This window comes from Cecembia calidifontis, assembly GCF_004216715.1.
GTDB lineage: Bacteria > Bacteroidota > Bacteroidia > Cytophagales > Cyclobacteriaceae > Cecembia_A > Cecembia_A calidifontis.
This window is the reverse complement of the sequence record NZ_SGXG01000001.1, coordinates 2,921,544-3,036,886: the sequence shown is the minus strand read 5'-3', so window position 1 is coordinate 3,036,886 and position 115,343 is coordinate 2,921,544. Positions and strand designations below refer to the sequence as shown.

General features: G+C 40.3%; 105 protein-coding genes and 1 pseudogene (1 of these 106 only partly in view). 53 read left to right on the top strand and 53 right to left on the bottom strand.

What is annotated here, in order from left to right:
• Nucleotides 1-116: 116 nt before the first annotated feature.
• The 3 genes from BC751_RS13135 to BC751_RS13125 all read left to right on the top strand — a co-directional run bounded on the left by BC751_RS13135 (nt 117) and on the right by BC751_RS13125 (nt 3,572).
• Nucleotides 117-1,127: an IS30 family transposase gene (locus tag BC751_RS13135; protein WP_130273814.1), complete on the top strand. Its 1,011-nt coding sequence runs from the start codon at nt 117-119 to the stop codon at nt 1,125-1,127.
• A gap of 88 nt (nt 1,128-1,215) precedes the next feature.
• Entirely contained in the window at nt 1,216-2,127 is a 912-nt protein-coding gene (locus BC751_RS13130) for an SMP-30/gluconolactonase/LRE family protein (RefSeq protein WP_130275933.1), read from the top strand.
• Between the two features lie 239 nt (nt 2,128-2,366).
• Nucleotides 2,367-3,572: an IS256 family transposase gene (locus tag BC751_RS13125; RefSeq protein ID WP_130274032.1), complete on the top strand. Its 1,206-nt coding sequence runs from the start codon at nt 2,367-2,369 to the stop codon at nt 3,570-3,572.
• A gap of 209 nt (nt 3,573-3,781) precedes the next feature.
• Here BC751_RS13125 and BC751_RS13120 read toward each other — a convergent pair whose 3' ends face one another.
• The 4 genes from BC751_RS13120 to BC751_RS13105 form a co-directional block, all read right to left on the bottom strand.
• Nucleotides 3,782-4,489 carry a DsbA family oxidoreductase gene (locus tag BC751_RS13120; protein ID WP_130275932.1) on the bottom strand — a complete coding sequence of 236 codons (708 nt, stop codon included), beginning with the start codon at nt 4,487-4,489 and terminating at the stop codon, nt 3,782-3,784.
• Between the two features lie 426 nt (nt 4,490-4,915).
• Nucleotides 4,916-5,794 (bottom strand): IS3 family transposase, encoded by an 879-nt coding sequence (locus BC751_RS13115; protein WP_165389836.1) that lies wholly within the window; start codon nt 5,792-5,794, stop codon nt 4,916-4,918.
• On the bottom strand, nt 5,791-6,171 hold the full coding sequence (locus tag BC751_RS13110) for a transposase (protein ID WP_130275476.1): 381 nt from the start codon (nt 6,169-6,171) through the stop codon (nt 5,791-5,793). The genes BC751_RS13115 and BC751_RS13110 overlap by 4 nt, the downstream gene beginning before the upstream one ends.
• Nucleotides 6,172-6,523: 352 nt before the next feature.
• On the bottom strand, nt 6,524-7,564 hold the full coding sequence (locus BC751_RS13105) for a Fic family protein (protein WP_242617473.1): 1,041 nt from the start codon (nt 7,562-7,564) through the stop codon (nt 6,524-6,526).
• Between the two features lie 144 nt (nt 7,565-7,708).
• On the opposite strand from BC751_RS13105, the gene BC751_RS13100 reads away from it, so the two are divergent.
• The 11 genes from BC751_RS13100 to argH all read left to right on the top strand — a co-directional run bounded on the left by BC751_RS13100 (nt 7,709) and on the right by argH (nt 19,435).
• The gene (locus BC751_RS13100; RefSeq protein WP_341272842.1) at nt 7,709-8,539 is read left to right on the top strand and encodes an aminotransferase class V-fold PLP-dependent enzyme; all 831 of its coding nucleotides are present in this window, start codon (nt 7,709-7,711) and stop codon (nt 8,537-8,539) included.
• 118 nt (nt 8,540-8,657) lie between these two features.
• The gene (locus BC751_RS13095) at nt 8,658-9,965 is read left to right on the top strand and encodes an IS1380 family transposase (RefSeq protein ID WP_130273823.1); all 1,308 of its coding nucleotides are present in this window, start codon (nt 8,658-8,660) and stop codon (nt 9,963-9,965) included.
• A gap of 256 nt (nt 9,966-10,221) precedes the next feature.
• A complete protein-coding gene (locus BC751_RS13090; protein WP_341272841.1) occupies nt 10,222-10,647 on the top strand; it encodes an aminotransferase class V-fold PLP-dependent enzyme in 426 nt (141 codons plus the stop codon).
• 421 nt (nt 10,648-11,068) lie between these two features.
• Nucleotides 11,069-11,746, top strand: a complete 678-nt coding sequence (locus BC751_RS13085) for a GNAT family N-acetyltransferase (RefSeq protein WP_130275929.1) — start codon at nt 11,069-11,071, stop codon at nt 11,744-11,746.
• Nucleotides 11,747-11,786: 40 nt separating this feature from the next.
• On the top strand, nt 11,787-12,983 hold the full coding sequence (argG, locus tag BC751_RS13080) for an argininosuccinate synthase (RefSeq protein WP_130275928.1): 1,197 nt from the start codon (nt 11,787-11,789) through the stop codon (nt 12,981-12,983).
• Nucleotides 12,970-13,938 carry an N-acetyl-gamma-glutamyl-phosphate reductase gene (gene argC, locus BC751_RS13075; RefSeq protein WP_130275927.1) on the top strand — a complete coding sequence of 323 codons (969 nt, stop codon included), beginning with the start codon at nt 12,970-12,972 and terminating at the stop codon, nt 13,936-13,938. Before argG ends, argC begins: the two co-directional genes overlap by 14 nt.
• A gap of 89 nt (nt 13,939-14,027) precedes the next feature.
• A complete protein-coding gene (locus BC751_RS13070) occupies nt 14,028-15,158 on the top strand; it encodes an aspartate aminotransferase family protein (RefSeq protein WP_130275926.1) in 1,131 nt (376 codons plus the stop codon).
• A gap of 36 nt (nt 15,159-15,194) precedes the next feature.
• Nucleotides 15,195-16,139, top strand: coding sequence for a Rossmann-fold NAD(P)-binding domain-containing protein (locus BC751_RS13065; protein ID WP_130275925.1), 945 nt, complete (start codon nt 15,195-15,197; stop codon nt 16,137-16,139).
• Nucleotides 16,140-16,180: 41 nt separating this feature from the next.
• Complete coding sequence (argB, locus tag BC751_RS13060) at nt 16,181-16,981, top strand: acetylglutamate kinase (RefSeq protein ID WP_130275924.1); 801 nt, start codon at nt 16,181-16,183, stop codon at nt 16,979-16,981.
• A 6-nt stretch (nt 16,982-16,987) separates the two neighbouring features.
• A complete protein-coding gene (locus BC751_RS13055) occupies nt 16,988-18,061 on the top strand; it encodes a M20 family metallo-hydrolase (RefSeq protein WP_130275923.1) in 1,074 nt (357 codons plus the stop codon).
• A 36-nt stretch (nt 18,062-18,097) separates the two neighbouring features.
• Nucleotides 18,098-19,435 (top strand): argininosuccinate lyase, encoded by a 1,338-nt coding sequence (gene argH / locus BC751_RS13050; protein WP_130275922.1) that lies wholly within the window; start codon nt 18,098-18,100, stop codon nt 19,433-19,435.
• A 1-nt stretch (nt 19,436) separates the two neighbouring features.
• Here the strand turns inward: argH and BC751_RS13045 are convergent, their stop codons facing one another.
• The 5 genes from BC751_RS13045 to BC751_RS13025 all read right to left on the bottom strand — a co-directional run bounded on the left by BC751_RS13045 (nt 19,437) and on the right by BC751_RS13025 (nt 24,346).
• On the bottom strand, nt 19,437-19,958 hold the full coding sequence (locus BC751_RS13045; protein WP_130275921.1) for a hypothetical protein: 522 nt from the start codon (nt 19,956-19,958) through the stop codon (nt 19,437-19,439).
• A 13-nt stretch (nt 19,959-19,971) separates the two neighbouring features.
• A complete protein-coding gene (locus BC751_RS13040) occupies nt 19,972-21,267 on the bottom strand; it encodes a hypothetical protein (RefSeq protein WP_130275920.1) in 1,296 nt (431 codons plus the stop codon).
• 11 nt (nt 21,268-21,278) lie between these two features.
• On the bottom strand, nt 21,279-21,854 hold the full coding sequence (locus BC751_RS13035; protein ID WP_165389835.1) for a YceI family protein: 576 nt from the start codon (nt 21,852-21,854) through the stop codon (nt 21,279-21,281).
• Between the two features lie 191 nt (nt 21,855-22,045).
• Nucleotides 22,046-23,725, bottom strand: coding sequence for a DUF6909 family protein (locus tag BC751_RS13030; protein ID WP_130275919.1), 1,680 nt, complete (start codon nt 23,723-23,725; stop codon nt 22,046-22,048).
• A gap of 102 nt (nt 23,726-23,827) precedes the next feature.
• Nucleotides 23,828-24,346 carry a DinB family protein gene (locus BC751_RS13025; RefSeq protein WP_130275918.1) on the bottom strand — a complete coding sequence of 173 codons (519 nt, stop codon included), beginning with the start codon at nt 24,344-24,346 and terminating at the stop codon, nt 23,828-23,830.
• A gap of 67 nt (nt 24,347-24,413) precedes the next feature.
• On the opposite strand from BC751_RS13025, the gene BC751_RS13020 reads away from it, so the two are divergent.
• Complete coding sequence (locus tag BC751_RS13020; RefSeq protein ID WP_130275917.1) at nt 24,414-25,766, top strand: M28 family metallopeptidase; 1,353 nt, start codon at nt 24,414-24,416, stop codon at nt 25,764-25,766.
• Between the two features lie 268 nt (nt 25,767-26,034).
• Nucleotides 26,035-26,562 (top strand): REP-associated tyrosine transposase, encoded by a 528-nt coding sequence (locus BC751_RS13015; protein WP_130277584.1) that lies wholly within the window; start codon nt 26,035-26,037, stop codon nt 26,560-26,562.
• A gap of 189 nt (nt 26,563-26,751) precedes the next feature.
• On the opposite strand, the gene BC751_RS13010 is transcribed toward BC751_RS13015, so the two are convergent.
• From BC751_RS13010 to BC751_RS12960, 11 genes are all read right to left on the bottom strand, one after another.
• The gene (locus BC751_RS13010) at nt 26,752-28,461 is read right to left on the bottom strand and encodes a sodium:solute symporter family protein (RefSeq protein ID WP_130275916.1); all 1,710 of its coding nucleotides are present in this window, start codon (nt 28,459-28,461) and stop codon (nt 26,752-26,754) included.
• Nucleotides 28,462-28,548: 87 nt separating this feature from the next.
• A complete protein-coding gene (locus BC751_RS13005; RefSeq protein ID WP_130275915.1) occupies nt 28,549-31,011 on the bottom strand; it encodes a PIG-L family deacetylase in 2,463 nt (820 codons plus the stop codon).
• 163 nt (nt 31,012-31,174) lie between these two features.
• Nucleotides 31,175-32,218, bottom strand: coding sequence for a BF3164 family lipoprotein (locus tag BC751_RS13000; RefSeq protein WP_130275914.1), 1,044 nt, complete (start codon nt 32,216-32,218; stop codon nt 31,175-31,177).
• A 113-nt stretch (nt 32,219-32,331) separates the two neighbouring features.
• Nucleotides 32,332-32,511, bottom strand: a complete 180-nt coding sequence (locus BC751_RS22075; RefSeq protein WP_130275913.1) for a hypothetical protein — start codon at nt 32,509-32,511, stop codon at nt 32,332-32,334.
• A 112-nt stretch (nt 32,512-32,623) separates the two neighbouring features.
• Nucleotides 32,624-33,841: a tetratricopeptide repeat protein gene (locus BC751_RS12990; protein WP_130275912.1), complete on the bottom strand. Its 1,218-nt coding sequence runs from the start codon at nt 33,839-33,841 to the stop codon at nt 32,624-32,626.
• A 40-nt stretch (nt 33,842-33,881) separates the two neighbouring features.
• Complete coding sequence (gene gyrA, locus BC751_RS12985) at nt 33,882-36,368, bottom strand: DNA gyrase subunit A (protein ID WP_130275911.1); 2,487 nt, start codon at nt 36,366-36,368, stop codon at nt 33,882-33,884.
• Between the two features lie 95 nt (nt 36,369-36,463).
• Nucleotides 36,464-37,444, bottom strand: coding sequence for a hypothetical protein (locus BC751_RS12980; protein ID WP_130275910.1), 981 nt, complete (start codon nt 37,442-37,444; stop codon nt 36,464-36,466).
• A gap of 101 nt (nt 37,445-37,545) precedes the next feature.
• Nucleotides 37,546-38,040, bottom strand: coding sequence for a hypothetical protein (locus BC751_RS12975; RefSeq protein WP_130275909.1), 495 nt, complete (start codon nt 38,038-38,040; stop codon nt 37,546-37,548).
• A gap of 161 nt (nt 38,041-38,201) precedes the next feature.
• Entirely contained in the window at nt 38,202-38,855 is a 654-nt protein-coding gene (gene rpe / locus BC751_RS12970; protein ID WP_130275908.1) for a ribulose-phosphate 3-epimerase, read from the bottom strand.
• A 51-nt stretch (nt 38,856-38,906) separates the two neighbouring features.
• Nucleotides 38,907-40,550 carry a S8 family serine peptidase gene (locus BC751_RS12965; protein WP_130275907.1) on the bottom strand — a complete coding sequence of 548 codons (1,644 nt, stop codon included), beginning with the start codon at nt 40,548-40,550 and terminating at the stop codon, nt 38,907-38,909.
• Nucleotides 40,537-41,223: a hypothetical protein gene (locus BC751_RS12960; protein ID WP_130275906.1), complete on the bottom strand. Its 687-nt coding sequence runs from the start codon at nt 41,221-41,223 to the stop codon at nt 40,537-40,539. Before BC751_RS12960 ends, BC751_RS12965 begins: the two co-directional genes overlap by 14 nt.
• 83 nt (nt 41,224-41,306) lie before the next feature.
• On the opposite strand from BC751_RS12960, the gene trpF reads away from it, so the two are divergent.
• The 5 genes from trpF (at nt 41,307) to BC751_RS12935 (ending at nt 46,101) form a co-directional block, all read left to right on the top strand.
• Nucleotides 41,307-41,933 (top strand): phosphoribosylanthranilate isomerase, encoded by a 627-nt coding sequence (gene trpF / locus BC751_RS12955; RefSeq protein ID WP_130275905.1) that lies wholly within the window; start codon nt 41,307-41,309, stop codon nt 41,931-41,933.
• Between the two features lie 24 nt (nt 41,934-41,957).
• On the top strand, nt 41,958-42,854 hold the full coding sequence (gene hemF, locus BC751_RS12950; RefSeq protein WP_130275904.1) for an oxygen-dependent coproporphyrinogen oxidase: 897 nt from the start codon (nt 41,958-41,960) through the stop codon (nt 42,852-42,854).
• A gap of 9 nt (nt 42,855-42,863) precedes the next feature.
• Entirely contained in the window at nt 42,864-43,460 is a 597-nt protein-coding gene (locus BC751_RS12945; protein WP_341272840.1) for a phosphatase PAP2 family protein, read from the top strand.
• A gap of 27 nt (nt 43,461-43,487) precedes the next feature.
• Nucleotides 43,488-45,116, top strand: coding sequence for an acyl-CoA carboxylase subunit beta (locus tag BC751_RS12940; RefSeq protein ID WP_130275903.1), 1,629 nt, complete (start codon nt 43,488-43,490; stop codon nt 45,114-45,116).
• Between the two features lie 142 nt (nt 45,117-45,258).
• Complete coding sequence (locus BC751_RS12935) at nt 45,259-46,101, top strand: transglutaminase-like domain-containing protein (protein WP_130275902.1); 843 nt, start codon at nt 45,259-45,261, stop codon at nt 46,099-46,101.
• A gap of 6 nt (nt 46,102-46,107) precedes the next feature.
• Here BC751_RS12935 and BC751_RS12930 read toward each other — a convergent pair whose 3' ends face one another.
• Nucleotides 46,108-46,698, bottom strand: coding sequence for a redoxin domain-containing protein (locus BC751_RS12930; RefSeq protein ID WP_242617472.1), 591 nt, complete (start codon nt 46,696-46,698; stop codon nt 46,108-46,110).
• Nucleotides 46,699-46,738: 40 nt separating this feature from the next.
• A complete protein-coding gene (locus BC751_RS12925) occupies nt 46,739-47,368 on the bottom strand; it encodes a 4'-phosphopantetheinyl transferase family protein (RefSeq protein WP_130275901.1) in 630 nt (209 codons plus the stop codon).
• Between the two features lie 37 nt (nt 47,369-47,405).
• On the opposite strand from BC751_RS12925, the gene BC751_RS12920 reads away from it, so the two are divergent.
• Genes BC751_RS12920 through BC751_RS12900 form a run of 5 tightly spaced genes read left to right on the top strand, consistent with a single transcriptional unit; the run spans nt 47,406 to nt 50,921 of the window.
• Complete coding sequence (locus BC751_RS12920) at nt 47,406-48,314, top strand: WD40 repeat domain-containing protein (protein WP_130275900.1); 909 nt, start codon at nt 47,406-47,408, stop codon at nt 48,312-48,314.
• Between the two features lie 5 nt (nt 48,315-48,319).
• Nucleotides 48,320-49,237 (top strand): DivIVA domain-containing protein, encoded by a 918-nt coding sequence (locus BC751_RS12915; RefSeq protein WP_130275899.1) that lies wholly within the window; start codon nt 48,320-48,322, stop codon nt 49,235-49,237.
• Entirely contained in the window at nt 49,237-49,602 is a 366-nt protein-coding gene (gene folB / locus BC751_RS12910; RefSeq protein ID WP_130275898.1) for a dihydroneopterin aldolase, read from the top strand. The genes BC751_RS12915 and folB overlap by 1 nt, the downstream gene beginning before the upstream one ends.
• Entirely contained in the window at nt 49,595-50,458 is an 864-nt protein-coding gene (locus BC751_RS12905) for a ChaN family lipoprotein (protein WP_130275897.1), read from the top strand. Before folB ends, BC751_RS12905 begins: the two co-directional genes overlap by 8 nt.
• 4 nt (nt 50,459-50,462) lie before the next feature.
• On the top strand, nt 50,463-50,921 hold the full coding sequence (locus BC751_RS12900) for a DUF4268 domain-containing protein (RefSeq protein ID WP_130277581.1): 459 nt from the start codon (nt 50,463-50,465) through the stop codon (nt 50,919-50,921).
• Between the two features lie 133 nt (nt 50,922-51,054).
• Here BC751_RS12900 and BC751_RS12895 read toward each other — a convergent pair whose 3' ends face one another.
• From BC751_RS12895 to BC751_RS12875, 5 genes are all read right to left on the bottom strand, one after another.
• Complete coding sequence (locus BC751_RS12895) at nt 51,055-52,464, bottom strand: Gfo/Idh/MocA family protein (protein WP_130275896.1); 1,410 nt, start codon at nt 52,462-52,464, stop codon at nt 51,055-51,057.
• A 233-nt stretch (nt 52,465-52,697) separates the two neighbouring features.
• A complete protein-coding gene (locus tag BC751_RS12890) occupies nt 52,698-52,907 on the bottom strand; it encodes a YgaP family membrane protein (RefSeq protein ID WP_130275895.1) in 210 nt (69 codons plus the stop codon).
• 228 nt (nt 52,908-53,135) lie between these two features.
• Complete coding sequence (locus BC751_RS12885; RefSeq protein ID WP_130275894.1) at nt 53,136-53,876, bottom strand: DUF6503 family protein; 741 nt, start codon at nt 53,874-53,876, stop codon at nt 53,136-53,138.
• A 45-nt stretch (nt 53,877-53,921) separates the two neighbouring features.
• Entirely contained in the window at nt 53,922-54,662 is a 741-nt protein-coding gene (locus BC751_RS12880) for a DUF6503 family protein (RefSeq protein WP_130275893.1), read from the bottom strand.
• A 30-nt stretch (nt 54,663-54,692) separates the two neighbouring features.
• The gene (locus tag BC751_RS12875) at nt 54,693-56,042 is read right to left on the bottom strand and encodes an MptA/MptB family glycosyltransferase (protein WP_242617471.1); all 1,350 of its coding nucleotides are present in this window, start codon (nt 56,040-56,042) and stop codon (nt 54,693-54,695) included.
• 108 nt (nt 56,043-56,150) lie between these two features.
• On the opposite strand from BC751_RS12875, the gene BC751_RS12870 reads away from it, so the two are divergent.
• Nucleotides 56,151-57,719, top strand: a complete 1,569-nt coding sequence (locus BC751_RS12870) for a WG repeat-containing protein (protein WP_130275892.1) — start codon at nt 56,151-56,153, stop codon at nt 57,717-57,719.
• Between the two features lie 171 nt (nt 57,720-57,890).
• Here BC751_RS12870 and BC751_RS12865 read toward each other — a convergent pair whose 3' ends face one another.
• The 3 genes from BC751_RS12865 to BC751_RS12855 form a co-directional block, all read right to left on the bottom strand.
• Nucleotides 57,891-60,749 carry a PD-(D/E)XK nuclease family protein gene (locus tag BC751_RS12865; RefSeq protein ID WP_130275891.1) on the bottom strand — a complete coding sequence of 953 codons (2,859 nt, stop codon included), beginning with the start codon at nt 60,747-60,749 and terminating at the stop codon, nt 57,891-57,893.
• A gap of 124 nt (nt 60,750-60,873) precedes the next feature.
• Nucleotides 60,874-63,165, bottom strand: coding sequence for a translocation and assembly module lipoprotein TamL (gene tamL, locus BC751_RS12860; RefSeq protein WP_130275890.1), 2,292 nt, complete (start codon nt 63,163-63,165; stop codon nt 60,874-60,876).
• Nucleotides 63,166-68,148 carry a translocation/assembly module TamB domain-containing protein gene (locus BC751_RS12855; protein WP_242617470.1) on the bottom strand — a complete coding sequence of 1,661 codons (4,983 nt, stop codon included), beginning with the start codon at nt 68,146-68,148 and terminating at the stop codon, nt 63,166-63,168.
• A gap of 204 nt (nt 68,149-68,352) precedes the next feature.
• On the opposite strand from BC751_RS12855, the gene BC751_RS12850 reads away from it, so the two are divergent.
• Complete coding sequence (locus tag BC751_RS12850; RefSeq protein WP_130275889.1) at nt 68,353-68,592, top strand: hypothetical protein; 240 nt, start codon at nt 68,353-68,355, stop codon at nt 68,590-68,592.
• Between the two features lie 79 nt (nt 68,593-68,671).
• The gene (locus BC751_RS12845; protein WP_130275888.1) at nt 68,672-69,121 is read left to right on the top strand and encodes a GNAT family N-acetyltransferase; all 450 of its coding nucleotides are present in this window, start codon (nt 68,672-68,674) and stop codon (nt 69,119-69,121) included.
• Between the two features lie 18 nt (nt 69,122-69,139).
• On the opposite strand, the gene BC751_RS12840 is transcribed toward BC751_RS12845, so the two are convergent.
• From BC751_RS12840 to BC751_RS12795, 10 genes are all read right to left on the bottom strand, one after another.
• On the bottom strand, nt 69,140-69,910 hold the full coding sequence (locus tag BC751_RS12840; RefSeq protein ID WP_130275887.1) for an XRE family transcriptional regulator: 771 nt from the start codon (nt 69,908-69,910) through the stop codon (nt 69,140-69,142).
• Between the two features lie 11 nt (nt 69,911-69,921).
• Entirely contained in the window at nt 69,922-70,179 is a 258-nt protein-coding gene (locus BC751_RS12835) for a hypothetical protein (protein WP_130275886.1), read from the bottom strand.
• Nucleotides 70,180-70,351: 172 nt separating this feature from the next.
• Entirely contained in the window at nt 70,352-70,711 is a 360-nt protein-coding gene (locus BC751_RS12830) for a DUF2200 domain-containing protein (RefSeq protein ID WP_130275885.1), read from the bottom strand.
• A gap of 93 nt (nt 70,712-70,804) precedes the next feature.
• The gene (locus BC751_RS12825) at nt 70,805-71,104 is read right to left on the bottom strand and encodes an AtuA-related protein (protein WP_130275884.1); all 300 of its coding nucleotides are present in this window, start codon (nt 71,102-71,104) and stop codon (nt 70,805-70,807) included.
• 6 nt (nt 71,105-71,110) lie between these two features.
• The gene (locus BC751_RS12820; protein ID WP_130275883.1) at nt 71,111-72,442 is read right to left on the bottom strand and encodes an acyclic terpene utilization AtuA family protein; all 1,332 of its coding nucleotides are present in this window, start codon (nt 72,440-72,442) and stop codon (nt 71,111-71,113) included.
• 3 nt (nt 72,443-72,445) lie between these two features.
• The gene (locus tag BC751_RS12815; protein ID WP_130275882.1) at nt 72,446-73,726 is read right to left on the bottom strand and encodes a CitMHS family transporter; all 1,281 of its coding nucleotides are present in this window, start codon (nt 73,724-73,726) and stop codon (nt 72,446-72,448) included.
• A gap of 210 nt (nt 73,727-73,936) precedes the next feature.
• Entirely contained in the window at nt 73,937-74,383 is a 447-nt protein-coding gene (locus BC751_RS12810; protein ID WP_130275881.1) for a DUF1801 domain-containing protein, read from the bottom strand.
• Between the two features lie 287 nt (nt 74,384-74,670).
• Nucleotides 74,671-75,978, bottom strand: a complete 1,308-nt coding sequence (locus tag BC751_RS12805) for an IS1380 family transposase (RefSeq protein ID WP_130273823.1) — start codon at nt 75,976-75,978, stop codon at nt 74,671-74,673.
• A 273-nt stretch (nt 75,979-76,251) separates the two neighbouring features.
• The gene (locus BC751_RS12800) at nt 76,252-76,689 is read right to left on the bottom strand and encodes a GNAT family N-acetyltransferase (protein WP_130275880.1); all 438 of its coding nucleotides are present in this window, start codon (nt 76,687-76,689) and stop codon (nt 76,252-76,254) included.
• 529 nt (nt 76,690-77,218) lie between these two features.
• Nucleotides 77,219-77,806 carry a flavodoxin family protein gene (locus BC751_RS12795; RefSeq protein WP_130275879.1) on the bottom strand — a complete coding sequence of 196 codons (588 nt, stop codon included), beginning with the start codon at nt 77,804-77,806 and terminating at the stop codon, nt 77,219-77,221.
• A gap of 106 nt (nt 77,807-77,912) precedes the next feature.
• Here BC751_RS12795 and BC751_RS12790 point away from each other — a divergent pair, with 106 nt between their 5' ends.
• Both BC751_RS12790 and BC751_RS22450 read left to right on the top strand, forming a co-directional pair.
• Nucleotides 77,913-78,206 (top strand): transposase, encoded by a 294-nt coding sequence (locus BC751_RS12790; protein ID WP_130275878.1) that lies wholly within the window; start codon nt 77,913-77,915, stop codon nt 78,204-78,206.
• 257 nt (nt 78,207-78,463) lie between these two features.
• Nucleotides 78,464-78,688: pseudogene (locus tag BC751_RS22450) on the top strand (integrase core domain-containing protein); the annotation flags it as partial.
• Between the two features lie 161 nt (nt 78,689-78,849).
• Here BC751_RS22450 and BC751_RS12780 read toward each other — a convergent pair.
• Nucleotides 78,850-80,052, bottom strand: coding sequence for an IS4 family transposase (locus BC751_RS12780; protein ID WP_165389808.1), 1,203 nt, complete (start codon nt 80,050-80,052; stop codon nt 78,850-78,852).
• A gap of 199 nt (nt 80,053-80,251) precedes the next feature.
• Between BC751_RS12780 and BC751_RS12775 the strand changes: the two genes are divergently transcribed.
• The 3 genes from BC751_RS12775 to BC751_RS12765 all read left to right on the top strand — a co-directional run bounded on the left by BC751_RS12775 (nt 80,252) and on the right by BC751_RS12765 (nt 83,760).
• A complete protein-coding gene (locus tag BC751_RS12775; protein ID WP_242617437.1) occupies nt 80,252-81,472 on the top strand; it encodes an IS4 family transposase in 1,221 nt (406 codons plus the stop codon).
• Nucleotides 81,473-81,597: 125 nt separating this feature from the next.
• Entirely contained in the window at nt 81,598-82,857 is a 1,260-nt protein-coding gene (locus BC751_RS12770) for a GAF domain-containing sensor histidine kinase (RefSeq protein WP_130275876.1), read from the top strand.
• 243 nt (nt 82,858-83,100) lie between these two features.
• Nucleotides 83,101-83,760: a transposase gene (locus tag BC751_RS12765; protein ID WP_242617469.1), complete on the top strand. Its 660-nt coding sequence runs from the start codon at nt 83,101-83,103 to the stop codon at nt 83,758-83,760.
• Nucleotides 83,761-83,920: 160 nt separating this feature from the next.
• Here BC751_RS12765 and BC751_RS12760 read toward each other — a convergent pair whose 3' ends face one another.
• Nucleotides 83,921-85,426, bottom strand: coding sequence for a S10 family peptidase (locus tag BC751_RS12760; protein WP_130275875.1), 1,506 nt, complete (start codon nt 85,424-85,426; stop codon nt 83,921-83,923).
• A gap of 221 nt (nt 85,427-85,647) precedes the next feature.
• Between BC751_RS12760 and BC751_RS12755 the strand changes: the two genes are divergently transcribed.
• The 3 genes from BC751_RS12755 to BC751_RS12745 all read left to right on the top strand — a co-directional run bounded on the left by BC751_RS12755 (nt 85,648) and on the right by BC751_RS12745 (nt 87,494).
• A complete protein-coding gene (locus tag BC751_RS12755; protein ID WP_130275874.1) occupies nt 85,648-85,998 on the top strand; it encodes a single-stranded DNA-binding protein in 351 nt (116 codons plus the stop codon).
• A 160-nt stretch (nt 85,999-86,158) separates the two neighbouring features.
• Nucleotides 86,159-87,133: a 6-phosphofructokinase gene (gene pfkA, locus BC751_RS12750; protein WP_130275873.1), complete on the top strand. Its 975-nt coding sequence runs from the start codon at nt 86,159-86,161 to the stop codon at nt 87,131-87,133.
• Between the two features lie 55 nt (nt 87,134-87,188).
• Complete coding sequence (locus BC751_RS12745) at nt 87,189-87,494, top strand: hypothetical protein (protein WP_242617468.1); 306 nt, start codon at nt 87,189-87,191, stop codon at nt 87,492-87,494.
• 5 nt (nt 87,495-87,499) lie between these two features.
• Here BC751_RS12745 and miaA read toward each other — a convergent pair whose 3' ends face one another.
• Nucleotides 87,500-88,396, bottom strand: coding sequence for a tRNA (adenosine(37)-N6)-dimethylallyltransferase MiaA (gene miaA / locus BC751_RS12740; RefSeq protein ID WP_130275871.1), 897 nt, complete (start codon nt 88,394-88,396; stop codon nt 87,500-87,502).
• 77 nt (nt 88,397-88,473) lie between these two features.
• Here miaA and BC751_RS12735 point away from each other — a divergent pair, with 77 nt between their 5' ends.
• The 5 genes from BC751_RS12735 (at nt 88,474) to BC751_RS12715 (ending at nt 92,227) form a co-directional block, all read left to right on the top strand.
• Complete coding sequence (locus BC751_RS12735) at nt 88,474-89,235, top strand: response regulator (protein ID WP_130275870.1); 762 nt, start codon at nt 88,474-88,476, stop codon at nt 89,233-89,235.
• Nucleotides 89,232-89,609: a response regulator gene (locus BC751_RS12730; protein ID WP_130275869.1), complete on the top strand. Its 378-nt coding sequence runs from the start codon at nt 89,232-89,234 to the stop codon at nt 89,607-89,609. Before BC751_RS12735 ends, BC751_RS12730 begins: the two co-directional genes overlap by 4 nt.
• A 10-nt stretch (nt 89,610-89,619) precedes the next feature.
• Complete coding sequence (locus tag BC751_RS12725; RefSeq protein ID WP_130275868.1) at nt 89,620-89,898, top strand: hypothetical protein; 279 nt, start codon at nt 89,620-89,622, stop codon at nt 89,896-89,898.
• On the top strand, nt 89,895-90,659 hold the full coding sequence (locus BC751_RS12720) for an MBL fold metallo-hydrolase (protein ID WP_130275867.1): 765 nt from the start codon (nt 89,895-89,897) through the stop codon (nt 90,657-90,659). The genes BC751_RS12725 and BC751_RS12720 overlap by 4 nt, the downstream gene beginning before the upstream one ends.
• Before the next feature lie 62 nt (nt 90,660-90,721).
• The gene (locus tag BC751_RS12715; RefSeq protein ID WP_341272839.1) at nt 90,722-92,227 is read left to right on the top strand and encodes an NFACT RNA binding domain-containing protein; all 1,506 of its coding nucleotides are present in this window, start codon (nt 90,722-90,724) and stop codon (nt 92,225-92,227) included.
• 1 nt (nt 92,228) lies between these two features.
• Here BC751_RS12715 and BC751_RS12710 read toward each other — a convergent pair whose 3' ends face one another.
• From BC751_RS12710 to BC751_RS12685, 6 genes are all read right to left on the bottom strand, one after another.
• Nucleotides 92,229-92,582: a hypothetical protein gene (locus BC751_RS12710; protein ID WP_130275865.1), complete on the bottom strand. Its 354-nt coding sequence runs from the start codon at nt 92,580-92,582 to the stop codon at nt 92,229-92,231.
• Nucleotides 92,583-92,586: 4 nt separating this feature from the next.
• Complete coding sequence (locus BC751_RS12705; protein WP_130275864.1) at nt 92,587-93,357, bottom strand: LytR/AlgR family response regulator transcription factor; 771 nt, start codon at nt 93,355-93,357, stop codon at nt 92,587-92,589.
• A complete protein-coding gene (locus tag BC751_RS12700) occupies nt 93,338-94,360 on the bottom strand; it encodes a sensor histidine kinase (protein ID WP_130275863.1) in 1,023 nt (340 codons plus the stop codon). Before BC751_RS12700 ends, BC751_RS12705 begins: the two co-directional genes overlap by 20 nt.
• Nucleotides 94,361-94,457: 97 nt before the next feature.
• Entirely contained in the window at nt 94,458-95,891 is a 1,434-nt protein-coding gene (locus BC751_RS12695; protein WP_130275862.1) for a fasciclin domain-containing protein, read from the bottom strand.
• Nucleotides 95,892-96,058: 167 nt separating this feature from the next.
• Nucleotides 96,059-97,489: a pyruvate kinase gene (gene pyk / locus BC751_RS12690; RefSeq protein WP_130275861.1), complete on the bottom strand. Its 1,431-nt coding sequence runs from the start codon at nt 97,487-97,489 to the stop codon at nt 96,059-96,061.
• Nucleotides 97,490-97,501: 12 nt separating this feature from the next.
• The gene (locus BC751_RS12685; protein ID WP_130275860.1) at nt 97,502-97,930 is read right to left on the bottom strand and encodes an IPExxxVDY family protein; all 429 of its coding nucleotides are present in this window, start codon (nt 97,928-97,930) and stop codon (nt 97,502-97,504) included.
• A gap of 153 nt (nt 97,931-98,083) precedes the next feature.
• Between BC751_RS12685 and BC751_RS12680 the strand changes: the two genes are divergently transcribed.
• The 5 genes from BC751_RS12680 to BC751_RS12660 are packed head-to-tail and all read left to right on the top strand — an operon-like array spanning nt 98,084 to nt 103,378.
• A complete protein-coding gene (locus tag BC751_RS12680; RefSeq protein WP_008629501.1) occupies nt 98,084-98,320 on the top strand; it encodes an acyl carrier protein in 237 nt (78 codons plus the stop codon).
• A 21-nt stretch (nt 98,321-98,341) separates the two neighbouring features.
• The gene (gene fabF / locus BC751_RS12675) at nt 98,342-99,592 is read left to right on the top strand and encodes a beta-ketoacyl-ACP synthase II (RefSeq protein ID WP_130275859.1); all 1,251 of its coding nucleotides are present in this window, start codon (nt 98,342-98,344) and stop codon (nt 99,590-99,592) included.
• Nucleotides 99,593-99,596: 4 nt separating this feature from the next.
• Nucleotides 99,597-100,337, top strand: coding sequence for a ribonuclease III (rnc, locus tag BC751_RS12670; RefSeq protein ID WP_242617467.1), 741 nt, complete (start codon nt 99,597-99,599; stop codon nt 100,335-100,337).
• A 44-nt stretch (nt 100,338-100,381) separates the two neighbouring features.
• Nucleotides 100,382-102,229, top strand: a complete 1,848-nt coding sequence (nadE, locus tag BC751_RS12665; RefSeq protein ID WP_130275858.1) for an NAD(+) synthase — start codon at nt 100,382-100,384, stop codon at nt 102,227-102,229.
• 39 nt (nt 102,230-102,268) lie between these two features.
• A complete protein-coding gene (locus BC751_RS12660; RefSeq protein WP_130275857.1) occupies nt 102,269-103,378 on the top strand; it encodes a prolipoprotein diacylglyceryl transferase in 1,110 nt (369 codons plus the stop codon).
• Here BC751_RS12660 and yidD read toward each other — a convergent pair.
• On the bottom strand, nt 103,375-103,596 hold the full coding sequence (yidD, locus tag BC751_RS12655) for a membrane protein insertion efficiency factor YidD (protein ID WP_130275856.1): 222 nt from the start codon (nt 103,594-103,596) through the stop codon (nt 103,375-103,377). The genes BC751_RS12660 and yidD overlap by 4 nt on opposite strands.
• A 73-nt stretch (nt 103,597-103,669) precedes the next feature.
• Here yidD and BC751_RS12650 point away from each other — a divergent pair, with 73 nt between their 5' ends.
• The 4 genes from BC751_RS12650 to BC751_RS12635 all read left to right on the top strand — a co-directional run bounded on the left by BC751_RS12650 (nt 103,670) and on the right by BC751_RS12635 (nt 110,676).
• A complete protein-coding gene (locus BC751_RS12650) occupies nt 103,670-105,121 on the top strand; it encodes a POTRA domain-containing protein (RefSeq protein ID WP_207226883.1) in 1,452 nt (483 codons plus the stop codon).
• 90 nt (nt 105,122-105,211) lie between these two features.
• On the top strand, nt 105,212-106,030 hold the full coding sequence (locus BC751_RS12645) for a PorV/PorQ family protein (RefSeq protein ID WP_130275855.1): 819 nt from the start codon (nt 105,212-105,214) through the stop codon (nt 106,028-106,030).
• Nucleotides 106,027-108,132 carry a ComEA family DNA-binding protein gene (locus BC751_RS12640; RefSeq protein WP_130275854.1) on the top strand — a complete coding sequence of 702 codons (2,106 nt, stop codon included), beginning with the start codon at nt 106,027-106,029 and terminating at the stop codon, nt 108,130-108,132. Before BC751_RS12645 ends, BC751_RS12640 begins: the two co-directional genes overlap by 4 nt.
• 66 nt (nt 108,133-108,198) lie before the next feature.
• The gene (locus BC751_RS12635) at nt 108,199-110,676 is read left to right on the top strand and encodes a zinc-dependent metalloprotease (RefSeq protein ID WP_130275853.1); all 2,478 of its coding nucleotides are present in this window, start codon (nt 108,199-108,201) and stop codon (nt 110,674-110,676) included.
• Nucleotides 110,677-110,695: 19 nt separating this feature from the next.
• Here BC751_RS12635 and BC751_RS12630 read toward each other — a convergent pair whose 3' ends face one another.
• From BC751_RS12630 to BC751_RS12620, 3 genes are read right to left on the bottom strand one after another with little or no spacing between them, the layout of a single operon-like run.
• Nucleotides 110,696-110,860: a DUF2256 domain-containing protein gene (locus BC751_RS12630; protein ID WP_130275852.1), complete on the bottom strand. Its 165-nt coding sequence runs from the start codon at nt 110,858-110,860 to the stop codon at nt 110,696-110,698.
• Between the two features lie 30 nt (nt 110,861-110,890).
• Nucleotides 110,891-111,235, bottom strand: coding sequence for a nucleotide pyrophosphohydrolase (locus BC751_RS12625; protein ID WP_207226882.1), 345 nt, complete (start codon nt 111,233-111,235; stop codon nt 110,891-110,893).
• On the bottom strand, nt 111,232-112,305 hold the full coding sequence (locus BC751_RS12620) for a mannose-1-phosphate guanylyltransferase (protein WP_130275851.1): 1,074 nt from the start codon (nt 112,303-112,305) through the stop codon (nt 111,232-111,234). The genes BC751_RS12625 and BC751_RS12620 overlap by 4 nt, the downstream gene beginning before the upstream one ends.
• Before the next feature lie 438 nt (nt 112,306-112,743).
• Here BC751_RS12620 and recQ point away from each other — a divergent pair, with 438 nt between their 5' ends.
• Both recQ and purD read left to right on the top strand, forming a co-directional pair.
• Complete coding sequence (gene recQ, locus BC751_RS12615) at nt 112,744-114,924, top strand: DNA helicase RecQ (protein ID WP_130275850.1); 2,181 nt, start codon at nt 112,744-112,746, stop codon at nt 114,922-114,924.
• A 15-nt stretch (nt 114,925-114,939) separates the two neighbouring features.
• Nucleotides 114,940-115,343, top strand: partial view of a phosphoribosylamine--glycine ligase gene (gene purD, locus BC751_RS12610; RefSeq protein ID WP_130275849.1) — the start only. It continues 895 nt past the right edge of the window; only the first 404 of its 1,299 coding nucleotides appear in the window; the start codon lies at nt 114,940-114,942; its stop codon lies beyond the right edge, outside the window.

The window sequence follows — 115,343 nt, the reverse complement described above, 5'->3', positions numbered from 1 at the left end:
AAAATAAGCAGCCTTATTTAATTTCCTATATTCAAGTCATAAATGCAACACTAAGGGTTTAAGGGAAGGAACCTAGGTTCCTTCCCTTAGGCTGAAAATATTAATTTAGTGTTGTCATGAATAAATTTAAACATCTCAGCCAGGAACAAAGGTACCAAATAGAGGCTTTATTTAGAAACGGAACTTCCCAGACCAAAATCGCTGCGATTATCGGTGTCAACAAAAGTACTGTATCCAGAGAACTTCAAAGAAATACCGGCAAGAGGGGCCGTTATAGCGGTGAATATAAGGCTGCAGTTGCCCAGAACCGTACAGACGAAAGACATAGACTCAAGAGAAAGCGAATCAAATTTACCGAGTCCCTTAAAGAAGAGGCCCGCAAATTCCTTGTTGTTGACAAATTGAGCCCAGAGCTAATATCGGTCACCTGGAAGAAACAAGGTAAAGAAGGGGTTTGTCATGAGACACTCTACAACTGGATATTTACTGCCAAAAAAAGTAGCCATTGGAGATACCGAAGGGACAGGGAGCTTTACAAGAATCTCCGGCATGGTAAAAGAAAGCGTAAGAGAGGTAATTACAGGCATACCAGAGGAATTATCAGGGAGAGAGTTCCAATTGACCAAAGGCCTCCTGTAGTTGAAAAAAGACAAAGGATAGGAGATATTGAAGTAGACCTTATGATGGGGAAAAACCACAAATCAGCTCTTTTGGTACTGGTGGACAGGGCAACCTTGGTTACTACCATAGAGAAACTTGATGGTAAAAATGCAGATATCATTGAACAGAAAATAGCAAAGAGAATACAGAGAATTGGTGCTTCGTTCTTCAAATCAATCACTTTCGATAATGATATGGCATTCGCAAACCATTATAAAATCAGAGATAAATTCAATATCCCAACATTCTTTACAAGACCATACACTTCACAGGATAAAGGAACAGTGGAAAACAGAATCGGACTTATCAGGGCTTTCCTGCCAAAGGGTACTGACCTCAATCAAATCTCTCGGGAACAGATCCAAAATATAGAAACCAAAATCAATAACAGGCCAATAAGAAAGTTTAATTATCTTAGTCCTATCGAATGTCTAATGAAAAAATTAGGCGTTGCATTTATGACTTGAACATGGCTTTCAAAGAAAGGCCAAAAACTTATATTTGATCATCAATTCACTAATCAAGCTAACCTTAAGCACCAAACAACCTATTGCAATGAAAAAAAACATCACCTTGTTTTTCGTTTTATTGGGGTGTTTCACCACCCTTTTTGCCCAGGAACCGATAGAAGACAAAAAGAAAATCGTAGCCAAAAATGCAAAGCTCACTAAAGTAGCAGATGGCTTTTCCTTCACAGAAGGACCTGCTGTTCACAGAAATGGGGATGTTTATTTCACAGACCAACCCAACAACCGGATCATGAGGTGGTCTGCTACCCGAAATGAGGTTAGCGTATTCATGGAAGATGCTGGAAGGTCCAACGGTATGTTTTTTGACCGCAGGGGAAATCTTATTACCTGCGCAGACCTTGAAAACCAACTTTGGTCCATTGACGACAAAGGAAATCATACCGTCCTCATCGAAAATTTCAAAGGAAAGTTACTCAATGGCCCCAATGACCTTTGGGTTGCACCTAACGGGGGCATTTATTTCACAGATCCATTGTACAAAAGACCGTACTGGACCAGAAATCCAGAAATGCAGCAAGATGGGGAACACCTGTATTACCTTGCTCCAGACCGTCTGCAGTTTTTTAGGGTTGATGAAAACCTTGTAAAACCCAATGGAATTATCGGAACCCCGGATGGCAAAAAACTTTATGTGGCCGATATTGGCGCCAATAAAACTTACGTCTACGATATCGAAGAGGATGGTTACTTGAAAAACAGGAGACTTTTCTGTGAGATGGGCTCTGACGGCATGACGATAGACTTTAGAGGAAATGTTTATCTAACCGGTAAAGGAGTGACCGTCTTTAGCCCAAATGGAGAGAAAATCGCACATATTCCCGTTCCTGAAAACTGGACAGCCAATGTGGTTTTGGGAGGTACGGATAGAAAAACCCTCTTTATCACCGCCATGGGGGCTGTTTACACCCTGAACATGAAAGTCAGAGGGGTCTATTGAAAGGTTAAAAAAAATGGTTCAAGTCAGTGACTTGAACCATTTTTTTTTACAAGGACACTATTGGGACTATGACACAAACTGTGTAAGTTGGTTTCACTACTTACGAAGTTAAAGTTAAACCTCGAAATTCTCTGTGTGATTTAGAAGAAATCGCACAGGGAATTTGAGGAACCCGCGGTAGGCGCCCCCCGGTCTGTGTGTGGACAATTTCTTACCTTTATAACACACAGATTACAAAAATGAAAAAAGAAGATCTCCTAAATGATGACTTCCTCAAGCAGTTCAGGACTGCCGGGGAGCTTAATTCCTTCCTTCAACAGCTTCAGAAAAGAGCCGTTGAGAAAATGCTTGAAGGCGAGCTGGATGCCCATCTTGGCTATGAAAAGCATCAGAATTCCGATAATCCCAATTCAAGGAACGGCTATTCCACCAAAACAATAAAAAACACATTTGGGGAAGCTGAAATCAGAGTCCCAAGAGACAGGGACGGCAGCTTTGAGCCTGCCCTTGTGCCCAAACGCAGAAGCATGGCGGAGGGCGTTGAAAACGTGATCATTTCCATGTATGCCAAGGGAATGTCAAACCAGGACATCGAAGAACAGATCCGGGAGCTTTATGACATCAATGTTTCCTCCTCCACCATCTCAAGGGTTACCGGTGCCGTAGCGGAGGATATTGTTGCATGGAGAAACAGGCCGCTTGACCCTGTATACCTGATCGTTTGGATGGATGGTATATCCTTCAAAGTCAGGGAGAACTCCAAAGTGGTCAACAAGACCGTTTATATTGCCGTTGGCCTCAGAACTAACGGCCTTAAAGAGATCCTAGGCCTTTGGCTTGGCAAGAATGAATCTTCGGCTTTCTGGATGGGGGTACTCACCGACCTGAAAGCCAGAGGGGTTGAAGATATTCTCATAACGGCAACTGACAACCTGAACGGGTTTACTGATACGATAAAAGCTTCATTCCCCCAATCAGTCACTCAGATATGTGTCGTCCACCAGATCAGAAACGCATGTAGATATGTCGCATGGAAAGACCGCAGGGCGTTTACAAGGGATATGAAGGAAATTTATACCGCCCCTACAAAAGATGCTGCTTGGGCTGCCCTGAACGATTTTGCCAAAAAATGGGAATCCAAATACGCTTATGCCATCAAAAGCTGGAGGGACAACTGGGATGAACTCACCGTTTTCTTCGATTACCCGGCTGAAATCCGTAAAATCATCTATACCACCAACCTGATTGAAAATCTCAATGGAAAGATCAGAAAATACACCAAAAACAAGCTCTCTTTCCCGACAGATGATGCCGTAATGAAGTCTGTTTTCCTGGCTGCAAGAGAAGCATCGAAAAAATGGACTATGCCTATCAGAGACTGGGGAGCTATTCTTAACAGTTTCCTGCTTATATTTGGTGATAGGGTCAGGCTTCTTGATACCTGACAATAAAACCATAATTTGAAGTTTACACACTTATCGGGATAGTGTCACACTATTCGGATATACTAATGAACTTAGAGATTAGGTTTTACCTCTTCTTTCAATCGCCTTTTCCCACATCCTAACTTGCTATATTTAAACTTTAAACATTAAACTTTAAACCACGAACTCTCTCCCCCTCATCTCTCAGTCTCAAAGAAATAGCGCCCCCTCTAACAATTACCATCCACATCACAGGCTGCACCATCATCAGAACCGGCGACATCCAAAATCGGATTTTCTTTCACATAATCCATCCAGGCCCTTTCCAAAGTCTTTTCAAAAACATCCGGTGCCTGAGCGCCTGAAATGGCATATTTTCTATCAAACACAAAAAAAGGCACTCCCCTTACACCCAGCATCCTTGATTCTGCAATATCCTTGTCAACTTTATCCATATACACATTTCTTTGCAGGCATTCAGCTGCCTCTTCTCTGTCTATCCCGACTTCTTCAGCCAAACCCAACAAAGTATTCTGGTCATCAATATTTGCACCTTCGGTAAAATAAGCCCGCAGCAAACGCTCCTTCATTTCGCTGCCTTTGCCCAGGGATTTGGCCAACTGTAATATATTATGGGCTCTTTTGGCATTGGCCACTACGGTTTTATCCATTTGATAAAAAAGACCCTCTCCCTCTGCCATTTCTGATACCTGTCGGGTGATCTGACGGGTCTGATCCAAACTCCAACCCTTGGTTTCTGCAAGATATTCCACCGTACTTTTCTGGGGATCAGTCTGCATATCAGGATTCAATAAAAAACTTTTCCATTCAATTTGAACCTTATCTGCATGTTCAAAATTTTTCAATGCTGTCTCCAGCCTGCGCTTACCGATATAACAAAATGGACACATAATGTCCGACCAGATTTCTATTTTCATTGTATTCTTTTTTATTTGTTACTTAAATCAATTTACCCTCCGGATGGTTCAAAAAAACAAGACAAAAGAATGCCCTTCCTGTGCAATGGAGGTGGACAAAACGCTGGAATACTGTCCAATTTGTCAATTTCACTTTCCAAAAAAAAATCCGGTATACCAATGGCTGGCCATCCTTTTAGCTTTACTATTATTGTTGATGTTTATTTTTTAGCCACCCATTCGTTACAGGACTAAATCATAATTGACTCCAAAGGTTTTACCTCTTAGTGAACCCCTTAATCCCTGAACTCCTTAATGGTTCAAAACCCTTGTCACGTCCTGATTTTACTTGACACTTTTTTCTTTGTTTTTTCTTTTATTTTCAATCCTCTTAAATGCCCTAGAGCCCAAGTAAGGAGACCTGTCAAGGCCGGAGCGAAGCGACGTTTATATAGCCTCGACAGGTCTCTGTCTTGGGCTACTTTTGCGTTTGAGAGATGAAAACACTGTTAGTCCCTCATGTACCTCAATCGGCTTCTTCATATTTAATGAACAATGTGGCCTCTTTTCATTGTAGGCCCATACTCCATGCCTTACTGCTGCAAACGCTTCTTTGAGATTCTTAAACCTGTCCCCAAGTTTATATTCAATCTTCAGAATCCCGTTAACCCGCTCTGCCATTGCATTATCATAGCAATTCCCTGCTTCTCCCATACTGGACTTTATACCTTCCTTTTCCAGTAATTCAGTATAAATCTTACTGCAATACTGAAAGCCCCTATCTGAGTGATGAACAATGCCTTCTGTTGACGGACATTGTTCTATCGCCATTTTTAAGGCTTCTACAGCACATTTTGACTCAAGCGTATTCCCCAAATACCATCCTACTATCTTCCTGCTGTATGCATCGGTAATAAGATACAGGTACCTGAAGGAATCCCCGACACGGATATAGGTTATGTCCGAAACCCAGGCCTGATGGGCAGTGGTCCAGACATTGCCATTGAACAGATCCTCATATTTACTGTAGCGCATAAATGACTGCGTTGTAACAACATACTTCCTCTTGCGCTTGACCAGCAAGCCTTCAGAACGCAACAACTCAAAGAGCCTGTCCCTTCCTATGCTGATCTCCAACCTCACCGCATCTTCTCTGATCAACTCCTGAAGCTTTCTTGTGCCCATCATCGGATGCGTCCTCCGGTAATCCCGGACAAGCTCCAATACCAGGTCGTATTGCGCTTCCTCCTTCAACTTGGAGTCCATCCAACCATAATATGCTGACCTACTGTAACCAAAGTAAGTACAACCGGACTTAACGCTCACTTCTTCAGGCCTTTTTGAAACAGTCCGTTGCCAAAGTTTTTTTTTAAATCCGTCTTGTATTCATCATTTGAAACATCTATCAGCGTCTCAAGCATCTTGTTGGCAACTATCGAATCGGCCAAGGCAAGTTTTAACCTCTTGTTCTCCTCTTCCAGTTCCTTAAGTCTTCTCTTCTCATCCATAGTCTCTATTCTAACCCTTTTGTTCAACAAATGATCCCTGCCAAAGGACCTGACCCACCTCTGGATCGTCTCCGCTCCTCTAATATCATACTTCTTTTGAAGATAAGAATAGGAACTTCCATTTTCCAGCTCCTCTACTACTTGCTTCTTGAAGCTAATACTGTACCTGTTAAATTCCCGAACCGTTTTTGTCATTTTTTTCCTGTTTTTAGTTTGACTTAATCTGTCAAGCTATTTCAGGACGTGACACCTACTTCCAACCTTCGAAATCCGACGACCGACTTCCTACTTCCCACTTCAAACCGGTCCTTCAGACCTTTGATTTTCTTGAACATTTCATTTTACCCAAGGCTATTTTCTTAGGTGGCCCTTCTGTCCTTTGGCATTTTTTATTCCCAAATGCGACTTTCAGAAATCCACCTTCTTAATGAACCCCTTAATTCCCTGAACTCCTTAATGGTTCAAAACCCTACTTCCGACCTTCGAAATCCGACTTCCAACTTCCGACTTCAGAAACCACCCCATGACTTGCGTCACAGGGTGATACCTACACCATCTCCAAATGCTTCTGGAGAGATTCTATAACTGCATCAGCTACCAAGTGATAGAAAATATCCGGATTATTATCAATTTGTACAGCCTCTAATGCCTTATAGTAAGACAACCTGGAAGCCAGATCCCCTTTCAGATTAGCAATGGTCAACCCATGCTTCAAGAGGATCAGATTCATGACCAACCTACTTGTCCTTCCATTGCCATCAATAAATGGATGGATACTGACCAAACGCTCATGCATCTCTGCCGCCAAAATAACCGGATGAAGGATTTTTTTTTGATTATCATAATGGATAAAATACTCCTCCATCATTTTGTCCAAAAGAAAAGGCTGAGGCGGCACATGCTCACTTCCTGAAATCCTTACAGGAACCTTCCTATACCTACCGGCATTTTCTTTGTCTATACCCTTAAGGATTAGGTAATGCAATTCCATCAAGACCCTGGGTCCAAAATCCATTTTATCGGAAACCAGCTGTTCAATGTACGAAACAGCCTCAGCATGATTAATAGCCTCTAAATGCTCCCTCATGGACTTACCCCCAATAGTAATCCCTTCATTGACTACCAAATGGGTCTCCTGAAGGGTAAGGGTATTGCCTTCAATCCTATTGCTTTCATAGGTGTAGGACACCATGAAAAACTCCTGCATTTTGCGAAGCTGTGTCCTATTCAAAGGCCTTTTGGAATTCCAATCCTTCTTTAGGGCATCAATAGCAGACAACTTTTCCTGAATGGATTTTGATAAACCCTGCATCTGAAGTGCTTTATGGCTGCTCAAGTACTCTACCCTGGATTCTGCCAGGGAAAGTATCTCTACAGCATCGGATTCATGCTCTAGAATTTGGTAAATTTTCTCTGCTACCCATGCCTTCCTTAAGGTATCAAAAGGTGCATCCAATGCCAATGAAAGAGATTTTAAATTCTCCTCGGTAGGCATCCTAGACCCTTTTTCAAATTTGGACACCAAAGCAGGGTCTACGCCACTTTCAAAGGCAAGCTGACGCACGGCCCATCCTTTCCTTTTCCTCATTTCAAAAAGCATTTGAGAAAGCGTCTCCATTTTATCCTCCTTTGTTGACTAATTTATTGTTGACAAATTTAATCAACAAATTTAGGATTGGAAATTTTTTTTTCAATTTTTTTTCCTCAAATTAAGGTCAAACTTCAGCACCCAATGAATAAAAGAGATTTTCTTAAAAGTCTGGCATTTACCAGTCTTGCTTCCTCGGCTTCTTTCCAAGCCTTTTCCAAAACTGTGGAAGCTTACTCCCATATACCTGCCACAGATTTGGCAAAGGATGAGGATTTTTGGGCCAAAATACGTGAAGGGTACCGATTGAAACCCGATTATATTAATCTGGAGAATGGATATTATTGCTTTATTCCCCAGGAAACATTAGAGGGATACATCTCATGGATTAGGGAAATCAATTATCAGGGCTCTTGGTATTTCAGAACAGTCCAATGGGAAAATAAAGACAAAGCTGCAGCACGATTGGCCAAAATTTTCGGTGGTACACCAGATGAGGTAGCCATCACCAGAAATGCCACGGAATCATTGGACACGATCATTTCGGGCTATCCTTGGGAAAAGGGTGATGAGGCCATCTTTGCCCACCAAGACTATGGCAGCATCCAAAACATGTTCGAATTGGTAAGCAGGCGTTATGGGGTAGTGAACAAAATCGTAGACATTCCCTTACATCCGGCATCTGATGAGGAGATTGTGAAAATTTACGAAGATGCCATCACCCCAAAAACCAAACTGATCATGGTCAGCCACATGATCAATATCACCGGCCAAATCCTTCCGGTAAAAAAAATCTGCGACATGGCCCATCGCCATGGAGTAGAAGTCATGTTGGATGGGGCACATTGTATCGCACATTTTGACTTCAAAATAGATGATTTGGGTTGTGATTATTATGCCTGTAGCCTGCACAAATGGCTCAGTGTACCTTTAGGTGCTGGTTTATTGTATGTCAAAAAAGACAAAATACCTTAAATCCGCAGGGCGGATTTAAAAAAAGCCGAAAAAGTGGCTGAATTTATTCAATTCAGGCTTTTCCGGCTCGTTTTTTTTTCACTTATTTAGGTGTTACCACACATCCTTGATAAGCGGTATGAAAATTACGAATTCGACAGAAAAAATCACACCTTTCGGAGGTTTTAATTTTGTTTTTAACTCTTTCAAAAATTCTGGTCTCCCAGAACTCATTGATAATCAATTGGGGGTTAGAGCCTTAAGGGGAGGGTTTTCATACAGTGACATTTTCGCCAATCATATGGCTATTTTCTTTAATGGTGGCGACTGTACTGAAGATATCAATGTTCACTTGAGAGACGCACTTGAACAGGTCCCTTCATTTTCAGTATGCAGTGCCGATACAATTCTGAGAGGTATCAAAGAGCTTGCTGTTGATACAGAACTCTTTATAAATCCGTCCAGTGGAGTAAGCCATGAATTTAATATCAATGGAAAACTCAACAGCTTGTTGTTAAAATCAGCTTGTAAGACCGGATTACTCAAGTCAGGTGTTGCTTACGACCTCGATTATGACAACACCGTCATTCCAACTGAAAAGTACGATTCAAAAAAGACATATAAACACGTCTATGGATATCAGCCAGGTGTAGCTTCCATAGCACATCCTGAATTTTCACAGGCCATTCCTGTGTACGTAGAGGGCAGAAATGGCAACAGTCAGGCCAAATATTTGCAGGCTGATACACTTACACGCATGTTTGGGCAGCTTACCAATGAAAATATCCGTATCGGAAGGTTCAGAGCCGATTCAGCATCCTATCAGGAAGAAGTTCTCCGCACACTGGAAGCACATACCGAAAGCTTTTATATACGGGCAAACAGATGTGCCAAACTGGATAATATCCTTGGAAGTATAGCCCCTGAGAAGTGGCAGAAAATACGTTTGGGTGTACAGGAAATGGAAGTTACTGACCTATCCGACTACAAACCTTTCGGTAAAGACAGGTCTTACAGGCTGGTCATTACCAGAATCAGGCGTAAAGACGGGCAGGCAGATGTGTTTAGTGGAGATGCATTTACTTACAGGGCTATTCTGACCAATGAACATACATCGTCCAATGAAGCTGTTGTAAGGTTTTATAACGCCCGGGGTGCAAGCGAACGCTTGTTTGATGTACTCAACAATGACTTTGGCTGGTCTAAGTTGCCCTGTTCGTTCCTTGCAGAGAATACCTCCTTTATGCTTATGACGGCTATGTATGCCAATTTTTACACCTATATCATTGGAGAGTATTCCAGAAAAGTTGATTGGCTTAAGCCTACCGACAGGCTCAAGAAGTTTATCTTCAGATTTATCACTGTTTCAGCCAAGTGGATAAGAACGGGAAGAAGAGAAGTGCTCAAACTGTTCACGAGTAAGGATTACAAGCCGATTTTGAACTAAATTCAGATAAAAACCCCTCAGGAGCTCAAAAAATAAAGATTTACAGGGAAGAGGTATGCCTTTTCCATTAAAATTGAGGAAAAAAACCGTCCATTTTATCCTCAAACCTAAAATCCATTGTCTCAAAACTATGAACACTCTTCAATCAAAGGGAAGAAATTCCCGAACTAGACCAAAAATGAACACAAACAAGCAGATTCAAATCTCCAAACTAAAATCCTGCGGATTTTAGGAAATAAGTAAGATATGGCCGCTCATGGCCCCTTATGAACTCGATCACCCCAACATCAAAAACCTGAACCATACCGGAACCCATCCTGTGGCCACTGATTTGGCTGTAAACAATGCCATAGATTATTTTGAGAAAATAGGTGCCAAAAGAAAAGAGGAAAGGTTAAGGTACCTGCAATTTTATTGGTCCGATAAGGTGAGAAATATTCCTGGCATTATGGTCAATACCCCAGCAGAAAGGGAAAGAAGTTGCGGTATTGCCAATGTAGGCATCCAAGGAATGGATCCGGGTGACATGGCAAAAATCCTGATGGATAAATATAAAATTTATACTGTAGGCATCAATTATGCAGGTGTAGTAGGCTGCAGGATCACGCCCAACATTTACACTACGCCCGGGGAATTGGATGTTTTGGTAAAAGCCCTCCACGAAATGGCTAAAAGGGCTTAAAAAACAAAATGGAGCACCTTGTAAAAAAATCAAATATGACAGGCCAAAGTTTGTGATTTCAAAAACTTTGGCCTGTTTTTTGATAAAAATGAAATAATTATGGATGTTCCATAAATTAATAAATGCAATTCTTGCATTTTATTTCAAACCTTACAACATTTGCACACGTTTTCAAAACAAATGCGAAACCTGAACAACATAGCAGTAAACCTTACCACAGCCTCAGCAGCAAATGCTGGACTGTCTATGTTATTTTTGGCTCCTTTGAGGAGGTTTAGGAACAGCTTCAGGGCAATGTCCCTGTAATATCTTTTGGTATCCTACGTGGATGGCCGACAATAGCACGTTTTCCCAAAATTTAATCCAAACCCAAAAATGCTCCCTGAGCAATAAACCATCTATTAATTCCCTATTGCCAAAAATGGAAAACTATTCCTTTATCATACAACCCGCTACTGAAAAGCACCTGCATTATGCGGAAACCATTACCAATGAAATGGAGCAATCCGCAAAGGCTCGGGGAACCGGCATTGCCAAACGTTCCCCGGAATATATCAAGACCAAAATGCTGGAAGGAAAAGCTGTGATTGCTTTGACCGAAGATGGTGTTTGGGCTGGTTTTTGCTACATTGAAGCCTGGGGGCATGGAAAATTTGTGGCCAATTCAGGCTTGATAGTAGCTCCTGAGTTTAGAAAATACGGCCTTGCCAGAAAAATAAAAACCGAAATCTTTAAACTCAGCAGGCAAAAATATCCGGATGCTAAAATTTTCGGTTTGACTACCGGTGCTGCTGTAATGAAAATCAATTCAGACCTGGGCTATGTCCCTGTCTCCTATGCAGACCTTACGGATGATGAAGAATTCTGGAAAGGATGTAACAGCTGTGTCAATGTCGAGATCTTAAAATCCAAAAACAGACAAAACTGTCTTTGTACTGCCATGCTTTATGATCCTTCACGAAAAGCCAAAACAGAAGAGGTAGCGCTTCGTAAAGATTTCAAAAAAAACCTGAAACTATTTGAAAGATGGACCAGATTGAAAAAATCCATCCTTTTGAATATCAAAAAAACCACCAATAAAACCTTAAGTTTATTTTAAACCCGAAAGCCTTCCCGGCTTTCCATTCAAAGATCAAGAAATGAAAAAAGTAGTATTAGCGTACAGCGGAGGTTTGGACACCACATTTTGTGCTTTGCACCTCTCCAAGGACCTCGGGTACGAAGTACATGCCGTCCTCATCAATACAGGCGGTTTTTCTCAAGAAGAATTACAGGAAATAGAACAAAGGGCCAAAGGACTCGGCATTGCATCCTTTGTAATCCTGGACGTCACCAAGACTTATTACGAAGAAGTCATTAAGTTTTTGATTTTTGGCAATGTGTTGAAAAATCAAACCTATCCCCTTTCTGTAAGTGCGGAAAGAATCCTTCAAGCCAAAACACTCGCTGACTATGTCAAAAAAATAGGAGCAAAATCCGTAGCCCATGGCAGTACAGGAGCTGGCAATGACCAGGTTCGCTTTGATATGATCTTTCAGACAATCATCCCGGATATTGAAATCATTACCCCGATCCGGGACTTGAAACTGAGCAGGGAAGAAGAAATCAATTACCTTAAAAAACATGGTGTTTCCATGAATTTTGAAAAGGCTGCCTACTCCATTAATAAAGGCATCTGGGGAACTTCCGTTGGAGGAAAAGAAACCCTGACATCTAACCAGACATTACCGGAACATGCCTGGCCGACCCAAGTAAGCAAAACAGAAGGAGAAGAACTTAATATCGATTTTGAAAAGGGTGAAATAAAGGCTGTAAATGGGGTGGCTTACAAAAACCCTGTAGAAGCGATCAAGAAAATTCAGGAAATCGCAGCTCCTTTCGGAATCGGAAGAGATGTCCATGTGGGGGATACCATAATAGGCATCAAAGGCAGAGTGGGCTTTGAGGCTGCTGCCCCTTTGATCATCATCAAAGCACACCAATTACTGGAAAAACACTGTCTGACCAAATGGCAGACTTTCTGGAAAAATCAGTTATCCGAATTCTACGGCAACCATCTTCATGAAGGCCACTACTTGGATCCTGTCATGCGAAATCTGGAAGCGTTCTTGGAAAGCACCCAGGAATTCGTGACGGGGAAAGTAAAGGTTTTACTTCATCCTTACAGGTTCCAGCTGGTAGGAATTGAATCAAAACATGACCTGATGGCTTCAAAATTTGGAAGTTATGGTGAAATGAACAAAGGCTACACTGCCGAAGATGTCAAAGGATTTACAAGGATCCTGGGTAACCAAACTGCGATTTTCCATCAAGTCAATTACCATGAAGAAAATTAAAACTGCCATCATCGGGGCTGCAGGATATACCGGTGGAGAGTTGTTAAGATTATTGGTCCACCACACTGCCTGCGAACTGATGTATGTCCATAGCAATAGCCAAAAGGGAAAGAAAGTAACAGCTGTGCACCCCGATCTGATCGGAGATACAGAACTCGAATTCACTGATGAAGTGCAGACGGAGGGAATTGATGCTGTCTTTTTAGGACTACCCCATGGACAGACCAAAGGTTTTCTGGAAAAGCATCCTTTTCCAGCGCATACCGTCATCATTGACCTCAGTACGGACTTTAGGGATGAAAGCCATGGCTTTGTCTACGGCCTTCCTGAGGTAAACAAAACCAAAATCCAAGGGGCTAAAAAAATAGCCAACCCGGGCTGTTTTGCAACAGGCATCCAACTTTCACTAGCTCCTGCAATTGCTAAAAACTGGGTAAAAGAAACAGCCCATATTTCAGGAATTACAGGCAGTACCGGAGCAGGCAAGGCACTGAGTGAAACCACACATTTCAGCTACAGGACAAATAACATGTCCGTGTATAAATTATTTACCCATCAGCATCTGAAAGAAATCAAACAGACTTTTGGACAAATCAACCCGGATTTCGGTCAGGAACTCCTCTTTGTGCCGTACAGGGGCAATTTCTCAAGAGGAATTTGGATTACGGCCTATTTCCCATTTGAAGGTGAACTCCAGGAAGCCGTTCAAGCCTATAAAGAATTCTACCAGAATGCGCCTTTTACATGGGTTTCGGAGGCGGACATCGATCTTAAGCAGGCTGTCAACACCAATAAATGCATCCTTCATCTCAAAAAAGAGAAAGGTCAACTGGTCATTTATGCAGCTATAGACAACCTCCTAAAAGGTGCATCAGGACAGGCCGTTCAAAATTTCAACCTGGCTTTTGGACTGGAGGAAAATATGGGGCTGAACTTAAAAAGCATTGCCTTCTAAACCCTCCATATAAAATCTGCTGCCGAGGGGAGTGACTTCACTCCCTTGGTTGAAACAAGCAAAACAATATTCAATTTAAACAGGTAAAAATGAACCTATTTGATGTATACCCTCTGATCAATGTCACTCCTGTAAAAGCCCTTGGTGCCAAACTTTGGGATGACAAAGGGGAAGAATACCTGGATCTTTACGGTGGGCATGCCGTGATCTCCATAGGCCACAGCCATCCACATTTCAACCAAGCCATAAAAGATCAGCTGGATAAGATCACTTTCTATTCCAATTCTGTTCAAATCCCTATTCAAAAAGCCTTTGCTGAAAAACTGGGGCAACTCTCCGGATACGAAAATTATAATCTATTCTTATGTAATTCAGGTGCGGAAGCCAATGAAAACGCACTGAAATTGGCCTCTTTTGCTACAGGAAAATCAGGATTTATCAGTTTCTCCGGTGCCTTTCACGGAAGGACAGCCGGGGCAGTAGTGCTTACCGATAATCCAAAAATCATTGCGCCATCAAACCAAAGAAACGATGCCTTCATTCTACCTTGGGGAGATTACGCAGCAGTGGAAGATCAGCTCAAACAAGGCAACATTGCAGGCATTATTATTGAAGGCATTCAGGGAGTGGGCGGCATCCATGTTCCAGATCCGGACTTCCTGTATTCCTTGGCAGAACTGGCAAAAACCTACGGTGCAAAACTCATCCTTGATGAAGTTCAATCAGGATATGGGAGAACAGGAAAATTCTTTGCCCACCAATGGGTCGAAGGACTAAAACCCGATCTGATCACGACCGCCAAAGGCATGGGCAATGGCTTTCCTATCGGGGGAGTCTTGATCCACCCTGAAATCCAGGCCTCACATGGCCTTTTAGGTACGACTTTTGGTGGTAATCACCTGGCCTGTGCTGCCGGCTTGGCAGTCTTAGAAGTCATTGAAAAGGAAAATTTGCTTCAACATGCTTATGAGATGGGTGAGTTCCTCATTGCTGAACTTAAAAAAATCTCGGGCGTAAAAGAAGTCAGGGGCAAAGGACTCATGATAGGCATTGACCTTGAAAAAGAAGCAGGACCGGTACGTTCTGAATTGGTAAGTAAATACAAAATATTTACTGGAAGTTCAGCAGGTAAACATACTGTTCGTTTGCTTCCTCCTTTAAATATTGAAATAAATCAGCTATCTTCGTTTTTGGATAGTCTGAAGAAAATCTTGGACTGAAAGCCATTAGGGCACTGCTACAATTAAAATCATACAATGAAGTACTTTACCCAATTTGAATCCAGGGCGATAGCCGAGCAACTCATAGAAAAAGCATTGTTTTACAAAGCCAATCCAAGAATAGACCATGCCAAAGGTGCGGGAAAAAGGATAGGCTGCATTTTTTTAAACCCTTCCCTCCGGACGCGGGCGAGCACGCAAATTGCTGCCCTGAATTTGGGAATGGAACCCATTGTCATGAACATGGACAAAGAAGGCTGGGCCCTGGAAATGAAGGAAGGCGCAGTAATGAATAAAGGTACAGTAGAACACATCAAAGATGCGGCTGCAGTATTAGGTTCCTATTTTGATATCCTTGCCATCCGCGCATTCCCCAGCCTTACCAATAAGCAGGAGGACATTGAAGATTTTATATTTAACCAATTTATCAAATATTCCGGTGTTCCTGTGATCAGTTTGGAGAGTGCGATCCGCCATCCGCTTCAAAGTTTGGCAGATATGATGACCATAGGTGAACATGCCCCTAAGAATAAAAGAATAAAAGTAGTTCTTACCTGGGCACCCCATATCAAAGCTATCCCACATGCAGTGGCAAATTCCTTTGCGGAGTGGGCAATTGGCTGCGGCCATGATCTCACCATAACCCATCCGGATGGCTACCAGTTGGATCCTATGTTTACCAAAGGTGCCCATATAGAATTGGATCAACACAAGGCTTTGGAAGATGCGGATTTCGTATATGTCAAAAACTGGTCTGCTTTCAATGACTACGGTAAAATAATTACCACCGACAATTCATGGATGTTAACTGAAAAGCATTTCAAGCATGCCAAATCAGCCAAAGTCATGCATTGTCTCCCGGTAAGACGCAACCTGGAATTGTCCGATGAAATTCTGGACGGAAAAAGAAGCATCGTACAAGAGCAGGCAAACAACAGGATTTATGCTGCCCAATCAGTAATCAGCCATATCCTTGGCTGATTATTGACAATTATCCCAACCACTAACAAAAACCATAAATCATGAATGTAAGCATCATCAAAATCGGAGGAAACGTCATCGACTTCCCGGAAAAGTTAGATGAGTTCCTTTATTTGTTCTCAAGGTTTCCCGGTAAAAAAATCCTTGTCCATGGGGGGGGGGTCCTGGCTTCCAAATTCGGAGAAAGCCTTGGCGTGATGCCTGAGATGGTGGACGGGAGAAGAATTACGGATAAGGACACCCTTGACATCGTGACCATGGTCTATGCCGGTCTCATTAACAAACAGATTGTAGCTAAATTACAGGCTTTGAAACAAAACGCACTTGGGATGACAGGTGCTGATGGCAACTTGATCCGATCCGTCAAAAGACCCGTAAAGAACATAGATTATGGATTTGTAGGTGATATTCAGGAAGTAAACGTTGGCCTCTTGCAGACCCTTTTGGATGCAGACATCATCCCGGTAGTCTGTGCCATTACCCATGATAAAAAGGGACAATTGCTCAATACCAATGCGGACGGAATCGCTTCGGAATTAGCGACCAACCTTTCCAAAAAATTCAAGGTAAACCTATACTTCTGTTTCAACAAAGCCGGAGTGCTAATTGATGAAAAAAATGAAAATTCAATTGTTCCTTTGATCAATGAAGAAATTTATGCCGAATTGAAAAAAGAAAATGTCATCCATTCCGGCATGATCCCCAAACTGGACAATGCTTTTGCTGCCTTACAAAAAGGGGTTAACCATGTCTGGATAGGAAAAGCAGAAAACTTATTATTGGCGGCAAAGGGCAAATTATCAGGAACTACCATCGAAAGGCACAAGTACGACTTGTATTGACAGGACATGGATGATTTGATACAGCAAATTTCCAAAGAGGCCATCCTCTTGTTAAAATCCCTCATTGAAACACCTTCCCTCAGCAAAGAGGAGGAAAAAACAGCCGAACTGATCCAGATTTTTTTGGAAAAGCAAGGGGTATCCACCCTGCGAAAAGGGAATAATATTTGGGCGTTCTCCAAATATCGAAAAAAAACACTTCCCTATATCTTGCTGAATTCCCATCATGATACCGTAAAACCCAATGCCGGTTATACTCAGGATCCATTCAAGGCCATCATAGAGGATGGAAAAATTTTTGGTCTTGGGAGCAATGATGCCGGAGGCTGCCTTGTAAGTTTAATAGCCACCTTCCTGTATTTTTATAACAAAGACTTACCATTTAACCTGATCTTAGCCGCTACTGCAGAAGAAGAAATTTCAGGAAAAAACGGGATAGAGTGTATTCTTCCTGAATTACCGGAAATTGAACTGGCCATCGTAGGAGAACCTACCCAGATGCAAATGGCTGTTGCTGAAAAAGGCTTATTGGTAATTGATGCCACCGTAAAGGGCAAAGCAGGCCATGCTGCAAGGGAAGAAGGAGAAAATGCGATCTACAAAGCCTTGGATGACCTGAATATTATCAGAAATTACCAATTTCAAAGAGAATCAGCCTTCTTGGGGAAAAGTAAAGTAACTGCAACCATCATTCACGCCGGAAGCCAACATAATGTCGTGCCTGACCTATGTCATTACACCTTGGATGTGCGGGTTACTGATGCATATACCCTGGAAGAGGCCCTGACGGAATTAAAAACAGTTTTGAAGGCAGAACTCCAGCCACGTTCCCTGAGGTTAAATTCTTCAAAAGTACCTGATGGGCATCGGATTCTTGAAGTGGGAGAAAAACTGAAGCTCAAAAAATATGGCAGTCCTACGCTATCAGATCAGGCGCTTATCCCCTATCCTTCGGTAAAAATCGGACCTGGAGATTCTTCCAGGTCACATACTCCGGACGAATTCATTTACCTCCATGAAATCGAGGAAGGAATCAAAGGATATATCCAAATCTTGGAAACTTACGCATCTTTCAATTAAACCAATTATTATTTACCCTGAAAAGAAAAAACAAGCATGAAACTCTGGCAAAAAAATACAAGTGCAAAGAAAGAAGTTGAAACATTTACCATCGGAAGGGATCCCGAATTTGATATCCTTTTGGCTCCTTTTGATGTATTGGGCTCAATGGCCCATGCCATTATGCTTGAGAAAATCGGCCTTCTTACCTCTTCAGAACTTGAGGTATTGTTGCAGGGCTTAAGGGAAATCTATTATGAAATTGAACAGGGAACTTTCAAAATTGACGAAGGTGTGGAAGATGTACATTCCCAGGTAGAATTTTTGCTTACCCAACGCTATGGAGAAGTCGGAAAAAAACTCCATAGTGGAAGATCCAGGAATGACCAGGTTCTTGTTGACCTAAAATTATACTACCGAACAGCCATTCGGGATATCGTAGAAGCCTCAGAGGAACTGTTCGACCTGTTGATAACATTGGCAGAAAAGCACAAAAATGACCTGATGCCAGGGTACACCCATACCCAACTGGCTATGCCTTCCTCATTTGGGCTTTGGTTCGGCTCTTTTGCCGAAAGCCTGGCGGAAGATATGGACTTATTATTTGCGGCCTATAAATTGAGCAATAAAAACCCCCTGGGATCTGCCGCAGGTTATGGATCATCCTTTCCTTTGGACAGGACCTTGACCACAGGCTTGCTAGGCTTTGAAGACCTGCACCACAATGTAATCAATGCACAGAACAGCAGGGGCAAAACTGAAAAAAACCTGTCTTTTGCCATGGCAGGGATTGCCGGCACTTTAAATAAACTGGCAGCAGATGTCTGCATCTTTATGAACCAGCATTTTGGATTCATTAGTTTCCCGGATAATCTGACTACTGGCAGTAGCATTATGCCACACAAAAAGAATCCGGATGTATTTGAATTGATAAGGGCTAAAACCAATCAAATCCAATCCATCCCCACACAGGTCAGTTTTATTTTGACCAATATGACCACGGGTTACCACAGGGACCTCCAATTACTAAAAGAAGCTATTTTTCCGGGATTGGAGATACTTTTGGATTGCATCAATATGAGCACTTTCATGTTAAAGGAAATTCAAATCAAAAAAGAAATTCTCAAAGACAACTTTTTCCAACATGTATTCAGTGTGGAAGTTGTCAATGATTTGGTTTTACAGGGAATGCCTTTCCGGGATGCCTATAAAAAAGTAGGTCTTGATATCGAAGCAGGCCTGTTCAAACCGGATCAATCAAAAGTAAATCATGTCCATGAAGGAAGCATTGGAAATCTTTGCCTGCAAGAAATAAAAAGTAAGATGCAGGTAGCGATTGGACAATTTGATTTTGAAAAATCCACCTTGCAACTCAGAAAATTAATTGAGGGCTGATTTAAAAGGAAAGCTTGAATTCAAGCATCAACTCCTCTTCAACTTTTACCAGGCCTCCAAGTTTTTTGGGGGCCTCCAGTTCCAGCTCATTAAAACTCAAAATAAGCTTGGCCGCAATTCCATCTGCAGTCCTTTTCAACGGCAGTTCTTTATATTGCAGTCTTTTCCCAACAATATCGACCATCAAATCGCAGGAATAGTGTCCGTAATTTGACTTCAGGTTTCTTACCCTGACTTTGGCATGGGGATATTGTTCTGCTTTGATGGTTTTCCGGAAATCCTTGTTGAGCAAAAAATTTCCGCAGGAAAAATCATTGACAGGTATGTCAAAAACCAGATCTTTTGATCTTAGAGGGGTATCAATAAAAAGCGTGTCCCTTAAGCTGTTTTTTGCATATTCACAATTGAATCCGCCGATGGAGGTCTGACCACTTACTGTGATCTTTTTTCTTGTAACTATGACCTCCTTTTCTTCTTTGTAAGGGCTCAGGAGAACCAGCAAAAGTGCTAAAAGGACACGCATGGGAGTTTTTATTTTAGAAGCCTACCACTGCTTCGATCATCAGACCATTGAATTTACCACCATTCCTGATGTCATTGGCAGCAAAGCCGTTGTAGTTTTGATTTACATATTCCAATTTAGCCAATAAGTTTTTGGTAATAAACCATCCACCGCCTATTTGTACCCTGTCGATGCTTACATCCAATCCAGATCCAAACAAAGTACCTTCTACTTTATTGTATCTACCTGCCACATAGAATTTTTCATGGGTTCCAAATCTGTACAGCAAGTCAGTACCGATCTGAGTCCAGGTTCTGTCATTGGCTTCACCTCTTGCAGCACCTTTGGATTGCTCGAAGTTACCGAAGAATTCCAATCCATGGAACTTCACAAAGGGGTTGATAACCCATGTGGTAATGTTATTCGTTTGGTTAGGATTAAATCTACCTGAGGTAAATTGAGCAGCAGTAGTTGCTAAGGTGTTTTCCATTACCATGTAATATCTGGAGCCTGCCCTGTCACCTCCCCATAAGGTATTTCTTTGGGAACTTTTCGTTGTGTAAATTGAACCGGTCAATCTCACCCTTAGGTCTTCTAAAACATACTTATCATAACCAAATTTCCCAATGAAGTTTGGTGATCTATTGGCAGGATTGGTCACGCCACCTTGAATCTCACCTCCGGTAACCGCAGCCATTGCCAACCACCCATTACTTTGAAAGAAAACTTCACCACCAACCTCTGTTGTAAAGGCATCCATGATATAGTTTTCAACGAAGGGATTATAGAATGCATTACCATTATCAGATCTTCTGAAGTGGGCATCACCATAATTGATTTCCATATGACCTATTCTGACGGTAAGGTATTTGTCAAACCAATCGGTTTCTCCCAGGTTCAAGAATCCCAATTTATCCACTTGGATATAACCTCCTTTTACCCAAGCCTCGGGGTGGTGACGGGAAGAAAGATAGGTAATCAGGTTCATTCTCAAACCATCAGCCAGTGCTACGTCGATGTTAAGGTTAGCTGTGGCCAAATTCGTTCCTGCTCCAATATCAATCAATTCATTCAAATTGACACCATTGGCATTCACGTTAGGAGTGGCTGTATTGGAGTGGCTCAAGTTTTGCCATTGCTGTGCGAAATGACCACCAATCCTTACACGCATGCCTTCATAAGCTACTGTATCTTCTTTACCTGTCTCAAAGATATTCAAACCTCTTTGATCATACGGTCTCCAGAATTGCATATCTCTCTGAAGTCCCTGTGCCATACCGGAAAAAACCAATCCGATGACTGCGATTGCGGAAAATAAAACCTTTTTCATTGTTGTGGATTTTAATTGTTTGGTTGAAATGTTGCTTTGAATTTGATAGTAATCTCGTCCCTTGTTTTGACTGTACCCAAAAGCGCAGTCGGTGGATCTATTGAATAATCTGTTAATTTGGTGTTGTAGCTTCCTTCAAAAGTAACCCTGTTTCCATTTTGAGAAACTTTTACCGGGAAACTCGCAGGTTTGGTAACACCTGCAATGGTGAAGTCCCCTTTGGCCTGATAGCTGCTTCCACTTCCAGTGAGTTCCCTAAGGGTAAATCTCACCTCTTTGTTTTTCTTGGTGTCCAGGGCTTTGTAGGCATTGGCATCCAAACCCCTAGTGCCGCTCTTCAAACTTTCGGCTTCCATGGTAACCTGTAGGCTTCTTACTCCCTTAAATTGGTTACCTTCCATGATAAACTGTCCTTCACCCTTCGCTGTATTGGATGTCATGTCCCAATCATGTAGTGAGGATCCCCCTTCCACTTTCAATTCCGGAGAGGGTGCTAAAGTATATTTAACTTGTGCTTCAACTGACCATTGGATTGACATCAGGACAATAACCATTATCGCTGATATCCATTTTTTCTTTGTCGTCATAATCTGTTGTGGTTGATTGTTGAAACAAATTTGAGTAACTAAACCCACTTAGATCATGACGAAAATCATATTTATCCATGATTTAAGACAAGACTAAAAAATCAATAAAAAAACAGAAAACAAAAAAAGAACCTTCACCGAACAAACGATGAAGGTTTTGATATAATCATACATGTCAGAATATTATTTTGTCATTCTTTTTTCGAAAACAGCTTCTGCAGAATTTTGTATGTAATAAGATAAGTAGGCCTTACTCCTTCCATCCCCAAAGCGCCAGATGCTAGGGTACTGCCGGTTTCGAGGGGATTATCTGAAGCATAATAGGCATAAAGCACTTTCACATTCTTTTTGATACTTTGCCTTATCTTGCTCTCCGACTGAATGGCCTTTTGATAATGGGCTCCTTCCATTTCCAGACCTATAGCCTTCCAGGAGGACTCCATCAAGTAGCTCAATACATCTTTGTTCTGTAAGGAAGTTCCCAATACGGTAAACATTGTACCTTGAAATACCCCCAATCCATATCCTTCAAAATCCTTTTTGCTGAGTTCGTTTTTGAAAGGATAGTTATCGGCAGTTCCTTCAAATACATGGCTGTCAGGAATCATGATATCCCCTTTTTTGCCTGTAAGGATTCCGGCCTTGCCCATAATCGACGCGGAAAGTACATTCAATGGATAAACATTACCCTCTTCGGTTTCATAAGGCTTGAGCAACTCATCAAAGCATTCATAAGCCTGTTCTCCAAAAGCATAATCCATCACAAGTATCACAGGCCTTTTATCCAAGTCATCGGGCAATTGACATCCAGGAAGGACAGTCTTATGCGACATAGCAGCCGTATCAAAAATCTGTACATGGATATTTGTACCGGAATCATCCATCACTTCTATAAACCCATTTTTCTGGGCATAATTCAAGATCTCTTTCCCCTTGTTATTTTTAGCGCCTATACTGATATCCATGGCAACTTTCTCAATATCCTCAAAGGAACCAAGCCCTAAAGCCTGATGGCCATAAATGGTATTGAGAAAACTATGGAGGTTGGCCGATACAATATGTAATGGCCTTTCTATCAGCTTGTTTTCAAACAAAACTTTCTTAATCTTTTTGGCCCATAATTCACCGTAAACATGGTGCCCAACCCTTATTCTCAAGGTAGAAGAAAATGAAATCTCCCTATCTCTTCCCTCAAAAGCCTCATCCATGGATAATTTACCCAAGTGATAGACTATCCTGAACAAACTATTGGTATGGGGCGAGGATTCGAATTTCTCTACTGCCTCATGGGTTTCATCAAAAGTCCTTCCTATCACGTGGCTCAAATAGGAACAAGCTACCTCTTTATCAAACTCTTCTCCGGTTTCTTCTTTGGCCACGATTTTTTCCAACATTTCCCAGTTGAGATCAATCCTGCCTTTCGGATCTGTACTGTTGTTCCTGATTTTTTCTGACTCAATGTAAAGGAAAGTAAGGTGTGTAAGAATATCATAAATATCCGACCTTCCCCTTGTCATCTCCACATACATCTGATCATGGTCTACCCTATAACAATTCCTCTTTCTTTTGGCCGGAACAATCGCAGGAAAAGTTGAATTCTCATAACCTTCACGGCTGATCAGACGGATATAACGGCATTCTTCGATTCCCCTTGGTAGCCTTTCCATTACATAGAGCAATCCATCCAATTCAATTTTTTCATCCTGTGCCAACAGGCCATAAATCTCCGGACTTAACACCAAAAGTGAATCCACCAATGACTCTCCTGAAACACCCATCGGTTTGTAAGACCCCCTCATAAACAGGTGTCTCATGGTGATGTAAAGTCTTTCAATCGCAGCCCTGGATTCTTGTGCTCTCGTTCTTTTCATAGCTTATAAAATTATTTTCCATTAGATAAATTCGACAAAACTACGAATTTTTGCCCAATTGAAGGGATTAATTTTTCATTACGATTTTTATCTCACTGAAAATCAAAGGTATCTTTCCTTGAGCACATTCAGATGGTGGATGGTATGTCCGGCTATAATATGAAAAAGCGCTCTGACGGAAACTGTCGTATTATTGGCTGTTCCCAAATTGGCATAATACTCTTCTGGGATATTTTTCAATAATGAAACCAAAGCAAAACGTGAAAGCTCAAACTCTTCAAGCAATCTGCCCAAAGGGACTTCATTGAATTTACCGCTGATCACATAAGCATCTTGATCATAGCCTGGCAAGGAGGCTTTTTCTCCCCTGGCAATGGAAAGTGCCCGATAAGCCATGACCCTGTCTGTATCCGTCATATGCCCAAGTACTTCTTTTGCCGACCATTTTCCTTCAGCATAAGATAGATTACTCTTTCTGTCCCCCAATTGATCATAAATATTCCTGGTCTCCTGAATTTGGGCGATCAATACCTCAGGAATATCTTTTCCTTTAACCCAGGAAATATAATTTTCATAATAGGCACCGTATTCACCTGTTTGTGGTAGCAATAATTCGTTCATGTAATTTACATTTAAAATGGGTGTATCTACAGGTAAATTTAAAGCATTCAAACAGATGAATGGTACAATGAAAAGAATTTTAATCCTGATCACCCTTTTGGTTTCGACCAACCTCAGCTTTGCACAGACGCAAATTATCCATAGAGACGCGGCAATTGAGCAAATGGTCAAAGAAATCTCAGCAGAAAACCTTGAAAAATATGTCAGAGACCTTGCTGGCTTTAGAACACGGCACTCCTTGAGCAAAAATAGCCCAAATGAAGGTATAGTTGCTTCCCAAAAATATGTTTTGGACCTGTTCAAGTCTTTTGAACCACAGGCTCAGGGAAGACTTAGCGCCTTTATTGATACCTTCACCGTTCCGGCTGACGGAAGAAGAATCCCCCAGGATGCCGAAATGGGCAATGTAATGGCTACCCTAAAAGGCACTGATCCCAATGATGACAGGATTTTCATCATTTCTGCCCACATAGATAGTAGGGCCCTGGATGTCATGAATACAGAAATCGATGCTCCCGGCGCAAATGATGATGGTTCGGGAGTAGCAGCAATCATTGAACTCACCAGAATCATATCAAAAAGAAGCTTTCCTGCAACCATCCTGTTTGTAGTGGTTTCCGGTGAAGAACAGGGATTGAAAGGTGCTGCTTATTTGGCCGAGAAAGCAAAAAATGAAAACTGGAACCTGGTGGCCATGCTGAACAATGATATGATCGGCAACTCCAATTCTTCTGAGACCAACATCAATGACAATACCCGCGTCAGGATTTTCTCGGAAGGTGTTCCGGCAGCAGAAACAGAAAGAATGGCTGCCATCAGAAGATATACCAATGGCGAAAATGATAGCAAATCCAGACAGTTGGCCAGATACATGAAAGAAGTTGGAGAAAGATATGTCGACCAGTTGGAAGTGAAATTACTGTACAGAAATGACCGCTTCCTAAGAGGTGGTGACCATACTCCTTTTGCCCAGCAGGGTTTTACTGCGGTCAGGGTGTGTGAAATGAACGAGAACTATTACCATCAACATGAAAATGTAAGGTTTGAAAATGGAATTCAGTATGGGGACTTACCAGAGTTCGTAGATTATGAATATATGAGAAAAGTAACAGGCATCAACCTTGCTTCCTTGGCTTCTTTGGCTTCAGCCCCCTCTGAACCCACCAATGTTGGGATTGATGTGAGAAGATTGAGCAATACCTCAACTTTGAGATGGGAAGCACCTGAAAAAGGAAAAGCAAAAGGTTATTATGTCCTGATGCGGGAAACAGATGCTTCGATGTGGCAGAAGAAATTCTATACAGAAGAAACCAGCTTGACCATCCCGTACTCCAAAGACAATTACTTCTTTGCTGTGCAGGCTGTGGGAGGAGGTGGTCATGAAAGCATGGCAGTTTTCCCTCAGCCGATTACCAGATAAAAGGCTTCCTGAAATTTGTAATTTCGGGAACGGATAAAGCGGATTTTTAATCCGCATACAGCCCCTTTTGAGAATCCCGGGATTAAAAATCCAAGTTATCGCTCTTCGGGATTGCAATTCCCGAAGAGCACACCGCTTCTCGAAATTTGCAATTTCGAGAATGGATAAAGCGAATTTATAATCCGCAACAATATTTATCCGTTTACTTATCCGTTTAAACTGATGTTGATTTTTTAAAAAGCCTCGATTTTTGTTTAAATCAGTATTTATGGGCTTTTCATATCAAATTCAAGATCAATTTGCTCCTCATTTTATCACATTTACAGTCCGCCAATGGGTGGATGTGTTCACAAGAAAATGTTACGCGGACATCTTAATTGATAGTCTTAAATTCTGCCAAAAAAACAAAGGCTTAAAAATCTATGCATGGGTCATCATGAGTAATCATTGCCATTTGATTGTTTCGTCCGAAAAAGTACCCCTTTCAGACATCATAAGAGACTTAAAAAAATTTACCTCAAAAGCAATTTATGATGCCATTTCAAAAAATCCAGACGAAAGCCGGAAAAAATGGTTGTTGTGGATATTAAAGAAGAACGATAAAATCTGGTTTTGGAAAAACGGCTATCATGGAGAAGAAATTTTTTCAGAAAATTTTATGATGACTAAAATCAATTATATCCACCAAAACCCAGTAAGAGCAGGGATTGTAGAAAAAGAAGAGGAATATATCTACAGCAGTTGTGGGGATTTTTATGGAATTAGAAGAGGTATGATTGACTTGGAGGATATTTGATTTTTTTTAGGATTAAAAATCCTCTTCATCGCTCTTCGGAATTACAAATCCCGAAGAGCGGCGCTTCCTGAAATTTGCAATTTCGGGAACGGATAAAGCGGATTTTTAATCCGCATACACCACCTTTTGAGAATCCCGGGATTAAAAATCCCTGTTATCGCTCTTCGGGATTGCAAATCCCGAAGAGCACTACTTCCAATCCCTCTTCAACAACTGTATCAAGGCTGCAAAAATCATCACAGCAAGACACCCAATCGCATTATACCAGAGAAAACCAATGTTGATGTCAATGCCAAAAAGACTGCCTCCATTGTTATAATGTATGAGAAGGATAATGGCCTCAGCCAAAAATGCAGCAATAAATACGGCATTTCCCTTTACCCATTTCATATAAAAGCCTACCACAAAAATCCCAAGAATTGTTCCATAGAACAAAGATCCCAACAGATTGACTGCCTGTATCAGGTTTTCAAACAAATTGGCATAGGTGGCAAAAAGTATGGCAAAAATCCCCCAAAATGCAGTAAACAGCTTAGAGGAGACAAGATAATGATACTGATTACCCGATTTGGCAATAGACCTTTTATAGACATCAATAGTGGTAGTAGAACCTAAAGCATTCAATTCCGAAGCCGTGGAAGACATCGCCGCACTGAAAATAACCGCAAACAACAAACCCACAACCCCTTTTGGTAAGTAATCCATCACGAATCGCATGAAAACATAATCTGTATCCCTTGTTTCCGCCCCGGGATTATTTTTCACAATAAGCTCCTTGACCTCAGTCCTGATTTTCTCTTGATATTCCTGGTGTTCTTTAATCCTTGCTTTTGTAGATTGGATAGTTTCTTCATCATTGGCTTCTACCGCCTGCAACAAGATCCCCAATTGTTGGTTTTTTTCCTGAAAAGTTTGTTTGAACTCTTCCTGTAACAACAAATAGTCTTCCTTGAAGGCAGAATTTTCCAATTGTTCAGTCTGTACCTTATTGAAGATAATAGGGGGTTGGAAATACTGGTAAAAAACGAAAACCATCACCCCAATAAACAGAATAATAAACTGCATAGGGACTTTCAGCAGCCCATTCATCATTAGTCCCATGCGGCTTTGGGTTAAGGAACTTCCCGAAAGATAACGCTGTACCTGTGACTGGTCTGTACCGAAATAAGACATGAACAAAAAAAGTGCTGCAGTCATGCCGGACCAGAAATTGTACCTATCCGCCAAGTCAAGCTCAAAATTGACAATATTAAGCTTTTCCATTTTGCCGGCTACATGGAGGGCCTCTGTGAACTGAATCGGGAGCATCTGTATTACCAGAATTCCAGCTAAAACCATCCCTCCCATCATGATCCCCATTTGCTGCTTTTGGGTAATGCTGACGGCACGTGTTCCACCCGAAACCGTGTAAATAATAACCAAAACCCCAATAAATACATTGGTAAGGGTAAGGTTCCATCCCAACAGGGTGGAAAGGATAATGGCAGGTGCATAAATGGTAATTCCTGCAGCAAGACCTCTTTGGATCAAAAACAAAAAAGCAGCCAACGTCCTCGTCTTGAGATCGAAACGCTCTTCCAAAAATTCATAGGCGGTATATACCTTGAGTTTGTAATAAATGGGCAGAAAGGTGGCCGAAAGAATAATCATGGCCAATGGCAAACCAAAGTAAAATTGAATAAAACGCATACCATCATCATAAGCCTGACCAGGCGTGCTCAGAAATGTGATAGCAGAAGCCTGCGTAGCCATGATGGAAAGCCCAATGGTCCACCAGTTCATATTCCCTGTACCACGGATATAAGAATCCATATCCCGGATACCATAGGTTCTATATACGCCGATGCCCACTATCGCCAAAAGGGTACCAAATAGGACCAGCCAGTCAATAAAACTCATGAAAAACTGATTTTAAGCCAGTAAAACAACAAGACCAATATTCCCAAAACCAGCATCTGGGCAATGTACCAATTCCTCCACTTGATGTTATCTTTCACTGCCCTGCTCTATTAAATTGACGAAAATTTTGATGGCGCCTGGAACACCCGCAGGCAATTGTCTGAACCACGAAATGCCGGAATAGGTGTAGGTTCCTTTTCCATATCGGGCATGTAACAAAGCCCCTTGGGTAGCAGATTCTCCCGGATCTTGCATGGTTAATGGTGTAGAATACAATGGATCCCAGTTGGAAGTAAAATACAAGCCCCTTTCCTGAACCCAGCCTTCAAAATCAGAAGCAGTCACCCTATTGGGACGTCTTAAAATTGGATGTGAGAAATCTGCATTGACAGGAGAGTTCTCAACCGTTACCCTATCCCTCGAAATATTGAATGGGTAAGGCCCTAAATCCCTGGTCAACAAGGGAGAAGAGGTATTGTACTGGACAATCAAATTCCCTCCATCCTTTACATATTCCATCAATTCATCCACATGTGTAGCCAATGCCTGATTCACGTTAAAAGCTCTGATGCCTACTATCACTGTAGCAAAGTCCTTTAACCTGTTTTTTCTGATATCTGCATCATCCAGAATACTCACCTGATATCCCAAGCTTCTCAATACTTCGGGCACGTCATCTCCCGCCCCAGGTATATAACCCACCGTTTGGCCACTGATTTTGATATCCATTTTTACCAAATTAATAGAGGTATTGGTAAAATAAGTGAGGTTGGGAATATGCTTGTAGATGATCCTTTTCGTATCCTGATGGAACTCCCTTCCATCTTTGGTCAAATAAGAAATTGTCACTTCTTTCTTTTCCTGATCAGAATCCAAAAACTTGATAAAGTAATCTTTTCTTTTTCTTCGCTCATCAACCGAGGCATCTATGATCTGATATTGGTTTGGCAAAATACCGTTGACCTCAATCTCTCCATCCAATAGATTATTCCTAAAAGTTACTTCCACTTTAAGTAAGTCATCTGCTCCAGGAATAATAAAAAGGTTGGATTTATCTAGGCTCACATTGACCTCAGGGACCAAGGTAAAGGGCTGGTTGATTTCCCCGTCAACCTGATCATTGTATTTATACTTTAATGGAAGTACAAAAGATAAGGCTTGCCCATCAGCCAATAAGTGAACAGTTCCCTGAATGGTAGATCCGTTGATGGGTGGGCCTATCTTTTTACGGTCTTTGATTCCAAACAAGCTGTTCTCTTTAGGTTCCTGTAGCCAGAAGGGCTGAGATACAGGATAGTCCAAGGGAATCTGAATATCGAAAGTCTTGCCTACAGGCCTATTATTCAATGCAGAGGCATCCAATTCATGTGAAAACAGATCACTTTTAAAAGACTGAAGCGTAAGGGGGAATGCGCTGGGGTTATTGAAAATCATTTCAACATTGATTTTTTCACCAGGATACCCGATTTCCTTTCTGATGACAAATTCAGACTTGACGCCCAAAACATTGAGTATCATCTGATCAAGATGTGCCTTCTTTTCCAAAAACCATCGATCTGAAAGTCCTTCAGCCCCCAAAAGCTTTTTGATTTCCAAGAGGTTTGTAACGTTCTTTTCAGGCTCAATAAAATTGAATTCATTGATGGCCTTGTCTATCACCTGCTTGATGGCTGCTCCGTTTTTCAACAGATTCCAGCGGGATTCAATGCCTTCAAAAGGAGAACTTTTAAATGGCTCCCCTTGGATCATTTCTATAAAATCATTGCCTTGGCCTATCTGAGAAGTGGAGCCAAAGCCCTGGGACTTGTGCATCGTTCGGCTATCTGCTGCGATCTGCGAATAAGTAGTGCCCAATAAGGGATTGAACTCCCCAACCAAAAATCTGTGATACACTTTACCTTCTTCCGGCTCGTATTGTCCTCCCCAGCTATAGGCATTCCAGAAAATCCGTTTGGCCTGCCAGGTATGGGTGTCAGTTAGTTGTTCAGGGAATACTTTAGGATCGGCAGCCTTGGTAAAGGCCTCCACGCTCAACATGGCAGAGGAGGTATGATGCCCGTGGGTGGTTCCCGGAATAGTATTGAAACGGTTGATTATGATATCAGGCTGGAAATTCCTTACAATCCAGACCACATCAGAAAGCAATTTTTCCCTGTCCCAGTTGTTAAAGGTTTCATCAGGATTTTTGCTAAAACCAAAATCCAGGGCGCGGCTGAAAAACTGCCTTCCCCCATCGGTTTCCCTTGCCCTTAAAAGTTCATGCGTTCGGATCAAACCCAACTCAATGCCAAGCTCTTTTCCGATAAGGTTCTGACCCCCATCACCCCTGGTGAGTGACAAATAGGCTACGTCAGCATGCTCTGCATTGGCCAAATAGGCTATCAATCTGGTATTTTCATCATCTGGGTGTGCTGCTACATAAAGTACCCTTTTGGTCTCTTTAAACCGCAATAAATCATGGTAAATAACAGATGAAGGTGTGGTTTGGGCGAAGGATAAAATGGAAATAAAATAAACAAAGCTAAATAGCCACCATTTTGGGTTTCTCATAATCTGTCAATTTGGGGAAATCTACGGCAATGAATTAAGAATTAAAACTGATTTTTATATCAATGGGTTTTGTAAGCTGTTAAATGATCTTAATAACCGTTTGATGTAAAAAGGATTTTCCACCCATTTTTGAAAAACTAAAAAAAAACCGGGCTTCAACAGTTTACTTGGGGACTGCATTATCATTTATTTCAAATATAGCGATTCCAGGATTTTCATCTGTTGTAAGGCCTATTATCAAATCTTCGGAATTATTGACTGCAAAATTATTAATTGATCTGTCCAAATTGTAAATTTCTATTAACTCACCTTTTAAGCTCAATTTATAGACCTGTTTTGCTACAGTGGATTGTTTTTGGATCTGATTTTCACTATAGCCTCCAAATAAAGCAAAGATATGTTTATCTGTAATCCAAATATCTCTGAACTGATAGGGTGAGTTCAAATCCCAAAAAATAAAATCATTTCCCGTGTTTCCTTGAATTTTAAATTTAGGTTTAAAAGATTCGTCTTTTATAAAATAATAAAACTCCTGTGTCTCTTTATGAAAAATTTCAACAACAGGAAAAAAATTATATGCTACAGCAAAAATACTTTTATTTTGAGAAGATCCAAACCAGCCCATATTCAACTGAGAAAGAAGAAAAGAGTCTTCAATTTTCAAATCCGTGAAATTTTTTAATTTACCAAAACCTTCTTCTTGTCCATTTAAAATATCAAACTCAATAAATCTATGAGGGGAATCTACTTGAAGTCCAATGAATTTTTCTTCCTCTGAGAAAAGTGCGGAATAAACTTTATAAAATTGCTCAGATTGTTTAATTTGGTTTAACGCAAGGTCATTATAAAAAAACAAACTAAACTCATTTATTTTTTTATCTAAAGCGCTATACACCCAAAAAGTCGAATCGTTAAACCCAAAATCAAAATTATGGGCATCTGGCAACTCCCCAGGGCCAAAACCAATTTTTCCACAGGAAGTTTTATATTTAAATTCGATTAAATCTATTAAATGAATAGGTGCTTTATCTTCTGGTATACCATTTCTTTCAAAAACAATAATGTAATCACCTTTTAAAAAAATTTTTTGTGGATTTATCAACTCGTTAAAGATTATTTTTTTTGAAGTTAATATTTTTTCATTTACAGGATTTTCATCTTTACAACTAATAAAAATTAAAACAATAAAGAGAATAAATTTATTCATATTTCATAATTATTTTTTAATACCATTAATTATCCTTAACAAAAAAGGGTTATATCGTTAAAGACTGTTCAAAAAAATTGGCTGCCTAATACAGGCAGCCAATCAATTTAAATTTACTGTTGCGGATTAGGTCTTGGTGGAACAGGAGTTAATCCCTTAATATCATTTGGGTAAAATGTCCCAAACCTGTCAAAACAACCAATTGAACTAGCCTGCATACAGTCCGCGGCAAAAACAGAAAATCCAGTTCCTACAATTAGAAACAAAGATAGAATAATTAAAGTTTTTTTCATTTTATTATGATTATTTAGTGAAAAATAAAGGTAAAAAAAAAAATCAAAAATGCAACTTTTTTTACAAAAAACTAAAGGCTCAATGTTCACCATTGAGCCTTTAGTTTTTATTTTATCTTTCCATCCAATTGGGGCCGAATATACTAATTAACCTTTGGTTATATTTTTCTGCTTCAGCAGTATTTTTCAACCTTGTATGAATTTGAAACAATAATTCCAAAACTTCGCCAGATGCTTGTCCATCCCTAAGTTCAGAAGCTTTAGTAAAATAAGGAATGGCATCTTTATAATATGAGTCTGCTTTCATCCCCATTTCAGGTGCTCTTTTCTCCCATTCATCATCTGAAAGTTCATTGATTTCAGCTAAAATTTTTCTAGCTTGTTCCAATAAAATTGCTCCAGTATAAAAATTACCTTCAAAAAAGTCTGGATTTACTTCAACAGATTTCTTGTATTGCTCCAAAGCGCCATCCAAATCTCCAGATTGCTCCAATAGGTAGCCGTATCTCAAAAGCAAGCCTGAATTATTTGGATCATCCTTCAAAGCCTCCTTCACAGAAGCCATGGCTTCTTCCATTTTGTTCATTTGAAGCAATAATTGAACCTCAAACTCCGATAAAGTTTTATCCTCAGGGAAGTCTTTTCTAGCCGCAATCACATATTTATAAGCCTGCTCTGGATCCTGGTCTTCTGCACTTGCGATTTGGATCAGGAAGTAATAAGTATTCAACTTGTTATATTCAGGAACTTCAATCAAAGCCTTGAAATGCTTTTTGGCATCCTCTGTTTTGCCTAGCTCTTGGTAAGCCAAGTATCCTGCATTGAAGTGTGCTGTGGTGTCAGCTGGGTCAATTTCTGAAACAAGATTGAAGAATTCATAAGACATGGAATAATCATCCTCTTCATAAGCTTGAAGTGCTTTGTTGAAAGCAGAATTTCTAAGCGTCATTTTTGAGAATGGCCTTAAGTTATCAGGAAGACCAGGTACCTCTTCTTTATAGACTTCTTTCCCGATTTTGCTGTTTTTGTCATTTCCGACCATAGACATGGTTTTATCGAATGCCTCCAAAGCGGATCTTCCAGTTTTGACAGTAGATGCTGCCATATCTTCATCCAATTCAAACATTTTGGTTAAAATTTTAGCCTTAACCAAAGTTGTATTGGGATCATTCATTGTCTCAGGGTTCTCCAAAGCAGCTTGGATATCGTTCATCGCAGCTTCCAGATCTCCTTTCTTGAAGTTCCTATCAGCTGAGTTGACAACCTTCTTTTGTGCAAAAGCAGTGGATGCAGCCACAACCAATGCCAACGATAGAATTAACTTTTTCATTTGCGTTTAATTTTGCTAATTGTTTGGTAATGTTTAAGCTCTATTCATTTTGAGGAGCGGCAGACGGTTCTTCCTCCTCCTCATCTTTTTTAATTTTTTCTACTGAGGATATTTCATCCCCTTCACTGAGTTTGATCAGACGTACACCCTGGGTGGCCCGTCCCATCACCCTAAGTTCTGAAACCGGAGTCCGGATAGTGATTCCTGACTTATTTATGATCATCAAATCATCTGAATCTACCACTTCTTTGATGGCCACCAAATTACCAGTCTTTTCGGTAATATTCATGGCCTTCACTCCTTTTCCTCCCCTATTGGTAATTCTGTATTCTTCTAAAGGTGACCTCTTGCCATATCCTTTCTCGGAAACTACCAGCAGGCTTGCATCTTCTCTTGAAGCACATACCATGCCAATAACTTCGTCTTTAACATCACTTAACGTTATGGCCTTCACACCCGTCGCTGTCCTGCCCATCGGCCTGACTGTGGATTCGTGGAAATGGATAGCCCTTCCTGATTTTGCCGCGATGATAATATGGGAATCCCCATTGGTCATATCCACCTGAAGCAACTGGTCATCTTCCCTGATATTGAGAGCAATAATACCGTTGGACCTTGGCCTGGAGTATTGTTCCAAAGTCGTCTTTTTGATTACCCCCTGCTTGGTGACCATCACTAGGAAGTTATTATTGACATAATCCTCGTCATTCAAATCTCCTACCTGTATGATAGATCTGATTTTGTCTTCAGGTTCTATATTGATCAAATTCTGAATGGGTCTTCCTTTCGAAGTTTTTGATCCTTCTGGAATGGCATAGGTTTTCAACCAGAATAATTTTCCGTGATCTGTAAAAATCAGCAGATAATTATGCGTGGAAGCAGTAAACAAGTATTCTGTCCAATCATCCTCTTTGGTAGCCGCACCTCTGGAACCCACTCCACCTCTACTTTGTGTCCTATATTCTGTCAACAAAGTCCTCTTAATATAACCTTGATGAGATACGGTAATGACCACTTCTTCATTTGGAATCATGTCTTCGTAACTGAAATCCTCAGCGTTGTGCTCAATGACGGTTCTTCTTTCGTCATTGTAACGCTCTTTCATTTCAGACAATTCATCCTTGATAATCTGCATCCTTCTTTCTTCGCTCCCAAGGATATCTTTTAGATCTTCAATCAACAGCATGATCTCTTTGTATTCCTCTTGGATCTTCTCCCGCTCCATACCTGTCAGACGTTGCAACCTCATGTCGAGGATCGCACGGGCCTGAATTTCACTTAGGCCAAAGCGCTCCATCAAGCCATTCCTTGCGGTCTCCGGATCTCTTGAGCTTCTGATCAAAGAAATCACCTCATCTAGATTGTCTAAGGCTATCAGATAACCTTCCAGGATGTGAGCCCTCTTCTCGGCTTCTTTTAATTCGTATTCAGTTCTTCTGACCACCACTTCATGCCTGTGATTGACATAGTGGGTAATCATGTCTTTCAGGTTCAAGGTTTGCGGCCTTCCTTTTACTAAGGCCACATTATTAACTGAGAATGATGTCTGTAACTGTGTTTGTTTATAAAGGTTATTCAATACCACATTGGGTATGGCATCCCTTTTCAGTTCATAAACAATCCTCATTCCCTGACGGTCAGATTCATCCCTGATGGCGGAAATTCCTTCTATTTTCTTTTCAGTGATCAGCTGGGCCGTCTTCTCTATCATGTTGGCCTTATTGACCAAATAAGGGATTTCTGAAATGATGATAGCCTCTTTACCGCTGTCTTTGGTCTCCACTTCTGCCTTTCCGCGAAGAATAATCCTACCGCGGCCAGTTTCAAAAGCAGCCTTAACACCATTATAGCCATAAATAATACCCCCAGTTGGGAAGTCAGGAGCAATGATATGCTGCATCAATTCAGATACAGTAATATCCCTGTTGTCAATATAGGCAATGATCCCGTCCACAACTTCACCCAGATTGTGAGGTGCCATATTGGTCGCCATACCTACTGCAATTCCAGAAGCACCATTTAATAAGAGTGCTGGAATTTTAGCAGGAAGAACAACAGGCTCCTTTAGGGAGTCATCGAAGTTGAGCTGGAAATCTACCGTTTCTTTATTGATGTCAATCAACAACTCTTCTGCTATGCGTTTCAGCCTAGCTTCGGTATAACGCATCGCAGCCGGATTATCTCCATCTATCGAGCCAAAGTTACCCTGACCATCCACCAATGGATACCGCAAGGACCAAGGCTGGGCCATACGTACCATGGTTTCATATACTGCAGAATCACCGTGTGGGTGGTACTTACCAAGCACTTCCCCTACAATTCTAGCTGATTTCTTAAAAGGCTTATTGTGCAAAACTCCCAGTTCCTGCATTCCAAAAAGTATTCTTCTGTGAACTGGTTTGAGTCCGTCACGGACATCCGGAAGCGCTCTGGAAACAATTACCGACATCGAATAGTCGATGTAGGCACCACGCATTTCTTCCTCTATGTTAATTGGTATAATGTTCTCGTTTTCTCCTTGCGCCATATTTTTTGTTCGTACTCAATAAGCTGGCAAGTTAATAAAAAGAAAACGCTTTTGAAACAGCTTATTCCGTGATTGGAAAGCTTAAAGGGCAGCATTTAATACCACTGCCCAATCTTTCGGTTCTGAAGTCTGAAAATTGAACTTCCCCTATATTCCACTCCATCATGTAAGTGCTTCATTACCACCCCACAACCCTGGACCTTGCAACGCTTGGTTCCCGGAAGATTGATAGATAGGCCAACCTGGGCCACATAAAGATTTTGTCTCAAATCCTGAAAACTTGCTAAATTTTCCGCCTGAAAAATAAAATTTCTGAATTCAGCCCCACCCCTGACAAAGAAACGTGTGTATTCTGAAAACTCCCTTTCTATTCTTAATCCCACACTGTAAAAAGTCTGATTATTGGTCAGCAACCTTTCATCAAAGGATTTCCGGATAATGACATTTCCAAATTCTGCATCCAATAAAAATCTCCAGGGATAGTTTTGACGGATCCTTTGATTCTTCTCTGATTGCATGTAAAAATTGGATGAAGCATATCGCCTATATCTCCAATTCAGGTATTTGGCTCTTTTTCTCGCATCATAAAGTACCAGTCCCACATTGGCATAAACTTTATCAAAGGTGTAATTTCTGTTTTCAAACAGAAACTCATAATCATTTCCTTTAAGAGAAGAAAGCCGACCGAATTCCCTACCATAACCACCACCTATTGTCAGAGCATTAAAGACATTGATCCTTACTCCAAGATTAATTGGATAGGCCATGCCATTGCCCCTAAATCTAATCGTATCTTCCGAGGTCAATTCCCTAGGTTCTTCCAAGTTCCTGTACTGAACAATAGGATATTGGCCCGGCTGTTCGGAATTGAAGTCGATTACAGGCACATGATAAGCTCCACCACCCGAAAATTCAAAACTGATATTGCTGATGAGATTACGGGTAAAATTCCCCACATCACTTTGAGCTTTTCTGTTTTTTGTCCTTGCCTTGGTGTCAATTCCAAAAATATCATCCTGGGCAATAGCAGCCCCAAAAAGGAAAAAAAGAATTAAAAATACGGGTGCTTTTTTCATATCTGTATTAACGAAACCGAAATTAAAAATTATACATCCTAAAAAACAAAAAAGGCCCCGAATATTGGGACCTTTTTTTACCAGTTACCTTAAAATCAATTTTAGTTCTGTGCAGAATTTTCCTCACCGTTCTCCTTCAGTTCTGCGACCAATGAGTTTATTTTTTCTTTTACTGCCGGATCTGCATTCATTGCTCTCCTTACTTTATTGTAGGTAGCGGCACCCAAAACTTCCTGGTCCATGATCAATCCAGTCATGTATTCCTTTACCTCATCACCGATAGCGTCTATGTAGGACTGAATCTCTGCGAAAGCAGCCCTCTCCTCTTCGGTGATTTCAATTTCAGCCAATTTATCCTCTTTCCCCCAAGCACCTTTGATTTCATTGTACCGGGCACCGCCTCCTAAGGCTTCATTGTTTTTGATCATTTCCTCCATCGTGGTTTGTTTTTCCTTGATAAAGGCCTGTACCTTTGCCTCCATGGCCGCATACTTCAGCATTTCCTCCTCTGTCAATTCTTCGCTTTCATCCTGGGCAAAACTCTGAACACTGAAAATCCCTAACATCAGGAAGGCAAGTAAGAATAGCTTTTTCATTGCAATAATTGGTTTTTGTTGTATATTTTTTTTGAATTCAATTTTCAATAAATAGCATTAAATTCAAATTCACAAGAAAAACCACAAAAACAATGCCCTAAAACTTGTTAAAAGGCAAATATTACCCATAAAAGGTAACAAATCCGCCAAACCATCCAATCCTATTGAAGGTTTTTTAAGTTTTTAATAGTTAGGATTGGATTTTCCGAAGAAAACACAAAATTACCTGCAACCAGGACATTGGCTCCCGCTTCCACAAGCAAGGGGGCATTGGCCTGATTTACCCCCCCATCGATTTCAATCAGGGTATTTAGACCTTTTTCTGCAATCATTTTGCTCAGTCTTCTAACTTTTGAAATGGTATTTGGAATAAATTTCTGCCCTCCAAAGCCCGGATTGACAGACATCAGTAATACCATATCCACTTCTTCCAGAATATTTTCCAAATGTTCGATAGGGGTGTGCGGATTAACGGCTACTCCGGCTTTACATCCTAAGGATCTGATATGCTGTAGCGTCCTATGTAAATGAACACAGGCCTCATAATGAACAGAAATGATTTCTGCCCCTGCTTTTTTGAATTCTTCCAGATACCGGTCCGGATCCACAATCATCAAATGTACATCCAAAGGTTTCTTTGCATGTCTCTTGATGGCTTCTGTCACAGGAAATCCAAATGAAATATTGGGTACAAAAACGCCATCCATGATGTCTACATGGATATAATCTGCCTCAGAGGCGTTAAGCATTTCAACTTCTTTTTGAAGATTGGCAAAGTCTGCCGCTAAGATAGAGGGGGCTATTTTGATTGACATGAGGGATTATTTATATCAGGCTGCAAAAAAAAGAAAAATACAGATCGCAGCCTACCATTTCATCAATTTTGTCCGCTTTATATCCGATCCGGACTGCACTTCGACTATATAAATACCGGAAGGCAATTCTGGAATCTCCACCTCAAATGGGTCCCTAAGGCTCCCCCTGCTCAAAGATGCCTGTTTCATCACCCTCCCCTTCAAATCAAGGAGAGCAAACTCCCCTTGCTCGGAATTTCCGAATTGTATAAAAAGTTCTGAACCCTTGAGGGGATTGGGATAAATTTTCCATTCCTGCTCTTCAACGGTAATCCCTCCTAATACAGGGCCATAATATGCCTTGGCAAAATTGGGTATCCCGTATCCTAACCAATTATCAGGATCCTCTGCCTGAGAACTGCTTTTTAAAATTTCTTCAATCAGCTTTTCCTTTGTCCATTCCGGTCTAGCTTGCCATAAGCCCGCCGCAAAAGCCGCTATCTGAGGGGCAGAAAAAGAAGTTCCGCTGGATCTTCCCAAATTTCCGGTACTACGGATAAGCCAAACCTGCTCACCAAAAGTACTTACCTCAGGCTTTATCCTTCCATCTGCCGTAGGTCCCTGGGAACTGAATGAGGCCCTGTCCATACCCATATTGGTTGCGCCAACCGATAAGATTCCTTTAGCATCAGAAGGAGCTGTAATACTCCGCTCTCCTCTATTGCCATAATTTCCTGCACTGGTAACTACCAAAATTCCCTTGTTAGCAGCGATAGTAGCTCCTTTGGATATTACAGCTGTTTCTCCGTCCATATCCTCCAAAGAATAATCCATCCCAGGATCATCAAAATCCCAATATCCTAGAGAACTGTTGATGATATCTACCCCTAAGCTATCGGCATATTCCGCTGCCTTAATCCAATTGTATTCTTCTATCCTAAATTCAGTGGGTACTTCCTCCGTGATGCATAAAATATAATGGGCATCGGGGGCTCCTGCAACAAGCAAGTCAGGATCATTGGAGGCCATAAGGGAAAGCACGTTGGTCCCGTGTTGATTTTTAGAAAACACATTTTTGTTCCAAACATGTACAAAGTCCCTGGTTCCTATGATTTGGTTATTCTCAAACAAATGCGAAAAAGCGGGAATTTGATCCACACCCGGAAATCCTGCATCAAAGATGGCTATAGTAATCCCTTTACCCGTATATCCCAGTTCATGCATTTCTTGAATACCCAATAAGCCATTCTGAAAATCAAATGGCGCCTCAGCCGTTGAGGCATTTTTTTTCTTGTTTGCCTTCATACCCGAACGGGCATTGACAGCCTGAAGCTGCCGCCCTTCAGGAACAAAACCCCTTGCAACGAATTCCACAGAGCTTACAAAATCCAAAGATTGAATCTTCTCCAAATTCTCTTCATTGGCGATGACCACAGAGGCATTCAGCCATTTGCTATGGTAAAGCACTTGGTCCACCAAAGGAATTATCGATTTTATGTATTTTTCTGAAACAGGAAGATCAAGGCTATCAAGGGTAATCCTCTGTCTCAATCTTCTTTCGATGGAGGAGATTGTTAAATATCCAGCGGGGTTGTCCAAACTGAACATCTCCTGTGGCTTGTATCTATAATGTATGGCATACCTGTTCTGGGCATTTGCAGAAAACCCAAAAAAGAGAAAAAACAAAACAATAAGTAATGTTTTATAATTTGCCATACGTTGAAATTTTCATGTGTGTTTTCCGGCCTGAGTCTTTGATCATCTGACCTAAGCAATCATTTCTACTACAATAAGTAAAAACCTCATAATAATGTTCTACCATTCCAACCCCCCTGGTGTAGACCTCATAGCGATTGTCGCGGAAAGTAATCTGATCATCATCTTCCTCCTGCCTAACAATGAGCGACCTCTGAAAGAATTGTGCCCCTATGGTCACATTCCCCATAAACTCGATTTCAAAATCATCTCTTGGAGAAGAATTATAAACCATGGCATCCCATCTTGCCCCTACTCTAGGGGGTAAGACCAAATTAACTGAAATCTGATTTTCAAAGTTCCTGAGCAAGGCATTGCCCCTAAAATGGAGCGAATAACCGGAAACCGGAAACCAATTAAGCCTATCATCCGATCGTTCCCTCCTTATGACAAAGACCTCCTCATTTTGGGCATTGAAGAAACTGTAATCAATGAGATCACGTAAAAAATATTGCTCTGTCTGACTGTCATTTTCTCCAAAAACAATGGTTTCCTCCACATCATAAATCCAGAACAGCCCAAGCTCAAGTGGTTGATAATCTTTCCCAAAATCCAATCTCGGATTTTCAACTTCCCTACATGAAACAATCAGAATAAAGAAAACAAAAATGCTGAACAATAACCTATAGCGCATATCCATCTGCTTACAATGGGCTAAAAATACGTTTTTAGATTGAAAACTTTTACCTTAGCGCCCACAAATTCATTATCAAACCCATGGCTTTAAGAACTTTTGTCAAAATTTCTTCTGTAAATAACCTTTCTGATGCCAGGTATTGTGCCGGCATGCAGGTCAATTTGATGGGATTTAACCTGGAGGAAAATAATAAAAACTATACTTCCCCTGAAAAATTCAGGGAGATTACAGATTGGCTTTCAGGAGTGGAATTCGTTGCGGAATTTGAATCTGCCCATCCGGATAGTATCCTTAAAAAACTCAGTCACTATGAAGGATTCCAATATATCCAGATAAAAGAAGATATACATGTAAACTTGTTGGCCAATACCGCTTATTCTTTGATCTTACTAAAGGAAATTCAAAACCTGAATGAACTTGAAGAACTTATAAAAAAGGCCCCTTCTTACAATCAATTTGACATTACCATCTTGTTGACATCCCCTCTTTTGGAGATAAACAATGCCTTTGAAGAAAAAATAAAAGAACTGGCTTCCATCTGTCCTGTTCTGCTGGGATTTGGTCTTGAAGCTGAAAATGTACTTCAACTGATTGAAAAAACAGGGGTAAAAGGAATTGCTTTAGAGGGGGGGGATGAAATTAAACCCGGGCTCAAGGATTTTGATGATCTGGCCGAAATCCTGGAAATTCTGGAAATTGAGGATTAATGACAACTCAGAACAACAAAAACTATGGATAAAAACAGCATTGCCAAAGATTTTATGGACATTCAGGACCACATCTGTCAAGAATTGGAACTGGAGGATGGCAAAGGCAAGTTCAGAGAAGATAAATGGGTAAGACCCGAGGGAGGAGGCGGAAGGACCCGCATCATCCAAAACGGAAACATTATCGAAAAAGGAGGAGTAGCCTTTTCGGCAGTAGAGGGTCCCACCCCTGAAAAAATATTGAATAAACTTCAACTCGAAAAAGCTGACTTTTTCGCTACAGGCGTGTCCATAGTTTTGCACCCGGAAAGTCCCATGGTACCGATCATCCACATGAATATCAGGTATTTTGAGATGAGCTCTGGAGTCAGGTGGTTTGGAGGAGGTATTGATCTCACTCCTCACTACATAGATTTGGAGGATGCCAAATACTTCCACCAAGAAGTGAAAGCAACCTGTGACCATTTTGACCCTACTTATTATCCCAAATTCAAAAAATGGGCAGATGATTATTTTTTTATTAAACACAGAAATGAAACACGTGGTATAGGCGGGATTTTCTTTGACCGCCTGGTAAGTGAAGACCAAGGTGAAATGGGGCAAATTTTCGAATTCGTCAAATCAGTAGGATACCTTTTCCCCAAAGTTTACCGTCACTTTATGTCCAAAAATAAATCCCTTCCTTATGGAGCAACCGAAAAGCAATGGCAGGCTTTAAGAAGGGGAAGATATGTGGAGTTTAATTTGGTATGGGATGCGGGCACCAAATTTGGGCTGGATACCAACGGCAGGACCGAAAGCATTTTGATGAGTATGCCTCCTTCGGCCAACTGGGAATACATGCATGTTCCTAAAGAAGGCTCGCCAGAAGCGAAGACATTGGCTTATCTCAAAAAAGATATTGATTGGATCAATCTTTAATCCGAGGAAATGATGATGGAAAAAATTGGCCAATTAGACCAGGAATTATTTTTATTCCTGAACAGCTTCCACTCGGACTTTTTAGACCCGATCATGTTTACTATGACCAAAACATGGCCTTGGATACCCATGTATGTTTTTTTTACCTACCTGATTATGGCCCATTACAAAAAAGAAAGTTGGTGGGTATTCATGGCAGTAGGCTTGACCATTCTCTTCGCAGATCAAACAGCTTCCGGACTTATGAAGCCTTATTTTGAGCGCTTGAGGCCATGTCATGAACCGCTTTTAGAAGGGATGGTCCACAATTATGGTTATTGTGGCGGAGGAAAATTCGGCTTGGCTTCTTCCCATGCGGCCAACAGCTTTGGGGTAGCCACCATCATGAGCCTGACCCTGGCCTTCAAGTATCCTTGGCTTAAGTGGTTATTTGCCTGGGCTGCAGTATTTTCCTATACCAGAATTTACCTTGGTGTCCATTATCCCGGTGATATATTGGTCGGAGCCCTTGTAGGTATTCTAAGCGCTATGGCTGGCTATTTTATCATGAAAAAAGTCAGGGACAAAATTTATCGTTCAAACATTTCGGATAAAAACTTATTTTAGAGATTAAGAATAAACCCAAATAACTTTATGGATATTGCCTTCAACCAAAACGAAGATCAAAACAAACAATTACTTTTTCATCTACAGAAAAAACTGGAAACTGTCAAACTGGGAGGGGGAAAGTCCCGAATTGCCAAGGAGCATGAAAAAGGGAAACTTACCGCAAGGGAGAGAATTGCTTACCTTACGGATAAGCATTCTGATTTTTTGGAAATCGGTGCCCTGGCAGCTGACGGCATGTACGAAGAGGAGGGCGGCTGTCCATCTGCCGGAGTAATCACGGGTATCGGTTATGTTTCGGGGCGTATGTGCATGATAGTGGCCAATGATGCCACAGTAAAAGCAGGAGCCTGGTTTCCTATGACCGCCAAAAAGAACCTCAGGGCGCAGGAAATCGCCATGGAGAACAGGCTGCCCATCATTTACCTGGTGGATAGTGCGGGTGTCTATTTACCCATGCAGAATGAAATCTTTCCGGACAAAGAACACTTTGGAAGACAGTTTAGAAACAATGCCAAAATGTCTTCTATGGGAATCATTCAGGTAGCTGCCATCATGGGAAGCTGTGTCGCAGGAGGGGCTTATCTTCCCATCATGTCAGATGAGGCCATGATTGTGGACAAGACCGGGTCAATTTTCCTGGCAGGCTCCTACCTGGTAAAAGCAGCCATAGGTGAAAATGTGGACAATGAAACCCTCGGAGGAGCTACAACGCATTGTGAAATATCAGGTGTCACCGACAACAAATACGAATCGGATGAGGCCTGTCTGGATGCCATTAAAAATATTTTCGATAAAATCGGGGCTTTTGAGAAGGCTGGATTTAATAGAACAGAACCCGCCAAACCAAAGAAAGATGAACATGAACTGTATGGCATTTTTCCTGCCGACAGGGTAAAACCATACGATATGCATGAGATTATCTCCAGGCTGGTGGATAATTCCGAATATGATGAATACAAAAAAGATTATGGAAAAACCCTGATATGTGCCACTGCGAGAATTGACGGTTGGGCGGTAGGGATTATTGCTAATCAGCGTAAAATCGTCAAAACGAAAAAAGGGGAAATGCAAATGGGGGGAGTAATCTATTCCGACTCAGCTGACAAGGCCGCCAGATTTATCATGAACTGTAACCAAAGGAAAATTCCATTGGTCTTTTTACAGGATGTTTCGGGCTTTATGGTAGGCAGTAAAGCAGAGCATGGAGGCATCATTAAGGACGGTGCAAAGATGGTCAATGCCATGGCCAATTCCGTTGTTCCCAAATTCACTATCATCATCGGAAATTCTTACGGAGCCGGAAATTATGCCATGTGCGGAAAAGCGTATGACCCAAGGTTAATCTACTCCTGGCCGACAGCACAAATGGCAGTCATGAGCGGTGCATCTGCCGCCAAAACACTTCTTCAGATCAAAGTGGCTGCACTCAAAAAATCAGGCAAAGAAATCAGTGCTGAAGAAGAAAATAAACTGCTTCAGGAAATTACTGACAAATACAATGAAGAACTAAGCCCTTACTATGCCGCTGCAAGACTGTGGGTAGATGGAGTCATCGACCCATTGGAAACCCGAAAAGTCATCAGCATAGGGATAGCAGCCGCAGACCATGCCCCAATCACGGAAAGATTCAATGTGGGAGTAATACAGACCTGAGGTATATTGATCTAATGGGTATTATAGGGCGGTGTTGCAGGGCAGGTAACACCGCTCTTTTTAGACAGAATTGGCCGAAAATTCAGGAATATTTTTCCATTACTTGCTGTTATTTTTGTAATTTAAAGTCCAAAGGTTTGATATGGAAAAACTGACGGAAAAAGAGCTTCATGCCTTAGTTTCTTTACTGGATGATACTGATAAGGATGTAAAAAACCATGTGAGGGATAAGATCATTTCTCTCGGAAGTGAGGTGATACCTTTTTTGGAAAAAAAGTGGGAAGACAGCTTTAATCCTGAAATTCAAAAAGAAATAGAAGAACTGGTCCATAACCTTCAATTTTCCCAATTAAAAGAAAGGCTGATTGATTGGAGGAATTCACCTGACCAGGATTTATTGACTGGCCTTTGGATCATCAATACGTATCAATACCCGGACCTGGAATTTGAAAAACTAAATGCGGACATGCATCAAATCTACTTTGAAGTGTGGACTGCATTTAAAAATGACCTACTCCCCTATGAACAGATCCGGATCATCAACAGTGTGCTTTTCAGTCATTTGAGGTTTTCAGCCAATACAAAAAATTTCCATGCCCCAGGTAACAGCATGCTCAGCAATGTGCTGGAAACAAAAAAGGGCAATCCTATAAGCCTCTGTGCCATCTATCTTCTGGTGGCCCAAAAGTTAGGGCTTCCGGTATATGGTGTCAATTTACCGAATCTTTTTGTACTTACTTATAAATCCAAAGAAATCACCTTCTATATCAATACCTTCAACAAAGGTCTGATATTCAGCAAGCAAGATATTGTCAATTACCTGGAGCACCTTAAAATAGATCCCCGACCTGAGTTTTTCGAACCTTGTAGCAACAAAGACATCATCACCAGATCTTTGAGGAACCTGGTGGTAGCATTTGAAAAATTAGGTGATTTGGAAAAGTCAGAGGAGGTCAAAGAGCTTCTCCAAATTGCTGAAGGTTAAGGCAAATCAAAGTCCTATTAGCCTGACATTACATCCCACAGGCCTGCTGGAGGTTGGACTTGGATTTCTCCGGTTGGCAATGGCATTTAAAGCATTTTCCAAATATTTTAAATTGGCATTGGCCGCCACTTGTGGGTTATTGTCTATTGCCCCCCTGTAGGCAATGGAGTATCCGGTTGGACTAGGTGTTACCAAAACGACTTCAGGAAGCTTGGTAATACCAAGTTGCCTGGTCACGACCTGATCTCCATCCGCTAAGAATGGAAAACTGATATTTCTTTCAGATGCCCTTTGTTTCATATCTGCCGCACTTTCACCCTCTTCCACTTTGACATGAGGGTTGATCATGGCAAATACAAAACCTTGGTTGGCAAATTCATTGTGAAGGTTGACGATTCTTTCTTCGTATAATTTAGAAAAAGGACAGTTGAGACTGGTGAAAATCAACACCACTCCCCTTGCATCGTTGTGTTCTGTTAAAGTGAAAGTATTTCCGGTGAGAACATCCTCCAATTGGAAATTATCTACCCTTTGGGCTGAAAGCCGAAAGGATATCAGAGTGACAGTTACAATACTTAGAACAAGACTTTTCATCATGGCAATTGGGTTTTATTACCTAAATATAAGCACAAAGATCTTACCAAATGGTATAAGTAAGGACTATGTCATTTTCTCTTTCCACTTTTACGGTATAAAAATGATCTGAAAATTCTGTTTGATAAACCCTCCCCTTAATGGTATCGTCCTCCAAAGAAAATGGTTCAAGGAGAATATTGGACTTCAAACTGATCCCTTTTCTACCCTGACATTTGAAAATGGACTCTTTAGCAGACCATGCTATGGTGTACAAAAGCGCATCATTGTTTAGAAAAGCAATTTCTTTGGGATCAAGAAATTTGGGACCCAGACGGACCACTTTTTCCCTCACATAATCCAGATCAATCCCCACGGGCATATCTTTGTGAAATATTGCGGCGGCGATTCCCTTGGTATGGGTAAGGGACACATATCCATAACCATCCATAGGATGTGACTTTCCATGTTCGTCTTTAAAAAATCCCGGATAGGGCAAGGAAATACAGTCCAAGGCAGATTTTATCGCTAACCTGGCCCCTTTCCATTCAACTCTTTTGTCATCTCTTGATATGTTTGCAAAAGATAATTTTTCCCTAAAACTCAAAAAATCAATTCCATTTTGAGAAACTTCTTCAATATTATTTACAGCCAAAGCTGATAAAGGACTTATTTTTTCTATTTTTGTTTGCATAGGCCCATTAGGGATGAACTGCTAATCACAGCATTTTATGTCAAAAATACAAGTCAACAAACTGCATACATTATCCGGACACAACGATTGTATTTATGCTTTGGTCGAAGGCCCGGATCCAAGATTTTTTTACACAGGATCCGGAGATGGAATGGTCGTCGAATGGGACTTGGACAAACCTAAAGACGGGAGATTGATTGCCAAAGTCGCCCATTCTGTCTATGCTTTGGAGGTGGACAAAGAAAGGAATTTGCTTTTCATTGGGCATAATTTTGAAGGTATTCACGTTATTGACTTAGAAAAGTCAAAAGAAATCTGGTCCATCAAAATTACGGACCAATCCATTTTCGATATCAAAGCGGTCGGCAATGAATTATATGTCGGTACCGGAGACGGAATCGTTATTATCGTGGATATAGAACAACGTGCTGTCAAAAAACACATCAAAATTGGAAAGAAAAGTGTTCGTGTCTTTGCGTTGGATCCTAGTAGGCGCCAACTTGCCGTTGGTTTGAGTGATCACTCTGTCAAAATATTCAACCTGGCAGACCATACTCCAATCCATAACCTTGAGGCCCATAACAATTCTGTATTTGCTTTGGGATACAACCCGAACAAATCCATGTTGGTATCCGGTGGCCGGGATGCCCGTTTGAATATCTGGGAAACAAAAAATTATTCCCTCCAAGAATCCATAGTGGCCCACATGTTTGCAATCAATTATCTCTCCTTTAGGGAAGATGGCAATTATTTTGTGACATGCAGTATGGACAAGTCCATCAAAGTATGGGACAGCAATTCCTTGAAATTGTTAAAGGTCATTGACAAAGCGAGACATGCAGGCCATGGCACCTCCATCAATAAAGTACTTTGGAGTACCTATAATCAGCAAATCGTCTCTGTGAGTGATGACCGAAATATTTCTATCTGGCAAATTGAACTTTAACGACCATGAAATTTACTGCAACAGAAATCCGGGAAAAAAGCTTTGAAAAAAACTTTAGGGGTTATGATAAGGATGAGGTTACCGAATTTTTAAAAACCTTGGCCGAAGCTTGGGACAAACTTGAAAATGAAAAAATCGATCTCGAAAAAAGACTTCAGTTTGCTGAACAGGAAGCAAAAAAATTGAAAGATGTCGAGATTTCCCTTTTCCGAACACTAAAAACGGCAGAAGATACAGGCGCCAGCATTATCGAAGAGGCCAATAGGACGGCACATGAATTATTGACCGAGGCACATCAAAGTTCTGATAACATGGTCAGGGAAGCCAAAATTCAAGCCCAAAGAATTTTAGAAGAGGCTGAGAAAAAGTCCGCTGACACGCTGAATGAATTAAAAAACAGGATCAAAGGATTCATTAGGGATTATGATGCCTTGTTAAACAATAGGGTTTTGATTTTAAAAAACCTAAAAAGAATTTCTGCTGATTTGGAAGAAACACTTTCGAAGTCAGATAAAGATTTTGAAAAATCCAATATTGAGTCTTTCTCTGATTTATTGGACAAGCTGAATGAAATAAAATCAAATGTGGTTCCATCGATCTCTGAGGAGAAAGAGCGAACAATTGTTTATCAGGAAAGCGAAAAAATTGAAAGCCCTACTGGAACAATAGAAGGTCAGGAATCAAGGGATGACGCTAAAGAAACTCCTACTTTGGAAGAAACAGTAGAAATCCCAACATCAGTGGAAAGGCCTTTTGAAGAGGTAAAAGCAGAAGTGCCAGCAGAAACAGTACAAGAGTTGGAAAGTACTCCTTCTATTTCGGATGAAAACACCAAAGGAACAACTCAAGTGAAGTCAGAAACTACGGAAACAGACCAGAAAAAAGATAAGAAAGAAGGTTCATTTTTTGACCAGTTAGACTGATGGGGAAAGTTGCATTAGAGGGAATGGAATTTCATGCTTATCATGGCGTGTTTACGGAAGAAAACAAGCTAGGAAACAGGTTTACCGTAGACATACATGTGGAAACAGATTTCAAAAAGGCCATGCTGAATGACAAGCTGGGCGACACGGTTGATTATGTAGTCCTTTACAAAATTGCCCAATCCCATATGCAGGAACCAGTCAAACTTTTGGAACATCTGGCCCATTTGATGATCAAGGACATCAGAACCGCATTTCCAGACATCAAATCTGTTTCCATCACCATCAAAAAGCACAATCCAGCGCTTGGTGGAGTAGTCAATTACTCCGTCGTTACCGTTACATATCCTGATGACTATGAATAAAACATTCAGCACACTTCTTTTTCTTCTTTTTTCATTTACTTCTTTACTAGCCCAGACTGAGGCTTTTAAAATCTACAACAAAGATGGAAAGGAGGTATCCTTTGAAACGATGGCAACTGCAGCCGCTCAAGCGGAAGTAACTTTCTTTGGAGAACTGCACAATAATGCGATGGCTCATTGGCTGCAACTGAGGCTTCTGAAGTCTCTCCAATCAGGTAATGGACAAGTAGTGTTGGCCGCTGAATTTTTTGAACGGGATGACCAACTCAATATTAACGAGTGGTTTTCAGGAAAAATCACGGATAAAAACTTTGAAACAGAAGCAAAACTTTGGAACAATTATATTACTGATTATAAACCTTTGATGCTTTTTGCCAAGCAGAACAAAATCCCTTTTGTTGCTTCCAATATCCCAAGAAAATATGCTTCCTTGGTCAGTAGAGAAGGACTTAAAGGGCTCGACTCATTAAGTGAAGAAGCAAAGAAATATTTCGCTACCCTGCCATTGGAAGTGGACAAAACACTTCCGGGATACAAGGGAATGGCAGATCTGATGCATGGATCCAGCATGAATATGGATTTTATGGTTGAAGCACAGGCCATCAAGGATGCCACCATGGCCTACTCATTGTATGATTTTTTACAAAAAGGAAATGTGATCCTTCATGTCAATGGATCCTATCATTCCAATAATTATGAAGGGATTGTTTGGTACTTGAAAAGGGATTTTCCACAAACTAAAATCATGACAATCAATACAGTAGAGCAACAAGAGATCCTTTCCTTGGATGAAAAACACCTGCAAACCGCAGATTTCATTATTGTCATTCCCCTGGATGGACCAAAAAGTTATTGATTTCATGTATAGCAAGGCAGAAAAAGCAAAAATCAGAAAAGAATTCTGGACGACTTTTGGGCAATATATGAAGCCTGTTCCAAATGCTGAAGGTTTTAAGACCAATTGGCAAAATTATAAGACCGGGGTAAAGGACATTTATTTCCGGATGAGAGCAGAAAGGGAATTTGCCTCAATAGGCATAGAAATCACCCACCCTGACATTGAACTTCAACAGCTTTTTTTTGAACAGTTTGAAACTTTCAAAAAAATACTTGAAAGTGAATTGGGAGAGAAATGGAAATGGGAACTCCACCGGGAAGATGAGTTTGGAAAAACAATATCGAGGATTCAAAAAATAAAATCCGGTGTAAACGTTATGGACCATAATGATTGGCCCACCATCATCTCCTTCCTCAAACCAAGAATCATGGCCTTGGATGCATTTTGGTGCAATATGAAACCTGCTTTTGAGGAAATGTGAACACTATTTACAAGGTACCAAGTACAAAGAAAAACCTTCAGTTGCAGCTTCATTTCAACAATCATGAAGAAAAGAATTTTGGATTTTAAGGTTGCTGTCCCAAAATCCAAAATTCAAACTGCCTTGACTATTGTCAGACAATCACTTTGGTAGTCCCTCCACCTTTTAATGTGATTTCTACGGGCTTATTGGTCTTCCAGCTTCCTCCTGTAAAATCAGGGATATCAATGGAATTGGAACGGTTGGCAACAGACCATTCACTGAGGGGAGTAATAGCAGACCAAAGGGCTGCATCATAAACGTCCTGATCCAAAGGTAGGCCATTCCTCAAACAATCAATCAATCTCCAGTCCATCATAAAATCCATGCCCCCATGGCCACCTATCTGTTTGGCCAATTCACCGACTTTTTTAACGATTTCCGGTGTATATTTTTCCTCTAATGCCTTCATTTCTTCAACCTTTAACCAGTCATGGCCCTTAGATATTTTTGGTTCGGGGTACTTTTGGGCATATCCTTGAGTGCCGCTTACAGTGTGCAATCTGGAATAGGGCCTGGGCGAAGTTACATCATGTTGGATCATGATAGATCTGCCCTTTTTGGTTTTAATGATGGTGGTATTCATATTGCCCCCATATCTCTTTTCAGCGAAAGAAGCATAGAAATTATCCTTTTCTGCCAGTTCCCTGGCTTTTGCAGCCATGTGAAAATCATGGGAAGAAAGGGATGTCAAATAATCCATTTGATCCCCTCTATTGATGTCCATAATCTGACAAACCGGCCCTAATCCATGGGTAGGATACAAATTACCATCCCGAAAATTTTCCTTCAATCTCCACATGTCTTGATAACCTCCTTCTGAATCTTTCATGAAATTCAACCAAAGCAGGTCATGGATATATGCTCCTTCAGTATGGATAATTTCTCCAAAAAAACCATCCCGTTTCATGCTCAAGGTCATCAGTTCAAAAAAGTCATAGCAGCAGTTCTCCAACATCATGCAGTGCTTTTTGGTGCGCTCAGAGGTTTCGACCAATTGCCAACATTCTTCCAGTGTTTTGGCGGCCGGTACCTCTACAGCTACATGCTTACCCGCTTCCATGGCATAAACTGCCATAGGGGTGTGCCAATCCCAGGGAGTTGCTATATAAATCAGGTCCAGATCGTTTCTGTCAAACATTTTTTTCCATGCATAAGCTGACCCGTAATATCCTGCTGGTTGATGTTTGCTTCCTGTTAGTTTTGCCTTCATTTTATCAACCCTCTCAGGGATCAAGTCGCAAAGGGCTTTGATTTCAACGCCTTCGATTTTACTCAGACGGTCAACAGCACCGGGCCCTCTCATTCCTAAACCGACAATTCCGACCCTTACTGTTGGCAGTTTTGGTGCTGCGTAACCGGACATATTGAATTGCTGAAGGTGGGTTTTTCGGCTTAATTGATAAAGTCGTTCCGGACTTTCTGCTTGGGAAAAGCCAGGTATGGCGGCCCCTACAAATCCTAAGCCTGCCAATTTGATGAAGTCTCTGCGCCTATTGCTCATAGTACAATCGGATGTTTTGCTGGTTATTGATTGGTTTTTTTCCTGAAAATAGAATTATTTATTTTTATATAGACCCCATCCGGATTAAAAAAATGAAAAAAGGGGCTGACTCATTAATTGGGACAGCCTCTTTTTTATTCGGGAAAGTATCTGAATCCAATTTCATATAGCCAAATCTCAGGGCCTTTATTTGACTTCTGATACAGCCTTTTGATTTGTACTTTGGGATTAATTTATTCTTTTTTGACAGGACAGGTATTCAATCCTACCAAAGCATATAATGGACAGAAACTGATCAAGCTGGTCAAAACAAATACAATTGCCAAAACCAACAACACAATTCCCCATGTTCCTTCCACGATTCCGGAATAATACAAATAAGCAGCAATGACGGCGAGGATAATGCGGACAACTTTATCCGCTGTTCCCATGTTTTTTTTCATAGTGATTAAGGGTTTAAAGTGATCGGAAAAGAAAAACCAATCCAACAATCAGGCTTAGGCAAATAATGCAAACAAGAATGATCTTGAACAGGGTTTTCATGATACTAAATGTAACCATTTGAAAAGTTTTATCATACTTTGGATCAGGATTTTAAACCATCCGCCAAATAATAAAAAAACCTGCCATTTGGACTTAGCAGGTTTTCAGTTTTCAAGATTACAAGGCCATTAGAATGTTACCTTGATGTTTTCCAAAATGATCTCTGACAAAAGTTCCAATTTTCCCTCTTTGAACAAGGTTTCCATTTGGTCCACCGGTGTTTTCTTATCTTCTGGTTTGTAATTTTCAAAATCCAAAAGTACCAAGCCATTAACCTGGTGTTTGCGTATAGCCTTTCTGAACCTTACTCCTCCCCCATCAGTATGGTAAGAATATGCCATGTAATCCATCATATGGTTTTCTTTGTGAAACCAATACAAAAACTCATCATCATAATCTTCTCCTCCTCCTTCTTGTTTAAATGTCACTTTTACGACGTGATAGGGATTTCCCTCCAATTCTGTTTCACCAACATAGGTCTTGATTACTGCTGCATCGTTTAAGCCATAAGGCAAAAAAGCAAAATAGGCTACAGAATTTACAGAATTGCTAAAGGCCCGGATCCTGTCCTCAGGCAACTCAACCGGGTTTCCGTTTACAGTTCTTTGGAAGCCTTCATTGTTCAGCACATCCCTTACAAAGCCCGTAGAATCGGTAAACTCCCTGATGTATTCGAAGCGCTGGGGTGACTTGAAAATGGAATAATGGCGTTCTCTGAAATCAAAGCTAATAACCGCCTTTTGAAAAAGTTCTCCACCATGGGCCTGAATAGCAAGGTCAACAATTCGTTGGGCTTCCTTATCTACGCCCTGTTGGCTGCAGGATGAAATGAAAATTGTAAGGATGAGAAATGAAAGGAATATTTTCATAAGATAGCTATTTTATAAAATGCCTCCAGGAAGTTTAATGCCAATTTATTTGCTGACTTTGTAAAGTCCATAACCATAACTTGCCCGCTTGTACAAATGGTTCCCGAGAGAATCAACCCTGTAACTTTCCCTTCTAGCCGGTAAGGAAATCCCATAGGTCCTATCCCAACCTAAATTATACACCAAGCTGTAATGATCAGCTGTTTTTACCTTATAAGCAACCATTTCAAAAGTTTTGGGATCAAAATAATACCACCAGATATCTGTACCAGGATCTTTGGGGTCACCATCTATCACTTTAACGGCCTCAACCACTACTCCCCCGGACAGTTCTGTCTTCCCCTCATAAGACAAATACTTTTCCTCATCAAGGAGATCGAAGGGCTTGGTCAGCACATAGAATGCTGCATCGATTTCCCTTTTTTTTACTTGTAGAAAACCTTCATTTTGGATTTCATTCTCTCCCATCCAATACTGAGTTTTCAAACCATCAAAAATAACCCTATGCTGTATACTGTCCTTTTCCCAGGACATTTTTGCTTCAAAATAAGGTTTGAGCCTAAATTCATTTTCTTGCCTTACGTAAGATTCGGCATTTCCGTTCTCATCAAACATCCAGATATCCCGAACCATGGCGATCGATTGGATCTCATCCCAATTCTCTTTACCCCCATGGAAATCAATGGATTTTTCGATGATAGCCACAGCCTTCCTGTCTTGTTTGGAGCAGGAGATGAGAAGTAATAGAAATATTGATACTAACCAGAACGGACAAATTTTTCTCATTTTGATTTCTGCTATTTGGAAGCAAATATACTAAGGCTCGAAGGTTTTAAAAGCACTATTTCTATATACGCATTTTTTCCAATCGAGAACAATGGTCAGAAATACAAAAGCATATTGAATAATCAATGAGTACCATTTTTCTTCTACTTCCCCTCCCTGATATGCCCCATAGGACAAAAAAACCAATCCCGTCCAGACCAAAAAGACCCTGTTCCCGGTCAGGACACTAAGCCCAAAAGCTGGAATGATGTACCAGGGATGCACTACTGTCTGCATCAATAGATAAATAAGGTAAACCCAAACCATGGCATTTACCAAATCTTTTCCGCTTTTCAAGCGATGAAAAAGGCTGAGTCCAAAAATCAATAAAAAAGCCAAAGCATTCAGAAAGGGCCCAACATAGACAATGGGGTTGTAATCCATAAAAAAACCTGAAACCCATCGGATCAGATAATATAATGAGGCATTGAATTCAAAGCGGGACTGATATAAACGGAAACTTTTCCAAAAATTCAAATACGAATCATCCAAAAGCAAAACCCCAAAAACCAAAAACAGGAAAAAAGCTCCCCATATAAAGAAGATCTTCAGCTCCTTTAATTGTTGAAATTTTCTAAGCAGCAAGAAACCAAACATCAAAGGGCTGAGCTTGATACCCACAGCTGCTGCCCAAGAGGCAAGGGCAAATTTTGATTTCCCTTTTTCAAGCAAAAACAAGGTAGCCAGCATTCCGGTCAAAACCATGCCCTCAAAATGAAGGTTTCCAGCCAGTTCTATGATAACCAAGGGATTGAGAGCATAGAGCAAAACTTTATATTCATCCAAATTCCATTGCTTTACCAAACGGTAAAGAAGATAAAAATTCAATCCTTCAAATCCTATCAAGATCAGGCGGAGAACAAAAATATTCCAAAACAATGACTGGCCTGACAAAGCTGCAATCCCAAAAAACAATTGATGTAATGGAGGATAGACAGAATAATAGGCGGGGGAATTCATACCCTCCTCCAATCTTTTTAAAAATGGAATTTCTTCATTTCCATGTATCAAAATCCAATCCTTGGGGAGTAGCTTGTAAGGATTATAACCTTCCAATACGAGGTGTCCATCAAAAAAAAAGCGGTAAAAATCGTCTGAAAGTGCAGGAATGGCAAAAAGCAACAATACCCGAACCACTATCCCTACCACAATTCCCTTTTTTAGAGAAAAATCACCTCTTTGGGCACTTTGAATCAGCAACAAATACGCGCAAAAGGCAAAACCAAAAGCGGTCAAATTGGAAAAAAAATCCTGCCTTGGAAAAATATACCCCATCAAACCAAGAGCTAAAAAAAAGGCTCCCAAAACAATAAATTGCTTTATTCGGAAATTTTCTTTCACGGCAAGGTTAATTTAAAATCCATTCAGACTTCAATATTAAAATAAAATGTAATCCGACCTTGAATTCCGTTGACAATCCCTTTATTTTATGCCGGAATTGAAAAACTTATGAAGTATACTTGGTGTTGGGGAGCTGTTTTGACTACAGCCTTACTATTATCTTTTGGATCAGGGTCCAAAGCACAAACCTATGAGGTCTATGATCAAAATCTGAAACTGAAATCCAGACTGGAGTTTGATCAGATTGCGGTTTTGAGTGAATCAGTAAGAATCAGTACAGCCAATAATGAAGTCAAGCTCCTGAGCCGGGAATACAAGCCATTCATGAACCTTCAAGCTGAAAAGGTGGAATTTTATGATCAGCCATGGCTGGTAGTCAGGGGTAAAAATGGCTTAGGGGCCTACCATGAATATGGGGAAGAAATTTTACCTTTAGAATACGATGAAATACAGACTTTCTTTACCAGATTATTGGCAAGAAAGGGCAACCAATATTGGGTTTATGACCATTCTACCAGAGAGACAACAGCGTTGGGCTCATTTGAAAGTGCAGTATTGGCTACCAATGGACAAGTAATTGCCCAAACAGCCCAAGGTTATTTCCTTCCCCTTTCCAAAACTCCTGATAAGGTTTTTGAAGAGCTCAGGCAAGTCAATGATAATTTTATTATTTCCAAAGAAGCTTCAGGCTTTGGGATGATCAACAGGGAAGGCGAGTATGTACTTCAACCTGTCATTGACCATATTGTACATTTGGAAGATGATTACTTTTATGCTTTTGATGGAAACCAATACATGCTCATCAGGGGAAGAGAAGGAAAAGCCAATATTTCCTATTCTTCCTACCACAAAATCACTTTGGAGGACGGCGTAATGCTGGAATTTATACATGGCAGGTTGAGGAGGGTCATGAAAAATGACGGCATCTTACTGGATCAGGTGGGAATGGAAAAAGTAAGCACTGTTGGAGAAAAGCATTACAACGTCTTGATGCGGGACAAGAAAATCGGACTTCTGGGACCAAATGGTTGGGAAGTGCAACCTGTAGACGGTGTAGATAAAATACTTCCCGGACAGGAAGGGTTATATGGAGCCATGAAGTCCGGCAAATTCGGTTTTATTGATAAATCAGGAAAATGGGTCATCCCTGCCCAGTTTGATGAAGTGAAAAAATTCAATGATGGCTTGGCTTCCTACCAACTTAATGGACAATGGGGGCTAGTGGATAGGTCAGGAAATATCATCGTTCCTGCACAGTTCAATCAAATCTCAGAATTCCGAAGAGGATTGGCAATCGTAAGGACAGGAACCAAGCAAAACATATTGGACAAGAATGGAAAGCTACTTCTTGAAAAAGGATATGACCGCATTTCCCTGGGGGCTGACAATTATTTTATTTCTGAAGACAATGCGCTTCTGGGATTAATTGCACCTGATGGAAAGGAAATCATAGAGCCCAAATTCCAGGAGCTCAGAAGAGAGGAACTGAATAAAATTTTGGTAAGGCTTGGAGATAAGTATGGAATCATGGATGAAAATGGAGACTATCTCTTGCCTATCTATTACAAAAACATCGTTTTTGACCAAGGTGCCAGACAAATCCTTGCGGAAGACGACTATCAGTTTACGCAGGTGGTGGAGGAAAAGTCGGGAAAAAGAAAGAAAGCAGGAAATTGACCTTTACCGGATTGGTTAAAGTAAGTTTTTAATGGAAAAATTTAGAATTGAAAAACCCTTAAAACAAACGATTGCACCATCTCTGTCTAATTGGCATTAAAAAAGTGCAAAAATCAGCCACCTAAACTTCAAGAACAAAAACCTGTTTTCAGATAAGGTGGGCGGAAGCTCTTATCTTCCGCAAATTTCCTTAAAAGGGCAAATTCTACATTTGTCCAGATCCTCTGTTTGGTCGAAAGGAACAGATTCATCAAATAAATCTTCCAATAAGGTAGTTAAAGACTGTTCAAATTCTTCCTGATAATCCCTGTAATCTTGCACCTCCCCCCCCTTTCTTTCACTGCCTTTATCCTGCAAATAAGGATTGAAATCATCCTTAAAAATCTCTTTGAAATTGAAAATTGCCGGTTTTAAAGGAAGCTTATTTTCAGGATACATAGACTGATAAAGCAGCCCATAGTATAGTGTCTGCATAGCTGCCTTATTCCTTTTTTTAACTGCCCTGTCAAAAAGGGAAGCGATATCAGTAAAATCCTTTTTATCCGCCCCGGACTTATAATCTATCATCCGGATGGTTCCGGATACCTGGTCTACCCTGTCAATCACTCCTTCTAATGAAACTTTGAAATCGCCATAGGCTGCTTTTACCCGAAATGCTGCAGCATGTCTTTTTTCCATGGACAATATCTTTAAAGGGGCGGCAGCTTCGTCTATTTCCAAAAGCCTGTAAATATATTTATGAAGGACATCCCTAACTATTGCAATCTGTCCATTGAGTTTGGTGTCCTTATCTTCCTCCAATTTATAAAACTTCCGCACTCCCTTTTCAATGGCAGGCTTAACCCAGTTTTTCCTCAGGTCTTCAAAATCATCTTTTTCTAGAACTATCCGTTTTTTCCTTTCAATAAAACCTTCATACAAAGATTCCATGCTATAGTGGGCAATATTTCCAAAAACAGAAGCATCCACTTCTTCTTTGACTTCTTCCTTTTCCTTAATTCCGGCAACATACCTTAAATAAAATTTGAGCCTACAATCAAGGAATATATTCAGGGCAGAAGGTGAAAAATTCTTCAGGGAATTCCCATTTTCATCCACTTTGTAGAAGGTCAACCGCCTCATGATTTCTTCATTCTTTTGGATGGTTATTTCCTCTGTATTTTTCAGACCTATGGGGACAAATACTACCTTTTCATCTGCATTTAAGCCCATTTCTACCAACATCTGCTGTATATACCTGCTTTTTTCCCCAGCCTTCCCCTGATCGGAGGCGGTGGTGTATATCAGATGAACTTCTTCCGCACTATGAAGTAGTCTATAAAAAGTATAGGCATAAATAGCATCATTCTGCTCTTGAACAGGCAAGCCAAAAGCCCTGCGGATATTAAAAGGAATCATGGAATTCAGTCCTCCTGATGGGGGAAAACTCCCTTCATTCAAATTACAGATGATCAATCTCCTGAAATCAAGATTTCTGGACTCCAGCACTCCCATGATCTGTAAGCCCTGTAAGGGTTCTCCTTCAAAAGGTAATTTGACCTCTCTAAAAATCTGCCTGAATATCCGGATCAAAAAATCCAGTTCCAATGGTTGTCCCGATTGTTTGTCCAAAATCTCCCTTAGACGGTTGAGTTGCTTGAAACACTGAAAAAGGTAAGACCGCTGTAAGGGTTCCTCTTCCAGGTTGTGGGCTAGTTCCTGAATCAAATCCGAGAGGTAAGTGAACAATTCAGCGGATTGAAGTTTCAAAAAAACCTTTTGAAAAAATGATCCTCCCTCATGGAGTTTTTCCAAGGGAACATAAATCATGTTGTGCTCCTGAATATGTACAAGCAGCTCACTGGAAAAACCAGGATTGGTGGATTTGAGATAGATAGAGGAAAGCAGATTTTTCACCTGTTGGTGATAAAAGTAAACTTTTCCCTGATCCATCTTGATAAAACGCTGCATCTCCAGGACTGATTCCAAGAAAGCATACACAGGGGCATTTCGGATGGGATAGCCCATCGTAACGTTTACCTTGGAAATGGTTGGAGGCAAGGCATGTAAAACAGGAAAAAGCATTTGTTCATCAGGGAGTATTACCACCGTTTCTTCCCAATTTTCCTCCTCCCCTACTGCCTCCAAGACCGCCCCGACCAAGTTGGCCTGATTGCTTTTCAGTGGAGTAGCGTAAAACTGGATATTTGCTTTTTTATCGTTAATATATTGAGGGATCTCCTTTGGAAATGTGGGGCCAAAAACCTTATCTTTCTGGTATTCTCTAAAAAACATGCCGGCTTCCTGATTTCTATCCTCCAGATAGTAGGCATCAATATCCCAGTAAATCCCAGCTTCAAATTCTGATATAAAATGCTTGATCAATTTTTCCTCAGCTCCGGTGAAAGCATTGAATCCTACAAACAGGTATTTTTTTTCGGGCCGGGGAATCTTTTCCAAAGATTCAGCTACTTTCCTGTACAACTTGCCAGAATAAGCCAACCCCGATACATCTAGGGCAGCCTGAAATGAGCTGTACAATGGACTGAGAATCTGCCAGAATCTTAAAAATTTTTCCTGGTGCTGCTTATCCTGCCTTTGAAAAGAATTCCAAAACTGACGGATCAATTCAATTTGTTCGTCAGTCAAAAAGCTAAGATCAGCCTCTAATTCTTTAATTTCTGAAAGGTGGTGGTACAATTTGGTGGCATCTACCAAAAATTGATCCACGTCGTTAAAATCCTTTAGGATCATTTCTCCCCAGAAATAAAACTTATCAAAACTCTCCGCTTCTTCATTTAAGCTTTGATAAACTTTGTACAGTTCGAAAATCAAGGTAAGGTTATCAGCGGGTCTTAGTCCTGCTAACTGGTAAAAAACATCCTCAATGGTCTTGACCTCTGGCATCCATATCGGTTTTTCGGTCAATACCCCAAGATGCTGTGTAAAAAAAAGTCCTGCCCTACGGTTGGGAAGCACGATCACCAAATTTTCAAGAGAAGTATGCTGCTCCAATATTGTCTTGGCGGTATTTTTTAAAAAACTGTGCATGAAATTGGCCTCCTTTTAAATACTAAACTATCTCAATCTTGAACTATGGCATGCAATAAAATGGCCTCCAGAATGAAAAACAAATCCCAGAAACCGGAATGAAGGAAATTGTCGGAAAATCTCATTAGAATGGATACCCAATGGCAAAGTTTAGCACTAAGTTGTCCCTTCTCCAATCCCTGCTTCCTAACCTAAACCTGTCCTGCCATGGACTTTGCTCCAATAACCAAGGTTTTCGCAAAGGCACAGCAGCATCCAATCTGATTACAAAAAGCTGAATATCCACTCTCAAGCCAAATCCTCCCCCCACTGCGAGTTCATCTGCCCAACTATTGGTAAATTTTCCACCTGGAAGTGCTTGGTTTTCATTGTATAACCAAACGTTACCGGCATCTACAAAAAAGGCCCCTTTCAGATACTTGTTAAAGGGAAATCTATACTCCAGGTTTCCTTCCAGTCGGATATCACCTGCCTGATCGAAAAACCCACCCGCACTGATATCTTCGGGAATAAACGTACCTGGTCCCAAAGCCCTGATCCTAAATGCCCTTACACTCCTGGGGCCGCCAGCAAAGTATTGTTTCACAAATGGTAAAGAGAGTGAATTGCCAACAGGAATGCCCAAACCGGCAAAAATCCTGCTTACCAAGACGTTTTCCTTAGTGAACTTTTTGTAATACCTGAGGTCCACATCACCTTTCAGGTACTGGGCAAACTCCAATCCAAAAATGGTTCCCGGATTTTCTGAACCAAACAAGGCATTGATACCTCTAAAAAGATTTCCTGACAAATCCACCGTGGCCCCAAAAAATATGGCATTTTTCCTTTCCGGATCGGCAAGCTGATTATAATTGAAGGTGTAGTTCATCCCGGAAATAAACTGTTGTTCAAAACTCCTTCTTAAAAAAGGGTTGGCATTCAATATTTCATCAAACTTCGGTGTGGTCCTGGCCAAATTCACTATGCTTAAACTGACCGGATTAAATTCATGGTAAACATACCGGTTAACATTCCAAAAATATCCGAATGAAGTATTGTAGGAGTACAGCAAATACAAATCTGTTCGGTTCTGGTACTCATAACTGGCACTGATTCTTGTTTTTGGGATAGAGTACCTGAAACGGTTCATCACCGGGACAGGAAATAAAACTCTTGGAAAAACCAAACTTCCGGTAAGTCCCATTTCAATGGACTGAAGGGCCTCCCTGTTTCCTGAAGCCAATTGGACTTCATAGCCGAATTTGCCTGTAAGATTGAAAATTTCCCCTCCTCTAAAAATATTCCTGTTTTGATAACCCAAAAGCAATGCCGGCCCCACAAAACTGTTGGATTTGGTCAAACCCTGCACTTCCGCCCTGACCGACCTCTTGTTCAATGGAGAAAGGTAGATATTGGCATTCAAAGGATAGGTTCCGTCCTCTCTAAGCAGGGTATCTCCTAAATCGTAGGAAATATTGACATACCTAAAATTCCCAATGTTAGAAAGCCTGTTGGAAGTAGTCCTTGAAATCTCCGGATTGAATTTGGATCCCTCCCGGAATAAGATGTATTTCTGTAACAGCTCCGGCTTGAATATCTCAGGTTTTTGGATGAATTCAATTCCATTCACCTTGACTGTATCTCCTTCCCCATTGTCGAGGTGAACATTGTAATCAGGAAACACCTGGATATGCTCAATAGTATAGGGAAAAGTTGCTTTGATTGGGGTATTGCTTTTTAAGCGAAGGTATAAATCAAACTTTCTTCCCTCATACTGATTGGTATCCGCTTCGAAAATCAATAAATCAGGATTAAAATTATAATACCCTTTGGACTTAAGGTCCCTGTCAATTCTCTCCCTTTCTTTTTTCAATTCGTCAAGGTCCAAGCGAGAACCTTTTACCATGATAGTCCGGTCCAGTTGTGTTTGGATATCCTTCATAATAGGAAGCGAATCCCCAAGTATCTGATAAGTCTCAAGCGTATAAGGCTCAGAAAAAGAAACCTTATAAGACAGACTAGCAAATTTTCCTTTTTCAACTACCTGATAAGATGACTGGGAGAAGAAAAAACCCTTGTTTTCAAGTCTGTTCATCAAAATATTAGATGTCTTTTCGGGTTCTACCTGAGTCAGATAAACAGGCCTTTCCCCGAATTTCCTATTCAAAAACCTATTGATGAACCCAGGCTTTTCTTTTTCACCTTTATAATGGGCCCAAAGCCCAAACCTCATTCCCAAAACCTTACTATTGGGTGTAGGCCTTAAAAGTTTTTCCAGGTCATTTTGTATCTCTTCTTTTTCCTTTTTGGCTAAATGGGTTTCTAAATGAAGAGAAGCACCGGTATAAAGCTGCTCTCCCTCAGGTATGAATTTTTTTACATTACATGAAAACATCAGCAATGGAAAGATCAGCGCTATGTAATTTTTTTTAAACATTTAATTGCCCTTTTTTTCATCAACTGAATCTTCTGTTTCTTCCTTGGAAGGTAAGGCCTCCAGCTTACGCATCGGAACAAACAATTCCCTAAAGGCATTGAACTCCTTGTTGAAAATGAAACTGATCCCTGTTACTATCAATTGGCCATCAATGATGGATTCAAACTGATTTCTTCTATAAGCTTTGGCCCGCCATTGCCCTCTGGTATCGAGAAGGTATTCTATACTCACATCCCCAAAAAGAGCGTCTCCCTGATTGACATCCTGATTCCCCCCTTCTACATCCATCTGCCCTCCGACAGAAATAATCAACCTGTCATCCATTAAGGATTGACGGGCCGCTACATTCAGTTGGGTCCTATCCTGTGGGTCACCTGATTGAAAATCAGTGTAGGAATCCAAATCCATGGCCAGGCTAAAGCCTGTCTGTCCAAAAATCCTGTCGGATAAGGCATTCAATTGGGAGGACAATACCTGGCTCACGCTTGACCTTGCCAGGTTAACAGAGCCTCCGCTAGAGCCATCATTACCGGTCATTGGAAAAAACTGGTTCAACACCAATAAAGAAAAAACCTGCTTGGTGAGTTCATCCTCTTTGCTATTGACCTGCTGAATCATACTGTAGACCGCACCTCCAATAGCCCCTCGGTCTTGCTCAGGCATGTCCAATTCAAAAGAAATCTCAGGCTGAATGATCTCTCCACCTACTTTAAGGTAAACTTTAAACGGAAGAACCTGACGGAACTGCCCCCTTCTTTCATTATCAATGCCACTGATCTGCGCCTGCATCAATTCAGCAGCTGAAGTCCTCACATTGTAAATCGCAACCAAATTCAGGTTAGCATCCAATGGATCTCCATTCCAGGAAACAAAACTGCCCTCAGCAATTTCAAACCTCCTATTGACCAGTCCAAAGAGATTAAGTTCATAATGCCCACTATTGACTTCATACCTTCCGGAAAGGGAAATATTTCCATTTGGATCCATGAGCATATTAAGGTCTGCTTCCCCTTGAAGTCTTAAATTATCATTGGTCCTCTCATCTACAATCAGGTTGAATACTGCCTGTGGATCTACCTGTAGGTTGGCTTTTACATCATAACCCGTAAACCCTTTTGTGGTCAACTCGGCCTCTCTTTGGTACAAAATATCATAAGGATCCTCATGATTGACAAAAATGACAACCCCTGTTCTCTCTATCAAAGTCAATTGGCTTTCCGGAACAATAAAAGTCACATTCGTTCCCCTGTTCACCTTTAATTTTAAATCTATTTCTGGCAGCAAGAGAGACCCTTTGACCGTCATGTCCAAATCCACATTAGCACTTCCGAAGAAAAGGTCATTGTCCTTACGGGAGGAATTCAAAACCAAAAAATCTTTGGTGTTAAGTTTTAAATCAAAACCAATATCGGTAAATGTAGGAGTTAAAATTTTTCCATCGATTAGGAATTCATGCCGCTCCTGATCCTGAATGGTAAACTTATTAAAGGTCAATCCCGAATTATCAATGCCAATGGATTCTTGAGCCATCAAGAACCTGTTGTTCAGCTGCGAAACCAAAAAGGAAGCATCATTAAAAACCAACTTACCTTCATAAACAGGTTCCTGTACTGTTCCTTTTAATGTTATATTTCCAGAAAGAAAGCCTTTACTTTCCATGATCTTTCCTTCAGAAAATTTATCCAACAATTCCATCTGGACGGCATTCAAGGCCAGGTTCATGTCCAATATTGTGGAAACTGAATCCGCAAATAATTTTCCGTCAAGATCCAGGTCAACCAAGCCACCCTTCATGGCTAAAAGAAAATTATAACGTTGTAAAGATTCCGCTTCAGCTTTTAGAAACAGATTGCCCAAGGGAATATCCAGGGTATTAATCTCCTCAATTTTTAAATCAGCCAAAATCCCCAGGGCACCGAAAGGATTGATGACCACCAATTCCCCGTTGGCCTTGCCTGTTAACAAAGATTCCTCCGGGTTGAGGAATTCAAAAAATGTACTCAGCTCAAAATCCCGCATGACCACCCCGGTATGATCCTGTTCTATTCCGGGAACCTGATTACTAAAGGTGATACTTTGGCCACTCCTTGAAAAAGAAAAATCATGAAAGTCCAAATATTGAGGCGCATAAATCAACCTATTGGAACTTGGGATATTCCATGATTGCCTATTGAATATCAGTCCTTCAGGCAGAATAGTATACCTCAGGGAATCCCCTTCAAAAATCAGCAGAGACTTAACATCCATAAGCACCCCCTCCTCATCTCTGGAAAAGAAATCCAAATTCATTTCTGATTGCCTATACTTACCCGAAACAAAAGTTTCCCCCATATTGAGGGGATTGACATCAATTCCCTTAAATCCTCCCATAAAACTTAACATGTCAGCACTGCCTCTGACTTCAACAAAAAAACTATCCAGTTCTGCTTGCCCATATTGGACCATGGGCAGGGAAAGCTTTGCCTGAAGGTTTTTGTCAGAAGCATCATAACCAAAATCAAACCTCAAGGTATCCATCTGCCCTATCCCTGAAACCAATAGCTGATCAATAAAAGGAGTAGGATGAAAATTGATTTTTCCTTTGGCCTTGACATTGTCTTTCAAACTAATGGTATCAGCATAGTCCTCTTGAAAGTGAAAATCAAAATAATCCCGGATAGATGCCATGAAATGCTCCAAAGAAGCATTGGCACTGAAGTTTCCCCAAAGAAAATCGGATTGAATATCCATCTCGGTGAGTAAATCCGACAACCTGCTTTTGATCAAGAATTCACCTAATGGATAAGCTCTCCCCTGGTACAACATTACTGCATCTTCCAACTCTAGGGAAGCCCTTAGATCATCCAAGGTTCCGCCTACCTTTCCCAAGACTTTCATTTTGGCCTGGATATCTTGTTGGGTTAGTCCCAGATCATACGTTTGCAAGTTTTTCAAATCCAGAGAAAAATCAAGACCCGGATGTAAACTGTCCAAGCTTGCCTTGGCCTGTAACAAAAAATTCAGGAATTCAATCTCCAGACCCATGTTGACATAGAGCAAAGTATCCTTTGCTTCCATTCCAACCTGAATTGCACTGAAATCCGAACCCTTCCACTTCAACTGCTCAAATTCGAGGTCCAATTTGGCCTCCAGATCATAGAGTCCCCTACCATTTCCCTCCATCGCAGTATGGAAACTCACAGGTTCCAGTCCTTCCACACCCAAAATTTTACCTAAGTCTAAATGACTGACAGCAATATCGGCGGCCAACTTATAACCCCCCTTATCAGAATAGCGTATCTTGGAGAAAATGCCTCCATCTGAACTCTTTAGTTTCCAGTCAGCTACAAGGTCATTCAACGACCCTTTGGTCTTCAGTTCAAATACAAAATCGTCCGGAAATCGCAGGTCTAAATCTGGAAGAAAAGGCCCAATATCTTCTCTTTTACTTGTGAAGCGGAATTGATTGATATCAAATCGGAGCCGGTCCATATCCAGCATTTCAGAAAAAACAGCGCTTTCCAAATCCAAGACCGTAAACCTCCCATATTTAACCTGGAATTTGGGAATTTGAAGACGCCTTACACTTCCCTGAACTCTCCCCTTGATCGCAATTCCTTTTCGCATCAACTCAGCAAAATACAGTTCATCCCTGAATTCAGGCTGAAAATATATTACCTCCGAGCCATTGGTCTGAAAAGATGTCAGGTTAAGGTCAAAGATTGCTTTTTCAGGGTTTTGAACTAGTGCATTCAAATCCGTGAAGGAAAGATCCAGATTGGTTTCCAAAAAAGTATGGGGAGTCTGAGCCGAAAAGTTTTTAATGCTCAGGCTGTTTTCTTCCAAAACAATACTTCCCTCGAGCCTATTCAAAGCCAAACCACTTTTTTCTTGAAATGTGACTTCATCCAAAACAAGGCTTGCTCTCTGATTGTGAAGTGAAATTGCGTGTGCTGAAAAATTAAATTTTTCCAGTTCAATGGCCTCGGGATTAAAAATTCCAGTCTTTGCTTGCTTCCCATCAGCCGAAAAACCGATTCGGTTGTTTTCGAGGTCAATATTGCCCACTTCAATAGACCAATCCGGAAGCGTGATTTCAGGAGGAGGAAGTTGCTCATTCCCTTGGGCCAAAGCTGCATCTGATGTGGTAATTTCCACTTTTATATCTGCATCTACCAAGCTGATGTACTTTAGCAGTATTTTTTGTGATTCTAAATCTGCTTCAGGTAAACTCAGCTTAAAGTCCTTCCATTGGATTTTGGCCAGAAGACCATCCGGAACAGATTGATAAACCCAATCCGTACCCTCTACTTCCAAAAGGCCAAGTACCAAGAGAGGCAGCTGTTGATCGGTAGTCTCTTCTTTCTCTGAGGGCAGAAATGGTTTGTACTGAAAATAATCGATTTTTGAATTCTTAATACTTAGATTCCCAACATCAAAATTCATTGCATTCAGATCCAGGGAATTGATCTTCAGACTTATGCTATGCCAAGTGGCCAAAGCCCGGATACCCAAAACCTGATCATCAAAAATGAGGTCAAAATCCGAAAGACCAACCGGTCCCAATTTGATCTTTGGAAAAGCTGTAGCTGATTCAGACTGTTGAGGGGATGAATCCTTATTTCCAGTGAAAGCATTCAGGAAAAAATCAAAATTAAAAGCCCCTTCAATACTGTCCCTCTTGACCCTGGCTTTCAGCCCATCCCATTCCACCTTACTGACCTCCAAACCATCTCCTTTTATCAAGGATCTGAGTGAAAGACCAGTTTCCAGGGTATGAGAATACAGCAATGTGTCTCCTTTTTGGTCTTCGAGGTAAAGGCCCTTGACAAATAGGTCCCCCCTGAAAGTAAAAAAGAGTTTATCAATCCTGATCTCAGTACCGGTTTTGTTAGAAAGAAAACCGACAGCTTTTTGCACAACAATATCCTGCCCCCATGGACTTCTGATAAATAAGAAAAGTCCCATCACCAACAGCATAAGGACTGCAAGCGTTATCCCCAAAACTTTGAAAAATTGGAATAGAAACTTTTTGATAAGCTTGAAAGATTGATTGTTTTACAACTATCAAATATACATTTTATCCTCCTTATCTGTCCCTCTTTGTCCTCATTATATGTATTATTCAAATTTTAAACCCGGGTTAAATTTTCATTAACATGCTATGGTACAGCAAAATATAAAAGCCAAAAATTTTACATTTATTCCATGACACAGGCACCGATTGATATCTTATTCAGTATCTTATTTTTGTTGTTGAGTTACTTTTTTAGTGTCTTGGCTCTTATCCATGTTTACATTCCCGGAGGAATCAGACAAATCAAAGGGTTAGACCAGAAAATCAGGGAGGTGGTAAATTTCCCCAGGGTATTTGGAATCAGCTTATTGATAGCTTCCTTGATCACCGGTATTATGTTTTACACTTTTATTTATCCATCTTACCGCTGAAAAGTTTTGATCCCAAAGTAGAGATTTTCGATTTTTTTATCCATTTTGAAAAAACTTTTAACCTATTAGCTTAAACATCATGGATTATATCATCAGACCCTGTGAAGAAAAAGACCTTCCTGAATTGGTTAACCTTTGTGCTGCCCATGCAGCCTACGAAAAATCAGATTATTCACCTGAAGGAAAATTAGAAGGTCTTAGGCAGGCTATTTTTGGTTCACCCAAAAGACTGAATGTATGGATAGTGGAAGTCAATGGCAAAGCCGAAGGGTTTACCTCATTCACTTTTGATTTTTCGACCTGGGACGCTGCGCCTTTCCTCTACATGGATTGTCTCTACCTCAATGAATCAGTGAGAAGCATGGGTATTGGAGCGGAAATCATGCAACGGATCAGAGAAGTAGCAAGAGAAAACAACTGTGTCAACATCCAATGGCAGACTCCCGAATTTAATGCCAGAGCCATCAAGTTTTATGTGGGACTGGGAGGCATAGGTAAGCAAAAAATGCGGTTTTTCCTGAAGCCATAAACGCCTGAAATTCCACTTTCAGGCTTTCAGTTTTCTGATTTCATCTTTCAACTCCAAAATCATACTGGAAATTTCTTCCAGAGTGGCAGGCTTGGTTTTGTCTTTTGGATTTGGAAAATCAGTGCTGATAAAAGCTTTGGCTTCCCAAACTTCCAACACATCCTCCCCCTTGATTTCATAAGGCTTATAGTGTTCATTATCTGAAACCAAAAAAAGTTTACCGTTTTCCTCAAGGTAGTTAAACACCCGCTTGTAGACCACGCCTTCGCTTAAGGTCACCAGGACATATGTCTTCCCGCTTTTGATATCCTTCAACTGCTCCACATAGGAACCAATGACGATAGTACCTGGCACCAAAGGAAGCATACTGTCACCACTGAGTTCAAAAGCCCTGTAGGTAGCATGCCGGGAAAGATTAGGCAGTTGAAACTGGGGAAGGGATTCCATGTATTCCGGATCTGCAAAACCGTTCAGGTATCCAGCGGAGGCCTTTTGGCCTACCATGGTTATTTTTTCCTCATCATCCTTATCAACAGCAATGGTAAGAATTTTGATTTCCTTCTTTTGAAGTGCTTTCCTTCCTAAAGCCTCAATATCATGGTACAACAACTCATCCAAACCGACCTGAAAAAGCTGACACATCACATTCAGCGTGGACAATTTGGGTTCAGACCTGCCGTCTTCATAAGCTGAAATCATGGTCCTCTGAAGGCCCAATTTTTCGGCAAGCTCAGTCTGGGTCATTTGGGCATGGGCCCGAAGAAAGCGGATATTTTTTGCAAGTACCATGAAGGAATAAATTAGGCAGAGAAAAGATAGAAATTATGATCTTCTTTGATAGGGTTTTTCAAAGAAAAAGAATTTAATCCTGAAGCCGCTATTCTTCTTTGCTGCATCCTCTCCTGAATCTCGGCAATGATCTCTCCTACCGGTTTGGGTTCACTGGTCAAAAGGTAGCCATACATGGGTTTACGCTCATCCTCAATAAAAAATTTCACTTGGATATTCCCTGAGGGCAACTCTTTTTGTGTTACACTGATTTTGTTTGCTGTTTCCATAACCATAATGTTTACAGCATCCAATTTAATAAAGTTATTTTAAATAACATACATGTGTTAATAAAATTAACCTTATTGTGTCACAAAATGTCGTAATAAATACTGAAACTGAAATTTACTCCCTGGGCAATGTAAAAATGGAAGCTAGGAAGATGCTTTAAGGTCTTTCGCATCACCTCAAAATTTTCTCTATTTTCCGGCCTTTAGCCAACTCATCTACCAATTTGTCCAAATACCTTACTTGCTGGGTCAATGGATTGGTGATTTCCTCTATGCGGTAACCACATATGATGCCGGTAATTAGATTGGCATGGGGATGCAACTTGGCCCTTTCAAAGAACTCCTGAAAAGTGGCTTTTTCTTCAATCAGACTTTGAAGGTCCTTATCATCAAATCCTGTCAACCAAGAAATGACCTGATGCAACTCCTCTTTGGTCCTTCCCTTTTTTTCTACTTTAGCCAGGTAATGGGGATAAACCGAAGCAAAAGTCATTTTGGCTATCCTTTCGTTATGTTCGGGAGTGGTTTGCATGTTCATTTACTTTTTAAGACGATCAATCATTTTTTGAAATCAACTATAGAATTTGTTTCCTGATAACTTTAGGAGATGAAATAGCAAAAAGGTTCAGATAGGCATTTCCAGCAAAAATGAACTTAATGATTTGCGGTGCTTATCCAATTGGGTTGAACTGGTCACCCCTCCATCCAAGGCCTCATACAAAACAAAATTCAAAGCCCCCAATTGCGGCAGTTCAAAGCGTTTAACCTCCCCTTTTACTACATCTCCTAACCAATCTTTCACCCTTTTCTCGGTCACTTTTTCCTTAATGAGCTTAAAATCCCTTTTGTCAAATACGATCAAAGCAATATTGCTGATATTGCCTTTGTCCCCGGATCTTGCGTGTGCGATTTCTCTAAGCTTCATATTGAACTAGCTAACAGTATATTCGACATGGGTTTTGACTTTATCTTTGGGAATTAATACAGAAACAACTGAGATGACTTCTTCTGTATTTTGCGTTACTCCTCCTCCCCCATAAGGCCCATTGGTGTAGAGTGTCTCCACTTCCTGTCCTATTTTTCGGGCTTTCTCAAGGGTATCCGCTTTTGCACAGACCCTTAACCTGACTTCCAAAAGGTCTTGGGGATGGCTGTGATATGGGGTAATGGAATTCAGGCCGATCCTTTCAAATCTTACATCCTCCAAGGCCAGTTTTTCCAGTCTTTTTTTCACGATTTCAGCAGCCAATTGGGCCCTAGCTATGCAATCAGTCCCGCCATAACTGATCTGACCTTCCCCCAAAAAACCATTGATAAAGCCTATGCTGACTTTGTAAAAATCCGATGCCTTTTTCCCAGAGGCTTTTCGGAACCGCACCAGGTCTTTACCTTCTGATTCAAATTCCACGGCAGAAAAATCCGCAGTACAATCCGGTGTCAGGTAATGGGCCGGGTCATGGATTTCATAGAGCAGCTGTTCCGTACAGGTAGCTGTATTGATAATTCCGCCGGTACCCTCCACTTTGGAAATAATACCTTCTCCATTTTCATCAATTTCAACAAAAGGAAATCCAATATTCCATAGATCCGGAACTGTTTTTCTATCTGTGTCTGCAAAATATCCGCCACAAACCTGTCCTGCGCATTCCAATAGATGCCCCACCATTGTACCCCTCCCCAGTTTTTCAAAATCCTCCATAGACCAACCAAACTCATGGATCATGGGAGCCAAAAACAAAGAAGGGTCGGCAGTTCTTCCGGTAATTACCACATCTGCGCCTTGCTTTAATGCTTCAATAATGCCAGCTGAACCCAGGTAAGCGTTGGCAGAAATAATCCTGTTATCTAAAATACTTAAATATTGCCCTGTCTCAAGAATTTTAAGGTCTTGGGATCTTTTTACCAAATCCAGAACATCATCTCCCAAGACTGCAGCTATTTTGAGTCCTGTTATTCCTTTCCTTTTGGCTATTTCCCTTGTGACCTGCATGGCCTGTAAGGGATTGGCTGCTCCCATATTGGTGATTACCTTGGTCTTTCTGGCAAATGCAAGCGGGAGAATTTCCTCCATGCGGTATTCCAACAGGTGGTTATATCCTTTTTTTGGATCATTTTTCTTTTCTTTTTGGGCGAGCGCTATTGTCCGCTCAGCAAGACACTCAAAACATATATAATCCAGATTACCTTGATCAAGTAATGTTAAAGCAGGTTCCAGACGATCCCCTGCATATCCTGCACCACTGCCAATTCTCATTGATTTCATAGATTATAAGGTTATGGCTCCGACGACAAAGGAAAAGAAAAGAATAACTAAACTGACTAAAAACGCATAGGGAATGGTCATCCTCTGATGACTTCCCATATCTACGCCTGTAAGTCCGACCAATAAGAAAGTAGCCCCGGTGAGGGGACTGACCGGAAATCCTGTTGTCATTTGCCCTACTATGGCCGCCCTTCCTATTTCGATTGCCTCTCCTCCAAATTGGTTAAAGGTGTTGGAAAGCACAGGTAAAATTCCAAAATAAAAAGAGTCAGGATCAAATAAAAGGCTTGCCGGCATAGCAGTTAAACCCACATACAAGGGCAAATGATGACCAATCCATTCCGGAACTTGCACTACTGCAGCCCGAGCCATTGCTTCTATCATACCCGATCCCTTCATAATACCAATAAAACAGCCTGCCGCAAACAAAATTACCACCATCAATACCACTGCTTTGGAGTGGGCATTGATCCGCTCAGCCTGCTCTTTGACATTGGGAAAGTTGATGGAAATCGCAACTGCAAAAGCAAGCATAAAAATAATATGAGGTGCCGCAAAACCGGACACCAAGGTATAGACGGCTAAAAGGATAAGTAGGATATTTACCCAAAACAATCGGGGTTTTTGCCGCTCTGAATTGGGTTCAGAAAAGCGCTCCAAAATCTTGTCATTGATCTCAGGTATTCTTTCTTTTCTACCCAGGAAAAAAGCGATAATCAGTACAGCGAACAAACCAAAAACAACAGGGATGAGCATGGGGTTAAACAATTCTGTAACCGGAACCTCCAAAGCTGAAGCGGCCCTAATGGTAGGTCCTCCCCAAGGTAGAATGTTCATGGTACCTGCTGCTAGCGCAACTATACAGGCCAAAGTGGTGCGTTTCATTCCTAACCTATCATAAACGGGTAAAAATGCAGGAACAGAAATTAAGAAAGTACTTGCTCCGGAACCATCAAGATGGGATACCATTGCAAGCACCGCCGAACCCAGTGCAACTTTTGCCGGATCGTTTCCGGCAAGCCTTAATATCATTTTGATGATGGGTTGGAAAGTCCCCGAATCAGTCAAAATCCCCAAAAACAGGATAGCAAAAATAAACATCACGCCTGTCGGTGCAATAGAAAGAATCCCTTGAGTGATGAACTCGAAAATTTCCAATCCAAAGCCCGCCAAAACAGCTGAAACCACTGGAACAAGAATCAGTGCTACTGTGGGTGATGCTTTTTTTGTGATCACCAAAAAAAGCATCACCGCTATTGTCATCAGACCAAGTATTGCCAACATATTTTAGAATTTATATTTTAAATTCGCAGGACCAATAGATGAGATGCCATTTCATATCCTGATAGCGCCCTACTCATAATGTATTTTTTACATAAAGGTAAATGTAGTCATCTCTTACTAAGAATTAAAACACCTCCAAAAAATAAAAAGAGAATTGAACGCATTTTCCACATTTAAGAAATATCAACCTATATTTTTCCATAATTTGCTTCATCCCATACCCTGGCACCCAGATCTACCCTCTAATTCTTTAAGGTATTGAATAGTGGATTTACAGAGATTTTCCAAGACGGCAAGGTTGAGTTGATTTAATTTCTTAAAATAAATGCAAGCTTTGCCCATTTTATAATTCCCCAATTGGTCAAGGAATTCATTATTGTCATTGCCCTGGGCTATTACATAAAGGGAAAAGGCAGCTTTTCTTGGCGAAAAACCTAAAAGCGGTGCATCTCCCTCATGGCCAGTGGCATATTTGTAATGGTAAGATCCGAAGCCGATAATGGAAGGTCCCCACATTTTGGGCTCATACCCAGACCATGCCCGCATGAGCTCTATCAGTTGGAAACAGTCCTGCTTCTTTTCCTCTTTGTCAACAAATGAGTTGATAAAATCCAAAACACTTTGATTGGTTTCAGCTGTCTTGTTTTTTGCTGCCATGAGCGATTTGCATTAATTAGAGGAAAGTGGAATAATTCAAAAGACAATTTAATACCTAAAATCCGCAGGATTTTAGTTTGGAGATTTGAATCTGCTTGTTTGTGTTCATTTTTGGTCTAGTTCGGGAATTTCTTCCCTTTGATTGAAGAGTGTTCATAGTTTTGAGACAATGGATTTTAGGTTTGAGGATAAAATGGACGGTTTTTTTCCTCAATTTTAATGGAAAAGGCATACCTCTTCCCTGTAAATCTTTATTTTTTGAGCTCCTGAGGGGTTTTTATCTGAATTTAGTTCAAAATCGGCTTGTAATCCTTACTCGTGAACAGTTTGAGCACTTCTCTTCTTCCCGTTCTTATCCACTTGGCTGAAACAGTGATAAATCTGAAGATAAACTTCTTGAGCCTGTCGGTAGGCTTAAGCCAATCAACTTTTCTGGAATACTCTCCAATGATATAGGTGTAAAAATTGGCATACATAGCCGTCATAAGCATAAAGGAGGTATTCTCTGCAAGGAACGAACAGGGCAACTTAGACCAGCCAAAGTCATTGTTGAGTACATCAAACAAGCGTTCGCTTGCACCCCGGGCGTTATAAAACCTTACAACAGCTTCATTGGACGATGTATGTTCATTGGTCAGAATAGCCCTGTAAGTAAATGCATCTCCACTAAACACATCTGCCTGCCCGTCTTTACGCCTGATTCTGGTAATGACCAGCCTGTAAGACCTGTCTTTACCGAAAGGTTTGTAGTCGGATAGGTCAGTAACTTCCATTTCCTGTACACCCAAACGTATTTTCTGCCACTTCTCAGGGGCTATACTTCCAAGGATATTATCCAGTTTGGCACATCTGTTTGCCCGTATATAAAAGCTTTCGGTATGTGCTTCCAGTGTGCGGAGAACTTCTTCCTGATAGGATGCTGAATCGGCTCTGAACCTTCCGATACGGATATTTTCATTGGTAAGCTGCCCAAACATGCGTGTAAGTGTATCAGCCTGCAAATATTTGGCCTGACTGTTGCCATTTCTGCCCTCTACGTACACAGGAATGGCCTGTGAAAATTCAGGATGTGCTATGGAAGCTACACCTGGCTGATATCCATAGACGTGTTTATATGTCTTTTTTGAATCGTACTTTTCAGTTGGAATGACGGTGTTGTCATAATCGAGGTCGTAAGCAACACCTGACTTGAGTAATCCGGTCTTACAAGCTGATTTTAACAACAAGCTGTTGAGTTTTCCATTGATATTAAATTCATGGCTTACTCCACTGGACGGATTTATAAAGAGTTCTGTATCAACAGCAAGCTCTTTGATACCTCTCAGAATTGTATCGGCACTGCATACTGAAAATGAAGGGACCTGTTCAAGTGCGTCTCTCAAGTGAACATTGATATCTTCAGTACAGTCGCCACCATTAAAGAAAATAGCCATATGATTGGCGAAAATGTCACTGTATGAAAACCCTCCCCTTAAGGCTCTAACCCCCAATTGATTATCAATGAGTTCTGGGAGACCAGAATTTTTGAAAGAGTTAAAAACAAAATTAAAACCTCCGAAAGGTGTGATTTTTTCTGTCGAATTCGTAATTTTCATACCGCTTATCAAGGATGTGTGGTAACACCTAAATAAGTGAAAAAAAAACGAGCCGGAAAAGCCTGAATTGAATAAATTCAGCCACTTTTTCGGCTTTTTTTAAATCCGCCCTGCGGATTTAAGGTAATATATAAAAATTCTTTTGTAGTCAGTAAAGTAAATATCTATTAGGTTGGCTTTAGAACCTTTAATTTCAATTCATGACCCTTGCTAAAACCAAGGCTTTCAAGAATATCAAACCTGTATAGTTCTACACCAAGTAAAAAAATCCTATCATCTCCTATGACATATTTTTAAGGTATAAATCTGGCTTTCTTTCAATTTAAAGTCCAAGTCTAAATAAAGTCTGATTGCAGGAATCCGATGGTCTTCGGTAAAAAGTAATATTTCGGTCAGGCCCTTCTTTTTTCCTTCCTCCAAGAGTTTTTCCATCAGCTTTCTCCCTATCCCCTGACCCCTATATTGTTCATCGACCACCACATCTTCAATCCATCCTTTTTTCCTGGAAATCACTTTATAAGTACACATGGAGGCTATGCCGATAACCTGATCATTGTGCTCACAACAGGCCAAAGTAATCTGGTTTTCTTCCTCCAATACCTCCCTCAAATTGGTTTGTACTTTCTCACCTCCCAATTGTTTAAATAGGTTGGCTATTTGGGTTTCCCTATTTGGATTCAGATCCTGGATGTTTAGGATGTCGATTTTCAATTTTGAAATTTTATTTTGAATTGTATGATTTTTCAAATTTGCCACGTTTAGGCCAATAATTATCTGCAGAGCTTCCAAAAATCGATTTTTGGAAGCCCTAATTTTCTATCCTCAAGATTATTAGGAATTAATGGTATATAGCAAGTTTTTTTTAAAATTCAAGTATATTTGATAATCTTACTTTAAAACTTTTTAAGAAAAGACTCTACTCTTATTTACGAATCATCCTTGAAACCCGTCTTAAAAACTTCATGTATTTGTTTGTTTTTAATGGATTGATTAGAAAACTTGGACACTCTAATAAATGGAATAGGTTAGTTGAACAATTTTACCAACCTGCCATGACTGTTACACTATGGAATGAACCCTCGGCATAATTCTTTTTTCTGCTTGATTTCTCTTTAGTGAGGTAATTCCAAACCTCCTCCTTGAACGCCAAGTTTCAAAATTATAATCAATACCTGATCCTTTGGAATCCATATTTTCTCTCCTACAAGTTTGAGCTGTGTGAGTTGGGTATGTTAAAAAATCACCGATTTTTAAGGACCATCTCCCCTACCCTTCTGCCCAAACCCTCTGCTTTCTTCAAAAATAGCTGATCAATTTCCTTTCCGGCAAAATCCCCCTCCCCTGTAATGGCAGAGGCCCCAAAAGCAGCTTCGACTTCCTCTCCCCCTACAATGATCATCCCATGGATCATCATGGACCTAATCATACTGAACATTACTGCCTCTTCGCCAATAGAAAATCCTCCTCCTGTAACAAATACAGCCCCGATTTTACCTTTCAAGGGCCGGCCATCGAATGGCCAAGAGTTGATAAACTCCTGTACTTGGGGCGCCATGTTGGCATTATATACAGGGGAACCCAAGATAATGGCTGAGGCATTGAGAATTTCTTCTTCTGTCACCTCAGCAATGGGCTTGAGGATATAACCGACTCCTTGGACTTCTTCTACTCCCTTTGCCACTGCTTCGGCCATGGCTTGGGTTTTTCCCGATTGGGTGTGGTAAGTGATGAGGATGGTGGGGGGAGATTGGGCTAAAACAATATTTTGAGAAAAACTCAGAATTACTAGTAAAAAAACAAGTATTTTAAAAAACTTATACTTCACCATCACTTAAGTTTTTTTAAATCATCTAAATCCTTAAATCTACCTGTATAATACTCCCCAAAATTGAGACCGGAGGTTAAGTTAAAAAAAACCGTTTAAATTTAACCTTATGAACAAGCAAACAAGACGAAAGTTTTCTCCTGAGTTCAAGGCAAAAGTAGCCCTTGAAGCAATCAAGAATCAGTTTACCTTGGCTGAATTGTCCAAGAAGTTCGATGTCAGCCCTGTGATTATATCCAAGTGGAAGGGTGAGTTTTTGGATAATATGTCAGCTGTATTTGAAAAGGAGCATCCAAAGAAAAAGGAAGAAGGCCCGGCCCTTGAGCAGCTCTATGCCCAGATTGGGGAGCTGAAGGTTGAGAATGACTTTTTAAAAAAAAGCTGCAAGAAACTGGGGATATGAAAGATCGGGCGACATTGGTTTGTTCCGACTTTAGAGGGCTGTCTATAAGGAGACAGTGTGAAGTATTGGAGGTTCCCCGAAGCAGTCTATATTACAAACCAAAAGGGGAAAACGAGATCAATCTGAAACTGATGGGAATCATGGACAGGCATCTTACCGATCACCCTACTGAAGGCGTTGTGTCGATGGTTTACCTGCTGACTGGACGCCAGTACACATCAGCCTTATGGATCAATTACCTTGAAGGGCTGGATATCAAAGTATCAATGGACGGAAAGGGAAGGGCTTTGGACAATGTATATATTGAGAGGTTCTGGAAGTCGGTCAAGTATGATTACATCTATCTGAACCCAAGCGAGGACGGTTATGACCTGCTCAAAGGTGTCAAATGGTATATTGAATACTACAACCAAAAGGTCCATCACACCACCAGGGAGAAGCCCAGGGAAAGATATTTTGGGGCAACCCAAAAAGCAGCATAAAGCAAAAGTTAGTTGTCCTGTTTCCCAAGGGTACCCTTGGGAAACAGGACAACTAAGGACATATTAACAAATAAATAAATTAACTTAGCAACTGATACTTTTGGTCCAACAAATGGGGAGTATTATATTTACAATTAATGCCGTTAAGTTAAGGAATGTGATTAAATAGATTTGTAATTCATTGAGTATTTCAGTTTAGCTCTGAATTTCCGCTTGAATACCTGGTTTCTTTTTGAATATTCTATTTTGGAAGCGATTTTCTTTACATATTTCTGGATAATCTGCTCCAATTCACCAATTAAATCTCTGATTTTAAGAATCAGGGATTTTGTTTTTGACAATGCATAAGTTTTATTGATTATCAAGGTCCTTGCTGACTTTGATGTCCGTCCTGTTTTGGTTTTTGGCTCCACATCATAGCAAAGAATATTGCAGAGTGATATGATCAGGGTCTTAGCATAGAAGTCCTGCTGGACCGCCCATGCTGTTTTGCCGGAAAAATCAGATACTTCAAGTCTTGATTTGATCAGTTTATATGCTTCTTCTATTCCCCATCTCTGTTTGTACAGGTTTATTAGAGAGGAGGCTGTATATTTTTTCCTGTCCAACAGCGAAGTCGCATATATTGAAATCTTACCCTTCTTATTCTTTTTCTTGATCAGTCTTACGGTCATGGTTTGGGATAACGAGGGATACTTTTCAAGCAGCCATCTGTATTTTGGAGGGAGTATTAATGTATATTCCGCATCAGAGGAACTACTTCGGGAAAAATCTTCGACACATTTCCACCAATTGTCTTTCATCCTGAAAAGAAAGTCGGCCCCTTTTCCTTTCAATTCGAAAAAAAGTCTCAGTGATGCATAATACCTGTCGCACACAAGAAGATCCCCTTCTTTAATATGTCCAAGATGGGCATGACATAGGGTGGCTTCCGAAGTGGTGTAGCTTTCCATACCGGCATCCAGTACAAGGCCGTTGTAAACATCATACAGGTAAGATATCCTGCTCATGTAATGTCCCGCATCCGCATTGGGCCCAAAACCATGATAGCTGAACTTCTCTGACATGGAGGGATGATCCGGGAGTTCAAGTGTTGAACCATCAACAGAAAGCACCCTATGCCCCTTCCATTTCTTGAACTTTGCATGTTGGTAAAAAAGACTGCAGATCAAACCGTTAAGCTTTTTAAAAACTGTATAGCACAGTTTTTTCCTGGCCTGGGTAAATGCACTTTTAGTGGGCGATAAGGAAGATTCCCCAAAAAACTCTTCAAGGCAGATATTAAGTCCTTTGTTGCTCTTTGACAAAATAAAAAGCACAAGAACTTCAAAGGAAAAGAAACGGTCACGAAGAAAATCTTTCACCGAAGTCCTACTTTCGATGATAAATTTTTCATAACTTAGTTTTAACTTGAATTCATTTACAATTAAAGTTTTAAGGCTTCCAGCACTCCCTGCTTTCGGAAGCCTTATTTTATACCTCTAATATAATGAATTTCAGTTAATTAACCACTAACCAATAGCGTCCTAAATAAAAAATGAGAGGTCTGAATTTTTGCCCAAAATGTGTATTTTGGGTTTGCACCAAAAACAAAGACCTCTCATGTGTAATATTACATTGTTTTCACAGATTATTAAAAAGATTGACCGTTCAACTTTCAAAAAACTGGTTCAAGATAAGCAGACAGATAAAGGTTGTAAAGGTTTTGATAGCTGGACACATCTAGTATCAATGCTTTTCTGTCATTTTGCAAAAAGCACATCGGTAAGAGATATATCCAATGGTCTTCGTTCAGCTACGGGGAACCTAAACCATCTTGGGATTTCAAAGGCTCCTTCCAAGTCAAGTATCAGCTATCAGAACAAGCGGAGAGATGCTGATCTTTTTAAAGACCTTTATTATTCTCTTTTGGGAAGTTTAGGACAGCAGGCATCACTCAGGCGTGTCAAACTTAAAATCAAGGTGCCAGTATATCTTTTAGATGCAACAGTCATAAGCCTTTGCCTTTCTGTCTTCGACTGGGCCACATTCCGCACTAAAAAGGGCGCTGTTAAGATGCATACCCTGTTAGATTATGATGGTAAACTTCCTGCTTATGTGAACATTACAGAAGGAAGCGTAGCGGATAATAAAGGTGCTTACAATATACCTTTGGAAAAAGGTTCTGTTATCGTCGCAGACAGGTACTACAATGACTTTCCGATGCTAAATATTTGGGACAGCAAAGGGGTATTCTTTGTCATAAGGCATAAGGACAACCTGGCTTACACCGTGATCAGCGAACGGGAACTGCCAGAAAAAATGGCACAGCATGTTCTAATTGACCAAGAAATAGAACTGACCAACCCACAGTCTAAGACTAAGTATCCTAAAAAACTCAGAAGAGTGGCAGTCTGGGACGAGAAAAACCAACAGACCATAGAAATCATCACCAACAACTTCACCTGGGCAGCACAGACAATCGGAGACCTTTATAAATCAAGGTGGGAAATTGAAGTTTTTTTCAGGGATATTAAGCAGCTACTCCACATTAAGACATTCATTGGAACTTCAAAAAACGCAGTAATGATACAGATATGGACTGCCTTGATTACAATTTTACTGTTAAAAGCAATGAAAGCATCCGCAAAATACGGATGGCATCTGTCAAATCTAGTAGCATTTATCAGATTGAATATTTTCGTCAAAATTGAATTGCAAAATTGGCTGGACAGACCTTTTGAAGATCATGACAAACCCCCAAAATATAACCCACAGGGGGTTCTTTTTCCAGATTATAAATAAATCACTTCACAATTACCTCTAAGCTAATATTCTTAGAGAAGAAAAAATTATTTAGGACAGCATTGACCACTAACTAAACGGCATTATATTTACAATATAAACTTATATTTAAAAAGAATACAAATTTGAAAGTTTTTGATACTTTTGCAAAATCTAATGACATGAATACTGATCTGAATAAAACAGAACTACAACGTGTCAATTCAATCTACGAGTATGTTCTTGATTTTACTGAACTAACCCCAGAATTTGAAAATTTATCAAGACTTCTATCCTTCATCACTGGGGCGAGATTTTCATTCATAAATATATTAGACCATCAAATTCAATGGCCTCTCGCCACTTTTGGAATGTATCCTGGCCCCATGGACGTAGATGAATCCATTTGTGTTTACACAATTCAACAAGACCAAGATTTTATAGTAGAAGATTTAACAAAAGACTATCGCTTTAAGGATAGATCCTATGTTAAAAAAGACCCTAAATTAAAGTATTATTACGGCGTTCCACTTAAAAACTTACAGGGCTTTAATGTCGGGACAGTATGTGTGATGGATACTTATAAGCTCAACTTAAACGATGATCAAATAAAAGGAATAAGGTTTATTGCAGATGAAATTATTAACAAACTTGATTTGTTAAAAGAAATTAAAACAAAAAACCAGGAAATAGTTGATCTAAAAAATAAAATCAAATCACTTGGGCATGACATAAGAGGGCCGCTAGGGGGAATTGTAGGATTAAGCAGCATCATTATCAATGAATTAGATCAAATTCAAAAAAATGATCTGCTGGAATTCACCCAAATGATTAACAAGAGTGGAAATTCATTAATTGACTTCTTGAACCAAATTCTCAAAGACATTGACAATCTTTCAATTGGCTATCAAACAACAGATCTAATTTCGATAAGATACAAGTTGTTATATATGTTCGATGCCACAACGAAACAAAAGAACATATATTTTGAAATCAGCATTTTATCAACTGAAACTGTGATTTATTTGTCGTCAACAAAACTTTTGCAAATTATGAATAATCTAATTGCAAACGCAATTAAATACACCAAAGAAGGGGGGACTGTTAAGGTGGATTTAGAAGTTATTAATAGTTCTGGCAGAAAAAAACTTTTTGGCAAAGTTAGAGATACAGGAATTGGAATGTCTCATAGAAAAATTTCTCAAATATTAGATTCACAGGTAATTGAAAGTACCGAAGGCACAAATCAAGAAAAAGGTTTCGGATATGGTCTTGAAATGGTCAAATTTAATTTACAACAACTTGGAGGACAATTATTCATAGAATCAGACGAGAACACATATACAGAGTTTTCATTTGAAATTCCAATTCCGATTTTTGGTAATAATATAGAAGGGAATAAGTAATTTGACTATTCGGAATGTTGCACTACGGATAAATAGAAGCTACATATAATCGGGAATAAGACAAAAACTGTGCAAGTTGATTTTACTACTTAGGACCTCTTGTTTAATTCTCAATTGACTGAAATCCAATTAAATAAATAACAAAAAACATAACACAAAAACCCCGAAATCGGCTGTTTTGAGCTTTTTTAGGGGTTTTCTTTTTTGTATTTTAAGGTTGCAGACTTAAATACGATTAAAGATATGGCTCAGCTTCCTCTTTTCAAAGATTTCGATGGATATTCTCCAAAATATCACTTTTTCAAGAATTCATTGTTAGGTCAGGTTCATGACAGTATCCCTTGGGATGAACTTGTTTCATGTCTCCCAAGAGAACTTTCGGGAAGAGGTGCTCCAAGCTGGTTTGGTCCCAAGGGTATGTTTGCACTTATGTTTTTAAAAGCATATCTGAATGTCAGCGACCGGCATCTTCTGGAACGCTTCAATACTGACTGGTCTCTCCAGTATTTCTGCGGGAAAGTATTGGCAGAAAATGAGCAGATTAAAGACATGACCATTATGACCCGTATAAGGGCTTATATTGAAACCCATTGTGAATGGGAGAAGCTTCAGGAGATTCTTATCCTGCACTGGAAACATGATGTCAATAACAGCCATGTACTTCTGATGGATGCCACCTGCTATGAGTCGCACATACGTTTTCCAACTGACGTAAAGCTTCTTTGGGAGTGCTGTGAATGGGTTTTTGAAGATCAGCTATTCAGGATCTGTTCAGACCTGGGTATCAAAAGGCCAAGATCCAAATTCAGGGAGCAGTGTGCCCATACTGCAAATCATGGCCAAACGCACCCAAAACCGAAGCCTAAATTGTACTTTTCCGTACTCAAATTGACCGTAAATTAATGTCCAAATTCTCCAAAAAAAGAAAGTAGAGCTTAGTTTAAGCTCTACTCCCTAATTCCGAAGGAATTTTCCAAGAGGCCCTAAATAAAAAACAGCCACTTTATCATAAGAAGGGCTGCCCTTTGAAGGCAGCCACTTCAAAATTGAAAGCAATGGACAATCAGTGCATAGTATCCTTTATAAAATCAGCCAAATCCTTCTTGAATTTAACCAAGGAAGGAAGGTGGGTGTACATCATATGACCTGCTTCATAATAAGTCATGATAATGTTTTTGCGGATCTCAGGCCTTAAATTCATTTGATCTATGGTATGTTCCACTCCATAGAAAACTGTAGCCAGATCATAGTACCCATTCATAATCAACACTTTGACATGAGGATCTTTGTTCATAGCATCTGCCATATCAATGGCTGTATTGATGGATATCATAGATCCCCAGCCTTCGTTTCCTTTATGAGACCAGTCCCACTTAAAACCCGGTGAAGAATAGGCCGAGGTCTTATAATTCAATTTTTTACTTACTCCAAGGTCCCTGTGGAAATAATCCAAAAACCCTGCGGTGTATGCCGGTGAAATAGCATCGCTTTGGGGGTCTGTAATGGCATATTGGTTTTGTGGGAATGGATTAATCCCTATAAACCTGGAATCCAGTCTACCCACTGTCATGCCTTCTTCACGAAGCAGCTCATTGAAGAATTCCTGTGCCTTAACCCTCAAATTTGCCCTCAACCAGTAATCTTTTGATACTCCGGAGTAATGTTCGAGTTTAGTAGCAAGCGCTGATTTTTCAGCATCAGAAAGCCTTCCTCCTTTGAACAGAGCCGGCATGTATTCTTCTTCTGTGAATTTCCTGACCTCATCTACAAATGCTTCCAGGTTAGGGTTTTTATTCTTCAATTTATCATGATACCAAGCTGTGGTGGCATAAGTAGGAAAGTGGACCAAATAAGAAGTGCTTTCCTGAACAGGAAATGCCAAAGACCTAAGGTCAAATACGGCAGAAACCATTACCACACCGTTCAGAGCAAAACCCCTGTCCAGCAAATAATTCATTACACCGGCATTCCTCATGGTACCATAGCTTTCGCCCAATAGGTATTTGGGAGACTGTAGCCTGTCATACTCTTTGAGGAATTGCATTATGAATAAACTGATGGCCCTGATATCCTGATCAACACCCCAGAAATCCTTTCCCTCTGCCTTTCCTACAGGAATGCTTAATCCGGTACCAATAGGATCCATCATCACGACATCTGCGATATCCAAAATTGAATATTCATTATTAACCAGTTCATAAGGAGCAGCTTTGGTATATCCCGGATCATTCACCACTATTCTTTTTGGCCCCATTACTCCCATGTGAAGCCAATAGGAGGATGAACCAGGACCACCGTTGAATGAAAAAATGATGGGCCTTTTGGATGGTCCGTCTTCTTTAAAGTAGGCTGTGAATCCGTGAAGTGCAATGGGTTCATTGTTTTCATCCCTCAGAAGCATAGTTCCAGCCCTGGTTTTAAGGGTATGGTTGACACCATTGATCCGCACTGTTTGGTTGGAAATAAAAACCTCCGGTTCAGGTATGGGTTTTTCTGCCGGTTTTTCCTGTGCCCATGTAGATGTACAAATCAGAATGGCTAAAAGGACAATGAAGTTGAATTTTTTCATTTCTCGTTTTTGGTTAATTCAGGGCCTTAATCTAAGCAATTATCACCAAGCTATGAAGGCAAATTATTTCAAGAATTTTAATCAAAAACCCATAAACGGATATAGTCGGATATATCCGATTAGAATTTAGGCAAATCATCCCCTTTTTAGATATTTGGACAGCTGCCTTTTTTTAGTCGGCTACTTCAAAATCAATCTTTTAACCATTTACTATTTAAACTATGAGCAGTTTAAGAAACAGGGTACAACTGATCGGGAGATTGGGTGCCAAAGCTGAAATCAAGCGATTTGATGATGGAAAAGTCAAGGCCTCTTTAAGTCTGGCCACTAATGATTTCTACAAGAACCAAAAAGGGGAGAAAGTGGAAGAAACCACCTGGCATAATGTGGTTGCATGGGGAAAACCTGCCGAAATCATTGAAAAATATACCGATAAAGGAACAGAGATTGCCCTTGACGGAAAGCTTACCAACAGAAGCTACACGGACAAAGACGGTGTCAAAAAATACATCACAGAAGTCCTGGTTGATAATTTGGTGCTTTTGGGAGAAAAAGCCGCAGTTACGACCTGATCAATCGCTTCCGGTTATTACCAAAATAATTTAACGAGGCTTTACCCTACCCATTTTAATCAATTAAAACGGGGACTAAGAACAATTAAAAGATTTTCCAGTTTCTTATTTTTGAAAGGGTTTTATCAGTATTTTTACGCCTCGTTAAACCTATTGAACAATGAAAAAAATAGCAGTTTTTACTTCCGGAGGAGATGCACCGGGAATGAATGCTTGCATACGGGCTGTTGTGAGAACAGCTATTTTTAAAGAAATTGAAGTGTATGGTATTTCCTATGGTTATGATGGCATGATCAATGGAAACATCAAAAAAATGCAATCCCATTCTGTCAGCAATATTATCCAAAGAGGAGGCACCATTCTCAAATCTGCCAGGAGTGAAGAGTTTAGAACTCCAGAAGGAAGGAAAAGAGCTTATGAGCAATTGAAAAAACATGAAATTGAAGGAATTGTAGCCATAGGTGGGGATGGTACTTTCACAGGAGCTAAGATATTTTTCGAAGAGTTTGGAATACCTACGATAGGCTGTCCGGGGACTATTGACAATGATATTTATGGAACTGATTATACGATTGGTTTTGACACAGCGGTTAATACTGCTTTGGAAGCAATTGATAAAATCAGGGATACAGCCGCTGCCCATGACAGGATATTCTTTATCGAGGTGATGGGAAGAGATTCAGGGTATATTGCCCTGGAATGTGGAATTGGAGGAGGTGCAGAATTTGTCATGATTCCTGAAACGGAAACTGATCTGAAAAGCGTGGTTAAGTCCCTCAAAAACCTGAGGAAAAGTAAAAGTTCGTCTATCATTGTGGTCGCCGAAGGGGATGATGAAGGAGGGGCAGAAGAGATCATGCAAAAAGTAAAAGACAAAGTGAATGACCCTGAAAAGGAATTTAAAGTCACTACATTAGGACATATCCAAAGAGGGGGAAATCCGACCGCAAGAGACAGGGTTTTGGCTTCCCGTTGCGGAATGGCAGCTGTGGAAGGGTTATTGAATGGACATTCAAATTGCATGGCCGGGGTAGTAAACGGAGAAGTGGTTTACACGCCCTTTGCAGACTGCATAGGAAAGACCAAACAACTCAAAGAAGATCATCTCAAATTAATCGAAATATTAAGCATTTAACATGGGGTTTATTCCTGTCATACTAACAATGTCCGCGGCCATAATCTTATTCATTATGGCCGTAAACAATTCTTTAAAATCAAAAAAAATACAAATCCAAGACAATCAGTTTAAAATGATGGAGGGCTTGAGGGCTTTCTCCCAGTCTTCGATATCCAATGAAGAAATAAAGCAGGACCGTATTTCAAAACTTTACCAAAATGTAAAAAAATCAATTCAGGAGGATCAGTTGGATGCTTTTGATAAAAAAGTGAGAAAACCTTATCAACAAGTTAAACTTTTAAAATCCGAATACAACAGGCTTATCTCAAAGAAGCCCTACAGCTTTGTAGCTAAAATTATGGGGCACAAACCCTATTAAGGTTTTTATCTTTTCAAAAACCTGATCTTTTCCTGGACAAATGCCATAATTTCCAGCTCCTGATCAGGGTGAAACCAGGTAATTTCCGGATCTTTTCTAAACCAGGTCAACTGACGTTTGGCATACCTTCTGGAATTACGCTTCAACAGTCTGATGGCTTCTTCTTTGTCATAATTTCCTTCTAAATACCCGAAAACCTCAGAATATCCCACCGTCTGCAAGGCATTCAAATGCCTGTAAGGAAACAATCTTTCTGCTTCTTCAAAAAGTCCTTCGGCTATCATTTCTTCCATTCTTTGATCTATTCTTTGGTACAATTCCTCCCTATCCCTATTAAGCCCCACTTTGATTATGTGAAATGGCCGTTCTATTTTCTTTTTCTGCCTAAAAGTACTGTAGAGTTTTCCGGTACCCAAGCAAACTTCAATGGCGCGCATCAGTCGCTGTGGGTTCATCAAATCAACCTCTTCAAAATATTCGGGATCGGTCTCTTTTAGTTTATTTTGCAGGTACTCCAGACCAAACTCCTGATATAATTTTATCAAATCTGTCCTAATCTGAGGATCGATGTCAGGAATTTCATCCATCCCATGAGCAATAATATCCACAAAAAGACCGGAACCTCCGGTCATAATTGCCACATCCCGGGTTTGGAATATCTCTTCAATAACTTTTAGCGCATCCTTTTCAAAATCCTTCACATCATAAACATCAAAAATCGATTTATGATCTATCAAATGGTGCCTGACCTCAGCCAATTCCTCTGGGCTGGGTTTAGCAGTCCCAATCTGAGTTTCTCTATAAAATTGCCGGCTATCCGAAGAAATGATTTCAGTTTGGAAGTTTTTGGCTAATTTTATGCAAAGGGAAGTCTTTCCTACAGCGGTAGGACCAACCACCATGATGAGATATTTATTTTGTTTCAGCAATTCAGCTTAGGAGTTATAAATTAGGCTTCCAAAAATATCAATAAAACCTGATGAAAAACAAAAAGGTCCTGATGGCAGACGACAATGCCTTAAATAGAAGGGTATTTCAAAATATTATCAGCCAAGTTTATCAATATGATATCGCTGAAAATGGCAAGGAAGTAATCCAAAAATTAAAAAATGATCATTTTGATGTGATTCTTTTGGATATACAAATGCCTCAATTAGATGGAATCAATACACTTAAGGCCATCAAAGAAAACCAACTAAGTAATGCACCAATAGTAGCAGTGTCTGCCTTCGCTGAAACAAAAGACAGGGAATACTTTCTGTCTGCAGGTTTTGATGATTTTATTTCCAAACCCATCAAACCAAAGCAGCTTCTTGAAACGATCAATTACCTGATAAAAAAATCTGACAGTTCTGAAAACAACAACCAAAATATAGGGACCAACCTTGAAGATACAGCAGTTCTTGATCACAATGTTTTAGTCAAATTATTGAAGTTCAACTCTATTGAAAACATAAAATTGGTCTACGATGATTTCATCTTGGAAACAGAAAAGCTTTTGGAGGAAATGGAATACCTGTTCAAATATGGTGATTATCAAGAAATTGGAGAAAAGTTACATATTATAAAAGGGAACTCCGGCACTTTAGGAGCCATGCAATTGTTTGCTTTTTCCCAAGCATTTGAAAGAAACATAAAATCAGGCAATTTTAACAATTCGTTAAAAGATTACATATATTTGAAGACCTTATTTGAAACCTTTAAAGAACATTATCAATCATCAGAATACCTAAATCCATGACGCCAACTAGAAAAGTACTGGTAGCTGAAGACAGTTCTGTAATTATCAATCTTACCAAAAACGTTTTGATGTTTGAAAATTACCACATCACAGCGGTAAAAAACGGAAAACAGGTTTTAGAAAAACTATCCAATGAGGATTTTGATCTGATTCTGATGGACATCAATATGCCTCTAATGGATGGCATAGAATGTACAACCGCAATTCGGGCTCTTCCAGATCAAAAAAAATCCAAAATTCCCATTGTTGCCATTACGGGAAATTACAAGAACTATACCATGGACGACTTCAAAAAAGCAGGGCTAAATGATTATGTCCAAAAACCTTTGGATTATGACCTGTTGTTGGCTACCGTAAAGAAATATTTGTCCTAGATTTTTTAATATGACTGTAAAGTACACCAAAAACTTTCTTGATAAGCTGGAAAACATATTTGCGGCTTCTGAGTATATTTTGAGGTACGAAAAAGGAAATTTCAAATCAGGATACTGTGTTCTTAAAGAAAGCAAAATCGTAATCATCAACAAATACTACACGCTGGATGGAAAAATCAATGCGCTTTTGGACATTATTAAAGAGCTTGGTTTTAATCCCAATGATTTTGAAGACCAAAAAATACAGTCCCTGTTAACTGAACTTCAGCAAACAGAATTAAAGCTTTGAAAGTAACATTTTTAGGAACAGGTACATCACAGGGCGTGCCGGTCATAGGTTGTGACTGTCCCGTTTGCAGTTCATTGGATTTTAGAGATAAAAGGACCCGATGTGCCTTACACCTTGAAATCGACGGAAAAAGTATTGTCATAGACACAGGTCCTGATTTCCGGTTTCAAATGCTGCGTGAAAAAATCACTAAACTGGACGCAGTACTTTTTACTCATGAGCATAAAGACCATACGGCAGGATTGGACGATATAAGACCATTCAATTTTTCGCAAAAAAAAGACATGCCCATTTATGGGTCCAAAAAGGTACTTAACCAAATAAAAAGGGAATATTCTTATATTTTTGAAGAGGTAAAATATCCGGGCGTGCCTTCTGTCGTTCCTTATGAAATTACCAACAATACCTTTACAGCAGAAGAAATTCCCGTTATTCCTATTCAGGTAATGCATTACAGACTTCCGGTTTTTGGGTTTCGCTTCAAGGACTTTACCTACATCACGGATGCCAAACAAATCGAACCAAAAGAAATTGAAAAAATCAAAGGAACAAAGATCCTTGTACTTAATGCCTTACAAAAAAGTCATCATATCTCCCATTTGACCTTGGACGAAGCCATTCAGCTCACTGAAATCATCCAACCGGAAATGGCTTATTTCACCCATATCAGTCATAAACTAGGGACACATCAGGAAATCGAAAAAGAACTTCCGGATTATATCAAACTGGCTTATGACGGGCTGAAGATCTATATTGACTAATGCATTTCAATTATCACTTTCTAAGGTTTTTATGCCCTGAACTTCAAAAGAGGTTTCAAGGTATGCGTGTGATTACCTGCTTCTCCCAAAACAAAGATGAATTGGTCATCGGTTGTACCGGTAGAGGTGAAGATCAATATATCAGGGCGAATCTCCTTCCCATTATTTCCTGCATGTCCTTTCCAGCTGATTTCAAGAGAAGCAAAAGAAATACCATCTCCTTATTCTCCGAAATCATTGGCCAGGAAATTAATAGAATTAAAACATTCCAGTTTGAACGTGCATTCCGGATTGACTTTGTATCAGGAGATTGTCTGGTCTTTAAACTTCACGGAACAAGGAGCAATGTATTATTCTATCCCAATGCCTCACTAATCCCATCTGTTCTATTCAGAAATGAATTGAAGGATGATTGGAAATTGAAACTGGACGAAATAGATGCATATCTTGACCTTAGCTTTGAACATTTCGAATATTTGGAAGGCAACGCTTCAAAATTTTTGCCCACTTTAGGGAAAATCCCTAGAGAATGGCTAAAAAACAAAGGGTATATTGAAGGAGGTCTATTGCAAAAATGGCAATTAATGGCAGATGTTATGGACATGCTGGATGTCCCTTATTTCGCAATCATCAAAGAGGAAAAAGAATATTATTTAACCTTACTTCCAGCTGAAAATCCGATTTTTGAAACTTCAGACCCTGTTGAGGCCTGTAATGAACTTTTCAAATACAAAGTAGTCATACAGGCTTTTGAAAAAGAGAAAACTCATTGGCAAAAAACCTTTGAAGACCAAAAGAAAAGGACGAAAGCCTATATTCAAAAAACCACTGAAAAGCTGGAAGAATTGGAATCAGGCACCTCCCCTTCCCAGATAGCGGACATCATTATGGCTAATCTTCATGGGATCAATACTGATCAAGAAGAGGTAACACTTTTTAACTTCTACACACAGAAAGACGAAAAGATCAAACTCAAACGAGGTTTGTCCCCCCAGAAATTTGCAGAAAACCTCTACAGAAAATCAAAAAACAGGAAAAAAGAACTTGATCAGCTCTATCAGAACCTTGAGGAAAAAGAAAATCTCCTCCTTCAATTGGAAGATTGGCTTACGGAACTGGAGGGTGTAAATAATTTCAGAGAGCTGAAAGAATTTATTAAATCTAGGCAGCTAATAGAAAAACAGAAAGAAAAAGAAGAGCAAGTACCCTTCAAAAGGTTCGAGATCGAGGGATTTGATGTATTGGTCGGAAAATCAGCCAAGGCAAATGACGAACTACTCCGCCACTTTGCTTGGAAGGAAGACCTTTGGTTGCATGCCAAAGATGTATCCGGTTCCCATGTGGTCATCAAGTTCCGGTCCGGTTTGAATTATCCAAAAACTGTAATCGAAAGGGCTGGAGAGTTGGCAGCATTTTACTCCAAACACAAAAATGAGTCCCTGGCCCCTGTGATTTACACCCCTGTTAAATTTGTCAGAAAAGTTAAAGGTTCTGCACCCGGGGCGGTAACGGTGGACAAAGAAAGTGTTATTCTAGTACAACCAAAAGGGCCATCAGAGCAAAATTGAATCATATTGGAGGCCCTGGCGGTCTTACAGAAATTTTTTTAAATCCTTTGACCAAGATTACGGTTCCAGAAATACCTATCCCACCTCCTACATACAGTAAAGTTTCTCCCAGTTTGGGATTGCTTCCTAATAGTTGTCCCCCAACTATAGTTACCGAATAACCCAATGTAGCTACAAAAATCCCGGTCTTAAGTTGTTTTTTAGATTGGTAAAGATTGTTTTCAATTTCAAAAACCCGCTTTTCCAGCAAAAGAACAGTTTTAGGCAGGGTATCTGTTGATGCAATTTGATAGGTTTGGGCCGACAAATCAAATTGTACCAGGTAAAACAAAAAGAATAAAAACAATTTTTTCATGCCTTTACTGGTTTATCCATATCTTAAATTCACTGACCCTTTCCCTTGCTACGATTATTTTTTTCTGATTCAGGGAGGAAATATTCAACAATAGCCTGCCATTGACATACGGTTTCATTTCTACCAAATGGTCAATATTTATGATCATTGATCTGTTGACACGGTAAAACCTTAATGGATCCAATAAACCATTTTCCAACTCCTGTAAAGACAAGTCTACAATGGATTTTTTCCCGGAAAGATGCTCTTCTATATAAGTAAGGCCATTTTCGACGTAAAAGCATGCAATATTTTCTACTGGAACAAAATGCAATTTATTCCCAGATTTAGCCAGAAATCTTCTTTTATAGTTTTTCTGTTGATATTTTGATAAAAGTTGGTCAATAAATCCAGGAGATATTTTATCGAAACCATCCTTATTCCAGACTTTTTCCACTTTTGTAATGGCCTTTTCCAATCTTTGGGGATCTATGGGCTTCAAAACATAATCCAGGCAATAATGCTCAAAAGAATTCAGTGCATATTGATCATAAGCCGTAATAAAAATGATCGGAACATCAAGGTTTCTTCCTTTCAATGCCGAAAAACTCAACCCATCAGCAAGGTGAATATCACATAAAATAAGATCAAAGGAAAAATCTCCATCCAGCTTTTCTATTAACTCCTTGACAGTTTGTATCTGAGATAGAATATTCCATCCGGGTCTTAATTCACTAAGGACACTAACTATCCTTTGAAAAGTAAGTGGCTCATCTTCAACTATTAGAACTCTCATGGCTATGTATCAATGACAGTGTGACCTGAAAGAATTCCGGTTCATCGATAACCTCTATCTCTCTTCCTAAAAACTTATATCTTTCCATAATGTTTTGAAGTCCAACCCCTGAAGAAAAACCCTTATCCAATTTTTCCTGCTTCTTATTCCTAATGGTACATTTGGCATTCTCTACTCTAATCAACACTTCCATCGGTTGGCTCATCGTAAAAAAATTGTGTTTGACTACATTTTCCACCAAAAGTTGCAGAACAGCAGGCGGTAAGGAATAATCTGAATAAGTATCATCTATTTCCTTTTTGAAAGTTAGCGCACTTTGAAACCTTATTCCTAATAAATCAATGTAGTCATTTAAAAAATTGTACTCCTGCCTAAAAGGGATCAGCTCATTGGAGCTGTTTTTTAAGATGTAGCGATAAATATTGGAAAGTTTTTGTAGATACAGGTCAGCCAATTCAATGTCCTGGTGCATCAAATTGGATAAGGCGCTAAGATTATTAAAGAAAAAATGCGGGTTCAATTGATTATTTATTGTTTCCAATTTGGCATTTGCATTGAGAGTTTTCAGTTTTTCTGCTTCCAATTCCTTTTCCTTAAGCTTTTTGGCAAAGAAAAACACTGCATTCAAGGTATTCAAAAACAGATTGATCCTGTAACCGAATGCACTAGTCAGTAAAAAATTTTGAGTGGAATAAGCAAAGGGTCCCCCATAAACTGACCCCGTAATGATTACCGCAATCAGGCTGATAAGGCCCACAGCAATAAGGCTCGAAATAAATTGGACCAATAGAGGATGAATTTTTTTTAACCTAATTACCAGGAATTTCTCAATCCAGGAATTTGAGAACCAAACAGCATAGGAAATGGAAAATATCAGGACAAATGTAGCGTCTACAGGAAGTTCTACCTGATAAATCCTATCACCATCCAACAAAAGGATATTAAAAAAAGAAAATAGTGCAAGAATTCCAGGAAATATAACCCTGTACCTATGGTTAAACATATACTTATTAATTTTGTTGTAACCAACCTAAATTCAAAATGTTCAAAATCACCCACTTACCCGAAACAATACTATTCGGGTAAGTGGGGATATTTTTTTATTCCAGAGTTGGCAGCACTACTCCATTAATTACATGAACTACTCCATTTGCAATAGCAACGTCTGCAGCTACAACATTGAAGGTATTACCTGCAGTATCTGTTACGGTTACTCCACTACTTGATTTAGTAACCGTAAGATTTTCTCCGGCTAATGTTGGCACGGTCTGAGAACCATCTGCCAGGTCAAATGAGAATGCCACTGCCGGTACTACATGGTAGCCTAGCACTTTGGTAACCGCTTCGATTCCCAAGGCTTCAACCAATTCTCCAAGAGAATTTAAATTGAGCGCTTCCAATAAATCCCCGAAAGCATCATTTGTCGGCGCAAATACCGTGATGGCCTCCGCATCAAGTAGGGCTCCACCCAAATTGGCTGCTGTGACAGCATCAAGTAATACGGTGAGACCAGCAGCAGTACCGGCTTCTACAACATTAGGAAGAAAAATTTCCGGCAAAAGCACACCATCAATCACATGTACAACTCCATTTTCAATGGCCACGTCGGCTGCAACAACGTTAACCGTATTGCCCAAAGCATCCGTAACCCGCACATTATTACCCTGTCTGGTAACCGTCAGCTGTTGTCCGCCCAAGGTAGTAAATGTATTGCTTGCATTAAGGTCTCCTGAGAATGCTACAGCAGGTACGACGTGGAAACCTAATATTTCTTCCAAGTTGCTTAAACCACCGATCCTTGTTACCAATTGATTGAGGTCAGCAGCATTGAATGCTTGCAAAGCTGCCCCAAAGGCATCGTTAGTTGGCGCGAAAACCGTAATGGCATTTGCTGACAATAAGGCATCGGCAAGTCCATTTACAGCTGTTACCGCTGTCAACAAAGTGCTCAGTCCTGCTGCTTGGGCCGCTTCTACCAAGTTGGGTGCAGGTGGCTGTGGAATATTCAATCCTGGCAGCAGCACCCTATCAATTACATGAACTACTCCATTTTCAATTAAGACATCAGCAGCGATAACTGTTGCTGTATTTCCTGCTGCATCCACCACAGTAACTGTATTCCCTGCGCGGTTGATCGTTAAATTCTGACCAGAAAGTGTAGGAACAGTGTTGGTGGCATTAAGATTTGAGGAGAAAGCAACAGTAGGCACCACGTGGAAGCCCAAAACCACTTCCAGGTTGTTCACACCTCCGATGGCGTCGACTAATTCTCCTAGATTAGCAGCCCCAAATGCAGTAAGTGCCGCACTGAAGGCCTGATTGGTGGGCGCAAAAACAGTAATGGCATCAGCATTTAAAAGGGCTGTACCCAAACCTGGGACCGCTTCAACTGCTTGCAGTAAAGTAGTCAGACCTGCTGCATTGGCAGCTTCCACTAAATTTGGTGTAGGGACTTGAGGCTGAGGATCATCATTACAGCTCAAAACCACGAAAAACATGGCTCCCAAAAAGAGGTACTTGAATATTTTTTCCATAGTTGATTAGTTTAATTTAGAATCAAAACCTAATCAATCATGGAAGGATTTGTCAGTCCAAGTGAACTGACCGATTAAGGAGCTGAAGTGTCGAAAAATCTACTTGATCTGAAAAAAATAAAGCCAGGATGTAACACCCTGGCTTTCAGTACATCTTATATTTTTTCCTATTCTACTTCATGAATTTTAAGCATGTTGGTACGTCCTTTGGCTTTCAAAGGCATACTGGCAGTATTGATGATGATATCACCTGGCTTTACATAACCATCTTCTTTCAATTTGTCTTGGATATCCATGAAAGTCGCATCAGTAGATACATTGCTTTCATAGTAATAGGACCTTACCCCCCAAACCAAACTGAGCTGGGTCAATAATTTCTTATTTCTCGTAAACACAATCAAGTTTGCCAAAGGCCTAAAGGAAGCTAGGCGGAGAGCGGTCATTCCTGAACTGGTAATTCCAATGAGGGCTTTTGCCTTTACATTTCTTGAAAGCCTTGCTGCCATCAAAGTAAGGTTCTTGCTGTAAAAATTGGGATCGTCTTCAGGGATTTTGTACAAATGATGGAAGACATCGTGATGATTTTCAATATAATTTATAATGCTGCTCATCGCTTTTACGGCATTGATAGGGAATTTACCTGAAGCAGTTTCTGCAGAAAGCATCACTGCATCAGCTCCGTCCAAAACAGCTGTAGCGACATCATTGGTTTCTGCCCTCGTTGGTCTGGGATGTGAGGTCATGGACTCCAACATCTGTGTGGCGATTATCACCGGTTTGCAGTTCAACTTACATTTTACTACAATCTGTTTCTGCCACAGAGGTACAGTTTCCATTGGAACTTCAACCCCCAGGTCTCCACGTGCCACCATAACAGCATCTGTGGCTGCGATGATTTCATCAATGTTTTTTAATGCTTCAGGCTTCTCAATCTTGGCCACAATCTTACAGTCTTTGCCTGACTTTTTTATCCTTTCCCTCAAATCCCTGATATCATCTGCTGTCCTTACAAAAGAAAGTGCAATCCAATCGACATCTTGGGACAAACCAAATTCCAAATCTTCAATATCTTTTTCTGTTAGAGATGGGGCAGATACCTTGGTATTGGGAAGATTGATCCCTTTTCTGGATTTCAGCATGCCACCGTGGATGACCACACAGCGTACGTTTTTGCCATCTGTATTATTCACTGCCAACTCAATATTTCCATCATCGATGAGGATTCGGTCTCCCGATTTAACATCATTTGGAAGGTTTTTATAAACAGTACTTACCAAATCGGCAGTTCCTACAACAGGTTCATTGGTAATGGTGATCTTTTGGCCAGGATTTATTTGTACACCGCCATTTTCCATCTCTCCCACCCTAATTTTCGGTCCTTGCAAATCCTGCAAAATACCAATGTTAAGACCTGTTTCCTTATTGATTTTGCGGATCATTTTGACCACTTCGGCATGTCCTTCATGACTGCCATGTGAAAAATTAAGCCTGAACACATTGGCACCTGCCTGGGCCAGACTGAGCAAAGTGTCATAATTATTAGAAGCCGGACCTATTGTTGCTAAAATCTTTGTTTTGTTATAAAGTGCAATACTCATTGAATAATTGGGTTAATAGGTTAGTAGATTTTCCTTAGATTTTATTTTGGACACATCAAGTTTGATAACATTTTGAATATATCTCACCTTACTTAGGCGCTCAATATACATATTTAAATTCAATTCGAAGGTCAAGTCCTGTATGAGAAGAAAGTAATCGATCATCCTCAACTCCGGCACAAGGTACAATGTCTGCCTGCCTTCCAACAGGGATCTGTTTTTCAATAACTGGGTGTAGCCGTGTTCTTTTTCCTCAAAAAACTGGGCGATTTTCATTTGAGGTTGGTTTAAGAAATCAGGCTCAAAGTCACTTATCCTGACCAGTTTCAATCCCAAGGTATTATTGATAACCCAGGCCATTTTATAATCCTTAATGGGGGCCACCAATCCAAGCAGTTCGAATTCGTAATGGTGTTCGACAAGTAACTTTGTTTTCTTCATTCAAAAGAAGAATTAATGTGGAACAAAGTTAAAAATATTCCACCAAGTTCAGCCTGCTTTGGGCACATCTTGAATTTAGTTGGGGTATTTTTTTGGCAAAAAGCCATTAAATATATTTCTTTGCGGAGTGTTTAAATTTAAACTGATCAAAAAATGTCTGAAATTGCACAAAAAGTAAAAGCCATTATCGTTGATAAGTTGGGCGTAGAAGAATCTGAAGTTACTCCTGAGGCTAGCTTCACTAATGATCTTGGTGCTGACTCTCTGGATACAGTAGAGCTCATCATGGAATTCGAAAAAGAATTCAATATCTCTATTCCGGATGATCAAGCTGAGCAAATCGGCACTGTTGGTCAGGCTATCAGCTATCTGGAAGCTAACGTAAAATAAATAATCACTTAAAATTCATTTATGAATTTAAGAAGAGTTGTAGTAACAGGTCTAGGCGCCCTCACGCCAATTGGCAATACCGTTGAAGAATATTGGAACGGTTTGGCAAATGGCGTGAGCGGTGCTGCGCCTATTACTAGATTCGATGCCTCAAAATTCAAAACCCAATTTGCTTGCGAGGTTAAAGGACTGGATATTGATCAGCATATCGACAAAAAGGAATCCAGAAAAATGGACCTTTTTACCCAAATGGGATTAGTCGTAGCCGATCAGGCCATTTTGGATGCAGGTCTTGACCTGGAGAAATCCAATCTCAACAGAATTGGTGTGATTATGGGATCAGGTATTGGTGGTCTAAGATCTTTTCAAGATGAAGTTTCAGACTTCGCCAAAGGAGATGGTACACCAAGATTCAATCCTTTTTTCATTCCTAAAATGATCGCAGATATCTGCGCGGGTTTCATTTCGATAAAATATGGTTTTAAGGGACCAAATTTTGTCACCGTTTCAGCCTGTGCTTCAGGCACCAACGCAATCATTGATGCATTCAATTACATCAGATTGGGCAAAGCGGATATTTTCGTAACCGGTGGGACTGAAGCTACTGTCACAGAAGCAGGTGTTGGGGGGTTTAATGCCCTCAAAGCACTTTCCCAAAGGAATGATTCGCCCCAAACAGCCTCCAGGCCATTTGACAAAGACAGAGACGGATTTGTTCTCGGTGAAGGTGCTGGCTGTTTGATTTTGGAAGAATATGAGCATGCGAAAGCCAGGGGTGCGAAGATTTATGCAGAAATGGTAGGTGGCGGCATGTCTGCTGATGCCTATCACCTGACAGCTCCTCATCCTGAAGGTGAAGGCGCAGGAAATGTAATGAAAAACGCGCTTGAAGATGCCGGATTGAGACCTGAGGACATAGATTACATCAATGTTCATGGTACTTCCACGCCATTAGGGGATATCAGTGAAATTAAGGCCATCCAAAAAGTCTTTGGAGAACACGCGTACAAACTGAATATCAGTAGCACAAAGTCCATGACAGGACATTTATTGGGAGCCGCAGGAGCCATAGAAGCCATCGCCTCTATTCTTGCTATTCAAAACAGCCTTGTGCCTCCTACCATAAACCACTTCACGGATGATGAAGAATTTGACAGCAGATTGAATCTGACTTTCAATAAAGCTCAGAAAAGAGAGATCAATGCTGCATTAAGTAATACTTTTGGATTTGGCGGTCATAATGCTTCCGTCATCTTCAAAAAAATCAACTAGTAAATTGAGACTGTCCAGATTACTCAGATTACAGTCAGTATTTTATAATCAATCTGAAAAAAGGCTTGCTTCTGCCATACAACATATGGTCGGAAGCAAGCCTTTTAATTTATCCTTATACAAACTTGCCCTCAAGCATACCTCCATTGCTGAGGAAACCATCAATGGCCTCAAAATTTCTAACGAACGACTGGAATATTTGGGAGATGCCATCCTAGGTGCAGTGGTTGCAGAATTTCTTTTTAAAAAATTTCCTTTCAGGGATGAGGGTTTTTTGACTGAAACTAGATCAAGAATGGTCAATAGAGAGGCCCTAAATCAAATAGCCATAAAAATCGGGCTTTCAAAAATAATTGAAAAAGAATTCAAAGGTAAAAATTTAAGTGCACATAAATCTATCTATGGCGACACACTGGAAGCGGTTGTCGGTGCGGTTTACTTGGATAGAGGTTATGATTTTTGCAAAAAATTTATCCTAAAGCGGATCATCGTTCATTTTGATGTGGACGGAATCATTACGACTACTTCTAACTTCAAAAGTAAAATCATTGAATGGTCCCAGAAAGAAAACAAAGAAGTTGACTTTAAGACCCTATCTGTTACCGGCAACCAGCGGTTTAAAGAGTTTCATGTTCATTTATTGGTAGGAGGTGAAGTCGTAGCCGAAGGAAAAGGTCCTACTAAAAAGAAAGCCGAACAGGATGCCTCTAAAAATGCCTGTGAGATACTTAATTTAGACTTCTAGAACAGTATCTTTGGTTTTGATGTTTTGTTGCTTTAACAAATACTATGTCCATACTTAAAATCTCCTGTGCCACGGTCAATCAAACCCCGCTTGATTGGTCCGGCAATTTCAATCATATCATCTCGGCAATTGCCCAAGCCAAAGAGCAAGGGACTGAACTTCTTTGTTTTCCCGAACTAGCCATCACAGCTTATGGCAGCGAAGACCTTTTCCTAAGCTATTGGTTTCCACAAAAAGCCATTAAACAATTAGAGAAGCTTCTCCCCTATTGTGATGATATTACTGTGGCGGTAGGTTTACCGGTTAGGATCCAAAATAAGGTATATAATTGTATGGCTATCATTGAAAATACAGAGCTGAAAGGTTTTGTAGCCAAACAATTTATGGCCATAGATGGCGTACATTATGAATTCCGATGGTTTACACCATGGCAGGCCCATGAAATTATCTCCTTTGATTTTTTTGGAAAGGAAGTTCCCTTAGGGGACATCATATTTGAAAAAAAAGGGGTCAAATATGGTTTTGAGATTTGTGAAGATGCCTGGAGAGGTGCGGAAAGGCCAGGCTATAGACTCAAGGACCGGAAAGTCGACATTATATTCAATCCAAGTGCAAGCCATTTTGCCATGGGCAAGACCCTTCAAAGGGAAGATTTGATCAAAGAAAGCTCAACCATTTTCAATGTGACCTATTTTTACGCCAACCTTCTGGGCAATGAGAGCGGAAGAATGATCTTTGACGGTGAAATCATGGTGGCCAGAAACGGCGAAGTACTTCTTAAAAACCAACTGCTTTCTTTTAAAGATTTTCAGGTAAAGACCTTTGACTACGAGAAAAATCCCGGCCCTTATACTCCTGTTCATACTGTCCTCAATAAAAATGAAGAATTTGTCCAAGCAGCGGCTTTGGGCCTATTTGATTACCTGAGAAAAAGTAAAAGCAAAGGTTTCGTGCTTTCCCTGAGCGGGGGAGCTGATTCCTCTACTATTGCCATTCTTGTCTCTGAAATGGTCAGAAGAGGAGTTAAGGAACTTGGTTTAGAGAACTTCTTAAAAAAACTCAACCTCGATTTTACTCCCCAAACTGACCAACCTGAAAAAGAAATCGTCGGACAAATTCTTACAACCGCTTACCAAGCCTCCGAAAACTCCTCAAAATCAACTTTTGAAAGTGCCAAAACATTGGCAGAAAGTATTGGTGCTGAATTTCTAAATTGGAAGATTTCTAAAGAAGTTAAAAGTTATACCAAAAAGATCGAAAAGGCTATTGGAAGAAAACTGAACTGGGAAAAAGATGACCTGGCACTGCAAAACATCCAAGCCAGAGCAAGATCCCCTATCATTTGGTTACTTGCCAATTTAAAAAACGCCCTCCTTCTGAGTACTTCCAATAGAAGCGAAGGTGATGTGGGATATGCTACTATGGATGGAGACACCAGTGGCAGTATATCTCCCATTGCGGCAGTTGACAAATACTTCATTATCAATTGGCTAAGATGGGCAGAAACCCATTTGGGCTATCCTGGATTGAGGTTGGTTAACAGTCTTCAGCCAACTGCTGAGTTACGTCCCTTGGAAAACCAACAAACCGATGAAGCTGATCTGATGCCTTATGCACTGATCGTTGAAATTGAAAGGCTTGCCATCAGGGATAGAAGATCTCCTTTGGACGTTTATCTGATATTGAAAGATGAACTGGCGATCGACAATGATTTACTGAAATCTTATGTGAAAAAATTCTTTAGGCTCTGGTCCAGAAACCAGTGGAAAAGAGAAAGACTTGCTCCTTCATTCCACTTGGATGAGTTCAATGTAGATCCAAAAACCTGGTATAGGTTCCCGATTCTCTCCGGATCTTATGAAGAAGAATTAAAAGAGTTGGATACTTATTAAAAAAGGGTAATTTCACATCCTTTGGACAAAAGATAAAAGATGAATACGATTGACTTTATTTTAAGCTATGTAGTCTGGAGTCCCAATCCAGCTGTGATCCCAAGTTTTGAAAGGCTGAGATGGTACAGCCTTCTTTTTGCTTTGGGTTTCATCATTTCCCAGCAGATCATGTTTTACATCTTTAGAAAAGAGGGACATGATGAAAGGTTGGTAGACAAACTGACAATTTATATGGTTTTGGCAACAATCATTGGGGCAAGATTGGGACATGTGCTATTTTATGAACCGGAAAAATATTTAAGCAATCCTATAGATATTTTGAAAGTCTGGGAAGGGGGATTAGCCAGCCACGGGGCAGCCATTGCCATTTTGCTTGCCTTATACATGTATTCCAGAAAGGTTCCTGGCCAAAGTTATCTTTGGGTCGTGGATAGGATAGTTATTGTGGTGGCGATGACAGGAGCTATGATCCGAGTAGGCAACCTGATGAATTCTGAAATAGGCGGAAAAGCAACCGGTTCTGATAGTGGTTTTGTATTTGCTAGAGAAACTGAGGAGGTTCTGGAAACCCTAAGGATTCCTGTATCGTCTGTTGAAGCTTACAAACCAGAGGACAGAAAATCAGAACTGGTAGGTAATGGGATTGTTCCGGTAAATTTTGATATTAAAATCGAAAAAGGAGGATACAGTGAAGCAGACCTTAAGACTGCCCTTGAATCCGATGTCAAATATGTATTGACGAGGTTCAGAAGCTCACAGAAATACCTGGCAGAAAACCCTGAAACACCTTTGAAGTACAGCTTAAGTGACAAGGGTGACCATTACATTGCCACTATTTACACTTATGGAATAACGCGATATCCAACACAGATTTATGAAGCAGTTACATACTTCATTATTTTTCTTGTTTTATTTTGGGTATGGCAAAAATATAAATCCAGATTACCTGATGGGTTATTCCTGGGGCTGTTCCTTATCTCTGTTTTTGGGATGCGTTTTGTATGGGAATATTGGAAAGAAAATCAGGTAGAATTTGAGGAAGGGCTTTCCTTAAATATGGGGCAATCACTAAGTATTCCCCTGGTGATCGGAGGAATTATCCTAGTCATTAGGGCTTTGAACAAAGGTTTTAAACCAAAGCAGAATTAAGGAACGGGGTCATGGCCATGTCCGCCCCAAGGATGGCAGCTGGTGATTCTTTTGATCGCCAGCCAACCTCCTTTGACAACACCATGCTTCATGATAGCTTCTTTGGAATAGTGACTGCAGGTGGGCGTATACCTGCAAGTGGGTGGGAATAAAGGAGAAATCAAATACTGATAAAAGAGAATGGGCAAGACGGCAATTTTTCGGAGGATGGTTTTCAATCTAATGCTGATTTTATTCCATAATTTTAAAAATTGCCTTAAAGTTCATTTTTACAAACTTTGTACAAAAAAAATGCAGAAGTTTCATTTTGGATATGGATTTGTTAGTGGGATTTTTTTGCTTTTTATGAGCTTTTCTTTTGGAATCAAGGCCCAAAATGAGGAAAAAGAGGACTTATTGGATGCGGCTCCAGCCAGGGTTTTGATCAACAATATTTATATCATCGGAAATGAAAAAACAAAAAAGAACATCATCCTAAGGGAGATTGACCTGCAAACAGGCATCTATTACGATTGGGAGGAACTGATCCAAACCATAGAAGCGGACAAGAAAAAAATCTACAACCTCCAATTGTTCAACAGTGTGGAAATCACCCCGCTACTTACCGGAACAGAACAGATTGAGCTATTGGTAGCGGTTACGGAAAGGTGGTATATCATCCCCAATGTTATTTTGAACCTGGCCGACAGGAACCTGGCCGAATGGTGGACAAATCAAAACCGAGACTTATCCAGGGTAAATTTTGGGGGAAGATTGATCCATAATAACGTCGGGGGAAGAAATGAAAAACTCAGAGTGGGCGGTCAATGGGGATTTGTGAGATCATTTGAAATTTTGTACAGTAAGCCCTACATTGATAAAAACCAAAAACATGGCCTTGCGGCGCAATACACTTATTTTACCCAAAAAACAATTCCAGTAAGATCTGACAATAACAGGCAAATTTTCTACAGAAATGAAAATGAGGAGGTTTTAAGGAGAAATTCTTCAGCCTTTCTCAGGTACACCTATAGGGGAAGTTATTATAATTTTCATTTTGTTACGCTTGGTTACACCAACACCAGGATCAACGAGGATGTTTTTACCCAAAATCCTAATTTTTTTCTTCATGGAGACAATCGCCTCAATTTCTTTTTGATGAGTTATAATTTCAGGCATGATAACAGGGACAATATTGCCTATGCTACAGAAGGGCAGCTGCTTAGCATGACCTTGACCCGATATGGCTTATTGCCCAGTGATGATGTGAACGATGTGGAGTTCAGTATGAACGCAAACAAATACAAAAGAATCAACTCAAAATTCCATATAGTATCAGGGCTTTCGTTCAATTATTTTTTTGGACAAAATCAACCTTATACCCTTGTAAGAGGTATAGGTTATAATCCCAATTTTATCAGGGGGTATGAACTGAACGTTATTGAAGGCCAACAATTGGTTGTTCACAAAAACAGTTTAAGGTACAAATTATTCGATTTTGGGTTTGATGTATCCAACGTCGTACCTATGGATGAATTCTCTTATTTTCCCTTTAAGTTTTACATAAGTGCCAATTATGACCATGGCTTTGTAAATGACAAAAACAGGTTACCTGAAAATTTGAGATTGACAAACAGGTACTTATTTGGATACGGTCTGGGAATTGACCTGGTGACACTTTACGATATGGTTTTCCGTCTGGAATATTCGATCAACAACCAAAATGAGCGCGCCTTATTTTTCAATATCAGGGCACCATTTTGACAGCACAACATTATCCGTTTATATCCGAATATTACAGTTAAGCCACCTGATTTTAATTGTATTTTTAGCCTGATCATCATTTGATTTTTTATGAGATGGCTAATTTTTAGTATAGGGTTAATGGGATATTTCCATATTGCGGAGGCGCAAAGTGGAACTGAGACTTTTCCACGAGGAGCCCGAAGTATGGGTATGGCCAACGCCAATGTCACTTGGAACGATGCTTGGAGTTTCTTTAACAATATCGGGGGACTTAGTCGACTTGAACAATCGCAGATTGTATTTGGCTATGACCATCGCTTGGATTTGGAGGAGTTGACGACACTGTCCGCTGCGGCTGTTTTTCAAAAGAATAATGCTGCCTTTGGAGTTGGCGTTTCCAGCTTTGGCTCTGATTTTTTTTCCCAAAACCAATTGGGAATCGGGGTTTCCAATCATTTGGGTATTGCCAGTTTAGGGATAAAAATCAATTATTTCCAGACCAGTATTGAAGGATTCGGGACTGGAAGGGCAGCCGTTCTTGAAGTAGGTGGAGTAGCTGAACTGAGCCCGGAATTATTTTTTGGGGCCCATATTTACAACCCCACCAGGGCAAGGTATGGCAGGTTTTCACAAGACCATCTGCCCACTGTAGTTAAAGCGGGTCTTTCTTACAGGCCTTCCGAAAAAGTCTCTTTCCAAATAGAGGCAGAGAAAGATATACTTTTGGATCCTTTGCTTAAGATGGGATTGGAATACAATTTCTTTAATAAAGTCTGGGGGCGCACAGGGGTAGCCTCTACCACCAGGTCCTTATTTTTTGGAATTGGGTTTCATGGAAAAAGCCTGCAAATAGACTATGCCATGACCCAGCATCCAACTTTGGGGAACACCCATCATTTTTCCACCAATATCCGTCTTAGGAAATGAAAAATATTGATTTTTTTTTATTCTGTCTTATATTTTTAGGCTGGTGTAAAATTAGTTCAGCACAAAATATTCCAAGAGGTGAAATAGATATAGAAAATTTCGTTGAGGATTTATTTGGTATGCAAAGGGAAGAAATGGATTATGAAGACCTCTATGAAGGATTATTACAGACCCTGCTCAACCCGATCAATCTCAACAAAACCAATCCAGAGGAACTCAAATCCATCTTTATTCTTACCCCTGACCAAATCAATCAGTTTTTTGAATACAGAAGAAAATTTGGGGAATTGATTTCTATTTATGAACTACAGGCAATACCTGAATTTGACCTGGAAACAATTTATAGGTTACTTCCTTTTGTGGTGGTCGAAGAAAAAAACCAAAACAATGTATCACTTTGGAAACGTATTGGTGAGGCAAAGGACAGCTATTTCCTATTCAGGCATAGAAGGGTTTGGGAGACAAGAAGGGGATTCACCCCACCGGATACTTTGTCCAATGGAAATTTAAGCAGCCGTTATTTGGGGGATCCCAATAGCCTGTATGGGCGGTTCAGGATACAACAAAGCAAAGATTTCAGTCTGGGTTTTACCATTGACAAAGATCCGGGCGAACAATTTATTTGGGATCCTTCGACCAATCGATATGGGTTCAATTTTTTATCCTACCATTTTACCTTATACAATAAGGGTAAGTGGAAAGCCATTACAGTCGGGGATTTTCAGATGCAGTTTGGACAAGGATTGGTGTTTGGAGCGGGATTTTCGGCAGGAAAAGGCGCAGAGACCATCACCACGGTGAGAAGAAGCAGTTTTGGGATCAGGCCATATACCGCTGCACTGGAATTTGGTTTTTTTAGGGGAGCGGCAGGCACCTATCAGGCAGGTCCGGTTCAAATCACGCTGCTTGCCTCCGATGTTCCGAGAGATGCAAACCTGCAAGTTCAGGTGGATACTATAGAGAATGCATCAGCTATCATCACCTCACTGCAGAGCAGTGGACTTCACCGAACGCCTACAGAGATCAGTTATAAAAACCGGGCTAGGGAAAAAAATATTGGAGGGAATATTCACTATCAAAGTAGAAACAAAAATTTACAGGTAGGCTTTAATGGCCTTTATACACAGTTCAGTCAGCCATTTTTGAGGAATCAAAGGGTTTACAACCAATTCGAATTTAGTGGGCAAGAAAACCATATCCAAAGCATTTACTTTTCTTACAATTTTCAGAATTACTTTTTTTTCGGAGAATCTGCCCGATCCGCAAGCGGAGGTACAGGGAGTATTTTGGGTTTGATGAGCAGCCTTCATCCCAAACTTTCTTTTTCACTTCTTTGGAGAGATTATTCCAGAAATTTCCACACATTTTATGGGAATGCCTTTGGGGAAGGATCCAGGCCTATCAATGAAAGGGGAACTTATTTAGGCTTAAATTTTAAGCCTAATATTCGGTACAACTTATCATTTTACTATGACAGGTTTCAGTTTCCATGGTTAAGATTCAGGGTATATGCTCCCTCCTATGGAGAAGAATGGTTTGGCAGGTTTACTTATCGTCCTAAGAGAAACACGCTTCTTTTTATCCAGGCAAGACATGAGCTCAAAACAAGAAACGTTAGTGAATATCCCGGATTTCAATCCTCCTACTTACTTGATCAAGGGTTCCGAAACAATTACATTGTTAACCTTGATCAAAAGCTGGATAGAAGATGGAGCATCAGATCAAGGGTAAGTGCCAGCACTTTTAGATTTGACGGAAAAAGGACCAAAGGTTTTGCCATCAGCCAAGATCTGAATGCTGATTTCGAAAGGTGGAGAGTTTCAAGCAGAATTGCTCTTTTTGATACAGATGATTTTGATAACCGCCAATTCCTCTACGAAAGAAATGTCCTTTGGCTTTTTTCTATCCCCGCATTACATGGTCAGGGCATGCGCTATTACCTGCTCACCCAATATAAGTTAAACCGAAGGCTTACCTTTTGGTTGAGATGGGCACAGACCTTGTACACCGACAGAGAAATCATTGGTTCAGGACTGCAACAAATAAATGGAAGTACACTGACGGAAACTAATTTCCAGTTACGATACCAATTCAACAGATAAATTCCACAATCGGTTGTTTTCAAAAAAGGCTTTTTGATAAATTCAACAATCAAAAACCACCAGATTATGAAAAAAAATATACTATTGAGTTTCCTATTAATGTTTCTCCTAACTGAAGGATCCATTGCCCAGGCGATTGATAAAAGTAAAATGGATAAAAAGGAGGGTTTTTTCACTTTTTACACAGATGAAGATAAAGGAAAGATTTATCTGGAGGTAGACAAACTGGATTATGAATTTCTTTACGTGAATTCAATGCCTGCCGGCGTAGGTTCAAATGATATTGGGCTGGATAGAGGACAACTTGGAAGAACTAGAATAGTTGAATTCAGAAAAGCAGGAAACAAGCTGCTTCTGGTACATAAAAATTATGATTTCAGGGCCTACAGCGAAAACCCATCAGAAGTAAAAGCGGTAAAGGATGCCTTTGCTGAATCTGTAATTTGGGGTTTTGAAATCAGTCAAAATGACAATGGAAAAATTCTGGTGGATGCAACCGGGTTTTTCCTTCAAGATGCGCATATGGTAGCTGAAAAACTGGGAAGTTCCAGACAAGGAAGCTATAAACCGGATGTTTCCAGAAGTGCGATTTATTACCCCATGACCAAAAACTTTCCAAAAAACACAGAAGTTGAGGCCATTGTAACTGTAACGGGCACTCCCACCGGCGGGTATATACGGTCTGTAACCCCATCACCTGAATCCGTCACGGTAAGACAGAGACATTCATTTATAGAACTGCCGGATGATGGTTATCAGCCGCGTGAATTTGACCCCAGATCAGGTTATTTTCATATAAGCTATATGGATTTTACCAGTCCCATAGGTGAACCCATTGAGAAGAAATTCATTTCCAGACATAGGTTAGAGAAAAAAGATCCCAATGCAGCTGTTTCGGAACCTGTAAAACCTATTATCTATTATTTGGACCGGGGAACTCCTGAACCGGTAAGGTCTGCACTTTTGGAGGGTGGAAATTGGTGGGCAGAGGCATTTGAAGCTGCAGGATTTAAAAATGCCTACAAGGTGGAGCTGATGCCCGAAGGTGCCGACCCCATGGACGTGCGGTATAATGTCATCCAATGGGTACACCGATCAACAAGAGGATGGTCATACGGCTCTTCGGTAAGAGATCCAAGGACAGGCGAAATCATTAAAGGACATGTAACCTTGGGTTCGCTCCGCGTCAGACAGGATTTTTTAATTGCCCAAGGACTGCTTCAGCCATTTGAAGAAGGGAAACCCAAAAATCCAAAAATGCTTGAAATGGCATTGGCCAGGTTAAAGCAACTATCTGCCCACGAAATCGGCCATACCTTAGGTTTGGCACACGCCTACACCTCCTCTGCCAGTAACAGGGCTTCCGTAATGGATTACCCCTATCCTATGATAAAAATGGACAATAATGGCAACATTGACCTATCTGATGCTTATGATGATAAAATTGGAGATTGGGACAAATGGGCAATTCAATATGGATACGCCACAGTTCCTCAGGGAGAGAATGAAAAAAAATACCTGAACAAAATTCTGGAAGACACCTACTCGGCAGGTCATACATTTATTTCCGATGTGGATTCCAGGCATCCAAGTGGTTCACACCCCCAGGCACACCTTTGGGACAATGGCACATCAGCCAGTCAGGAACTGATCAGGTTGATGGCTATCCGGAAGAAAAAAATGGAATCGTTTGGACTTAACAGTATCAATGAAGGGCAACCTGAAGCCTTGATGGAAGAAGTCTTTGTTCCTCTTTTTCTGATGCATAGGTATCAATTGGAAGCAACTGCGAAATTGATCGGGGGACTGGATTATACCTACAAGGTCAAAGGTGATAACCAAAGAATACAATCCAGAATCAACGCTACAGAACAGAACCGTGCTTTCACTAGCTTACTAAATGCCATAAACCCAAATGAGCTTGCTGTCCCAGAACATGTGCTGGACAGACTTCCCCCAAGACCTATGGGCTATTATAGAAACAGAGAGACATTTCCTTCCAGAAACGGGCTGAATTTTGACCCTTTAGCTCCTGCTGAAAATGTGGTCGACATGGTTTTTGGTTTCTTGTTTGAAGCCGGCAGAACCAATAGGCTTCATCAACAATACCTTTTTGATAAGAATCTGCCATCTTTTAAAAATATCTTAGAAAGAACTGTGAATTTTGTTTTTAGCAGTCCATATGAAGAATCCTATCATGGCGAAATCAAAATCATGGTAGAAAATAAGCTCATTGATCATCTGATAAAATTGGCCAATGACCCTATTGCTACGTCTTCGGTAAAAGCCGATGTCCGAAGAACGCTGAAAGATCTGGTAGCCAGTAATGTCAACAGCTTAGACAAAAGATACAGATTCCTTACTCTGACCAATAGGAGAACCAATACATCCAATAACTCCTACAACAACCACAACATGTACTTAGCAGACAAAATCACTGCTTTCTTGGAACTACCTGAAAAAGTCAGTACCCCTTCAGAAATTTCCGTTCCAGATGGGGCACCTATCGGTTCAGAAGATTTATCCTGTGACTTTGAATATTAACAATAAAACCGGCGGATTATCATCCGCCGGTTTTATTGTTATCTATTGTTTTCTTTCGGGATAAGCCTCCACATTTTTTGGAGCAATATTTAACATTTTCCCAGTTCTTTTCCCATTTTTTCCTCCAGGTAAAGGGTCTGTTGCAGACAGGACATATCTTGGTAGGTAAATGTTCCTTTTTCATGTTTGGTAAACAGGATCAGGATTGAAAAGTTTATTTCAACTTTTCATTGTTTCTATGCCTGTCCTTGTCCCTGATATTCTTCTTTTCAAAGTTTTTTTTCAAAGCTTCAGTCAAGTCTACACCTGTCTGATTGGCAAGGCAGATCAATACCCAAAGCACATCTGCCATCTCATCTCCAAGGTCTTTATCCCTGTCAGATTCTTTGAAGGATTGTTCTCCGAATTTTCTGGCCATTATCCGTGCCAACTCCCCTACCTCCTCCATTAAAATGGCAGTATTGGTCAATTCATTAAAGTATCTTACCCCTACTGTTTTGATCCAATGATCCACCAATTCCTGAGCATCTGAAATGGTAATTTCATCTATATTTTTCATACAAAATCCTCTCCTTTTTGCTTGGCGTCATTGACAAATGCCCTGAATTTCTTTTCGTTATCCAACTTACAGATCAGCAAAACATTCTCGCTTTCATTGACAAGGTAATTTTCAAGCCCTTCAATAACTACTAATTTTTCTGGACTAACTTTGATAAAACAATCATGGGTATCATATAAGATGGCATTGGCATCTACTACATTATTTTTTGAGTCCTTTTCTTTATTTTCATGAAGACTCAGCCAAGAACCCAAATCAGACCAACCAAAATCACCCATGACCACAAATACCTCCTCTGCTTTTTCCATGATTCCATAATCTATGGATACATTTTTCACCAAAGAATATGCCTTCTGAATATAAGCCTCTTCCTCTGCCCTATCATAAAATTGCTTCCCATCTTCAAATACCTCTGCGACCTCGGGCATATATTTCTCAAAAGCATGAATAATACTTTTGACCTTCCAAACAAAAATACCAGAATTCCAGACAAAATCCCCACTTTCAAGAAAAGCTGTTGCCAGTTTGATATTGGGTTTTTCTGTAAAGGTTTTCACTTTTTTGACAGGATTTCCTGGGTCAGATATATACTGAATGTAACCATAGCCAGTTTCAGGCCTATTGGGTCTGATACCGATAGTGATCAATCTCAAGTCAATTTCAGATGCACCTAAGGCTAAATGGATCTTTTCCCAAAACTTATCTTCCTGAACAATCAAGTGATCTGATGGAGTGACAATGATTTTTGCATCAGGATCTTTCTGGGCTATTTTATAACATGCATATGCTACGCAGGTTGCGGTATTCCTTCTCAACGGTTCCGTCAAAATCTGATGCTCAGGAATATCCGGCAACTGTTCTTTAACCAACTCAAAATATCTTTTATTGGTAACCACATAGAACAAATCCTTATCGGCTATTTTAATGAACCGGTCATAGGTCATTTGAAGTAAGGTTCTTCCAGTTCCGAGGATATCCAAAAACTGTTTGGGTTTATTATTCCTGCTATATGGCCAGAATCTGGAACCTATTCCCCCGGCCATGATCACTATATAAGGCTTCTGATTCATTAATGGGTCAACAATCGACTAACTTGAATTCAAATGAACAATATGGAAATAAAGTTTGAATATTTTGCAATCATTTTTTGACCGAAAAGAAAAATCTTCAGCCAGATATTCTATAGCTTTTACTGTTGTGCTGAAGTTAAACAAATTAGGCCAGCCTTCATAAATAAAAACTGCTGAAAATCAATATTTTTTAATTTTTTAGGTGAATTTAACTTCAATATCCGCCTTTTGATTACGGAAAATCCCCGAATAAATAAATAAGGGAGAAAAATTCGCTTGACGCCCTCCCTATACAGCTATTTTCTTGCGCATATTTTAATATTTTTTGTTAAATTCAAAATTGCCGTGGTTAATCATTAAATTTGTATCAGAGCTAAAAATTACCATTTTAGTTTAATGCACCCAAAACTAGCGGCAACTTACTAAACCGACTTTGCTGTGGATCAAATCGTAAAAGAAAAACTCAAAAAAATATTCGGATTCAGTCAATTCCGTGGCAACCAAGAGCCCATTGTTGACAATATTTTAAAAGGCAAGAATACCTTTGTAATCATGCCTACAGGTGCAGGTAAATCTTTGTGTTACCAATTGCCTGCAGTAATCGAAGATGGAACTGCCATTGTGATATCTCCCCTGATTGCTTTGATGAAGAATCAGGTCGATCAGCTCAATGCATTTGGGGTCAATGCACACTTTTTGAATTCTACCCTTAATAAATCTGAGACAAATAAGGTAAAAAAAGAGGTGCTTTCAGGTAAAACAAAATTATTGTATGTAGCACCTGAGTCATTGACTAAAGAGGAAAACATCCTTTTTCTAAAAGAAGCAAAAATCAGTTTTGTGGCCATAGATGAAGCGCATTGTATTTCCGAATGGGGTCATGACTTCCGACCTGAGTACAGAAAAATCAAGACAATCATTGCGCAGTTGGGAGCAGACCTTCCAATTATCGCATTAACTGCCACTGCAACACCTAAAGTTCAGCAGGACATCCAAAGGAACCTTCAGATGGAAGAGGCCGATCTTTTTAAGTCCTCTTTTAACAGAACAAACCTATTTTATGAGGTCAGGCCGAAGGTAAAGAATGAGACCAAGAAACAGATAATTAAGTATATCAAATCCCATAAAGGAAAATCAGGAATTATCTATTGCCTGAGCAGAAAAAAGGTGGAAGAAATCGCTGAATTGCTCAAGGTCAATGGCATAAAAGCCGCACCTTATCATGCAGGACTTGACCAAAGTGTGCGGGTGAAAAACCAAGATGATTTTCTCAACGAGGAAGTTGATGTGATTGTGGCTACTATCGCTTTTGGAATGGGTATAGACAAACCTGATGTGAGGTATGTGATCCATTATGATGTTCCAAAGTCTTTAGAAGGTTACTACCAGGAAACAGGAAGGGCAGGAAGGGACGGATTGGAAGGCCACTGCCTGATGTTCTACAGATACGATGATATCATCAAACTTGAAAAGTTCAACAAGGACAAGCCGGTAACAGAAAGGGAAAATGCCAAAATTTTGCTTCAGGAAATGGCGGCATATGCAGAAAGTTCGATTTGCAGGAGAAAATTTTTATTGCATTACTTTGGCGAAATCCTCGAAGAGGATTGTGGTTACTGTGATAACTGTAAAAAACCTAAAGAAAAGTTCAATGGGACAGAACACCTTAAAGCGGCAATAGAAGCTGTCAAAGAAACCAATAACCGCTTTAATATGGACCATATTGTGGCAGTGATCCGGGGTGAATCCAATGATTATATCAAAAGCTACAAACATGATCAGTTGAATGTTTTTGGAAGAGGAAAAGAAGAAGATGAGCGTCTTTGGAAAACAGTCATCCGGCAATCCATGACCGGGGGCTTTCTGGAAAAAGACATTGAAAACTATGGTGTGATCAAGGTAACAGAAAAAGGTGAAAAATTCCTGGAAGACCCTTATGATGTCACCTTCTGTAAAGACCATAACTTTGAAGAACTCCTTGAGAATGAAACTCCTGAAGAAACACCTACCGCCGGGGGAAAAGCTTACGATGAAAAACTTTTTGAACTACTAAAAGCAGAACGAAAAAAAGTAGCCAAAGCAAAAGGGTTACCGCCCTATGTGATTTTCCAGGATCCGTCCTTGGAAGAGATGGCGACAGTTTACCCCACGACAAAAGAAGAATTGGCTCAAATCAATGGAGTGGGTATGGGTAAAGTTGCCAAATTTGGGGCTTCTTTTCTAAAACTGATTGAAAATTACGTGGAAGAAAATGACATCATCACCGCTTCTGATGTTGTTGTTAAAACTGCCGGGACCAGATCAAAAGTCAAAATATCCATCATCCAGCAGGTGGATAGAAAGATTGACCTGGATGAGATTGCAGAAAACTTAAATCTCAGTATGGATGAACTGTTGCAGGAAATTGAGCAAATCATATACAGCGGCACAAAGCTGAACATTAATTATTACATTGAGCATATTATGGATGAAGAACGGGAAGAAATTCTTCATGATTATTTTATGAATGCTGAAACAGACAATATTCGGGTAGCCATGCATGAACTGGAAGATGAGGATTTTGCAGAAGAAGAAATCAGGGTGTACAGGATCAAGTTTATTTCAGAGCACGCAAACTAAAACGAAATTTAATCAATGGATATATTATTACTGGGAAGCGGAGGCAGAGAACATGCCTTTGCTTGGAAGATTGTGAATAGCCCCAAATGCACCAAACTCTATGTGGCTCCAGGAAATGCAGGCACCGCAGAAATCGCAGAAAATATCAATTTAGCTGTCAGTGATTTTGAAGGGATTGCCCAATTTGTCAAGGAAAAAAATATCGATATGGTAGTGGTGGGCCCTGAAGAACCTTTGGTAAAAGGTATTGTTGATTTTTTCCAATCAAAAGGAGACCTAAAGCATATTCCTATCATTGGACCAAGCAAGCAAGGTGCACAGTTAGAAGGGTCAAAGGATTTTTCCAAAAAGTTCATGGAAAAACACGGTATCCCAACTGCCGGATCACAAACCTTCACCAAAGTCAATATTGAAAAGGG

Bases quoted from the DNA above. Each gene is read 5' to 3' on its own strand.
- BC751_RS12730 (WP_130275869.1), top strand. From the start codon at position 89,232: ATGACGCCAACTAGAAAAGTACTGGTAGCTGAAGACAGTTCTGTAATT.
- BC751_RS12880 (WP_130275893.1), bottom strand. From the start codon at position 54,662: ATGAGAAAAATTTGTCCGTTCTGGTTAGTATCAATATTTCTATTACTT.
- BC751_RS12810 (WP_130275881.1), bottom strand. From the start codon at position 74,383: ATGGCAGCAAAAAACAAGACAGCTGAAACCAATCAAAGTGTTTTGGAT.
- pfkA (WP_130275873.1), top strand. From the start codon at position 86,159: ATGAAAAAAATAGCAGTTTTTACTTCCGGAGGAGATGCACCGGGAATG.
- BC751_RS12920 (WP_130275900.1), top strand. From the start codon at position 47,406: ATGTCAAAAATACAAGTCAACAAACTGCATACATTATCCGGACACAAC.
- nadE (WP_130275858.1), top strand. From the start codon at position 100,382: ATGTCCATACTTAAAATCTCCTGTGCCACGGTCAATCAAACCCCGCTT.
- miaA (WP_130275871.1), bottom strand. From the start codon at position 88,396: ATGGTGGTTGGTCCTACCGCTGTAGGAAAGACTTCCCTTTGCATAAAA.
- BC751_RS12925 (WP_130275901.1), bottom strand. From the start codon at position 47,368: ATGCAAACAAAAATAGAAAAAATAAGTCCTTTATCAGCTTTGGCTGTA.
- BC751_RS12935 (WP_130275902.1), top strand. From the start codon at position 45,259: ATGGAAAAACTGACGGAAAAAGAGCTTCATGCCTTAGTTTCTTTACTG.
- BC751_RS12695 (WP_130275862.1), bottom strand. From the start codon at position 95,891: ATGGAAAAAATATTCAAGTACCTCTTTTTGGGAGCCATGTTTTTCGTG.
- BC751_RS12865 (WP_130275891.1), bottom strand. From the start codon at position 60,749: ATGCACAGTTTTTTAAAAAATACCGCCAAGACAATATTGGAGCAGCAT.
- BC751_RS12700 (WP_130275863.1), bottom strand. From the start codon at position 94,360: ATGTTTAACCATAGGTACAGGGTTATATTTCCTGGAATTCTTGCACTA.
- BC751_RS12745 (WP_242617468.1), top strand. From the start codon at position 87,189: ATGGCCGTAAACAATTCTTTAAAATCAAAAAAAATACAAATCCAAGAC.
- rpe (WP_130275908.1), bottom strand. From the start codon at position 38,855: ATGTCAATCAAAATAGCCCCCTCTATCTTAGCGGCAGACTTTGCCAAT.
- BC751_RS13045 (WP_130275921.1), bottom strand. From the start codon at position 19,958: ATGCGTGTCCTTTTAGCACTTTTGCTGGTTCTCCTGAGCCCTTACAAA.
- BC751_RS13005 (WP_130275915.1), bottom strand. From the start codon at position 31,011: ATGAGAAACCCAAAATGGTGGCTATTTAGCTTTGTTTATTTTATTTCC.
- BC751_RS13030 (WP_130275919.1), bottom strand. From the start codon at position 23,725: ATGAAAAGAACGAGAGCACAAGAATCCAGGGCTGCGATTGAAAGACTT.
- BC751_RS12990 (WP_130275912.1), bottom strand. From the start codon at position 33,841: ATGAAAAAGTTAATTCTATCGTTGGCATTGGTTGTGGCTGCATCCACT.
- BC751_RS12715 (WP_341272839.1), top strand. From the start codon at position 90,722: ATGCGTGTGATTACCTGCTTCTCCCAAAACAAAGATGAATTGGTCATC.
- BC751_RS12645 (WP_130275855.1), top strand. From the start codon at position 105,212: ATGAGATGGCTAATTTTTAGTATAGGGTTAATGGGATATTTCCATATT.
- BC751_RS13040 (WP_130275920.1), bottom strand. From the start codon at position 21,267: ATGAAAAAGGTTTTATTTTCCGCAATCGCAGTCATCGGATTGGTTTTT.
- BC751_RS12650 (WP_207226883.1), top strand. From the start codon at position 103,670: ATGCAGAAGTTTCATTTTGGATATGGATTTGTTAGTGGGATTTTTTTG.
- folB (WP_130275898.1), top strand. From the start codon at position 49,237: ATGGGGAAAGTTGCATTAGAGGGAATGGAATTTCATGCTTATCATGGC.
- BC751_RS12755 (WP_130275874.1), top strand. From the start codon at position 85,648: ATGAGCAGTTTAAGAAACAGGGTACAACTGATCGGGAGATTGGGTGCC.
- BC751_RS12620 (WP_130275851.1), bottom strand. From the start codon at position 112,305: ATGAATCAGAAGCCTTATATAGTGATCATGGCCGGGGGAATAGGTTCC.
- BC751_RS13085 (WP_130275929.1), top strand. From the start codon at position 11,069: ATGGAAAACTATTCCTTTATCATACAACCCGCTACTGAAAAGCACCTG.
- BC751_RS13110 (WP_130275476.1), bottom strand. From the start codon at position 6,171: ATGACAAAAACGGTTCGGGAATTTAACAGGTACAGTATTAGCTTCAAG.
- BC751_RS13055 (WP_130275923.1), top strand. From the start codon at position 16,988: ATGGATGATTTGATACAGCAAATTTCCAAAGAGGCCATCCTCTTGTTA.
- BC751_RS12710 (WP_130275865.1), bottom strand. From the start codon at position 92,582: ATGAAAAAATTGTTTTTATTCTTTTTGTTTTACCTGGTACAATTTGAT.
- BC751_RS13035 (WP_165389835.1), bottom strand. From the start codon at position 21,854: ATGACGACAAAGAAAAAATGGATATCAGCGATAATGGTTATTGTCCTG.
- BC751_RS12635 (WP_130275853.1), top strand. From the start codon at position 108,199: ATGAAAAAAAATATACTATTGAGTTTCCTATTAATGTTTCTCCTAACT.
- argG (WP_130275928.1), top strand. From the start codon at position 11,787: ATGAAAAAAGTAGTATTAGCGTACAGCGGAGGTTTGGACACCACATTT.
- hemF (WP_130275904.1), top strand. From the start codon at position 41,958: ATGGATAAAAACAGCATTGCCAAAGATTTTATGGACATTCAGGACCAC.
- BC751_RS12940 (WP_130275903.1), top strand. From the start codon at position 43,488: ATGGATATTGCCTTCAACCAAAACGAAGATCAAAACAAACAATTACTT.
- BC751_RS13120 (WP_130275932.1), bottom strand. From the start codon at position 4,489: ATGAAAATAGAAATCTGGTCGGACATTATGTGTCCATTTTGTTATATC.
- BC751_RS12930 (WP_242617472.1), bottom strand. From the start codon at position 46,698: ATGATGAAAAGTCTTGTTCTAAGTATTGTAACTGTCACTCTGATATCC.
- BC751_RS12830 (WP_130275885.1), bottom strand. From the start codon at position 70,711: ATGCAAACCACTCCCGAACATAACGAAAGGATAGCCAAAATGACTTTT.
- BC751_RS13090 (WP_341272841.1), top strand. From the start codon at position 10,222: ATGGCCCCTTATGAACTCGATCACCCCAACATCAAAAACCTGAACCAT.
- BC751_RS12725 (WP_130275868.1), top strand. From the start codon at position 89,620: ATGACTGTAAAGTACACCAAAAACTTTCTTGATAAGCTGGAAAACATA.
- BC751_RS12805 (WP_130273823.1), bottom strand. From the start codon at position 75,978: ATGAAAATTACGAATTCGACAGAAAAAATCACACCTTTCGGAGGTTTT.
- BC751_RS12630 (WP_130275852.1), bottom strand. From the start codon at position 110,860: ATGAAAAAGGAACATTTACCTACCAAGATATGTCCTGTCTGCAACAGA.
- BC751_RS13105 (WP_242617473.1), bottom strand. From the start codon at position 7,564: ATGAGGAAAAGGAAAGGATGGGCCGTGCGTCAGCTTGCCTTTGAAAGT.
- BC751_RS12660 (WP_130275857.1), top strand. From the start codon at position 102,269: ATGAATACGATTGACTTTATTTTAAGCTATGTAGTCTGGAGTCCCAAT.
- BC751_RS12760 (WP_130275875.1), bottom strand. From the start codon at position 85,426: ATGAAAAAATTCAACTTCATTGTCCTTTTAGCCATTCTGATTTGTACA.
- BC751_RS12790 (WP_130275878.1), top strand. From the start codon at position 77,913: ATGAACAAGCAAACAAGACGAAAGTTTTCTCCTGAGTTCAAGGCAAAA.
- BC751_RS12705 (WP_130275864.1), bottom strand. From the start codon at position 93,357: ATGAGAGTTCTAATAGTTGAAGATGAGCCACTTACTTTTCAAAGGATA.
- BC751_RS22075 (WP_130275913.1), bottom strand. From the start codon at position 32,511: ATGAAAAAAACTTTAATTATTCTATCTTTGTTTCTAATTGTAGGAACT.
- trpF (WP_130275905.1), top strand. From the start codon at position 41,307: ATGGCTTTAAGAACTTTTGTCAAAATTTCTTCTGTAAATAACCTTTCT.
- BC751_RS13070 (WP_130275926.1), top strand. From the start codon at position 14,028: ATGAACCTATTTGATGTATACCCTCTGATCAATGTCACTCCTGTAAAA.
- BC751_RS13000 (WP_130275914.1), bottom strand. From the start codon at position 32,218: ATGAATAAATTTATTCTCTTTATTGTTTTAATTTTTATTAGTTGTAAA.
- BC751_RS12840 (WP_130275887.1), bottom strand. From the start codon at position 69,910: ATGGTACTTGCAAAAAATATCCGCTTTCTTCGGGCCCATGCCCAAATG.
- BC751_RS12835 (WP_130275886.1), bottom strand. From the start codon at position 70,179: ATGGAAACAGCAAACAAAATCAGTGTAACACAAAAAGAGTTGCCCTCA.
- BC751_RS12900 (WP_130277581.1), top strand. From the start codon at position 50,463: ATGTATAGCAAGGCAGAAAAAGCAAAAATCAGAAAAGAATTCTGGACG.
- BC751_RS12905 (WP_130275897.1), top strand. From the start codon at position 49,595: ATGAATAAAACATTCAGCACACTTCTTTTTCTTCTTTTTTCATTTACT.
- BC751_RS12640 (WP_130275854.1), top strand. From the start codon at position 106,027: ATGAAAAATATTGATTTTTTTTTATTCTGTCTTATATTTTTAGGCTGG.
- BC751_RS13065 (WP_130275925.1), top strand. From the start codon at position 15,195: ATGAAGTACTTTACCCAATTTGAATCCAGGGCGATAGCCGAGCAACTC.
- pyk (WP_130275861.1), bottom strand. From the start codon at position 97,489: ATGAGTATTGCACTTTATAACAAAACAAAGATTTTAGCAACAATAGGT.
- BC751_RS13130 (WP_130275933.1), top strand. From the start codon at position 1,216: ATGAAAAAAAACATCACCTTGTTTTTCGTTTTATTGGGGTGTTTCACC.
- BC751_RS13100 (WP_341272842.1), top strand. From the start codon at position 7,709: ATGAATAAAAGAGATTTTCTTAAAAGTCTGGCATTTACCAGTCTTGCT.
- tamL (WP_130275890.1), bottom strand. From the start codon at position 63,165: ATGTTTAAAAAAAATTACATAGCGCTGATCTTTCCATTGCTGATGTTT.
- BC751_RS12845 (WP_130275888.1), top strand. From the start codon at position 68,672: ATGGATTATATCATCAGACCCTGTGAAGAAAAAGACCTTCCTGAATTG.
- BC751_RS12895 (WP_130275896.1), bottom strand. From the start codon at position 52,464: ATGAGCAATAGGCGCAGAGACTTCATCAAATTGGCAGGCTTAGGATTT.
- BC751_RS13020 (WP_130275917.1), top strand. From the start codon at position 24,414: ATGAAAAGAATTTTAATCCTGATCACCCTTTTGGTTTCGACCAACCTC.
- BC751_RS12915 (WP_130275899.1), top strand. From the start codon at position 48,320: ATGAAATTTACTGCAACAGAAATCCGGGAAAAAAGCTTTGAAAAAAAC.
- BC751_RS12625 (WP_207226882.1), bottom strand. From the start codon at position 111,235: ATGAAAAATATAGATGAAATTACCATTTCAGATGCTCAGGAATTGGTG.
- BC751_RS12735 (WP_130275870.1), top strand. From the start codon at position 88,474: ATGAAAAACAAAAAGGTCCTGATGGCAGACGACAATGCCTTAAATAGA.
- BC751_RS12775 (WP_242617437.1), top strand. From the start codon at position 80,252: ATGTGTATTTTGGGTTTGCACCAAAAACAAAGACCTCTCATGTGTAAT.
- BC751_RS12975 (WP_130275909.1), bottom strand. From the start codon at position 38,040: ATGAAAAAGCTATTCTTACTTGCCTTCCTGATGTTAGGGATTTTCAGT.
- fabF (WP_130275859.1), top strand. From the start codon at position 98,342: ATGAATTTAAGAAGAGTTGTAGTAACAGGTCTAGGCGCCCTCACGCCA.
- BC751_RS12825 (WP_130275884.1), bottom strand. From the start codon at position 71,104: ATGAAGCTTAGAGAAATCGCACACGCAAGATCCGGGGACAAAGGCAAT.
- BC751_RS12890 (WP_130275895.1), bottom strand. From the start codon at position 52,907: ATGAAAAAAAACATGGGAACAGCGGATAAAGTTGTCCGCATTATCCTC.
- BC751_RS12870 (WP_130275892.1), top strand. From the start codon at position 56,151: ATGAAGTATACTTGGTGTTGGGGAGCTGTTTTGACTACAGCCTTACTA.
- BC751_RS12765 (WP_242617469.1), top strand. From the start codon at position 83,101: ATGGCTCAGCTTCCTCTTTTCAAAGATTTCGATGGATATTCTCCAAAA.
- BC751_RS12960 (WP_130275906.1), bottom strand. From the start codon at position 41,223: ATGCGCTATAGGTTATTGTTCAGCATTTTTGTTTTCTTTATTCTGATT.
- BC751_RS12850 (WP_130275889.1), top strand. From the start codon at position 68,353: ATGACACAGGCACCGATTGATATCTTATTCAGTATCTTATTTTTGTTG.
- BC751_RS12815 (WP_130275882.1), bottom strand. From the start codon at position 73,726: ATGTTGGCAATACTTGGTCTGATGACAATAGCGGTGATGCTTTTTTTG.
- argC (WP_130275927.1), top strand. From the start codon at position 12,970: ATGAAGAAAATTAAAACTGCCATCATCGGGGCTGCAGGATATACCGGT.
- BC751_RS13025 (WP_130275918.1), bottom strand. From the start codon at position 24,346: ATGAACGAATTATTGCTACCACAAACAGGTGAATACGGTGCCTATTAT.
- BC751_RS13095 (WP_130273823.1), top strand. From the start codon at position 8,658: ATGAAAATTACGAATTCGACAGAAAAAATCACACCTTTCGGAGGTTTT.
- BC751_RS12980 (WP_130275910.1), bottom strand. From the start codon at position 37,444: ATGAAAAAAGCACCCGTATTTTTAATTCTTTTTTTCCTTTTTGGGGCT.
- argB (WP_130275924.1), top strand. From the start codon at position 16,181: ATGAATGTAAGCATCATCAAAATCGGAGGAAACGTCATCGACTTCCCG.
- BC751_RS12685 (WP_130275860.1), bottom strand. From the start codon at position 97,930: ATGAAGAAAACAAAGTTACTTGTCGAACACCATTACGAATTCGAACTG.
- gyrA (WP_130275911.1), bottom strand. From the start codon at position 36,368: ATGGCGCAAGGAGAAAACGAGAACATTATACCAATTAACATAGAGGAA.
- BC751_RS13125 (WP_130274032.1), top strand. From the start codon at position 2,367: ATGAAAAAAGAAGATCTCCTAAATGATGACTTCCTCAAGCAGTTCAGG.
- BC751_RS12885 (WP_130275894.1), bottom strand. From the start codon at position 53,876: ATGAAAATATTCCTTTCATTTCTCATCCTTACAATTTTCATTTCATCC.
- BC751_RS12965 (WP_130275907.1), bottom strand. From the start codon at position 40,550: ATGGCAAATTATAAAACATTACTTATTGTTTTGTTTTTTCTCTTTTTT.
- BC751_RS12820 (WP_130275883.1), bottom strand. From the start codon at position 72,442: ATGAAATCAATGAGAATTGGCAGTGGTGCAGGATATGCAGGGGATCGT.
- BC751_RS12945 (WP_341272840.1), top strand. From the start codon at position 42,864: ATGATGATGGAAAAAATTGGCCAATTAGACCAGGAATTATTTTTATTC.
- argH (WP_130275922.1), top strand. From the start codon at position 18,098: ATGAAACTCTGGCAAAAAAATACAAGTGCAAAGAAAGAAGTTGAAACA.
- BC751_RS12680 (WP_008629501.1), top strand. From the start codon at position 98,084: ATGTCTGAAATTGCACAAAAAGTAAAAGCCATTATCGTTGATAAGTTG.
- BC751_RS13135 (WP_130273814.1), top strand. From the start codon at position 117: ATGAATAAATTTAAACATCTCAGCCAGGAACAAAGGTACCAAATAGAG.
- BC751_RS13015 (WP_130277584.1), top strand. From the start codon at position 26,035: ATGGGCTTTTCATATCAAATTCAAGATCAATTTGCTCCTCATTTTATC.
- BC751_RS12795 (WP_130275879.1), bottom strand. From the start codon at position 77,806: ATGGTGAAGTATAAGTTTTTTAAAATACTTGTTTTTTTACTAGTAATT.
- BC751_RS13010 (WP_130275916.1), bottom strand. From the start codon at position 28,461: ATGAGTTTTATTGACTGGCTGGTCCTATTTGGTACCCTTTTGGCGATA.